Origin of the sequence: Nocardia cyriacigeorgica (genome assembly GCF_005863245.1) — a bacterium.
Lineage (GTDB): Bacteria > Actinomycetota > Actinomycetes > Mycobacteriales > Mycobacteriaceae > Nocardia > Nocardia cyriacigeorgica_C.
The window spans coordinates 1-114,785 of record NZ_VBUT01000001.1; the positions used below are offsets into that span (position 1 = coordinate 1).

108 protein-coding genes, 2 tRNA genes and 1 pseudogene (1 of these 111 running past the window's edge) are annotated in these 114,785 nt (G+C 68.8%); 39 read left to right on the forward strand and 72 right to left on the reverse strand.

The annotated features are described in order from the left end of the window. Positions 1-428: 428 nt before the first annotated feature. The 23 genes from murA to argS form a co-directional block, all read right to left on the reverse strand. A complete protein-coding gene (gene murA / locus FEK34_RS00005; protein WP_138445846.1) occupies positions 429-1,688 on the reverse strand; it encodes a UDP-N-acetylglucosamine 1-carboxyvinyltransferase in 1,260 nt (419 codons plus the stop codon). 85 nt (positions 1,689-1,773) lie between these two features. Further along, entirely contained in the window at positions 1,774-2,367 is a 594-nt protein-coding gene (locus FEK34_RS00010) for a cob(I)yrinic acid a,c-diamide adenosyltransferase (RefSeq protein ID WP_138445847.1), read from the reverse strand. Positions 2,368-2,410: 43 nt separating this feature from the next. Next, entirely contained in the window at positions 2,411-2,833 is a 423-nt protein-coding gene (locus tag FEK34_RS00015; protein WP_036533836.1) for a DUF2550 domain-containing protein, read from the reverse strand. 246 nt (positions 2,834-3,079) lie between these two features. After that, a complete protein-coding gene (locus tag FEK34_RS00020; RefSeq protein WP_138445848.1) occupies positions 3,080-3,457 on the reverse strand; it encodes a F0F1 ATP synthase subunit epsilon in 378 nt (125 codons plus the stop codon). Positions 3,458-3,463: 6 nt separating this feature from the next. Then, positions 3,464-4,912 (reverse strand): F0F1 ATP synthase subunit beta, encoded by a 1,449-nt coding sequence (atpD, locus tag FEK34_RS00025; protein ID WP_138445849.1) that lies wholly within the window; start codon positions 4,910-4,912, stop codon positions 3,464-3,466. A 25-nt stretch (positions 4,913-4,937) separates the two neighbouring features. Further along, complete coding sequence (locus FEK34_RS00030) at positions 4,938-5,909, reverse strand: F0F1 ATP synthase subunit gamma (RefSeq protein ID WP_036533809.1); 972 nt, start codon at positions 5,907-5,909, stop codon at positions 4,938-4,940. A 61-nt stretch (positions 5,910-5,970) separates the two neighbouring features. After that, on the reverse strand, positions 5,971-7,611 hold the full coding sequence (gene atpA / locus FEK34_RS00035; protein WP_138445850.1) for a F0F1 ATP synthase subunit alpha: 1,641 nt from the start codon (positions 7,609-7,611) through the stop codon (positions 5,971-5,973). A gap of 79 nt (positions 7,612-7,690) precedes the next feature. Further along, the gene (locus FEK34_RS00040; protein WP_138445851.1) at positions 7,691-8,500 is read right to left on the reverse strand and encodes a F0F1 ATP synthase subunit delta; all 810 of its coding nucleotides are present in this window, start codon (positions 8,498-8,500) and stop codon (positions 7,691-7,693) included. 19 nt (positions 8,501-8,519) lie between these two features. Continuing rightward, positions 8,520-9,080, reverse strand: coding sequence for a F0F1 ATP synthase subunit B (locus FEK34_RS00045; RefSeq protein WP_036533801.1), 561 nt, complete (start codon positions 9,078-9,080; stop codon positions 8,520-8,522). Positions 9,081-9,085: 5 nt separating this feature from the next. Next, positions 9,086-9,331: an ATP synthase F0 subunit C gene (locus tag FEK34_RS00050; RefSeq protein WP_011207590.1), complete on the reverse strand. Its 246-nt coding sequence runs from the start codon at positions 9,329-9,331 to the stop codon at positions 9,086-9,088. A 76-nt stretch (positions 9,332-9,407) separates the two neighbouring features. After that, complete coding sequence (gene atpB / locus FEK34_RS00055) at positions 9,408-10,256, reverse strand: F0F1 ATP synthase subunit A (RefSeq protein WP_138445852.1); 849 nt, start codon at positions 10,254-10,256, stop codon at positions 9,408-9,410. A gap of 238 nt (positions 10,257-10,494) precedes the next feature. After that, positions 10,495-10,959, reverse strand: a complete 465-nt coding sequence (locus tag FEK34_RS00060; RefSeq protein ID WP_104362171.1) for a hypothetical protein — start codon at positions 10,957-10,959, stop codon at positions 10,495-10,497. Positions 10,960-10,992: 33 nt separating this feature from the next. Further along, positions 10,993-12,174, reverse strand: a complete 1,182-nt coding sequence (locus tag FEK34_RS00065; RefSeq protein ID WP_283206575.1) for an MraY family glycosyltransferase — start codon at positions 12,172-12,174, stop codon at positions 10,993-10,995. Positions 12,175-12,228: 54 nt separating this feature from the next. After that, positions 12,229-12,894 (reverse strand): L-threonylcarbamoyladenylate synthase, encoded by a 666-nt coding sequence (locus FEK34_RS00070; RefSeq protein ID WP_138445854.1) that lies wholly within the window; start codon positions 12,892-12,894, stop codon positions 12,229-12,231. A 127-nt stretch (positions 12,895-13,021) separates the two neighbouring features. Beyond that, on the reverse strand, positions 13,022-13,894 hold the full coding sequence (gene prmC / locus FEK34_RS00075) for a peptide chain release factor N(5)-glutamine methyltransferase (RefSeq protein WP_138445855.1): 873 nt from the start codon (positions 13,892-13,894) through the stop codon (positions 13,022-13,024). 118 nt (positions 13,895-14,012) lie between these two features. Then, on the reverse strand, positions 14,013-15,083 hold the full coding sequence (prfA, locus tag FEK34_RS00080; RefSeq protein WP_014349401.1) for a peptide chain release factor 1: 1,071 nt from the start codon (positions 15,081-15,083) through the stop codon (positions 14,013-14,015). Positions 15,084-15,180: 97 nt separating this feature from the next. Next, entirely contained in the window at positions 15,181-15,411 is a 231-nt protein-coding gene (rpmE, locus tag FEK34_RS00085) for a 50S ribosomal protein L31 (protein WP_014349400.1), read from the reverse strand. A 762-nt stretch (positions 15,412-16,173) separates the two neighbouring features. Next, positions 16,174-18,141 carry a transcription termination factor Rho gene (gene rho, locus FEK34_RS00090; RefSeq protein ID WP_138445856.1) on the reverse strand — a complete coding sequence of 656 codons (1,968 nt, stop codon included), beginning with the start codon at positions 18,139-18,141 and terminating at the stop codon, positions 16,174-16,176. Between the two features lie 408 nt (positions 18,142-18,549). After that, entirely contained in the window at positions 18,550-19,512 is a 963-nt protein-coding gene (gene thrB / locus FEK34_RS00095; protein ID WP_138446321.1) for a homoserine kinase, read from the reverse strand. Between the two features lie 25 nt (positions 19,513-19,537). Continuing rightward, entirely contained in the window at positions 19,538-20,638 is a 1,101-nt protein-coding gene (gene thrC, locus FEK34_RS00100) for a threonine synthase (protein ID WP_138445857.1), read from the reverse strand. After that, positions 20,635-22,005 (reverse strand): homoserine dehydrogenase, encoded by a 1,371-nt coding sequence (locus tag FEK34_RS00105; RefSeq protein ID WP_138445858.1) that lies wholly within the window; start codon positions 22,003-22,005, stop codon positions 20,635-20,637. The genes thrC and FEK34_RS00105 overlap by 4 nt, the downstream gene beginning before the upstream one ends. 34 nt (positions 22,006-22,039) lie before the next feature. Continuing rightward, positions 22,040-23,455 carry a diaminopimelate decarboxylase gene (gene lysA, locus FEK34_RS00110; RefSeq protein ID WP_138445859.1) on the reverse strand — a complete coding sequence of 472 codons (1,416 nt, stop codon included), beginning with the start codon at positions 23,453-23,455 and terminating at the stop codon, positions 22,040-22,042. 40 nt (positions 23,456-23,495) lie between these two features. Continuing rightward, on the reverse strand, positions 23,496-25,157 hold the full coding sequence (gene argS, locus FEK34_RS00115; RefSeq protein WP_138445860.1) for an arginine--tRNA ligase: 1,662 nt from the start codon (positions 25,155-25,157) through the stop codon (positions 23,496-23,498). Between the two features lie 115 nt (positions 25,158-25,272). Here argS and FEK34_RS00120 point away from each other — a divergent pair, with 115 nt between their 5' ends. From FEK34_RS00120 to FEK34_RS00140, 5 genes are all read left to right on the forward strand, one after another. After that, positions 25,273-26,238: a DUF3105 domain-containing protein gene (locus tag FEK34_RS00120; RefSeq protein ID WP_138445861.1), complete on the forward strand. Its 966-nt coding sequence runs from the start codon at positions 25,273-25,275 to the stop codon at positions 26,236-26,238. Beyond that, positions 26,239-27,063 (forward strand): DUF305 domain-containing protein, encoded by an 825-nt coding sequence (locus FEK34_RS00125; RefSeq protein ID WP_138445862.1) that lies wholly within the window; start codon positions 26,239-26,241, stop codon positions 27,061-27,063. An 86-nt stretch (positions 27,064-27,149) separates the two neighbouring features. Next, positions 27,150-27,222, forward strand: a tRNA-Arg gene (locus tag FEK34_RS00130). A gap of 246 nt (positions 27,223-27,468) precedes the next feature. After that, positions 27,469-28,119 carry an Rv0361 family membrane protein gene (locus tag FEK34_RS00135; RefSeq protein WP_138445863.1) on the forward strand — a complete coding sequence of 217 codons (651 nt, stop codon included), beginning with the start codon at positions 27,469-27,471 and terminating at the stop codon, positions 28,117-28,119. Between the two features lie 13 nt (positions 28,120-28,132). After that, on the forward strand, positions 28,133-29,551 hold the full coding sequence (locus tag FEK34_RS00140) for a metallophosphoesterase (RefSeq protein WP_138445864.1): 1,419 nt from the start codon (positions 28,133-28,135) through the stop codon (positions 29,549-29,551). A gap of 67 nt (positions 29,552-29,618) precedes the next feature. Here FEK34_RS00140 and FEK34_RS00145 read toward each other — a convergent pair. Beyond that, positions 29,619-29,693: transfer RNA gene (locus tag FEK34_RS00145), tRNA-Cys, on the reverse strand. 118 nt (positions 29,694-29,811) lie between these two features. Between FEK34_RS00145 and FEK34_RS00150 the strand changes: the two genes are divergently transcribed. Both FEK34_RS00150 and FEK34_RS00155 read left to right on the forward strand, forming a co-directional pair. Further along, positions 29,812-30,360, forward strand: a complete 549-nt coding sequence (locus FEK34_RS00150; protein ID WP_249358589.1) for a MarR family winged helix-turn-helix transcriptional regulator — start codon at positions 29,812-29,814, stop codon at positions 30,358-30,360. A 169-nt stretch (positions 30,361-30,529) separates the two neighbouring features. Beyond that, entirely contained in the window at positions 30,530-31,591 is a 1,062-nt protein-coding gene (locus FEK34_RS00155) for an Hsp70 family protein (protein WP_171047981.1), read from the forward strand. 15 nt (positions 31,592-31,606) lie between these two features. On the opposite strand, the gene FEK34_RS00160 is transcribed toward FEK34_RS00155, so the two are convergent. The 6 genes from FEK34_RS00160 to FEK34_RS00185 all read right to left on the reverse strand — a co-directional run bounded on the left by FEK34_RS00160 (position 31,607) and on the right by FEK34_RS00185 (position 38,405). Further along, a complete protein-coding gene (locus tag FEK34_RS00160) occupies positions 31,607-32,383 on the reverse strand; it encodes an enoyl-CoA hydratase (protein WP_138445867.1) in 777 nt (258 codons plus the stop codon). Then, positions 32,380-33,291, reverse strand: coding sequence for a 3-hydroxyisobutyrate dehydrogenase (gene mmsB / locus FEK34_RS00165; protein ID WP_171047982.1), 912 nt, complete (start codon positions 33,289-33,291; stop codon positions 32,380-32,382). The genes FEK34_RS00160 and mmsB overlap by 4 nt, the downstream gene beginning before the upstream one ends. Beyond that, on the reverse strand, positions 33,288-34,379 hold the full coding sequence (locus tag FEK34_RS00170) for an enoyl-CoA hydratase/isomerase family protein (RefSeq protein ID WP_138445868.1): 1,092 nt from the start codon (positions 34,377-34,379) through the stop codon (positions 33,288-33,290). Before FEK34_RS00170 ends, mmsB begins: the two co-directional genes overlap by 4 nt. Further along, positions 34,376-35,533, reverse strand: a complete 1,158-nt coding sequence (locus tag FEK34_RS00175; protein ID WP_138445869.1) for an acyl-CoA dehydrogenase family protein — start codon at positions 35,531-35,533, stop codon at positions 34,376-34,378. Before FEK34_RS00175 ends, FEK34_RS00170 begins: the two co-directional genes overlap by 4 nt. 4 nt (positions 35,534-35,537) lie before the next feature. Then, entirely contained in the window at positions 35,538-37,040 is a 1,503-nt protein-coding gene (locus FEK34_RS00180; protein WP_138445870.1) for a CoA-acylating methylmalonate-semialdehyde dehydrogenase, read from the reverse strand. 186 nt (positions 37,041-37,226) lie between these two features. After that, the gene (locus FEK34_RS00185) at positions 37,227-38,405 is read right to left on the reverse strand and encodes a DUF2157 domain-containing protein (protein WP_171047983.1); all 1,179 of its coding nucleotides are present in this window, start codon (positions 38,403-38,405) and stop codon (positions 37,227-37,229) included. Positions 38,406-38,514: 109 nt separating this feature from the next. On the opposite strand from FEK34_RS00185, the gene FEK34_RS00190 reads away from it, so the two are divergent. After that, positions 38,515-39,591, forward strand: a complete 1,077-nt coding sequence (locus FEK34_RS00190) for an amidohydrolase family protein (RefSeq protein ID WP_138445872.1) — start codon at positions 38,515-38,517, stop codon at positions 39,589-39,591. Positions 39,592-39,671: 80 nt separating this feature from the next. On the opposite strand, the gene FEK34_RS00195 is transcribed toward FEK34_RS00190, so the two are convergent. Both FEK34_RS00195 and FEK34_RS00200 read right to left on the reverse strand, forming a co-directional pair. After that, positions 39,672-40,442 (reverse strand): hypothetical protein, encoded by a 771-nt coding sequence (locus FEK34_RS00195; protein WP_138445873.1) that lies wholly within the window; start codon positions 40,440-40,442, stop codon positions 39,672-39,674. Beyond that, positions 40,439-43,252: a DEAD/DEAH box helicase gene (locus tag FEK34_RS00200; RefSeq protein ID WP_138445874.1), complete on the reverse strand. Its 2,814-nt coding sequence runs from the start codon at positions 43,250-43,252 to the stop codon at positions 40,439-40,441. Before FEK34_RS00200 ends, FEK34_RS00195 begins: the two co-directional genes overlap by 4 nt. Before the next feature lie 242 nt (positions 43,253-43,494). On the opposite strand from FEK34_RS00200, the gene FEK34_RS00205 reads away from it, so the two are divergent. Then, positions 43,495-43,857 (forward strand): hypothetical protein, encoded by a 363-nt coding sequence (locus FEK34_RS00205; RefSeq protein ID WP_138445875.1) that lies wholly within the window; start codon positions 43,495-43,497, stop codon positions 43,855-43,857. A gap of 309 nt (positions 43,858-44,166) precedes the next feature. Next, positions 44,167-44,844: an HNH endonuclease family protein gene (locus tag FEK34_RS00210; protein WP_138445876.1), complete on the forward strand. Its 678-nt coding sequence runs from the start codon at positions 44,167-44,169 to the stop codon at positions 44,842-44,844. 100 nt (positions 44,845-44,944) lie between these two features. On the opposite strand, the gene FEK34_RS00215 is transcribed toward FEK34_RS00210, so the two are convergent. From FEK34_RS00215 to FEK34_RS00225, 4 genes and pseudogenes are all read right to left on the reverse strand, one after another. Further along, positions 44,945-45,208, reverse strand: coding sequence for a hypothetical protein (locus FEK34_RS00215; RefSeq protein WP_249358719.1), 264 nt, complete (start codon positions 45,206-45,208; stop codon positions 44,945-44,947). A gap of 199 nt (positions 45,209-45,407) precedes the next feature. Continuing rightward, entirely contained in the window at positions 45,408-46,235 is an 828-nt protein-coding gene (locus FEK34_RS00220) for a transcriptional regulator (RefSeq protein ID WP_249358758.1), read from the reverse strand. A gap of 177 nt (positions 46,236-46,412) precedes the next feature. Next, positions 46,413-46,580 (reverse strand): annotated as a pseudogene (locus tag FEK34_RS30525) (helix-turn-helix domain-containing protein); the annotation flags it as partial. Positions 46,581-46,835: 255 nt separating this feature from the next. After that, on the reverse strand, positions 46,836-47,651 hold the full coding sequence (locus FEK34_RS00225) for a sulfurtransferase (RefSeq protein ID WP_138445878.1): 816 nt from the start codon (positions 47,649-47,651) through the stop codon (positions 46,836-46,838). A gap of 179 nt (positions 47,652-47,830) precedes the next feature. Here FEK34_RS00225 and FEK34_RS00230 point away from each other — a divergent pair, with 179 nt between their 5' ends. After that, on the forward strand, positions 47,831-49,099 hold the full coding sequence (locus FEK34_RS00230) for a benzoate/H(+) symporter BenE family transporter (protein ID WP_249358720.1): 1,269 nt from the start codon (positions 47,831-47,833) through the stop codon (positions 49,097-49,099). On the opposite strand, the gene FEK34_RS00235 is transcribed toward FEK34_RS00230, so the two are convergent. From FEK34_RS00235 to pdhA, 3 genes are all read right to left on the reverse strand, one after another. Beyond that, the gene (locus FEK34_RS00235) at positions 49,077-50,462 is read right to left on the reverse strand and encodes a dihydrolipoamide acetyltransferase family protein (protein ID WP_014349368.1); all 1,386 of its coding nucleotides are present in this window, start codon (positions 50,460-50,462) and stop codon (positions 49,077-49,079) included. The genes FEK34_RS00230 and FEK34_RS00235 overlap by 23 nt on opposite strands. A 102-nt stretch (positions 50,463-50,564) precedes the next feature. Continuing rightward, a complete protein-coding gene (locus FEK34_RS00240) occupies positions 50,565-51,539 on the reverse strand; it encodes an alpha-ketoacid dehydrogenase subunit beta (protein ID WP_138445879.1) in 975 nt (324 codons plus the stop codon). Next, positions 51,536-52,633 carry a pyruvate dehydrogenase (acetyl-transferring) E1 component subunit alpha gene (pdhA, locus tag FEK34_RS00245; protein ID WP_048833931.1) on the reverse strand — a complete coding sequence of 366 codons (1,098 nt, stop codon included), beginning with the start codon at positions 52,631-52,633 and terminating at the stop codon, positions 51,536-51,538. The genes FEK34_RS00240 and pdhA overlap by 4 nt, the downstream gene beginning before the upstream one ends. Before the next feature lie 526 nt (positions 52,634-53,159). Here pdhA and FEK34_RS00250 point away from each other — a divergent pair. The 3 genes from FEK34_RS00250 to FEK34_RS00260 all read left to right on the forward strand — a co-directional run bounded on the left by FEK34_RS00250 (position 53,160) and on the right by FEK34_RS00260 (position 54,884). Then, positions 53,160-53,378, forward strand: a complete 219-nt coding sequence (locus FEK34_RS00250; RefSeq protein WP_138445880.1) for a hypothetical protein — start codon at positions 53,160-53,162, stop codon at positions 53,376-53,378. A gap of 115 nt (positions 53,379-53,493) precedes the next feature. Continuing rightward, complete coding sequence (locus FEK34_RS00255) at positions 53,494-53,988, forward strand: Lrp/AsnC family transcriptional regulator (protein ID WP_130919032.1); 495 nt, start codon at positions 53,494-53,496, stop codon at positions 53,986-53,988. A gap of 80 nt (positions 53,989-54,068) precedes the next feature. After that, positions 54,069-54,884 carry an SDR family oxidoreductase gene (locus FEK34_RS00260; RefSeq protein WP_138445881.1) on the forward strand — a complete coding sequence of 272 codons (816 nt, stop codon included), beginning with the start codon at positions 54,069-54,071 and terminating at the stop codon, positions 54,882-54,884. On the opposite strand, the gene FEK34_RS00265 is transcribed toward FEK34_RS00260, so the two are convergent. Continuing rightward, positions 54,885-55,310 (reverse strand): acyl-CoA thioesterase, encoded by a 426-nt coding sequence (locus tag FEK34_RS00265; RefSeq protein WP_138445882.1) that lies wholly within the window; start codon positions 55,308-55,310, stop codon positions 54,885-54,887. Continuing rightward, entirely contained in the window at positions 55,307-56,263 is a 957-nt protein-coding gene (locus tag FEK34_RS00270; protein ID WP_138445883.1) for an AraC family transcriptional regulator, read from the reverse strand. Before FEK34_RS00270 ends, FEK34_RS00265 begins: the two co-directional genes overlap by 4 nt. Before the next feature lie 120 nt (positions 56,264-56,383). Between FEK34_RS00270 and FEK34_RS00275 the strand changes: the two genes are divergently transcribed. Further along, complete coding sequence (locus FEK34_RS00275; RefSeq protein WP_138445884.1) at positions 56,384-56,995, forward strand: hypothetical protein; 612 nt, start codon at positions 56,384-56,386, stop codon at positions 56,993-56,995. Then, positions 56,992-58,224 (forward strand): MFS transporter, encoded by a 1,233-nt coding sequence (locus FEK34_RS00280; RefSeq protein ID WP_138445885.1) that lies wholly within the window; start codon positions 56,992-56,994, stop codon positions 58,222-58,224. The genes FEK34_RS00275 and FEK34_RS00280 overlap by 4 nt, the downstream gene beginning before the upstream one ends. Positions 58,225-58,274: 50 nt before the next feature. Here FEK34_RS00280 and FEK34_RS00285 read toward each other — a convergent pair whose 3' ends face one another. The 5 genes from FEK34_RS00285 to FEK34_RS00305 all read right to left on the reverse strand — a co-directional run bounded on the left by FEK34_RS00285 (position 58,275) and on the right by FEK34_RS00305 (position 63,183). Further along, positions 58,275-58,724, reverse strand: coding sequence for a nitroreductase family deazaflavin-dependent oxidoreductase (locus FEK34_RS00285; protein WP_138445886.1), 450 nt, complete (start codon positions 58,722-58,724; stop codon positions 58,275-58,277). Between the two features lie 338 nt (positions 58,725-59,062). Beyond that, positions 59,063-60,208, reverse strand: coding sequence for a DUF5925 domain-containing protein (locus FEK34_RS00290; protein ID WP_249358721.1), 1,146 nt, complete (start codon positions 60,206-60,208; stop codon positions 59,063-59,065). A gap of 116 nt (positions 60,209-60,324) precedes the next feature. Continuing rightward, positions 60,325-61,746, reverse strand: a complete 1,422-nt coding sequence (locus tag FEK34_RS00295; RefSeq protein ID WP_138445888.1) for an NAD(P)(+) transhydrogenase (Re/Si-specific) subunit beta — start codon at positions 61,744-61,746, stop codon at positions 60,325-60,327. Positions 61,747-61,750: 4 nt separating this feature from the next. After that, positions 61,751-62,065 (reverse strand): NAD(P) transhydrogenase subunit alpha, encoded by a 315-nt coding sequence (locus FEK34_RS00300; protein WP_014349354.1) that lies wholly within the window; start codon positions 62,063-62,065, stop codon positions 61,751-61,753. Then, entirely contained in the window at positions 62,065-63,183 is a 1,119-nt protein-coding gene (locus FEK34_RS00305; protein WP_171047984.1) for a Re/Si-specific NAD(P)(+) transhydrogenase subunit alpha, read from the reverse strand. The genes FEK34_RS00300 and FEK34_RS00305 overlap by 1 nt, the downstream gene beginning before the upstream one ends. A gap of 357 nt (positions 63,184-63,540) precedes the next feature. Between FEK34_RS00305 and FEK34_RS00310 the strand changes: the two genes are divergently transcribed. Genes FEK34_RS00310 through FEK34_RS00320 form a run of 3 tightly spaced genes read left to right on the forward strand, consistent with a single transcriptional unit; the run spans position 63,541 to position 65,520 of the window. Then, on the forward strand, positions 63,541-64,044 hold the full coding sequence (locus FEK34_RS00310; RefSeq protein WP_138445889.1) for an HIT family protein: 504 nt from the start codon (positions 63,541-63,543) through the stop codon (positions 64,042-64,044). Then, entirely contained in the window at positions 64,041-64,877 is an 837-nt protein-coding gene (locus FEK34_RS00315) for a maleylpyruvate isomerase family mycothiol-dependent enzyme (RefSeq protein WP_138445890.1), read from the forward strand. The genes FEK34_RS00310 and FEK34_RS00315 overlap by 4 nt, the downstream gene beginning before the upstream one ends. Before the next feature lie 4 nt (positions 64,878-64,881). Continuing rightward, positions 64,882-65,520 (forward strand): Type 1 glutamine amidotransferase-like domain-containing protein, encoded by a 639-nt coding sequence (locus FEK34_RS00320; protein ID WP_138445891.1) that lies wholly within the window; start codon positions 64,882-64,884, stop codon positions 65,518-65,520. Between the two features lie 66 nt (positions 65,521-65,586). Here FEK34_RS00320 and FEK34_RS00325 read toward each other — a convergent pair whose 3' ends face one another. Next, a complete protein-coding gene (locus tag FEK34_RS00325) occupies positions 65,587-66,084 on the reverse strand; it encodes a GtrA family protein (protein WP_171047985.1) in 498 nt (165 codons plus the stop codon). Positions 66,085-66,185: 101 nt separating this feature from the next. Beyond that, complete coding sequence (locus tag FEK34_RS00330) at positions 66,186-66,503, reverse strand: hypothetical protein (protein ID WP_249358722.1); 318 nt, start codon at positions 66,501-66,503, stop codon at positions 66,186-66,188. 138 nt (positions 66,504-66,641) lie between these two features. Here FEK34_RS00330 and FEK34_RS00335 point away from each other — a divergent pair, with 138 nt between their 5' ends. Both FEK34_RS00335 and FEK34_RS00340 read left to right on the forward strand, forming a co-directional pair. Then, positions 66,642-68,000 carry an FAD-binding oxidoreductase gene (locus FEK34_RS00335; protein ID WP_432760913.1) on the forward strand — a complete coding sequence of 453 codons (1,359 nt, stop codon included), beginning with the start codon at positions 66,642-66,644 and terminating at the stop codon, positions 67,998-68,000. Next, positions 68,000-68,338 carry a GNAT family N-acetyltransferase gene (locus FEK34_RS00340; protein ID WP_324192580.1) on the forward strand — a complete coding sequence of 113 codons (339 nt, stop codon included), beginning with the start codon at positions 68,000-68,002 and terminating at the stop codon, positions 68,336-68,338. The genes FEK34_RS00335 and FEK34_RS00340 overlap by 1 nt, the downstream gene beginning before the upstream one ends. Before the next feature lie 15 nt (positions 68,339-68,353). Here the strand turns inward: FEK34_RS00340 and FEK34_RS00345 are convergent, their stop codons facing one another. The 6 genes from FEK34_RS00345 to FEK34_RS00370 all read right to left on the reverse strand — a co-directional run bounded on the left by FEK34_RS00345 (position 68,354) and on the right by FEK34_RS00370 (position 75,131). Next, on the reverse strand, positions 68,354-69,487 hold the full coding sequence (locus FEK34_RS00345; RefSeq protein ID WP_138445894.1) for a serine hydrolase domain-containing protein: 1,134 nt from the start codon (positions 69,485-69,487) through the stop codon (positions 68,354-68,356). 285 nt (positions 69,488-69,772) lie between these two features. After that, positions 69,773-70,933 carry an acyl-CoA dehydrogenase gene (locus tag FEK34_RS00350; protein ID WP_138445895.1) on the reverse strand — a complete coding sequence of 387 codons (1,161 nt, stop codon included), beginning with the start codon at positions 70,931-70,933 and terminating at the stop codon, positions 69,773-69,775. 158 nt (positions 70,934-71,091) lie between these two features. Then, positions 71,092-71,775, reverse strand: coding sequence for a TetR family transcriptional regulator (locus FEK34_RS00355; RefSeq protein ID WP_138445896.1), 684 nt, complete (start codon positions 71,773-71,775; stop codon positions 71,092-71,094). Between the two features lie 88 nt (positions 71,776-71,863). Then, positions 71,864-73,249, reverse strand: a complete 1,386-nt coding sequence (locus FEK34_RS00360; RefSeq protein WP_349292397.1) for a lipase family protein — start codon at positions 73,247-73,249, stop codon at positions 71,864-71,866. A 159-nt stretch (positions 73,250-73,408) separates the two neighbouring features. After that, positions 73,409-73,918 (reverse strand): 5-(carboxyamino)imidazole ribonucleotide mutase, encoded by a 510-nt coding sequence (gene purE / locus FEK34_RS00365; protein WP_014349342.1) that lies wholly within the window; start codon positions 73,916-73,918, stop codon positions 73,409-73,411. Beyond that, positions 73,911-75,131 carry a 5-(carboxyamino)imidazole ribonucleotide synthase gene (locus FEK34_RS00370; RefSeq protein ID WP_283206576.1) on the reverse strand — a complete coding sequence of 407 codons (1,221 nt, stop codon included), beginning with the start codon at positions 75,129-75,131 and terminating at the stop codon, positions 73,911-73,913. Before FEK34_RS00370 ends, purE begins: the two co-directional genes overlap by 8 nt. A gap of 39 nt (positions 75,132-75,170) precedes the next feature. Between FEK34_RS00370 and FEK34_RS00375 the strand changes: the two genes are divergently transcribed. Next, a complete protein-coding gene (locus FEK34_RS00375) occupies positions 75,171-75,719 on the forward strand; it encodes a GtrA family protein (protein WP_014349340.1) in 549 nt (182 codons plus the stop codon). A 15-nt stretch (positions 75,720-75,734) separates the two neighbouring features. On the opposite strand, the gene FEK34_RS00380 is transcribed toward FEK34_RS00375, so the two are convergent. The 5 genes from FEK34_RS00380 to FEK34_RS00400 all read right to left on the reverse strand — a co-directional run bounded on the left by FEK34_RS00380 (position 75,735) and on the right by FEK34_RS00400 (position 79,414). Further along, a complete protein-coding gene (locus FEK34_RS00380; protein ID WP_138445897.1) occupies positions 75,735-77,045 on the reverse strand; it encodes a sensor histidine kinase in 1,311 nt (436 codons plus the stop codon). Between the two features lies 1 nt (position 77,046). Then, positions 77,047-77,724, reverse strand: coding sequence for a response regulator transcription factor (locus tag FEK34_RS00385; protein WP_036533618.1), 678 nt, complete (start codon positions 77,722-77,724; stop codon positions 77,047-77,049). Between the two features lie 40 nt (positions 77,725-77,764). After that, positions 77,765-78,292, reverse strand: coding sequence for a PH domain-containing protein (locus FEK34_RS00390; RefSeq protein ID WP_138445898.1), 528 nt, complete (start codon positions 78,290-78,292; stop codon positions 77,765-77,767). A gap of 113 nt (positions 78,293-78,405) precedes the next feature. Then, positions 78,406-79,203 (reverse strand): biotin--[acetyl-CoA-carboxylase] ligase, encoded by a 798-nt coding sequence (locus FEK34_RS00395; protein WP_249358723.1) that lies wholly within the window; start codon positions 79,201-79,203, stop codon positions 78,406-78,408. 28 nt (positions 79,204-79,231) lie between these two features. Next, on the reverse strand, positions 79,232-79,414 hold the full coding sequence (locus tag FEK34_RS00400; protein ID WP_138445899.1) for a hypothetical protein: 183 nt from the start codon (positions 79,412-79,414) through the stop codon (positions 79,232-79,234). A gap of 193 nt (positions 79,415-79,607) precedes the next feature. On the opposite strand from FEK34_RS00400, the gene FEK34_RS00405 reads away from it, so the two are divergent. The 3 genes from FEK34_RS00405 to FEK34_RS00415 all read left to right on the forward strand — a co-directional run bounded on the left by FEK34_RS00405 (position 79,608) and on the right by FEK34_RS00415 (position 82,373). Continuing rightward, on the forward strand, positions 79,608-81,248 hold the full coding sequence (locus tag FEK34_RS00405; protein WP_138445900.1) for an acyl-CoA carboxylase subunit beta: 1,641 nt from the start codon (positions 79,608-79,610) through the stop codon (positions 81,246-81,248). 138 nt (positions 81,249-81,386) lie between these two features. Then, the gene (locus FEK34_RS00410) at positions 81,387-81,707 is read left to right on the forward strand and encodes an acyl-CoA carboxylase subunit epsilon (protein ID WP_432760914.1); all 321 of its coding nucleotides are present in this window, start codon (positions 81,387-81,389) and stop codon (positions 81,705-81,707) included. A gap of 27 nt (positions 81,708-81,734) precedes the next feature. Next, positions 81,735-82,373: a nucleoside triphosphate pyrophosphatase gene (locus FEK34_RS00415; protein ID WP_138445902.1), complete on the forward strand. Its 639-nt coding sequence runs from the start codon at positions 81,735-81,737 to the stop codon at positions 82,371-82,373. On the opposite strand, the gene FEK34_RS00420 is transcribed toward FEK34_RS00415, so the two are convergent. Then, on the reverse strand, positions 82,296-83,048 hold the full coding sequence (locus FEK34_RS00420) for a helix-turn-helix transcriptional regulator (protein ID WP_138445903.1): 753 nt from the start codon (positions 83,046-83,048) through the stop codon (positions 82,296-82,298). The genes FEK34_RS00415 and FEK34_RS00420 overlap by 78 nt on opposite strands. Positions 83,049-83,216: 168 nt before the next feature. Here FEK34_RS00420 and FEK34_RS00425 point away from each other — a divergent pair, with 168 nt between their 5' ends. From FEK34_RS00425 to FEK34_RS00440, 4 genes are all read left to right on the forward strand, one after another. Beyond that, positions 83,217-84,122, forward strand: a complete 906-nt coding sequence (locus FEK34_RS00425; protein WP_138445904.1) for a sulfurtransferase — start codon at positions 83,217-83,219, stop codon at positions 84,120-84,122. Between the two features lie 153 nt (positions 84,123-84,275). Continuing rightward, positions 84,276-86,078 carry an acetyl/propionyl/methylcrotonyl-CoA carboxylase subunit alpha gene (locus tag FEK34_RS00430; protein WP_138445905.1) on the forward strand — a complete coding sequence of 601 codons (1,803 nt, stop codon included), beginning with the start codon at positions 84,276-84,278 and terminating at the stop codon, positions 86,076-86,078. Positions 86,079-86,286: 208 nt separating this feature from the next. Next, positions 86,287-87,234 carry a patatin-like phospholipase family protein gene (locus FEK34_RS00435; protein ID WP_138445906.1) on the forward strand — a complete coding sequence of 316 codons (948 nt, stop codon included), beginning with the start codon at positions 86,287-86,289 and terminating at the stop codon, positions 87,232-87,234. 74 nt (positions 87,235-87,308) lie between these two features. After that, complete coding sequence (locus FEK34_RS00440) at positions 87,309-87,656, forward strand: hypothetical protein (RefSeq protein ID WP_138445907.1); 348 nt, start codon at positions 87,309-87,311, stop codon at positions 87,654-87,656. 67 nt (positions 87,657-87,723) lie between these two features. On the opposite strand, the gene FEK34_RS00445 is transcribed toward FEK34_RS00440, so the two are convergent. The 3 genes from FEK34_RS00445 to FEK34_RS00455 form a co-directional block, all read right to left on the reverse strand. Further along, complete coding sequence (locus FEK34_RS00445) at positions 87,724-89,034, reverse strand: hypothetical protein (protein WP_249358724.1); 1,311 nt, start codon at positions 89,032-89,034, stop codon at positions 87,724-87,726. 84 nt (positions 89,035-89,118) lie between these two features. Beyond that, on the reverse strand, positions 89,119-90,468 hold the full coding sequence (gene lat, locus FEK34_RS00450) for an L-lysine 6-transaminase (RefSeq protein ID WP_171047986.1): 1,350 nt from the start codon (positions 90,466-90,468) through the stop codon (positions 89,119-89,121). Between the two features lie 64 nt (positions 90,469-90,532). Then, entirely contained in the window at positions 90,533-90,985 is a 453-nt protein-coding gene (locus tag FEK34_RS00455; RefSeq protein WP_036533594.1) for an Lrp/AsnC family transcriptional regulator, read from the reverse strand. Between the two features lie 167 nt (positions 90,986-91,152). Between FEK34_RS00455 and amaB the strand changes: the two genes are divergently transcribed. Beyond that, positions 91,153-92,649 carry an L-piperidine-6-carboxylate dehydrogenase gene (gene amaB / locus FEK34_RS00460; RefSeq protein ID WP_138446332.1) on the forward strand — a complete coding sequence of 499 codons (1,497 nt, stop codon included), beginning with the start codon at positions 91,153-91,155 and terminating at the stop codon, positions 92,647-92,649. A gap of 19 nt (positions 92,650-92,668) precedes the next feature. On the opposite strand, the gene FEK34_RS00465 is transcribed toward amaB, so the two are convergent. Beyond that, entirely contained in the window at positions 92,669-93,214 is a 546-nt protein-coding gene (locus FEK34_RS00465) for a histidine phosphatase family protein (protein WP_138445908.1), read from the reverse strand. 68 nt (positions 93,215-93,282) lie between these two features. On the opposite strand from FEK34_RS00465, the gene FEK34_RS00470 reads away from it, so the two are divergent. From FEK34_RS00470 to FEK34_RS00490, 5 genes are all read left to right on the forward strand, one after another. Beyond that, positions 93,283-98,124, forward strand: a complete 4,842-nt coding sequence (locus FEK34_RS00470; RefSeq protein WP_138445909.1) for an ATP-dependent helicase — start codon at positions 93,283-93,285, stop codon at positions 98,122-98,124. Between the two features lie 21 nt (positions 98,125-98,145). Next, positions 98,146-98,928 carry a DNA-formamidopyrimidine glycosylase family protein gene (locus tag FEK34_RS00475; RefSeq protein WP_138445910.1) on the forward strand — a complete coding sequence of 261 codons (783 nt, stop codon included), beginning with the start codon at positions 98,146-98,148 and terminating at the stop codon, positions 98,926-98,928. Positions 98,929-99,016: 88 nt separating this feature from the next. After that, entirely contained in the window at positions 99,017-99,208 is a 192-nt protein-coding gene (locus FEK34_RS00480) for a hypothetical protein (RefSeq protein WP_138445911.1), read from the forward strand. Positions 99,209-99,241: 33 nt separating this feature from the next. Then, positions 99,242-99,805, forward strand: a complete 564-nt coding sequence (locus tag FEK34_RS00485; protein WP_138445912.1) for a TetR/AcrR family transcriptional regulator — start codon at positions 99,242-99,244, stop codon at positions 99,803-99,805. Beyond that, complete coding sequence (locus tag FEK34_RS00490) at positions 99,802-100,632, forward strand: MBL fold metallo-hydrolase (RefSeq protein ID WP_138445913.1); 831 nt, start codon at positions 99,802-99,804, stop codon at positions 100,630-100,632. The genes FEK34_RS00485 and FEK34_RS00490 overlap by 4 nt, the downstream gene beginning before the upstream one ends. A gap of 48 nt (positions 100,633-100,680) precedes the next feature. Here FEK34_RS00490 and glpD read toward each other — a convergent pair whose 3' ends face one another. Continuing rightward, positions 100,681-102,414 carry a glycerol-3-phosphate dehydrogenase gene (gene glpD, locus FEK34_RS00495; RefSeq protein ID WP_138445914.1) on the reverse strand — a complete coding sequence of 578 codons (1,734 nt, stop codon included), beginning with the start codon at positions 102,412-102,414 and terminating at the stop codon, positions 100,681-100,683. Between the two features lie 188 nt (positions 102,415-102,602). Between glpD and glpK the strand changes: the two genes are divergently transcribed. Further along, the gene (glpK, locus tag FEK34_RS00500) at positions 102,603-104,102 is read left to right on the forward strand and encodes a glycerol kinase GlpK (protein ID WP_138445915.1); all 1,500 of its coding nucleotides are present in this window, start codon (positions 102,603-102,605) and stop codon (positions 104,100-104,102) included. A gap of 105 nt (positions 104,103-104,207) precedes the next feature. Here the strand turns inward: glpK and FEK34_RS00505 are convergent, their stop codons facing one another. The 4 genes from FEK34_RS00505 to FEK34_RS00520 all read right to left on the reverse strand — a co-directional run bounded on the left by FEK34_RS00505 (position 104,208) and on the right by FEK34_RS00520 (position 109,731). Continuing rightward, positions 104,208-105,431: a PLP-dependent aminotransferase family protein gene (locus FEK34_RS00505; protein WP_138445916.1), complete on the reverse strand. Its 1,224-nt coding sequence runs from the start codon at positions 105,429-105,431 to the stop codon at positions 104,208-104,210. A 489-nt stretch (positions 105,432-105,920) separates the two neighbouring features. After that, positions 105,921-106,937, reverse strand: coding sequence for a hypothetical protein (locus FEK34_RS00510; RefSeq protein ID WP_249358725.1), 1,017 nt, complete (start codon positions 106,935-106,937; stop codon positions 105,921-105,923). A 72-nt stretch (positions 106,938-107,009) separates the two neighbouring features. Next, positions 107,010-108,041: a hypothetical protein gene (locus tag FEK34_RS00515; protein WP_249358726.1), complete on the reverse strand. Its 1,032-nt coding sequence runs from the start codon at positions 108,039-108,041 to the stop codon at positions 107,010-107,012. Positions 108,042-108,330: 289 nt separating this feature from the next. Continuing rightward, the gene (locus FEK34_RS00520) at positions 108,331-109,731 is read right to left on the reverse strand and encodes an NAD(P)H-quinone dehydrogenase (protein ID WP_138445918.1); all 1,401 of its coding nucleotides are present in this window, start codon (positions 109,729-109,731) and stop codon (positions 108,331-108,333) included. Positions 109,732-109,864: 133 nt separating this feature from the next. Between FEK34_RS00520 and FEK34_RS00525 the strand changes: the two genes are divergently transcribed. Continuing rightward, positions 109,865-110,344, forward strand: a complete 480-nt coding sequence (locus FEK34_RS00525) for a gamma-glutamylcyclotransferase (RefSeq protein WP_130919001.1) — start codon at positions 109,865-109,867, stop codon at positions 110,342-110,344. A 98-nt stretch (positions 110,345-110,442) separates the two neighbouring features. Here FEK34_RS00525 and FEK34_RS00530 read toward each other — a convergent pair whose 3' ends face one another. The 3 genes from FEK34_RS00530 to FEK34_RS00540 all read right to left on the reverse strand — a co-directional run bounded on the left by FEK34_RS00530 (position 110,443) and on the right by FEK34_RS00540 (position 113,756). Further along, the gene (locus FEK34_RS00530; protein ID WP_138446334.1) at positions 110,443-111,639 is read right to left on the reverse strand and encodes a M20 family metallopeptidase; all 1,197 of its coding nucleotides are present in this window, start codon (positions 111,637-111,639) and stop codon (positions 110,443-110,445) included. 50 nt (positions 111,640-111,689) lie between these two features. Continuing rightward, positions 111,690-112,973 carry a M20 family metallopeptidase gene (locus tag FEK34_RS00535; protein WP_249358727.1) on the reverse strand — a complete coding sequence of 428 codons (1,284 nt, stop codon included), beginning with the start codon at positions 112,971-112,973 and terminating at the stop codon, positions 111,690-111,692. Positions 112,974-113,051: 78 nt separating this feature from the next. Continuing rightward, positions 113,052-113,756 (reverse strand): enoyl-CoA hydratase-related protein, encoded by a 705-nt coding sequence (locus FEK34_RS00540; RefSeq protein WP_138445919.1) that lies wholly within the window; start codon positions 113,754-113,756, stop codon positions 113,052-113,054. 117 nt (positions 113,757-113,873) lie between these two features. Between FEK34_RS00540 and FEK34_RS00545 the strand changes: the two genes are divergently transcribed. After that, positions 113,874-114,653 carry a purine-nucleoside phosphorylase gene (locus FEK34_RS00545; protein ID WP_138445920.1) on the forward strand — a complete coding sequence of 260 codons (780 nt, stop codon included), beginning with the start codon at positions 113,874-113,876 and terminating at the stop codon, positions 114,651-114,653. Continuing rightward, a protein-coding gene (locus FEK34_RS00550) for a phospho-sugar mutase (protein ID WP_138445921.1) crosses the window boundary here: on the forward strand, positions 114,654-114,785 show its start. 1,377 nt of this gene lie beyond the right edge of the window; the window shows 132 of its 1,509 coding nt (coding positions 1-132); it begins with the start codon at positions 114,654-114,656; its stop codon lies off the right edge, out of view.

Here is a 114,785-nt window from a genome sequence, read left to right on the forward strand (position 1 = left end):
AAAATGTCCGACCCCGACACACGGGGGTATGAGGGGCCGGAACCAATAATCATTATTGGCACTGACATTCATCGACACACTATTGAGTTCTCAAAGAACACACGCACACACATCCACACCAGAATCTTGCTGGGGCTTCCGTGAGGCAACTTTTACAGCTTAGCTCGGCCGTAGATCCGAAGCAAATCGGGTACTCGGTCCAGCTAGTGTGATCGTCAGGCGCTCCTCGTACTACCTCGTTTCCCTGGCCTCTCGCTCAGCGTTTCCGCTCAGCTCCTGGGCCCCGGGTCGGTGTCCGTGTCGCTCTGACTCGAATAAAGTTACGTTGCTACATTTGCAATGTCAAATCGCCTGGTCAGAAAGGGTTTTCAGCGCAGTTTCGGCGATGGCTTCCGCGCTTCCCTTGCCCGACTGGCGATCCGGGCCGGTCATTCCGTGACGCCGACCCGCCGCACCTGTCCGCCCAGCGCCTGCAACTGCTCGACGAAGTTCGGATATCCGCGGTCGATGTGGAAGACGTCGTGCACTTCGGTCGTGCCGTCGGCGACCAGACCCGCCAGCACCAGTCCGGCGCCGGCGCGAATGTCGGAGGACCACACCGGCGCGCTCGACAACCGCGGGATGCCGCGGACCACCGCGTGATGACCGTCGGTGCGCGCGTCGGCGCCCAGGCGGATCATCTCCTCCACGAAACGGAATCGCGCTTCGAAGATGTTCTCGGTGATCATCGAGGTGCCGTCGGAGATGGCCGCGAGACCGATCGCCATGGGCTGCAGGTCGGTGGGAAACCCGGGGAACGGCAGGGTCGAGAAGTTCACCGCACGCGGACGTTCGGGTTGCACCACCCGGAAACCGTCGGGTTCGAAGGAGATCCGGGCGCCCGCCGAACGCAGCTTGTCCAGCACCAGCGACAGATGCTTCGGGTTGACGCCGGTGACGCGCACGTCGCCCATGGTCATCGCGGCGGCGATGCCCCAGGTGGCCGCGACGATGCGATCGCCGATCACCCGGTGTGTGGTGGGCGAGAGCCGCTCGACGCCCTCGATGGTCAGCACCGAGGTGCCCGCGCCGTTGATCCGGGCACCCATCTGCACCAGCATGTTGCACAGGTCGACGATGTCGGGTTCGCGCGCGGCGTTGTCGATGACGGTCTCCCCCTCGGCCAGCACCGCGGCCATGAGGATGTTCTCGGTGGCGCCGACCGACGGGAAGTCGAGCCGGATCCGCGCACCCTGCAGTTCGTCGGCCCTGGCCACCACGCATCCGTGCTCGATTTCGCTGGTCGCGCCGAGCAGACGCAGCCCGGCCTGATGCATGTCGAGCGGACGGGAACCGATGGCGTCGCCGCCGGGCAACGCGACGACCGCCCGCTTGCACCTGGCCATCAGCGGCCCGAGCACACAGACCGAGGCACGGAACTGGGTGACCGCAGGGAAGTCGGCGTGGTACTTCGGTTCGGCCGGCGTGTCGATGGTGACGACCGACCCCTCGATCGTCACATCGCAGCCGAGGCCGCGCAGCACATCCGCCATCAGCGGGACGTCGAGGATGTCGGGGCAGTTGGTGATGGTTGTGGTGCCCTCGGCCAGCAGGGCAGCGGCCATCAACTTGAGGACGCTGTTCTTGGCGCCCCCGACCGCGACCTCACCGACGAGCCGATTGCCGCCAGTTACCAGAAAACGTTCCATGCCGCCTCTCCGCGTCTTCGGCGCACCACTGAGTGCAAGGATAATGCTCTACCGGCTCCCGGCGATCGGCCACCGAGACACTGAACTAGTCGTCGCGGCCCGCGGACTCGGCGCCCCCACCGGGCTGCCACAGCACATCACCACCGGGATTGGCCACCCGACCGAGGATGAACAACAGGTCCGACAGCCGATTCAGGTACCGAGCGGGCAGCGTACCGGTGTCTTCGGGGTGCGCTTCGACCGCCGCCCAGGCCGAACGCTCGGCGCGCCGGACCACGGTGCGGGCCACATGCAGATGGGCGGCCAACGGAGTGCCGCCCGGGAGGATGAACGAGTTGAGCGGGGCGAGCCCTTCGTTGAACTCATCGCACCAGGATTCGAGCCGGTCGATATAGGGCTGGGTGATGCGCAGCGGCGGATACTTCGGCGCCTCGACGATCGGCGTCGACAGGTCCGCGCCCGCGTCGAACAGATCGTTCTGCACCTGGCGCAGCACCTCCCGGATCCGCGGGGACGGACCACCCACCGCGAGGGCGACGCCGATCGCCGCGTTGGCCTCATCGCAGTCGGCGTAGGCGATCAAACGCGGATCGGTTTTGGCCACGCGGGAGAAATCGCTCAGCCCGGTGGTCCCGTCGTCCCCGGTCCGGGTATAGATCCGGGTCAGATGCACACTCACACGACCACCTTAAACGCTGCCGCGCCGAGGTCGGCGGTCGCTGTCAGTGCCCGCGCATCCGGCGCGCGCGATCGGAGGGCCGCGACTCCACCCATGACAAAAAGGCAGCCAGCGAGCCGCGATCCAACGCCAACTCGAAGCTGCCTTGTGCATCCGATACCGCGATCACCGCGATCTCGTCGGTCATGATGTCGTATTCGTCGCCACGCGGGCCGCGCCGCTCCCCGACCTCGATACCGCGGCGGTGGATCACCGAATCCGGACCGAGTTTGAGACTGGACAGCTTGAAGAAAACGAGCCGGTCCTCGTCATACCGGATCAGTCCGTGCCGCCAGCGTTCCCCGCCGCGGGCCGGCAGCACCCGCAGAATCGCGGCCGTGCCGCCGCGGCGCAACATCACCAGCCGATAGGTGGAGGCCAGGGCGAGGGCGACCAGCAGGCATACCAGAATGATCAGCAGAACCATCCCGGTGTGCAATGCCGTCCATCCCTTCGTTCGCCGAATCGATCGAATCCCACCCCGTCGACCGAACCCGGTCATTCAATCACGGACTCGAGTTTACAAATGGGGCGGGCTTGTCGGCGAACATACCGGGAGCGCCACCCGCTCGGCGATCGCGGCGACCGAAACAACACTGCCGGCGGCGAGATCGCCACCGGCAGTGTCATATTCGATTATGTTGTGCCGCTTGGACGCTCGAAGCGTCCGGGCTCAGGCGTGCGCGTTCTGCTCGACCGCGCGCACCCGGCCCTGCGCCACCCGCTTGTCTTCCTCGGAGGCCGTACCTTCGGCGAGCACCCGGCGGGCCGCCTCGATATCGACCTCGCCGGCGAACTCGGCGGACTCGGCCAGCACGCGCACCGAGTCGCCGGTGACCGAGAAGAACCCGCCGTGCACCGCCGCGACGATGCGCTGACCGTCGGTATCGACGATGGTCACCGTGCCGCCTTCGACCAGCTGGCCGAGCAGCGGCTCATGGCCTGCCATGATGCCGATCTGGCCTTCGGTGGTCTGCGCGCTGACGAACGACGCCCGGCCGGACCAGAGCAGCCGTTCGACGGCGACGAGATCAACTGACATATCGGCCATCGGTGACTACTTTCCGGCGATCTTCTTGGCGGCCGCCTCGACGTCGTCGAGACCACCGCAGGAGTTGAACGCCTGCTCCGGGTAGTGGTCGAACTCGCCCTTGCACACGCGGTCGAAGTCGTCGATGGTCTGCTCCAGCGGAACCACCGAACCGGGCTGACCGGTGAACTTCTCGGCGACGATGAAGTTCTGGCCGAGGAACTTCTCCAGGCGACGAGCGCGGCCGACGAGGACCTTGTCCTCTTCGGAGAGCTCGTCCATACCGAGGATGGCGATGATGTCCTGCAGTTCCTTGTACTTCTGCAGGATGCGCTTGACCTCGTTGGCCACGGCGAAGTGCCGCTCGCCGACGATCGACGCCTCGAGGATACGAGAGGTCGAGGTCAGCGGGTCGACGGCCGGGTAGATGCCCTTCTGCGAGATCGGGCGGGAAAGCTCGGTCGTCGCGTCCAGGTGGGCGAAGGTGGTCGCAGGCGCCGGGTCGGTGTAGTCGTCGGCGGGAACGTAGATCGCCTGCAGCGAGGTGATCGAGCGACCACGGGTCGAGGTGATGCGCTCCTGCAGCTCACCCATCTCGTCGGCCAGCGTCGGCTGGTAACCCACGGCCGAAGGCATACGACCCAGCAGGGTCGAGACCTCGGAACCGGCCTGGGTGAACCGGAAGATATTGTCGATGAACAGCAGCACGTCCTGGTGCTGCACGTCGCGGAAGTACTCGGCCATGGTCAGGGCCGAGAGGGCGACGCGCATACGGGTGCCCGGCGGCTCGTCCATCTGGCCGAAGACGAGGGCGGTGTCCTGGAGGACGCCCATCTCTTCCATTTCCAGGCGGAGGTCGGTGCCCTCACGGGTGCGCTCACCGACGCCGGCGAACACCGACGTACCGGAGAACTCACGCGCGATACGGGTGATCATCTCCTGGATCAGAACGGTCTTACCGACACCGGCACCACCGAACAGACCGATCTTGCCGCCCTTGACGTACGGGGTCAGCAGGTCGAGGACCTTGACACCGGTCTCCAGGATCTCGGTCTTGCCCTCGAGCTGGTCGAAGCTCGGCGGCTTGCGGTGGATGCCCCAGTTCTCGCCGTCGCGGCCGAGGCCCGGGCTGTCGAGGCAGTCGCCGAGGGCGTTGAAGACGTGGCCCTTGACGACGTCGCCGACGGGCACCGAAATCGGCTTGCCGGTGTCGGAGACGGAGGCGCCACGGACCAGGCCGTCGGTGGGCTGCATCGAGATGGTGCGCACGATGTTGTCACCGAGGTGCTGGGCGACCTCGAGGGTCAGGGTCTTGGCCACCGAGGCCAGGGTGATCTCGGCGTGCAGAGCGTTGAACAGCGGGGGGATGGCACCACGCGGGAACTCGACGTCCACGACGGGGCCGATGACCCGGATGACGCGGCCTGCAGCAGCGCCGGTCCGGCTCGAGTTGTCTTGTGTGACAGCTGCGGTCATTTGGATAAGTTCTCTTCCTGCGCTTTTAGTCGCGGTCCGAGCTCGACGCCAGCGCGTTCACGCCGCCGACGATTTCGCTGATTTCCTGCGTGATCTGGGCCTGACGCACCGAGTTGGCTTCGCGCTGCAGCACGCTGGCCAATTCGTTGGCGTTATCAGTGGCCGCCTTCATTGCGGTGCGCCGAGCCGCGGACTCGGATGCCGCTGCCTCGAGCAACGACGCGTAGATACGCGTATTGACGTACTTCGGCAGCAGGGCCGCCAGCAGCACATCGGCGTCGGGCTCGAATTCGTACTGCGCCTGCGGGTCGGCCGTGGCCGAATCGCTGAACGAGTCCTCGCCCATGTCGAAGTTCTCGTCGACGAAGCTCACCTGGATCGGCGCCAGACGACGCACCTCAGGGGTCTGGGTCAACATCGACACGAAACGCGTGTACACGATGTGCAGTTCGTCGACGCCCGCGATGTCGCCGGTCCCGTTGGGATGCGGCACCTCGCCGTCGGCGCCCGCCATGAAGGCGTCGACCAGGTGACGGCAGGCCGCCGAAGCATCGGTGTACTTCGGCTGCTGCGAGAACCCGGTCCACGACGCGACCAGCGGACGGTTGCGGAAGGTGTAGTACGTGAGGCCCTTGTTGCCCATCACGTACAGCACCGGCTCCTTGCCCTCGCCTCGCAGGGTGGTCATCAGTTCCTCGGCGCGCTTGAGCACGTTGGAGTTGTAACCACCGCACATGCCGCTGTCACTGGTGATCACCAGCACGGCGGCGCGGCGCGGGTTGGCCCGCTCGGTCAGCAGCGGATGCGACAGGTTCTTCGACGCGCTCGCCAGCTCGCCGAGGACCTTGGTGATTTCCTCCGCGTACGGCTTCGCGGCCGCGACCCTGGCCTGGGCCTTGGAGATTCGCGAGGTCGCGATCAGCTCTTGGGCCTTGGTGATCTTCTTGATCGAATTCACGCCGCGAATGCGGGAGCGCAATTCACGCAAGCTTGCCATGGTTCACACTCCCCTCACTCGCCAGAAGAAGACTCGAATAACGCATTGGTCGTCGCCCGACTTACTTCTCGACGTGCTTGCGCGTGACCGACAGCGACTCGACCTCTTCGTGGTCCAGTTCGCCGGCAGCGGCCTCGTTCACCACACGGCTGCCGTCGGAGGCGAGGAAGCCCTGCTTGAACTTGTCGGTGGCCGCCTTGATCTGGTCGGCCGCCTCACCGTCGAGCGGCTTCGCGCCACCCTGCAGCGCGTCGAAGGCCTCGGGCACGGTGCGGTGCAGGTCCTCGAGCAGTTCGCTGTTGAAGCGACGGATGTCGGCGACCGGAACCGAGTCGTAGTAACCGGCGTCGACCAGGTAGATCGAGACGATCTGGTCCTCGACGGCGACCGGGGAGTACTGGTCCTGCTTGAGCAGCTCGACCCAGCGGGCACCGCGCTCGAGCTGGGCCAGCGACGCGGCGTCCAGGTCGGAGGCGAAGGCGGAGAACGCCTCCAGCTCGCGGTACTGGGCCATTTCCAGACGCAGCGAACCGGCGACCTTCTTCATGGCCTTGGTCTGGGCGGCGCCACCGACACGGGAGACCGAGGTACCGACGTTGATCGCCGGGCGGACACCCTTGTTGAACAGGTCGGACTCGAGGAAGACCTGGCCGTCGGTGATGGAGATGACGTTGGTCGGGATGAACGCCGAGACGTCGTTGGCCTTGGTCTCGATGATCGGCAGACCGGTCATCGAGCCCGCGCCCATCTCGTCGGACAGCTTGGCGCAACGCTCCAGCAGACGCGAGTGCAGGTAGAAGACGTCACCGGGGTACGCCTCGCGGCCCGGCGGACGACGCAGCAGCAGCGAGATGGCGCGGTAGGCCTCGGCCTGCTTGGTCAGGTCGTCGAACACGATCAGGACGTGCTTGCCCTGGTACATCCAGTGCTGGCCGATGGCCGAACCGGTGTAGGGGGCCAGCCACTTGAAGCCGGCGGAGTCGGAGGCCGGGGCCGCGACGATGGTGGTGTACTCCATCGCGCCGTGCTCCTCCAGCGCGGCCTTCACGCCGGCGATGGTGGAACCCTTCTGGCCGATGGCGACGTAGATGCAGCGCATCTGCTTCTTGGGGTCGCCGGACTCCCAGTTGGCCTTCTGGTTCAGGATCGCGTCGATGCAGACCGCGGTCTTACCGGTCTTGCGGTCACCGATGACCAGCTGACGCTGGCCACGGCCGATCGCGGTCAGGGCGTCGATGGCGGTGATGCCGGTGGCCATCGGCTCCTCGACCGGCTGGCGCTCCAGCACGGTCGCGGCCTGCAGCTCCAGCACACGGCGGTCTTCGGCCTCGATCTCACCGAGGCCGTCGATCGGCTGACCGAGCGGGTTGACCACGCGGCCGAGGAACTTGTCGCCGACCGGGACCGAGAGCACGTCGCCGGTGCGACGGACCTGCTGGCCCTCTTCGATCTCGGCGAACTCGCCGAGGATGACCGCACCGATCTCGCGGTCCTCGAGGTTCAGCGCCACGCCGAGCACGCCGCCCGGGAACTCGAGCAGCTCGTTGGCCATCGCCGAGGGCAGGCCGGAGACGTGCGCGATGCCGTCACTGGTATCGGTGACCACACCGACTTCTTCGATGGAGGTCTCGGGGGTGTAGCTCTGGGTGTAGCTCTCGATCGCGCTACGGATCTCGTCGGAGGAGATCGTCAGCTCCGCCATGTTCTTCCTGCTCTCGCTGTGTATGGTCTCGAATGTCGGGGTTATGTGGCGACTGTGTCTGATGGCCAGCGGAGCTGGGCTACGCCAGTTCGCGGCGCAGCCGCTCCAGCCGGCCCACGGCGCTGCCGTCGATCACGTCGTCACCGACGCGCACGACGAGCCCGCTCAGCAGACTCGCGTCGACCTGCACGTGCACCGTGACCGGCTTGCCGTAGATGCGCTGCAGGGAGGCGGCGAGCCGCTCCTTCTGCGGCGCAGTCAGGGCGATCGCGGCCCGCACGTGCGCGACGATCTGGTCGCGTCGCGAGGCTGCCAGGTCGGACAGCTCGTCGAAGGCGACGCCGAGGCCGGTCTTCTGCCTGGTCACCGCCTGCTCGGCGAGCGTGACGGTGATGGGCTCGGCCTTGCCGGTCAGCAGGCGGGTGATCAGTTCACGCCGCGCCGATTCCGGCTTCGCGCGATCCGACAGAGCCTGCTCCAGGTCGGGGTTGTCGGCGATGATCCGGCCGAGCCGGAACAGCTCGTCCTCGACCGCGTCGAGCCGGCCGCTGTCGGCGGCCGACTCCAGCAGCGCCTCCTGGCCGAGCAACTCCAGGGTGTCGACCAGGTCGGCGGTGCGGGACCAGTCCTGGGCCACCGCGGTGGTCAGCACCGCTTGGGTGGCGACGCTGACCTTTCCGCCGAAGACCCGCTCGCTCAGTTCGGCGCGAGCCGAACCGGGCACCGACACGTCCGCGAGCGCAACACGCAGCGAACGCTGGTCGTCCAGCACGGCGACGACGGCGAACAGTTCCGAACCCGTCGTCGCGGCAACACTGTCGCTTCCGGTCAGAGCGGCCCGAAGCGCTTCCCGCGAACGGGAGCTGGCCTCGCGGCTCGCTGCGTACATGCTTCTCACTTTCGCGTCGCTACCTTCCGACCCCGATGCCGGCGTCGGTGTCGTCGAGTTCGCTGAGGAACTTCTCGATCGACGCCGCCTGCTTGGCCTCGTCCGAGACCGACTGCCCGATGACCTTCTCGGCCAGGTCGACCGCGGTACGGCCGACCTCGGAACGCAGTTCGGTCAGGATCTGCTGGCGCTGGGCTTCCAGCTGGGCGTGGCCTGCGGCCACGATCCGGTCGCTCTCGGCCTGGGCCTCCGTGCGCATCTGCGCGAGGATCTGCTGGCCCTGGGTGCGCGCGTCCTCACGGATGCGTGCGGCCTCGAGGCGGGCGTCGGCCAGCTGCTGCTGGTACTGCTGCAGCGTCTGCTGAGCCTCTTCCTGCGCGGCCTCGGCCTTGGCGATACCGCCTTCGATCTTGTCGGTGCGCTCTTCGAGCACCTTCGTCAGACGCGGCACGACGTACTTGTAGAACAGTACGGCGATGACCGCGACGCAGACGATCGACCAGACGATGTCGTACGTTTCGGGGATGAGAGGATTCACATCCTCTCCGCCCTCCGCTGCGAGTACAGAAATCGTGTACATCGGAATCAGAAGATGAAGCCGGCGACGAGGCCGATCAGGGCCAGCGCCTCGGTGAACGCGATACCGAGGAACATGTTGGTACGGATGGTGCCCTGCAGCTCGGGCTGGCGGGCGATACCCTCGATCGCCTTACCGACGACGATGCCGACGCCGATGCCCGGGCCGATGGCGGCCAGGCCGTAGCCGACGGCGCCGAGGCCCTTCAGCGTCGACTCGTTGGCAGCTTCCTGGGCCAGGTACGAGAGGCTCATGAGTCTTCTTTCCCTTTCTGTTGCTCACCCGCCGGTCGGCGTGGTGTAGCAGGTCTCCAGTGATTTGTTGGTGCGGTCAGTGAGAATCTGCGTGTTCGGCCAGGCCGATGTACACGGCGGTCAGCAGTGCAAACACGTAGGCCTGCAGGAAGATGACCAACATCTCGAACATCGTGAACCCGATTCCCGCCAGCAGCGAGAACGGCGAGAACACCTTCATCCAGTTGGCGGCGTCGAACAGGAAGAACCAGGTGGAGCTGAAGAACAGCACCAGCATGATGTGACCGGCCAGCATGTTGGCCATGAGTCGGACGGTCAGCGTGAACGGACGCAGGATGAAGGTCGAGACGAATTCGATCGGAATCAGCAGTACGTGCAGCGCGGGCGGCACGTTCGGCACCACGATGCTGCTACGCATGTACTTGAAGAAGCCGTACTTCTTGATACCGACGTAGTTGAACGCGATGTAGGCGATGACGGCCAGCACCAGCGGCATACCGATCCGCGCGTTCGAGGAGATATTCAAGAACGGGATGATGCTGGAGAAATTCAGGAAAAGAACCGTGAAGAAGATCGTCGCGATCAGCGGGAAATACTTGCGCCCGGTTTCCTTGCCGAGGACCTCTTCGCAGATCTGCTCTTTGACGAAGACCAGGCCGATCTCGGCGACGTTCTGCAGCCCGCGCGGAACGATGCGGGGCGAACGGAAGGCCAGCATCATGAGGCCGATCAGGACCGCCGACATCAGGATGCGAATGAGCATCAAGCGATCGAGTTCGAACGGCGTTCCCTCGAACAGCACCGCCGGAGGGAAAAAGTCGGTTAGCGATGGCGCGTGAAATTCCGCGGCCAAAGTGGTGACGCTCAGCGTTCTCTCCCGTGTTCGGGCCGCGGGTTCGGTCGTTCCCGCGGTTCGATCGGACATTGACGATCAAAGTGGGTCGACTCAGGTCGGCTCGAAGTTCGTCAGCAGCTGCGCGGCATTCCCGCTCGGGCGTCTGTACGTGTGTCGGCGACATCGTCGACATGCAGAACCGGAACGGAGCCCGGCACGGCAGTAGCATAGCGGCACCTGGCGGGATCGTGGTGATCCCCCCGATGGTCGCTTGCTTACCAAGACTTTACCAAGTTATCTACGACAGCGTGTAGGTGGGTGCGATTTGTTACCGATCGGTACCTGGACCGGCCTCGCGCTCGGGCACCGTCACGTACGGAACCTTCTGTCGCAGAACGCCGTACGTCTCCGCGCCGAGCACGATGACCAGCGCTCCGATGACGGTGAGGAACAGCGCGACGCGGTCGTAGAAATCGAATTGATTCAAGATCGCGATAACCACCATGGCCACCAGCAGCTTGCCCGCCCAGCTGACCAGCATCACCAATCCGGCCGTGGTCGGCGGCAGTTTCGCGCCGAAGAGCACCACCGCGGCGGTGGTCAGGATGAAGCCACCACCGATGGCCGCGCCGAGCAGCGCACCCCACACGCCGGAGACGCCGGAGACCGCACCCGCGATCGCCACCGCGAGCACGGTGAGCACCACCAGCCCGACCAGGCCGTAGCGCAGCGCGGCGCGCAGCGGAGCGTCGGGGCCTGGGTCTGTGTACGGTGTCGAACTCACGAGCCGCACTCTACCCGTGCCGATTGTCCTGCGCCGATGCGCTCATCCGGCGGGCTCGGTCGGCTCACCCGGATGCTCGGTGTGTTCGGCGGCGGCCGCGCGTTCCCGGCGCAATCCCGGAACCGCCGTCGCGACCAGGGCGAAGACCAATCCGCCCGCCATCAGCAGCACCACGACGCGCCGGTCCATCAGTGAGGTGCCGACGGCCCCGAAGGCCAGCACACCGACCCACAAATAGATGAGCAGCACCACACGCCGCTGCGAGTGGCCGATCTGCAGCAGCCGGTGATGCAGGTGCATCTTGTCGGGCGTGGAGAAGCTGACCCCGGCCCGCACCCGGCGCACGATGGCCAGCAGCAGATCGAGCACCGGGATGAACATCACCGCGCCGACCAGCAGCAGCGGTGAGAGCAGACCGACGATGTCGCGCGGGCCGTAGCCCGTCAGCGGGATGCGCCCGGACGCACTGGTCGACACCGCGGCCAGCACCAATCCGATCAGCATCGAGCCGGAATCGCCCATGAAGATCCGGGCCGGCGAGAAGTTGTGCGGGAGAAAGCCGAGGCAGGCGCCGGCCAGCGCGGCGGCCAGCAGCGCGGGCGGGTAGGTGTCGACCGAGCCGCCCTGTTCGGTGAGCAGCCCCACCGAGAACGCGAATACCGCGATCGAGGAGATCAGGCCGAGGCCGGCGGCCAGGCCGTCCAGGCCGTCGACGAAGTTCATCGCGTTGATCAGCGTCACCGCGACCGCGACCGTCACCAGCGCGCTCTGCAACCCGTCCAGCACCACGGTCTCGTTGTTGAACGGGTTGTAGATGACGTACCAGCTCAGCCCCATCACCGCCATCACCCCCGCGGCGGTGACCTGACCGGCGAATTTGGTGAGCGCGTCCAGGCCCCAGCGGTCGTCGACGATGCCGACCGCGACGATGATCGTCGCCGCGACCAGCACCGCGGCGATATCGGGCCGGTAGTCGAAGCCGCGGCGCAGCGCGGGCAGCTGGTGGGCGAACAGCACCGCGGCGACCACGCCCAGATACATGCCGACCCCGCCCATCCGCGGGATCGGCTTGACGTGCACATCACGTTCGCGCGGCACCGCGACGGCGCCGAAACCGATGGCGAGCACCCGGATCCCGCCGGTGGCGAGAAAGGTCACCACCGTGGACACCAGCAGCACGAGCAGCAGCTCGCGCAGCGGGACGACGGCACCGGAACTTCCCAATGCGTGCACCGCGATCACTCGCGATACCGCCCGCTCATCCGATCGGCCATTCGGTCACCGGGCAGCGGGCCCGGACAGCGCCTCGGGCGCCATACCGAGCACCTCGGCGATATCGGCGACCGAGACCGCGCCCTCGCGCAGGATGCGCGGCTGGTCGGCGGTCAGGTCGACGATGGTCGAGGCGATCGCGTGCTCGGCGGGACCTCCATCGAGGTACACCCCGACATGTTCACCCAGCTGGGCGCGGGCTTCGGCGGCGGTGGTGGCGGGCGGCTGCCCGGAGACGTTGGCGCTCGACACCGCCAGCGGGCCGACGGCGCGCAGCAGTTCCAGTGCGACCGGATGCAGCGGCATCCGCAGCATCACCGTGCCCCTGGTGTCGCCGAGGTCCCAGGCCAGCGAAGGCGCCTGCTGCACAACCAGACTCAGCCCGCCCGGCCAGAACGCCTGGATCAGGTCTCTGGCCTGCGGACGCACCGAGAACACCAGCCCGTCGATGGTGTGCCAGGAACCGACGAGCACCGGTACCGGCATATCGCGCCCGCGCCGCTTGGCGGCGAGTAGTTCGGCCACCGCCTGGCTGTCGAACGCGTCGGCGGCTATGCCGTAGAGCGTGTCGGTGGGCATGACGACGAGCCGCCCGGATTTCAGGGCGCTGGTCGCGGCGGACAGTCCGGCGGCGCGCGAGTCGGGATCCGCGCAGTCGTAGACGGTACTCACGGGACCCATCCTGTCACGCGGTCGTCGCGGCGCCGTCGGCCCCCGGGTAGAACGCGAATCCGCCACGCGCCACGGGCAAACCATGACCCGGCGGCGCGCAGCAAACCCCTGCGTGCGGTCCCCTGCCTCAGCTGCGCACCGCCGCCACGAAGCGTGGCTTGCCCGCCAGATCGGGATGCTCGGTGATCTCGGTGAACGCACCGGTTCCGGTGAGCAGGGCCGCGAGTGCGGAGCCGTTGGAATCGTCGTGCTCGATGGCGGTGCCGCCGCCGGGGCGCAGCAGGCGGGCGATGGTCGGGACGAGGCCGCGGATGACGTCGAGGCCGTCCGGGCCGCCGAACAGGGCGCGGTGCGGATCGTGGTCGGCGACCTCGGGGTCGAGTTCGGCTCCGACCGGGATGTAGGGCGGATTGGACACCACGATGTCGACCCGGCCGTTCAGCTCGGTGAGCAGCGTGGGGTCGGTGGCGTCGTCGGCGTACAGCGTGATCGGGGTGTCGCCGGCGGCGATGCGGAGGTCGGCGTTGTGCCTGGCCCATTTCAGGGCGGCCGGGTCGAGTTCGACCGCGTGCACCTCGGCGTCCGGCCTGGCGTGCGCGATGGCGAGGGCCAGCGCGCCGGAACCGGTGCACAGATCCACCACGACGGGCGCGTGATCGTGGCGCACGGCCTCCAGATGTGCAAGTGCCCACGCGAACACCAGCTCGGTCTCCGGCCGAGGGATGAAGACTCCCGGGCCGACTTCGAGTTCGATCCGTCCCATCGCCACGCGGCCGATCAAGTGCTGCAACGGGATTCGCTGCGCCCGCCGCCGCACCAGCTCGCGCAGTTCGGCGAGTTGCTCGGGGGTGAGCAGGGGCGCGAGCAGCAGTCGCGAGCGCGGCACGCCGAGCACATGGGCGGCGAGCTGCTCGGCGTCGGCCCGCGGACTCGGGACGCCCGCGGCCTGCAGTGTGTCGACGGCCTCGAGGATCGCGGGCCGCAACGGTGTGCGGGTCATGGTCTCGACTCTGCCCGATGGCGGGGCATGGCGTGCACTCTTCGGCCCGACCCGGTCACCTTCATAGTCACGCGGGCCGCCTACGCCCGGCGCGACCCGGTCGGTACATGCGGCGACGTCACTCCGCGGCCATGCGGGCTTCGCGGTCGGCCTTGCCGAGCGCGTCCAGCAGGGCGTCCATATCGCCGTCGAGCACCGCGTCGAGGTTGTGCGCCTTGAAACCGATGCGGTGATCGGCGATGCGGTTTTCCGGGAAGTTGTAGGTGCGGATGCGCTCGGAGCGGTCGACGGTGCGGATCTGGCTGGCCCGTCCGGCCGCGGCCTCCTGCTCGGCCTGCTCCTCGGCCAGCGCTTGCAACCGCGCGGCCAGCACCTGCATGGCGCGGGCCTTGTTCTGCAACTGGGAACGCTCGTTCTGGCAGGTCACCACGATGCCGGACGGCAGGTGGGTGATGCGGACGGCGGAGTCGGTGGTGTTGACGCCCTGGCCGCCCTTACCGGAGGAGCGGTAGACGTCGATGCGCAGATCGGTCTCGTCGATCTGCACCTGCTCGACCTCGTCGGGCTCGGGGTAGATGAGTACGCCGGCCGCGGAGGTGTGCACCCGGCCCTGCGATTCGGTCACCGGCACCCGCTGCACCCGGTGCACCCCGCCCTCGAACTTGAACCGCGACCAGACACCGTCGCGGGCGGCGTCGCGACTCTTGATCGACAACGTCGCTTCCTTGTAGCCGCCCAGGTCGGAGTAGGTGGCGTCGAGGATCTCGACCTTCCAGCCGTGCCGTTCGGCGTAGCGCACGTACATGCGGGCCAGGTCAGCGGCGAACAGCGCGGACTCCTCGCCGCCCTCGCCGGACTTGACCTCGAGCACCACATCGTCGCCGTCGTGCGGGTCGCGCGGGGCCAGCAGGTCGGTCAGGGCCTGTTCCAGCTCGCTCACCTGCTGCTCCAGCTCGGGGACCTCGGCGGCGAAGGCCGCGTCGTCGGCGGCCAGCTCGCGCGCGGCGGCCAGATCGTCGCGAGCCGCGCTCAACTTGCGGTAGGTGGACATCACCGGCGCGAGCTCGGCGAACCGCTTACCGACGCGGCGGGCCGCGCCCGCGTCGTTGTGCAGCGCCGGATCGGCGAGCTGGGTCTCCAAGCCCGCGTACTCGGCCAGGATGTCGTCGATCGCGGACGGCTGGGTCACGGTCGGCTTCCTCTCGTGCGTGTTCGTTGTCGGTGGTCGGGCCGAGAAAACACCGACGCCCGGGCCTGCTGGGCAGGACCGGGCGTCGGCGAGGAAGCTACTTGGAGTCGGCCTTCTTCTCGGCGCGCTTGCCGTAGCGGGCCTCGAAGCGGGCCACGCGGCCGCCGGTGTCCAGGATCTTCTGCTTGCCGGTGTAGAACGGGTGGCACTGCGAGCAGACCTCGACGGTGATGTGACCGGATTCCTTGGTGGAACGGGTCTGGAACGTATTGCCGCAACCGCAGACGACGGTGGTGTCGACGTAGGTCGGGTGGATTCCTGCCTTCATGGGTGTCCTCTCGAAAATGGCGCCGGGTCGCTCGCGCGGATGGCGTCGAACGTGAACCGGAGCCGACTAGGCGGGATTGTCCGCGAGCAGCGCGGACGCACGGCGATCCAGTATGCCAGATTCACCGACACGTCTATCGAACGCCCCCGCGGGCCCGGTTGTTCCCCGGTCAGTGATCCCCCTTCGCTATCGCCCCAGGAAGTGGGGGGACGCGCACCGGCCGCACTCGAGGAACCCTGAAGTCGGGTAGTCGGCTACTCAAGAATACGAACAGCTCCGTTCATAGTGTTGGAATCCGATGCACGTCGGCGTGCCGAGACATGGAAAGGAGATCCTGTGAACAGCCGGATGAACAACCGTGTGGCCTTCGCGGTGCTGGTCGCACTGGTCGTGGCTGTCGCGGCGGGATGGTTCGCCGCGCCGGGTGGCACGGACTCTCCGTCGTCGGCGGGCCCGGACCTGCCGGTATCGGGTTTCGCAACGGAGATCCAGACACCGGCCTACCCGGTGGACAAGCAGCGACAGCACGCACCAGCATCCGACACCGCCCTGACGGCGGCCTCGCGGCGCACCTCGTTCGACGGCGCCGCGCTGATTCTGGCCTTTCTGATCGCGGGGGCCGCCGCCATCGGCGTCGTGTTCTTCTCCCCCGCCCCGGTCCGCGGGACGCGTAGCTCGCGTGCCGCCCCGGAAACGGCTCGAGGGCCCCACCGGAGTGGAGCCCTCGAGGCCGTGCTCACCGCCACGCAGCGGTTCGGCGCATCATTCGTCGAGCGCACCCGGTGCGGTCTTGGAGACCTGCATGAGGAACTCCAGGTTGTTCTTGCTCTTCTTCAGACGATCGATGAGCAGGTCGATCGCCTGATGCGAATCCAGACCGGACAGTACGCGCCGCAGCTTGTGCAGCACCGCGGCCTCGTCCGGGCTCAGCAGTAGTTCGTCCTTACGGGTACCGGACGGCGCGACGTCCACCGCCGGGAACACTCGCCGCTCCGCGATCTTGCGGTCCAGCTTGAGTTCGGCGTTACCGGTGCCCTTGAACTCCTCGAAGATCACCGTGTCACCGGTCGAGCCGGTCTCCACCATGGCGGTGGCGATGATCGTCAGCGAGCCGCCGTTCTCGATGTTGCGGGCCGCGCCGAGGAACCGCTTGGGCGGATACAGCGCGGTGGAATCCACACCACCGGAAAGGATTCGGCCCGAGGCCGGCGAGGAGTTGTTGTAGGCGCGACCCAATCGGGTGATCGAGTCGAGCAGCACGACGACGTCCTTGCCCATCTCCACCAGGCGCTTGGCCCGCTCGATCGCCAGCTCGGCGACCGAGGTGTGGTCGGCCGGCGGACGGTCGAAGGTGGAGGCGATGACCTCACCCTTGACCGAGCGCTGCATATCGGTGACCTCTTCGGGCCGCTCGTCGACCAGCACCACCATCAGGTAGCACTCGGGGTTGTTGACCGCGATCGCGTTGGCGATGTCCTGCATGATCGTGGTCTTACCGGCCTTGGGCGGGGACACGATCAGCGCGCGCTGACCCTTACCGATCGGCATGATCAGGTCGATGACCCGGGTGGTCAGCTTGTTGGGCTGAGTCTCCAGGCGCAGACGCTGGTTCGGGTAGAGCGGGGTGAGCTTGTTGAAGTCGGGCCGGCGCTTGGCCGCCTCGACGTCACCGCCGTTGACGGTGTCCAAACGGACCAGCGGATCGAACTTCTGCCGCTGATTCGACTGTTCACCGTCGCGCGGGGCGCGCACCGCACCGGTGATCGCGTCACCGCGGCGCAGCCCGTTCTTGCGGACCAGGTTCATCGAGACGTACACGTCGTTCGGGCCGGCCAGGTAGCCGGAGGTGCGCACGAACGCGTAGTTGTCGAGCACGTCGAGGATGCCGGCGACCGGCTGCAGGACGTCGTCTTCGCGGATCTCGAGCTCGCGGGCCTCGCCGCCGCCACCCTCACGGTCGCGGCTGCGCCGGCGCTCGCGGAACCGGCGTCCGCGCCTGCCGCGGCCGCCTTCCTCGTCGTCACCGCCGCGGTTGTCGCCGCCGCGGTTGTCGCCGCGGCCGCCGTCACGTCCACCGGCGTTCTGGCCGCGGTCACCGGACTGGCCCTGCTGCTGGCCGCGATCGCGACGACGTTCGCCGCCGTCGCCCTCCGGCTTGGCCTCTTCGGTGCGGGTCTCGGTGGCGGTGTCGCCGCCGCCGGCGTTACCGCGGGCCTGGTCGGCGTTGCCGCGGGCCTGGTCGCGGCCGCGACGCTGGCGGCCACGGCCACGCTGGCCCTGCTCACGACCGGACTCGTCGGAGTTCTCGGCGGCGGGCGCTGCGCCCTCGGCAGCGTTGTCGGCGGAATTCTTCTTGGAAGTCTGGTCTTTGGCGCGCGCGTCCTTGGCGTCGTCACCGGCCGGAGCCTGGGTAGCCGTAGCCGTGGCGGGCTGCGAGTCCTGAGCGGGCGCGGCGGGTTCCTTCGCGGGCGCGACGTCCAGCGTCGGCTGCTCGGCGCGGGCCGCAGCCGCGTTCTTCGCCTCGGTCTTGGTGGCGGACTTGGCCGAACCGCGCGCGGGCTTGTCCGCGGCCGCCGCCTTCCCGGCCTGATTTTCCTTGATGGCGGCGATGAGATCGCCCTTGCGCATACCGGAGGTCCCTCGGATACCGAGCTCCCCCGCGAGTGCGCGCAACTGCGGCAACAACATTCCAGTCAGCCCCGATCGTGCGACGTCGGTGTGTTCGCTCATCTTCGAAATCTGTCCGGAGTCACTATCGCGGTCTCCCGAGGCCTGCGGGTTGGAATCCACCCCGGGTGTCGCGAGCAGGTCCGTATCTGTCACGGAGATCCTTTCCTTCCCTCGATGGGCCGTGTGCTGTGTCGAGGGTTCGTTCCGCAGTCCGGTCGCTGTGCCGGGCTCGGATGTGTAGCCGTATCGCCTGCTCCGTCGGAGTCGGAGGCTTCGCCACCGATCATGAAAAAGGTGGGAGAGATCATTCCAGTTGCGCAGCTCCGCAACACCCCCATGGCCTGGAGGCTCGAGCCTGGAGCCTGCTGGAGCGATTGCCCTGATGAAGCACCGGCGTCTGACGCGCACGATGTACGGACTTGCCCAGGATAGCTGGCAACGGTGAGGCTCGGCAAGGTGGACTCGCCGTCAGTGGACGCCGACGCCCTCGGCGAGTCCGGGCTCGACCACCCGCAAACCGTCGGCCACGGCCTGTTCGCGCAGTTCGGCGGGGAAATCCGCCGTGGTCAGCGCCAGGATCGTCGGGCCGGCGCCGGAGACCGTCGCGGCGATTCCCGCGGCCCGCAACCGGGCGATCCATGCGGTGGTCAGCGGCAGCGCCGGTGCGCGCTGGGCCTGGTGCAGGCGGTCGGCGGTGGCGGGCATGAGCAGATCCGGGCGCTCGGTCAGCGCCACCACGGCCAGCGCGGCCCGGCTGACGTTGAACGCGGCGTCACCGTGCGGGACCATCTCGGGTAGCAGCCCACGGGTGTGCGCGGTCGAGGAACGATCCTCCGGGATCAGCACCACCGGGCGCAGCGCCGGATGCGGGGTCAACCGGACCGCACGGTAGGCGCGGTTGTGGTGCTCGACCGTGGCGCCGTCGAGGCCCGCGTCGGCGGGACGGTCGGTTTCCGACCAGGACACCACGATGCCGCCGAGCACGCTGGCCGCCGCGTTGTCGGGATGACCTTCGAATTCCGAGGCCAGCTGCACCAGCCGGTCGTTGTCCACGGCCAGTTCGGGATCGAATTTCGCGGCGAGCCCGCACCCGGCCGCCAGGCCGCCGACGACCGCCGAGGCCGACGAGCCGAGGCCGCGCGAATGCGGAATCACGTTGCGGCACACCACATCGAGGCCGTCGGCCCACACTCCGGCCGACTCCAGCCCGCGCTCGATCGCGCGGACCACCAGATGCGAAGGGCCCCAAGGCACATCGTCGGCGCCCTCACCCTCCACCCGGATGGTGAGACCGGTGCTCGTGGTGCGCACCTCGATCTCGTCGTAGAGGCCCAATGCCATGCCGAGCGAATCGAATCCGGGACCGAGGTTGGCGCTGGACGCGGGCACCCGCGCGGTTACCGACAGTCCGGCGGGCAGCGTCCTGGTCATCACCTGGCTCTCGCGCGCGGACAACTCAGGCCAGCTCGAGTTCGGCGGCGACCGCGACCGGGTCGACCGGGATCGCCTGGACCTGCGGCATGCCGAGCAGCGCGGTATCGGGGTCCTTGAGACCGTTGCCGGTCACGGTGCACACCACGGTCAGCCCGGAATCGAGCCAGCCCTCCTTGCGCGCCGCCAGCAGCCCCGCCACGCTCGCCGCGGACGCGGGCTCGACGAACACGCCCTCGGTCGCGGCGACGAGACGGTAGGCCTCGAGGATTTCCTCGTCGGTGGCCGCGCGGAAGGCGCCACCGGACTGCTCCTTGGCCTCGACCGCGCTGTTCCACGAGGCCGGGGCGCCGATCCGGATGGCGGTGGCGATGGTCTCGGGATCCTTCACCGGAGCGCCGTTGACCAGCGGGGCGGCACCGGCGGCCTGCACGCCGAGCATGCGCGGCAGCGAGCTGGTGACGCCGTCGGCCTGGTATTCGCGGTAGCCGCGCCAGTAGGCGGTGATGTTGCCTGCGTTGCCGACCGGGAGCACGTGCACATCCGGGGCCTTGCCCAGCACATCGCAGATCTCGAACGAGGCCGTCTTCTGGCCCTCGATGCGCGCCGGGTTCACCGAGTTGACCAAGCCGACCTCGGGGAATTCCGAGGTCACCTTGCGGGCCAGCTCGAGGCAGTCGTCGAAGTTGCCCTGCACCTGGATGACCTTCGCGCCGAGCATCACGGCCTGGGCCAGCTTGCCCATCGCGATCTTGCCCTCGGGGATCAGCACCGCGCAGCTCATGCCGGCCCGGGTGGCGTAGGCAGCCGCCGACGCCGAGGTGTTGCCGGTGGAGGCGCACAGTACGGCCTTCTGGCCGCGGTACTTGGCGTCGGTGATGGCCATGGTCATGCCGCGGTCCTTGAACGAACCGGTCGGGTTCAGGCCCTCGACCTTGAGGTAGACCTCGCAACCGGTCAGCTCGGACAGATGCGTCGCAGGCACCAGCGGAGTACCGCCCTCGAAGAGGGTGACCGGCTCCCAGTCGGCACCGACCGCGAGCCGATCGCGGTAGGCCGTGATCAGACCCGGCCACCGGGAGTGCACTCCGGTCTGGTGGGCCACTCCCGCACCTGTTGGTGTCATTCTTCGGTGCCTTCCAATCTCAAAACGCTGGTCACAGAGGTGACGGACGGCAGTTCCGCCAGCGCGGACACAGTATCCGCGAGCGCCGACTCCGTCGCATGGTGGGTGACGACGACCAGGCGCGCACCCGCGCCATGGCCCTCCTGGCGCACGGTTGAGATGCTCACCCCGTGATCGGCGAACTCACCCGCGACCGCCTGCAGCACACCGGCGCGGTCGGCGACCTGCAGATTCACGTGATAGCGGGTGGGAGTGTCACCGATCGGCGCGATCGGCAGCTCAGCATAAACCGATTCACCCGGCGCGCGGCCACCGTAGAACTTGTTGCGCGCGGCCATCACCAGATCGCCGAGCACGGCCGAGGCGGTGGGAGCACCGCCGGCACCCTGGCCGTAGAACATCAGCCGGCCCGCGTTCTCGGCCTCGACGACGACGGCGTTGAAGGCGCCGTTGACCGCGGCCAGCGGGTGTTCGCGCGGGATGAGCGCCGGGTAGACGCGCACCGAGACGCGTTCCTTGCCGCCCTCGTCGGGTCCGGGTTCGCCGGGGCCCGCCGGGACGCGCTCGCAGATGGCGAGCAGCTTCACCGTGCAGCCGACCGCGGATGCGGTCTCCAGGTCCTCGGAGGTGATCTTGGAGATGCCCTCGCGGTAGACGTCGGCGGCGGTGACGCGGGTGTGGAAGGCCAGCGAGGCCAGGATCGCGGCCTTGGCGGCGGCGTCGAAGCCCTCGACGTCGGCGGTCGGGTCGGCCTCGGCGTACCCCAGGCGAGTCGCCTCGGCGAGAGTGTCGTGGTAGTCGGCGCCGGTCTCGTCCATCGCGGAGAGGATGAAGTTGGTGGTGCCGTTGACGATGCCGACCACCTTGTTCACCCGGTCACCGGACAGCGACTGGATCAGCGGGCGCACCACCGGGATGGCACCGGCGACGGCGGCCTCGAAGTAGAGGTCGGCCCGGCTGCGTTCGGCGGCGGCCGCGAGTTCGCCGGTGTAGTCGGCCAGCAGCGCCTTGTTCGCCGAGATCACGGACTTGCCCGCGTTCAGGGCGGACAGGATCAGGGCGCGGGCCGGATCGATACCGCCCATGACCTCGACGACCAGGTCGACATCGGCGCGCGCGACGAGCGCTTCGGCATCGGTGGTCAGCAGTTCGGCCGGAATCCCGCGATCACGCTCGAGGTTGCGCACGGCGACCCCGCGCAGCACGACCGGCGCACCGACCCGCGACCGCAGATCATCGGCGTGGTCCCGGAGAATGCGCACGACCTCGGTCCCGACGTTGCCCATGCCGAGCACCGCCACCCCGATCGGCCGCTCGTTTCCCCAGGTGCCGTTCTTCGCGGCTACAGCCGCGTTTGCCTCGGTCATGTCGGTTCCACCTCCGCCTTGATCACGTCGTACATCAGACCTCGAGTCCGATCAGGTCCGCGACGGTTTCGCGGCGCAGCAGCAGTCGCGCCTGTCCGTCGCGGACGGCGACCACCGCGGGCCGGGTCAGCATGTTGTACCGGCTCGACATCGAGTAGCAGTACGCACCGGTCGCGGCCACCGCGACCAGATCACCCGGACCGGCATCGCCCTGCATCCAGGTGTCCCTGATGACGATATCCCCGCTCTCGCAATGCTTTCCGACCACGCGAGCGACGACCGGTGCGGCATCGGAGGCGCGCGAGACCAGGCGGCAGTCGTAGTCGGCCTGGTACAGCGCGGGCCGGATGTTGTCGCTCATCCCGCCGTCCACGCTGACGTAGCGGCGGCGCAGACCACCGTCGAGCGAGACGTCCTTGACGGTGCCGACCTCGTACAGGGTGACAGTGCCGGGCCCGGCGATCGCACGCCCCGGCTCCACCGCGATGACCGGCTCGGGCAGCCCGGCGCGCTCGGCCTCCTGGGCGACGAGCTTGCGCAGGTTGGCGGCGAACTCGTCCAGCGGCGGCGGATCGTCCGCCTCGAGGTACGAAATGCCGAGTCCGCCACCGAGATCCAGAATCGAGATCTGCGCGGTGCGTTCGGCGCCGAACTTGTCGACCGCGTCGCGCAGCAGTCCGAGCATGCGGCGCGCGGCGATCTCGAAACCGTCGATCTCGAAGATCTGCGAACCGATATGGCTGTGCAGGCCGACCAGACGCAGATTGTCGGCCTCGAAAACGCGCGCCAGGGCCTGCATGGCGTCGCCACCGGCGATGGAGAAACCGAACTTCTGGTCCTCGTGCGCGGTCGAAATGTATTCGTGGGTATGGGCTTCCACGCCGACGGTGACGCGAACCAGCACGTCCTGCACCACACCGGCGCGCCCGGCCACGGCCTCGAGCCGTTCGATCTCGATCAGCGAGTCGACCACCACGTGCCCGACCCCGGCCGCGACCGCGGCCTCCAGCTCGGCAACGGATTTGTTGTTGCCGTGTAAGGCGATTCGTTCGGCCGGGAAGCCGCCGTTGAGCGCGACGGCGAGCTCGCCGCCGGAGCACACGTCCAGCGACAGGCCCTCGTCGCGGATCCAGCGCGCGACCTCACCGCACAGGAACGCCTTGGAGGCGTAGTGCACCTTGGCGTTCGGACCGAACGCGCGCACCATGTCACGGCAGCGGGAACGGAAGTCGTCCTCGTCGATGACGAACAGCGGCGTGCCGAATTCGGCGGCCAGTTCGGTGACCGGGATGCCGGCCAGCCGCACCACACCGTCCTCGCCGCGAGTGGCGTTGCGCGGCCACACATGCGCGGGCAGCTCGATGAGCTGCTTCGGGTCGCCCGGGCGCTGCGGCAGATTCGGCGCGTGCGGGATCTCGGCGTGCCGGGGTCCGGCAGGATGGGCGCTCACTTGTTCTCCTCCGTGACCGGTGCGTTCGATGCCGTGGTGTTCACATGCGCTCCGGGGCGGAGACGCCGAGCAGGGCCAGACCGTTGGCCAGCACCTGCTTGGTCGCGTTCACCAGCGCGAGACGGGCGACGTTGGTCGGCGAGACGGGCTCGTCGCCCAACGGCAGCACGCGCAGCGACTTGTTGGTCTGGAACGGGTGGTAGGCCCCGGCCAGTTCCTCCAGGTAGCGGGCGACCCGGTGCGGCTCGCGCAGGCTCGCGGCGCTGGCGACCACCCGCGGGAATTCGCCGATGGTGCGGATGAGCGCACCCTCCTCCTCGGCGGTGAGCAGCGAGAAATCGGGCTCGACGGTGCCGTACTCGGGGAATTCGGCGGCATTGCGGCCGATGGATGCGGCGCGGGCGTGCGCGTACTGCACGTAGTAGACCGGGTTGACGCTGTCCTGTTTGGTCCACAGATCCAGGTCGATGTCCAGGCTGGAATTCACCGAGCTGCGCACCAGCGAGTAGCGCGCGGCGTCCACGCCGATGGCCTCGACCAGGTCGTCGAGGGTGACGACGGTGCCCGCACGCTTGCTCATGCGCACCGCGACGCCGTCGCGCAGCAGGTTCACCATCTGGCCGATGAGCACCTCGACGGTGGCCGGGTCGTCGCCGAACGCGGCGGCGGCGGCCTTCAACCGGCCGATGTAGCCGTGATGGTCGGCGCCGAGCATGTAGATGCACAGGTCGAAGCCGCGGGCGCGCTTGTTCTGGAAGTAGGCGATGTCACCGGCGATGTAGGCGGCGTTGCCGTCGCTCTTGATGACGACGCGGTCCTGGTCGTCGCCGTATTCGGAGCTCGCGATCCACCAGGCGCCGTCCTTTTCGTACAGGTCGCCGGAGTTCTTGAGGGTGTTCACCGCCTCGTCGACCGCACCGGAGGCGAACAGCGAGCTCTCGTTGAAGTACACGTCGAAGTCGGTGCCGAAATCGTGCAGCGTCTTCTTGATGTGGGCGAACATCAGCTCCACGCCCTCGGCGCGGAACCGTTCCAGCCGCAGTTCGGGCTCGATATCGAGCACACCGGGATGCTCGGCGACGATCTTGTCCGCGATCTCCTTGATGTAGGCGCCCGCGTAACCCTTCTCCGGGGTCGGGGCGCCGGTGGCGGCCGCGACCAGCGATTCGGCGAAGCGGTCGATCTGCGCGCCGTGATCGTTGAAGTAGTACTCGCGCACCACATCGGCGCCCTGGGCGGCGAGGATGCGGCCGAGCGCGTCACCGACGGCGGCCCAGCGGGTGCCGCCCAGATGCACCGGACCGGTCGGGTTGGCGGAGACGAACTCCAGGTTGATCTTGGTGCCGGCCAGGGTGTCGGCGGTGCCGTAGGCCGCACCGGCCTTGCGCACCTGCTCGAGGATCGCGCCCTGCGCGGAGGCGGCGAGGCGGATGTTGAGGAAGCCGGGGCCCGCGACCTCGGCCGCGGCGACGGCGTCGGTGGCGTCGAGCGCTTCGGCCAGCCAGGTGGCCAGATCGCGCGGATTGGTTCCGGCCTTCTTGGCGACACGCATGGCCAGATTCGTGGCATAGTCGCCGTGTTCCGGATTACGGGGACGCTCCACGGTGACCTCGTCGGGCAGGACCGCCGGGTCCAGTCCACGTTCGACAAGCACCTTCGCCGCGGTCGCGTGAAGGAGATCTGCAAGGTCAGCTGGAGTCACGAGTCTCTATCCTATGGTCTGGGCAGGTGTGCACCACGAGTGGGCACCAGGTGTTCGTCCTCACGCGGGCACCGCGCACACGACCGTCCACCACGTCGAAAGAGCACGATCAGCGATGCCGAGCAAGACCAGCGCCACGTCGGCCAAGGCCGTGAAGGCCGCGGGAAAGGCGGCGCCCGGCCGGAAAAAGGGCAGCGGCAAGGGTAAAGCTACACGTCAGCGCCAGATTCCCTGGCTGGCCATCGGCGCAGCCGCCGTGATCATCGCGCTGATCGGCGCCCTGGCCTACAACCTGGTACCGAAGTACCAGGAGGCGGCGGAACTGGAGAAGTTCACCCCCAGCGAGGACAACCAGGACCCCTCGCTCGCCATCGACGGCGTGGTGAAGAAGGAATACCCGGCCGGCCTGCACATCCAGCCGAACCAGCGGGTGGCCTACGACCAGAGCCCGCCCTTCGGCGGACCGCACGACAGCTCCTGGGCCACCTGCACCGGCATCGTCTACGACAAGCCGATCCGGGTGGAGAACGCGGTGCACTCGCTCGAACACGGCGCGGTGTGGATCACCTACAACCCGGACAAGGTCGACGCCGCGGGCATCGAGACGCTGGCGAGCAAGGTCAAGGGCGAGCAGTACACCATGATGTCGCCCTACCCCGGCCAGGATTCGGCCGTCGCACTGCAATCGTGGGGCCATCAGCTCAAGCTCGACAGCGCCGACGACAAGCGCGTCGGCCAGTTCATCACCGCGCTCCGGCTGAATTCCTACGCCTACCCCGAGGTCGGCGCGGACTGCTCGACCATCGTCTTCGACACCGAGAACCCGCCGCCGTTCGATCCCACTCCCCCAGGTGATGACGCGGTGCCGATGGACGGCGGCGGCATCACGCCCGATCCGACCGAACTCGGTGGCATGCCGGGTGGGGTTCCGGGTGTTCCCGGTGTTCCCGGCATCCCCGGACTGCCTGGTGGTCTGCCCGGTATGCCGGGTGGTGCGCCGGTGCCCGGTGGCGCGCCGGTTCCGGGAGGTGCGCCGGTTCCGCCCGCTCCGCAGGGCGCGCAGCCGGGCGCGGGTCAGTAGATGGGATCGACGGACCGGCCGGAGGACTCCGAGGAGACCGCGGCCCGGGATTCTTCCGGCGCGGCGACCGACGCCACCGGTGAACCCGACGCGGTCGGCACCGACGTGGATCCGGAGACCGAGACCGAGACCGACGCGGACTCCGGATTCTCCGGTCAGCTGCGGCGCCAGCGCACCGCCCTGCTGGTGATCGGTGTTATCGGGGCGATGGTGCTCGGCTTCGCCATCGGCGTACTGGCCCGGCAGCCGCTGGACCGCGATTCCAGGCCGTCCCCCAGCGCCGTCGACATCGGATTCAGCCAGGACATGTCGGCCCACCACGCCCAGGCGGTCGAGATGGCCGGGGTGGCGCTGATCCGGTCCGGAGATCAGGACGTGCGGCGGCTGGCCTACGACATCCTCACCACCCAGCAGAACCAGGTCGGCCGGATGCAGGGCTGGTTGCAGCTGTGGGGTGAACCGGCCCGCGCGGTCGACGGCTACATGGGCTGGATGACCGAGCACGGCGGCGGCCACGACCACACCGGCGCGGCCTCGGGGCACGCCACCGAGGGACCGGTGCGCGAGATGCCCGGAATGGCGAGCCCGGAGGAGCTGTCGGCGCTGCGCCGCGCCGAGGGCACCGAGCTGGATGTGCTGTTCCTGCAACTGATGCTGCGCCACCATCAGGGCGGGCTGCCGATGATCCAGTACGCCGCCACCTACGCCGAGACCGCGGCGGTGCGGACCCTGGCGAGCAATATGGACCAGACCCAGCAGGGCGAGTCCCAGCTGATGACCGGCATGCTCACCGCCCGCGGCGCCGCACCCCTGCCGCTGAACTGAACCGCTTTTGGCACACGGCCGACGGATGCGATACGCTTTGGCCGCCCGATCGGACGGCCCTCCCGGCCCCGACCGGCCCGATCCCCGCCCTCGTAGCTCAGGGGATAGAGCGTCTGCCTCCGGAGCAGAAGGCCGCAGGTTCGATTCCTGCCGAGGGCACGTAGCGAGCAAGGCCCCCGACCAGCATCCCGCTGGTCGGGGGCCTTGCTCGTTGTCGCTTTCCGGGGCGGCATCGCAATTGTCGGAGGGCACGAATACCCTTGGGCACAGGGGAGGTCGGCGTTTCCCAGAGCTGGCGGGGCCGCCACCGATCCGTCCCTAGGCTCATCGAGCCGGACACGGACAGCGGTTACCAGGTGTCGTACTGTTCCAGACACACCCGGGGGATACGGAGGACGAACCCACATGACTTACCCACCAGCAGGACAGCCGCCGCACGGTCAGCAGCCGCCGTATGGGCAGCAGCCGCCCTATGGTCAGCAGCCGTATGGACAGCAGCAGCCGCCGTACGGCCAGCAGCCTCAGTACGGGCCGCAGCCGGGCCAGTATCCGCCGCAGGGCGGATTCCAGCAGCCCGGCGGGTACCCCCCGCAGCAGCCGCCGAAGAAGAAGACCGGCCTGATCGTCGGGCTCGTGGTGCTGGCGCTGGTGGTGGTCGGCGGTATCACCACCGGCATCGTGCTCACCATGCAGGGCAAGACGCCGCTGGCCTCCGATGAGAAGCAGATCGAGAATTCGATCCGCGAGTTCTACGACACCATGGAGAACGAAGGCATCATCGCCGCCGCCGAGCTGTCGTGCGCGGCCGACCGCGCCGAGTTCGACAAGGCCTCGCAGAGCGAGAAGGACATGATGGACAAGGCGTCCTTTTCGATCGATATCGACAAGGTCGACAACGTCGTCATCACCGGTGACAAGGCCACGGCCAAGGTCACCGGCAAATTCAGCATCTCCATGCCGGGTGAAGACAGCACCGAGCCGGAGAACACCTCGGACGAGACGCTTGCCAAGGAAGACGGCAAGTGGAAGATCTGCTCGGACTCCGACGACAACTGATCCGCAGCCACTCGTGAGCTGCTGCGGACCCTCGCGCCGGAGTTTCCTCGGCGCCATCGGCCTGGCCGCACTGCTGCCCGCTGCGGGCGCGGTGCGGCCGGGTTCGGTTCTGGCCCAGCCGCATCCGATCGTCGCGGGCGATCTGGAGGTCGTCACCGTCACCGACCGGTCGGCGATCCTTACCTGGACCACACGCGCACCGGACGCCGGCGGGCGACTGCTGCCGGTGCCCACCGACGGCGAAGTGCGGTTGATTCCCGCGGACAGTCCACGGGCACCGATCCAGGTCTGGGCCTCCGAGGCGCGAACACCGTTCCACTATGCGCAGGTCGAGGGGCTGGAGCCGGGGCGGCGCTACCGCTTCGAAGCCTGGTCACAGGGAGTGCGGGCCTCCGCGAGCTCGCTGACCACCCATCTGCCCGGCAGTCCCGAGCTGCTCGGCGAATTCACCATGCTGGTTCCGCCTCCCGGCCGGCTGCTGCGCACCGTGGCGCTGGCCAATGACGTGCATTTCGGCGAGGAGGTCAGCGGCCTCGTCATCGGGGATCTGCCGCCCGGTTTTCGGCAGGAGCCGGGGCTGCCGCCCTATCCGGAGGTGATGCTCGCGGCGTTGCTCGACGATCTGCGTCGCCCGGATCGCGACGCCGGGATCGTGCTCCTGGCCGGGGATCTCACCAGCGAGGCAACCCCCGCCGAGACCCGTGGGGTGCGCGCCCAGCTCGACGGCTGGGGCACAGCAGGCGCCGACTATCTCGCCGTGCGCGGCAACCACGATCGCCCGCATACCGGAGCCGATTACGGCAGTTGCCCGGCGGTCCCCGGAAATGATTCCCATTTCGATTGCTGGGCACAAGAATTCGGTGCACGCCAGCAGCCCGTGGAGCATGACCTCGGCGGGCTGCGGCTGATCGGCCTGGACACCAGCGAGCTCGACGGCTCCGGCGGCACGATCGAAGCGCCGCAACTGGAGCGGATCCGCGAGCTGTTGCGCGCCGAGCCCGAGCGTCCCACTCTGGTCTTCGGCCATCATCCGGTTACCGTCGAATCGGGCCTGACGAACACCGCGGGCCCAGGATTCGTCCTCAACCGCCGCGACAGCGCCCAACTGCAAGCGCTGTACGAGCGCGCACCCGGGGTGTTCCTGCACCACAGCGGCCACACCCACCGCAACCGGCGCACCCGCCCCGACACGGCCTGCGCGGTCGAGTTCCTCGAGGTGGCGGCGGTAAAGGAGTATCCCGGCGGCTACAGCCTGGTGCGGATCTACGAGGGCGGGTACATGGTGAACTTCTACAAGACCCGCACCGAGCACGCGCGCCGCTGGAGCACGCTGACCCGTGGCGAGTACTTCGGCCTGTTCCCCGACTACACCCTCGGCACGTTCGCCGACCGCAATCATGTTGTGCCACGGGATTTCTCGGGCCTGAGCTGAGACCACGCGGCGCCTCGCCCGGCAGTGACGCCAACCGGGCCAGGCACCGCAGCGGCGCACCCATGCTTGGAGCGAGCGGCGGGAATCGAACCCGCGTGAACGGCTTTGCAGACCGTTGCCTGAACCACTCAGCCACGCCCGCCTCGCCTCTGAATACTGCCGGGTCCCCGGCCCTGCGCCCAGGATTGCGATCACCGTGATCGCAAGGCGCGGGCCGCGGCGCGGCGGCCCGGCGGTGGGCACATGGAATGATCGAGTCCATGTCCAGGTCACGTCCGCTACCGCTCGACCCGATCCAGGAGGCCCACCGGCAATGGGTGGGCCACGGCTGGGGCGCGGTGGCCGACGGGATGGCGGCGGTGACGTCGCTGGTCCGGGCCCAGCAGATCGTGATGTCGCGGGTGGACGAGGCGTTGAAGCCCACCGGGCTGACCTTCTCCCGCTACGAGCTGCTCATGCTGCTGAGTTTCAGCAAGACCGGGGCGCTGCCGATGGCCAAGGCCAGTGCCCGGTTGCAGGTGCATCCGACCAGCGTCACCAATACCGTGGATCGGCTGGAGGCGGCCGGACTGGTGGTGCGGGTACCGCATCCCAGCGACCGGCGCGCCACGCTCATCGAAATCACGGATGCGGGAAGGGAAGTGGTCGCCAAGGCCACCGAACGACTCAACGCCGAAGTCTTCGCGCACCCGGGACTCGAGCCCGACCGGCTGCGCACGCTGCTACAGATCCTGGCGGAATTCCGGCACACCGCGGGCGACTTCGACACCGGCGAGGAACCGGCCCGCTGGAGCGCCACCGAGTCGTGAACCAGCACAACGACAAACCGCGCGAAACGCCCAACTAGCACAAACGGCGAAAACCGTACCGTCCATTACTCCTCCGAGGCATCCGCTGGGTAACGTTCCGGCATCCAAGTAGCGAATTTCGCGCCCGTTCGCCTTGGCAACGCCGCGCCGGTGGTCCACCATGGAGCCCATGGTGCTGGTCCTCGGGGTGTCGGCGGGTGCCTGTGGTGCGCGCGCCGTGCTCACCCACTCCGACCAACCCCATCTGGATCCCATCGACCGATGCCAGGTTCCACGACGCGCCGGTGCGGGGATCGAAGAGGCAGTGTTCGAGGCGATCCGCAGGATGCGGGTCGCCGCCGCGCGGCGCGACGAACTGATCACCCGGATCGCGGTGACCTGCCGGTGCTCGCTGCATGCCGACAGCATCCGGTCCGCCGCGGGCGGTCATGAGCTCACCATCGTCGACGAACCGCTGGCCCAGCTGCGCTACCTGCGCTTCACCGGCGCCCTGCCCGATACCGGCACCGTCATCCTCTACGACCTGGGCAGTTCCGGGCTCACCGTCACCCATATCGACTGCCGCACCGACGCGGTGCTGGCCTCGCGCCGCAGCACGGTGCTCGGCGGCGACGGCTACGACGCCCTGCTGCGCTGGCAGCTGGCGCGCGGCGGGGTGCTGACCGACACATCGACCATCCGCAAACATCGCGAAGCGCTCAGCAGCGCGCGGGTGGTGACCGCGATGGACCCGGGCACCGACGAGCGGGCGGTCGTCACCCGCAGCGATCTCGCCGAACTGTGCGCGGCCGGCATCCACCATTCGGCCTCGTTCGTCCGTCAGCTCGGCGAGGAAACCGGGGTGAGGGCGGACGCGATGGTGCTGCTCGGCGGTTGCACCCGCAACCCGACCATCCGGGCCGAACTGGAACGGCTGGTCGGGATGCCGATCGTCTACGACCCCGAACCCGAATACGTCTCGGCACGCGGGGCGGTACTGCTGGCGGCCGAACGGCGCGCCGCCGAGATCAAGGTGCCGCGCCTGCGCCACCGCGGGCTGTCGGCGAGCCTGGCCGGCGGTGGTCCGGTCGGGCGCCGCAAACTCGTCGCGGCGGTGGCGGTGACCGTCGGGCTCGGCGCCACCATCGCGGGACTGCTCACCGTCAACGGCGAAACGGCGCGGCACCCCGACGGGGGTACCGCGCCGACGCCGATGGAGATCGCGGGCATTCCGTCCAGTTCCGAACGCTGAACGACGCCCGCGCGATCAGCGGTTGGTGAACTTCGCCTGCCGCTTCTCCACGAAGGCCGCCATGCCTTCCTTCTGGTCCTCGATGGCGAACAGCGAGTGGAAGACCCGGCGCTCGAACCGCAGGCCCTCGGCCAGGGTGGTTTCGAAGGACCGGTTCACCGCTTCCTTGGCGATCATGGCGACCGGCAGCGACATGGAGGCGATGGTGTCGGCCACCTCGAGCGCGGTGTCGAGCAGCTCCGCGGCCGGCACGATCCGGGAGACGAGTCCGGCGCGCTCGGCCTCCTCGACGTCCATAGTGCGGCCGGTGAGCACCAGATCCATGGCCTTGGCCTTGCCGATGGCGCGGGTCAGCCGCTGCGAACCGCCGATGCCGGGGATGACGCCGAGCTTGATCTCGGGCTGGCCGAACTTGGCGGTATCGGCGGCGATCAGCAGATCGCAGATCATCGCCAGCTCACAGCCGCCGCCCAGCGCGTAGCCGGCGACGGCGGCGATGGTCGGCTTGCGGAACTCCGCGAGCCGGTCCCAGCGGGCGAAGTAGTCGTTCATGAACATGTCCATGTACGACTTGGGCTGCATCTCCTTGATGTCGGCGCCCGCGGCGAAGGCCTTCTCGGAGCCGGTGATGACGACGGCACCGATCTCGTCGTCGCGTTCCAGCTCGTCGAGTGCGGCGATGACGTCATCGAGGACCTGCGCGTTCAGCGCGTTCAGCGCCTTCGGCCGGTTCAGCGTGATCAGGCCGACCCGGCCCTTGCGCTCCAGCAGAATGGTCTCGAATTCGCTCACTGTGCACCCTCTTGCTCGCTGCGGTTACGGATGTCGGTGACGATAGCGGAGAAGTCCTTACCGGCCGCCAACTGGTTGAACCGCTCGTAGATCTGCGCCGCCAGCAAGCCGAGCTGACCGTCGACACCGTTGTTGCGCAGGGCATTCGCGGCCAGGCCGAGGTCCTTGTTCATCAGCGCGGTGGCGAATCCGGGCTCGTAGTCGTTGTTGGCCGGGCTGGTCGGTACCGGGCCGGGCACCGGGCAGTAGTTGGTCAGCGCCCAGCTCTGACCGGAGGCCTTGGACACCACATCGAAGAACGACTGGTGGCTCAGCCCCAGCTTCTCCCCCAGCACCAGCGCCTCGGACAGGCCGATCATCGAGATGCCGAGCAGCATGTTGTTGCAGATCTTGGCGACCTGGCCGACGCCGTTCGCGCCGCAGTGCACCACCTTGGCGCCCATCACCTCGAGCACCGGCAACGCCTCGGCGAAATCGGCTTCCGCGCCGCCGACCATGAAGGTCAGCGTGCCCGCGGCGGCACCGGCCACACCACCGGAGACCGGTGCGTCCATGGCGCGATGCCCGGCCGCGACCGCCATCTCGGCGGCCGCCTTGGCGTCGGCGACGTCGATGGTCGAACAATCGATGAACAGCGTGCCGGGCCGGGCGGCGGGCACCAGTTCGCCGTAGACGTCGCGCACCAGTTTGCCGTTGGTCAGCATGGTGATCACGATGTCGCGGTCGACGGCGGCGGCGACACCGGATTCGACCTGCCGGATCCCGGCTTCGCGCGCGGCCTCCTGGGCGGCGGGCATCGGGTCGAAGGCGTGCACGTCGTATCCGGCGCGCACCAGATTGGCGGCCATCGGCGCACCCATGTGGCCGAGACCGAGGAAACCGATGGTCTTGCGGGCAGGCTCGTTCACTGCTGTCCCTCCGGGCTCGGGGCGGTCAAACCCAGTTCATGGCCACCCAATTCGGTGAAATAGGCCGCGACCTGCTCATCGGTCACCGCTTCCAGGGTGGACGGCGACCATTGCGGGTTGCGGTCCTTGTCGATCACCTGCGCGCGAATGCCCTCGACCAGGTCGTGGGATCCGAGCGTGGCGATCGAGACGCGGTACTCCTCGTTCAGCACCGCCTCCAGCGACTGCGCGCGCCGCGCCGACCGCAGCGAGCGCAGTGTGACCTTCAGCGACACCGGCGATTTCGACAGCAGCTCGGTGGCCGCCGCCTGCGCCTCGGGCCCGTTGGCGCGCAACCGCTCGACGATCTCTTCGACCGTGTCGGCGCTGTAGCAGGCATCGATCCAGGAGCGCTGGGCCATCAGCTCCGATTCGGGTGCGGCCGTGGCGAATTTGGCGATGGCGATATCGGCGGTCTCGGTGCGCAGCGTGTCCCGCAGTGCCGGAATGTGCTCGGACGGAAGGTAATAGTCGGCGAAACCGGCGGCGATGGCGTCGCCGGCGCGCATCCGGGCGGTGGTGAGCGCGACATGGGTGCCGAGCTCGCCCGGGGCCCGTGCCAGCAGATAGGTGCCGCCCACATCGGGCACGAAACCGATCCCGACCTCGGGCATCCCGATCATGGACCGCTCGGTGACGATGCGGTGCCCGGCGTGTCCGGACAAACCGACACCACCACCCATGACGATGCCGTCCATCACCGCGACATACGGCTTGGGATACCTGCCGATCAGCCCGTTGAGGATGTACTCGTCGCGCCAGAACCGGCCGGAGGCGGATTCCGCGCCGGTGGCCGAGGCGCCCGAATCCTGTTGTGCGCGTTTGGCGTCGTCGTGGATGGCGACGATATCGCCGCCCGCGCACAACCCGCGCTCCCCCGCGCCGGTGAGCACCACGGTGCGCACCTGCGGGTCCGCGGCCCAGGCCCGCAGCGCGTCGGTGATGGTGAGCACCATCGCGTGGTTGAGCGCGTTGATGGCCTTGGGCCGGTTCAGGGTGATGACGCCGAGCCCGTCACGGGTCTCGATCAGGACTTCGGGTTCACTCATGCTGCTCCTGCCCCGCGGGCGGCCGAGGTCATCGACCTGGCCACGACCACCCGCATGATCTCGTTGGTGCCCTCGAGGATCTGATGCACGCGCAGATCCCGGACGATTTTCTCCAGACCGTACTCGGCGAGATAACCGTAGCCACCGTGCAGTTGCAGGGCCTTGTTGGCGACCTCGAACCCGGCATCGGTGGCGAAACGCTTGGCCATTGCGCACAGCTCGACCTTGTCCTCGGCGTCGGCGTCGAGGGCGTCGGCGGCCCGCCACAGCAGGGTGCGCGCGGCCTCCAGCTGGGTGCGCATATCGGCCAGGTCGAACTGCAAGGCCTGGTTCTTCAACAGCGGAGCACCGAAGGCCTGCCGTTGCGCCAGGTACGGCACGGTCTTGTCCAGCGCCGACTGCGCACCGCCGATCGAGCAGGCCGCGATATTGAGCCTGCCGCCGTTGAGCCCGTTCATGGCGATGCGGAAACCGTCGCCCTCGGCGCCGAGCCGGTTGGCGACCGGGACGCGGGCATCGGTGAGGATCACCTGCCGGGTCGGCTGCGCCTTCCAGCCCATCTTCTTCTCGTTCGGGCCGACGGTCAGGCCAGGAGTGTCGGCAGGGACGATGAGCGCCGAGATGCCGCGCGCGCCTTCGTCTCCGGTGCGCACCATCATCACGTACACATCGTTGGCGCCGGCACCGGAGATGAACTGCTTGGCGCCGTTGAGGATGTAATCGTCGCCGTCGCGGACGGCCTTGGTGGTCAACGCCGCCGCGTCCGAGCCGACGCCCGGCTCGGTGAGGGCGTAACTGCCGAGGATCTCCATCGACGTCATGCCGGGCAGCCAGCGGAAACGCTGGGCGTCGTCACCGTAGGCGTCGATCATCCAGGCCGCCATATTGTGGATCGAGATGTAGGCGGCGACCGCGGGGCAGCCGGTGGCCAGCTCCTCGAAGATGCGCACGGCGTCCAGCCTGCGCAGCGCGGATCCGCAGACGTCCTCGGCGACATAGATGCCGCCGAGGCCGACCGACCCGGATTTGCGCAGCACCTCGATCGGGAAGTGCATGTGCTCATCCCATTCGAGCGCGTGCGGGGCGAGGAACTCGTCGGCGAAATCGCGGGCGGTCTCGCGGATGGCGCGTTCGTCGTCGTTCAGTGTGAACATCGCATCAATCCATCGTGGGGATGACGAAGTGGTCCGCGTTCTCCTTCAGACCCTTCGGCCAGCGCTGGGTGACGGTCTTGGTCTTGGTGTAGAAGCGGATCGAATCCGGGCCGTGCTGGTTCAGATCGCCGAAACCGGACCGCTTCCAGCCGCCGAAGGTGTGGTAGGCGATGGGCACCGGGATCGGCACATTGATGCCGACCATGCCCACCTGCACGCGGGCGGCGAAATCACGGGCGGTGTCTCCGTCGCGGGTGAAGATCGCGACGCCGTTGCCGAATTCGTGCTCGCTGGCCAGGCGCAGGCCCTCCTCGTAATCGTGCGCGCGCACCACGCTGAGCACCGGGCCGAAGATCTCCTCGGTGTAGATACGCATCTGCGGGGTGACCTTGTCGAACAGGGTCGCACCGACGAAGTAGCCGTCCTCGGCGCCGTCGACGGTGAGGTTGCGGCCGTCCACCACCAGTTCGGCGCCCTCGTCGACACCGATCTGGATGTAGTTCTTCACCCGGTCCACGCCGTCGCTGCCGACCAGCGGGCCGAAGTCGACGCCGGGATCATCGGAGCGGCCGACATTGAGCTTGTGCACCCGCTCGGTGAGCTTGGCGACCAGCCGGTCGGCGGTCTCCTCACCGACCGGCACGGCCACCGAGATGGCCATGCAGCGCTCACCGGCCGAACCGTAGCCGGCGCCGATGAGCTGATCGGCGACGTCGTCGAGGTCGGCGTCGGGCATCACGATGGCGTGGTTCTTGGCGCCGCCGAAGCACTGGGCGCGCTTGCCGTTGGCGGTGGCGGTCTCGTAGATGTACTGGGCGATCGGCGTGGAGCCGACGAAGCCGACGGCCTGGATCCGCGGATCGTGCAGGATCGCGTCGACGGCTTCCTTGTCGCCGTTGACGACGTTGAACACCCCGGCGGGCAGCCCGGCCTCGAGGAACAGCTCGGCCAGCCGCAGCGGCACCGAGGGATCGCGCTCGGAGGGCTTGAGCACGAAGGCATTACCGCAGGCCAGCGCCGGTCCGGCCTTCCACAGCGGGATCATGGCCGGGAAGTTGAACGGGGTGATGCCCGCGACCACGCCGAGCGGCTGACGCATCGAGTACACGTCGATGCCGGTGCCCGCGCTCTCGGTGTATTCACCCTTGAGCAGGTGCGGGATGCCGGTCGCGAACTCGATGACCTCGAGCCCGCGCTGGATATCGCCCTTGGCGTCGGCGATGGTCTTGCCGTGCTCGCTCGACAGCAGCGCCGCCAGCGAATCCATCTCGTCCTGCACCAGGGTCAGGAATTTCATCAGGACGCGCGCCCGCTTCTGCGGGTTGAACGCGGCCCATTCCGGCTGCGCGGCGGCGGCGTTGGCGATCGCCGCCTCCACCTCGGAGGTACTGGCCAGCGGAACCCTGGCCTGCACCTGCCCGGCATTGGGATCGAACACGTCACCGAAGCGGCCGGAGGTGCCGGGGACCTGCTGTCCGCCGATGAAGTGGGTGAGCTCACGAACCATGCGAATCCTGTCCTCGGGTGGTGGTTGAACAGCGGCAGCATGCGGCGCATGCGCAGGTTTACGGTCGTCCAATAGTTGGACGTCCAAGCAAAATGGTACACCCGCCCATTCGGTCGCACCAGACTCAGGCGATATGGACCCCCGACAGGCATAACGCCCGCTAGGCCACCCAGCCGCTGGGGCGCCCTATCCGCAGGAGTGGCCGGCGCGAGTGAGCAGGTAGCCACCGGCCCCAAGGATCAGTGCGCCGAGGATCAGGACCGCGCCCGCGGCGGCGACCGAGCCGTCGGTCCAGTCCCAGACGCCTTCGACGGCAGCGAGAGCCAACGCGCCCGCGCCGCCGAGGACGAGAACCCAGGAGCGTTCGGTCAGGTAGAGGGCGAAGCAGAACACGGCTACCAGCGCGGTGAGCCAGTAGGCGAGGACCATGCTGTCGTACTCGCCGCTGGACTGGGCGCCGAAGACGGCGAAGACCACCGCGATCAGGTACCCGGCCCAGCGTTCGGCGAACGCGCCGAGCCGGGTCAGCGCGGCCCAGACGACGCCGAGCAGCAGAATCCCCGCGCCGACCCAGCCGTCGTCCAGCTCGGCGAAATCGGTGATCACCCCGGACACCACGGCCACACTGAACACCGCGCACACGAGGATCCCGACCAGCGACGGCAGCGCCAGATAGCCGGCCACCGCCGCGATCAGGCCCGCTACGCAGGCATACACCCAGGCCGAATCGGTGTTGCCGTCCTCGATCGCGGAGCCGACCGTGCCCGCCACCAGTGCGGCGGTGAGTGCGAGCAGGACGGCGGCGAGCCGGGTGCGGGCGGCCTGGACGTGGGTGTGTTCGGCGGCACGGTCACGGATCGACCGGAACAGCGCGGCGGGCCCGCCCGCGACCGCCACCGCGATCGCCGCGACCACCACCGTGATCAGCGCGAGGATCGCGACCCGCCCGGTTCGGGCCAGGTCCTCCCAGGAAGCCGCCAGTACCAGCGCGATTCCGGCGGGCAGTAACCCGGCGCCGGTGTAGGCCGCGATTTCGGCGAGCAATTTCGTGCGCGCGGGACGGGCAGGCGGTTCGGCCAGAGCGCCGAGCACGGCATCCAGCTGCTGCTCGGTGAGCGTCCCGGATTCGACCAGTGGGCGCAACGCGGCCGCATGACTGTCGCGGTCGGCGCGGGCCGGACCGCGCGGTGCGCCGTGACGGCTCGACTCGACGCCATCCCGGTCCGCCGATGTCGCACCATCGTGCTGGGCGCCGTCACCGGAAGAATCGCCGTCGGCCGGATCGCCCGCCGGCGCCGGCGCGGCCCGTCTGCCCGGTTCGCTGGAATCGGGAGCCGCATCCGATGCGCCATTGTCGTCGACCACGCGGTCAGTATGTCCGACCCGCCCGCGGTTTCGGCGGTACTCCGGATGCGGGCGCTGCTCGCGTGTGACAATCGCCCGGACCGGGTGAACGGCGGACGGGACGGACATCATGGATCTCACCGACATTCCCATCATCGACGCGCATATCCACCAGTGGGATCCGCTGTCGACGCCGCGCGACTTCAGTGGCCTGGCCCGGTTGTTCAAGTATCTGCCGCTGCCGATCGGTATCGCGACGAAACTGGCGCCGCGCCGTGACCGCGAGTTCGTCGGCGATCCGACGCCATATATGCATCCGTATCTGCCCGCGAACTACCGTAACGACACCGCCGGGCTGAAGGTCGGCACCATCGCCCATATCGAGGTCGAATGGACCGGTGCCGGTCCGCTGGCCAAGGCGGACGAGACCCGCTGGGTGGCGAGCCTGCCGTTCGGCATCGACACCCCGCGCCTGGGCGCGATCATCGCCAGTGCCGATCCGGCCGCGCCGGGGTTCGCCGAGCTGCTGGACGCGCATGCCTCGGCGTCGCCGTTGCTGCGCGGGATCCGCACCATGGTCGCCCACCATCCGGACCCGGACGTGCGCTCGTTCACCAGCACACCCGGCGATCTCACCGCCAACGCTTTCCTCGAAGGGTTCGCCGAACTCGCGCAGCGGCAGCTGTCGTTCGAGGCCTGGGTGTATTCCCATCAGCTGCCCGAGGTGGTCGCGCTGGCCGCACGGTATCCCGAGGTCACCATCGTGCTGAATCATCTCGGCACGCCGGCCGGGATCTTCGGCGCGGTCGGCAAGCACACGGGGTACAACCCGGGGCATCGGCGCGAGCTGTTCGTGCGCTGGCGCGACGATATCGCCGCCGTCGCGGCCCAGCCGAATGTGGTGGCCAAGGTCAGCGGCCTGATGATGCCGATTCTCGGGCATCCGGTTCCGCCGCGCGGCACCGCGACACCGGTGCCCCAGCTGATCGAACGGATCGGCCCGATGCTGCGGCATGCGGTGGACTGTTTCGGGGTCGAGCGGCTGGTGTGGGGTTCCAATTTCCCGGTGGACAAGCCGATCACCACCATCGCGGGCAGCGCGCAGGCCGTCGCGGCCGTCGTCACCGAACATGTCGGTGATTCGGAGTGCCTGGATCAGGTCTTCCGGGCCAACGCCCAGCGCGTCTACCGCATCGACGAACCCTGACGCAACACCCTGCCGGGCGGCGGGTTCCGGCGTCCGGAAGCACTCACTCGCTGCGGTGGAGTGCCCCGGATGCGGCGCGCTCAGCCGTCGCGTAGATCGGTGTAGCAGGCAGTGAGTGTGCGCAGCCCGTGCGCCGCCATCGGTTCGTCCTCGGCGAGCATGCGTAACGCGCGGCGCAACAGCGTCGAGTCCAAATCGTCTGCGGCGGCCCGGTATTCGGGCGTCGGCAGGGCCGGTAGTTCGAGGTCCTCGCCGTAGGGATCGGTATCGCCGCCGGAGCCCGCGCCGCGTTCCACCCCGCCGATCAGCGTGTCCAGCGACAGCCCACGCAGCGTGAGCAGATCGCGCGGGTACTCGTCGAGCCGTTCGGCGAGCAGATAACACAGTGCGGCCACATGCTTGCACGGCCAGCCCGGATCGGGACAGGTGCAGCCGAAGTCGAGATCGGCCGCGGTCTCGGGCAGCAGATGCGGCGACAGGGCGGCGGGCAGCGCACCGGAGGCGATCTGGGCGAGCATGCCCGGAGCCGAACGGATCTCCTCGATCAGCAGGTCGATCTCCTCGGCGCGCAGCGGCCGCACCGTGCAGGTCGCGGTGAACGGGCGCGGCTGGCTGCCCTGCACCTCGCCGACGACCGCGCCGCGTTCGATCCGGTAGCTGACCACCTGCCCGGATCGCGCGTAGCTGCGCCCGCGCGCGAGCCGTCCGGGTTCGGCCATCCGCTCAACTGCCTCGATGAACGCCCGCCCCCACGCGGAGCGCGCGAAAGCCCCACGCCTGCTGCGGGCTTCGACCCCACCGGACACCGGCCGTCGCGGCCCGAACTCGCGGTAATCCACGCGCGGACTCATTCGCCCACCGCCTCCGCTCCGAGAGTGAACAGATCACGCAGTTCATCGGTGCTCAACTCGGTGATCCAGTTCTCCCCCGAGCCGACCGCGAGATCGGCGAGTTGTCTTTTGCCGCTGATCATTTCGTCGATACGCTCTTCGATGGTGTCGACGCACACCAGCTTGCGCACCTGCACCGCCCGCTGCTGGCCGATCCGGTAGGCACGGTCGGTGGCCTGGTTCTCCACCGCCGGGTTCCACCAGCGGTCCAGGTGCACAACGTGATTGGCGGCGGTCAGGTTGAGGCCGGTGCCGCCGGCTTTGAGCGACAGCAACATCAGCGGCGGTCCGTCGGCGGACTGGAACTCGGCCACCATGGTGTCGCGGCGCTGTTTGGCGACCCCGCCGTGCAGGAACGGAATCCTGGTGCCGAACCGCTCGGCCAGGTAGGGTGCGATCAGCTCGCCGAACTCACGGAATTGGGTGAACAGCAGGGCTTTTTCCCCGTCGGCGAGCACGGAATCCAGCACGTCCTCCACCAGGGCGAGCTTGCCGGAGCGATGCCCGCCCCGGCGCAGCACCGGCGAGCCGTCGCCGAGGTAGTGCGCCGGATGATTGCAGACCTGTTTGAGCCTGGTCAGCGCCCCGAGCACCGCGCCCTTGCGGGCCATACCCTTGGCGTCGCGGAGTTTGTTCAGCATGTCGTCGACGACGGCCTGGTAGAGCGCGGCCTGTTCGACGGTCAGGTTGGCGCGCACCGTCATCTCGAGTTTGTCGGGCAGGTCGGAGATCACGCTCGGGTCGGTCTTCACCCGGCGCAGCACGAACGGCGCGGTGACGGTGCGCAGCCGGGTGATGGCGTTCTCGTCGCGTTCGCGTTCGATCGGCACGGCGAATCTGGCGCGGAAGGTCTGGGCGCTGCCGAGCAGTTTCGGCATGGTGAAGTCCAGGATCGAGCGCAGTTCTTCGAGCCGGTTCTCCACCGGAGTTCCGGTCAGCGCCAGCCGGTGCCTGGCCGGTAGCGCGCGGGCGGCCCTGGCCTGCCTGGTGCCCGAATTCTTGATGTGCTGAGCCTCGTCGAGCACCACGCGCTCCCAGTCGCGGGCGGCCAGATCCGCGATATCGCGGGCCATCAGGGCATAGGTGGTGAGCACCAGGTCGGCGTCGGCGATGGCGGACCACAGCTGCTCGCCCTTGGCGCGCCCGGCGCCGTGATGGACGAGCACACGCAGGTCGGGCGCGAATCGCTCGGCCTCGCGCTGCCAATTGCCGACCACCGACATCGGGCACACCAGCAGCGTCGGCCCGACCGGCCGCTCGCTCCCGCGTTCGTGCAGCAGCAGTGCGAGGACCTGGATCGTCTTGCCCAGCCCCATATCGTCGGCGAGGATCGCGCCCAGACCCATCCGGCTCATGGTGGCCAGCCAGGACAGGCCGCGCTCCTGATACGGCCGCAGCTGCGCCTTCAACCCGATCGGCGCGGGCACCGGCTCGTCGGCGGCGGACGGATCGAACAGTTCGGCCGCCCAACCGGTGGCGCTGACCTCGGTGACCGGCACCTGATCGACGCGGGTCGCGGCGATCTCGCCGATCATGTCGGCGAGGGTGACCTCGGCGTCCTCGGCATGCAGCGCGACGTACTTCGCGGCGGCGGAGAGCACCTTGTGATCGGCCTGCACCCACTCGCCGCGCAACTGCACGAGGTCCGATTTCGCGTGGATCAGCCGCTGCATCTCGTCCCGGCTGAGCACGGTATCGCCGAGGGCCAGCTCCCAGCGGTAGGACACCAGCCCGGGCAATCCGACGGTGCGCTCGGCCGCGGGCACGGCGCTGTTCACCCGCAACCGCATGGACGGCGCCGCCACCGTCCAGGCTCTCGGCAGCAGCAGCCGGATGCCGGCCTCCTGCAACGCGTGTACACCGTGCGCGACCAGATCGACCACCACTTCGGTGGGCAGCAGCAGATCCATGGTGCGCGGGTCGCCCGGCAGATCGCGCAGCCGAGGGTAGGCGCGCTGTGCTTCGCCGAGCCGTTCCACCGCGGCCCGCACCAAACCTGGATCACCGTTGAGCGGAACGGGATTGGGCGCCTGGCCATCGACGCGCAGGCAGACCTCCAGCCGCCACAGCGCCACCTCGTCGGTGTCGTCGGCGTCGGGTTCGAGCAGCCGCAGCACCAGTTCGGGTTCGTCGGCGGCGAGACTGGCGCGCCAGCGTTCCAGCATCTGCGCGGCCTGGTGACTGCCCGCCTCCACCGGGACGTCGGCGGTGAGCCCATGCACCAGCGGATGCGGGCAGTCCCGCGCCGGAATCAGTTCGCGGACAATGGGATCGGTGAGTTCGGTGACCATGTCGTCGAGCACGGCGGCCGGCTCACCGGCAACGCGCAGCGCGGCGGGCATCGCGGAGGCGAGTTCGGCCAGCCAGGCCCGCTGCCCCGCACCGCCCACCAGGCGCCAGCGCGCCCACCATTGCCCGTCGTCGCGGCGCAACTCGGGCACCACGCGCCCGGCCCGCACCCAGCGCTCGATACCGAGTGCGATATGCGCGAGAAACCTCAGGTCACCTGCCACTGCTGCGGCGGGCAGACGTTGTCGCAGCGCGGCCGCGGCGGCATCGGGAGCCAAAGCGTGCGCGGGCACCCGTTCGCTGCGGAATCCGCCGTCACCGGCGAGCAGCACTTGGGCGCGATGCCGGAACTTCGCGGTGCGCACGACATCGCCGAGCAAGCCGGGCACGGCCTTCGCGGCGCCGGCATCGGGGCCCGCGCCGTGGCCGGGAGGGTGCCACAGCAGCAGCCCGGATCCCGGCGACCACAGACCGTGCAGCATGGCCTCATCAAAGCACCCGGCACCGACACCGCGGCCCCGTGGTCAGGCCCGCGCAGCTCTGGATTTATCGGCCGACACGGACGATACTTGGCATATCCGCTGGTCACCGCGGAGTTTCAGACGCTAGGCAGGCGCGGTAGCGGAGTCTTTCGACAACCAGGACAGCGGCGTCCACCAGACGCCCGCAGCATGACAGCGCGGTCACTCACACAACGGCGGCACATACAGCGGAGGGCAGCAGCATGACGATTCTGCTCCAGGTTCTCGAGCAGAGCTTCACGCCGACCACACCCTGGGAACGGCGCAAATTCACCTTCGTCAACACTCACTGCATCGTCGGGATGCGGCTGGACGGCGAATCCGGCGTCTGGCTCGACCTGTCCCGGCCGGGTGAATCGCAGCGGCTGGCGCACACCGCCGACCCGCACGATGCGATCACCTTCCTGCTCACCACCTTCGCCAAGATCGCCGAATGCGAGGATCGCGGCGGGTCCTGGGTGATCGGCCACGACGGCACCCACAGCAGCACCTTGGCCGCGACCCGATTCCCGCCGCACGGCGTCCAGGACACCGCCGACGAACTGCTGGCCCGCGCCTGGCTGTAAGTCCCGCCCTGCCCGCACCGGATGCCGCCGTCTGTCGGTGGGCACCGGTACAACTTCTCCATGCGGGTGGGGAAGCGACAGCAGGTCTCGACAGCCCCGGTGCCCGGGCAGTATTCGGCCCGAGCCGTCGGTGCTGCGGTAGCGGCGTGGTCAGCGCTGTGGAGATGGGCGGCGCGGCGACGCCGACCCGGCAGGGTGCGTCGGCGGATTCCCGGTGCGGGCAAGCTGTGCGCGGATCATGGCGTCGGCACCCTGCTGCTCCGGACGCGGCGCACCGGATTCCCGTGTGCACGGCGCGGCGCGACACCCGTGGTTGGTGCGCTGCTCGCAGCGTTGTGCCTGGTCAGTGGCTGCGCTCAGCCGACGACGCCCGCGCCGGGCAGTCCACCCCGCGCCGAGATCGAGCGGTTGCTCGCGACCGTTCGGGTGGTCCAGACGCGGCCGCATCCGGGCGGCTACGAACGCGGTTGCCGGGACGGCGAGTCCTGCGTGTTCGGGCCCGCCTGGTCCGACGATTACGAGGGAACGGGCGGGCACGACGGCTGCGATACCCGCAACAATGTGCTGGCCCGCCAGCTCACCGGCGTCGCCTATCGGCCGGGCACCCGCGACTGTGTGGTGGTCGCCGGTACGCTGGCCGATCCGTACACCGGCACCCGGGTGACATTCAGCAAATCCGATGCCAAGAACGTGCCGATCGACCACGTCTACCCGCTGGCGGCCGCCTGGGACATGGGCGCCGCCGCGTGGCCACTCGAGCGCCGCGTCGGCTTCGCCAACGACATCGACTACAACCTCCAGGCCACTACCCGCGCCGCCAACCAGGCCAAGAGCGACAGCACACCGGCAGACTGGCTGCCACCGTCTCGCCCCGGCCACTGCTTCTACGCCGGCAAATATCTGACTGTGGCCATCCGCTACGACCTGCCGATCACCGCCGCCGACCACGCCGCGCTACAGTCGATCGCCGTCACCTGCCCGAGCTGAGACGCCGGGCGCAACTACTCGTCCGGCCACCAGATCGCCCAGGCGATCACCAGCAGTGGTATCCCGGTCGTAATAATCCATCCGGCCGTTGTCCATCCGTTCACCGCAACGTCTGCCGAATGCTCCACCGGGCAAAGGACAACCGGGGGATGACCGTCTCCACGTCAGCGACGTTCATCACGCGGTTCAACTCCAACGGGCCCAGGTGATCCGGGGTAGGCAGGATCACCGCGTCAGCCCCCGCGTCGCGAGCCTGGTCGGCCACCGGCAGCATCGAGCGCTCATCCGGCCAGACGAGCTGGTACCCGAGACGCCGTGCGAGCCGTCGCATCTGCGCTCGGTCCCACCCAATGGCGACGCTCACGTCGTGGTCGATCCATCCGAGCGCTATCGGTTCATTCACTCCGACCCCCTGCTCTGCGGTTGGGTTCACTCCACCGCCGGGGCTGTCGGGCACCTGGCGGTTGGGTCGAACCGAGTCTCACCGCAAGGGCAGTGCAGGTCTGTGGCACATCGAGGCTGTGTCCGACGAAAGTGTCACGTAGGGATCGAGATTCACATTCTCAGTAGTCGAGTCGAACCGAGTCGGCGAGATCCCGCATTTCCGGAGTGAGAGTGCGTCGCTCCCGAACTATCCGGCCGAGTATGTCGCGTGCGTAACGCTGCTGGACGAGCCATTCCGGCGCAGCCGAGCGGACTTCCCGCAGCGTCCGCACTGCTTCGCCGAACTGCCGCAACTGGGTGTGCGCGTTCGCCACATCCAACCGATGACGCAATCTCCCCGCCGCCGTCGGTGACAGGACAGCGACGGGTAGCCGCTCCGCGATGTCGAGTGTTGTGGTCGGCTGCTCGGCGATGACCGCACATTCGCCAGTGATCTGTGCGACGGTGATCGGACCGAACAGCCGGTTCGGATTCGGGTCGTACAGCACCTCGCGGCCGATTCGCACCGCCGCCGATCGAGCAAGGCTCAAGGCGTCATCGGTCGTGCCCGGCGAGTTGTCCCGCACCTCGACATTGGCGACGTAGAGCCACAGCCGACCCCACAGCGCGAGTTGTGCTGCCGTCGCACGTGAGAATCGGGGTTCGATGTCGTCGGCCCAGCGCACGGCAAGATCGCGCGCGGCCGTCAGATCACCCTGCCGCAGATGTGACCATACTGCGACATTCACCGCGCCGACCGCGATCCCGCGCTCAGGAGCGGTGTCGATGGCTTGATCCAACGTCATAGCAGCGATGTCGAACTGCCGATTCTGAGTGAGCATCCAGCCGGTGAGACTGAGCAACCGGGCCCGGATCGCCCTGCCTTCGTGATCACCGAGCATCTCGGCGTCGCGCAGCAACGGCGGCAGCAGCGCGGCGATGTCGCGATAACGATGTGCATCGATCATCGGCATCAACGCCTCGTAGCCGGCCTGCACTCCGGCGTTGGTCGGATGATCATCCTCATCACTCGGCGCGCAGCTCGGCCCGGACAGTGCACGCCGGACCGGCTCCCACAGATCCGCTGTATCAGGGTCTGCATGTTCGGCATCAGCCGGTCCGTCCTGCAATGTGGACGTGCGAACACGCAATGCGACAGCGAGTTTGCGCACTGTCTCCAGCCGCGCGGTCGACCGGTCTCCTTGTTCGAGTTTCCGGATCAAAGACAACGAGACACCCGAGATATCTGCTAGCTCGCGCTGATTGAACCCGCGCCGCTTCCGAACCGATCGCAGCCGTTGCCCCAGATCCATCACTCCAGGCTAAGGCTGTCACCGATATTGCGCACTGGAGTCCCGGAGGTGTGCCGCAGTGCTGATCATCGGAGCTCTGGACGCAGCACCGCAGGCTACCTGCTCGCTCGCGTCAGAGGTTGTCCGACGGGCAGTTCCGTCGTCAACTCGACCAACGCCGATCCCGCCCGCCGTACCACCGACCGCGTTCGCGATCGCCTCGTCCCCGGTTTCTGTCAGTCGGCTCTGAACCGCCGCCGGCGATCGTGGCAGCTCTCACTCCCCGGTGGCGACCACTCGTTTCGGGTCGTTCGACCACTGCGACCACGAACCCGGATACAGCGCGGCGTCGATGCCCGCGACCGCCAGTGCCGCGATCTGGTGGGCGGCGGTGACGCCGGAGCCGCAGTAGACAGCGACCGGGCCCGCGCAATCGGCGAAGCGTTCGCGCAGTTCATCGGGGCTGCGGAAGTGGCCGTCGGCGGTGAGGTTCTCGGCGGTGGGTGCGCTGATGGCGCCCGGGATATGGCCCGCGCGGGGGTCGATGGGCTCCTGTTCGCCGCGGAAGCGTTCGCCGGCCCGTGCATCGAGCAGCGCACCGGGCCAGCGGGCGGCGGCGTCGGCATCGATGACGGGCAGATGGTTCGGGCTCAACTCGACATCGCCGTCGGCCGGATCAGGCTCGGCGCCCGTGGCCAGCTCGGCTCCGGTCGCGGTCCAGGCGGGCAGGCCGCCGTCGAGGATGCGCACATCGGTCAGTCCGGCCCAGCGCAGCAACCACCAGGCGCGGGCGGCCGCCATGCCGCCGGTCGCGTCGTAGACAACGACGGTGTCGCCGGTGCACACGCCCCAGCTGCGGGCGCATTTCTCCAGCTGACCGATATCGGGCAGCGGATGCCTGCCGCGCGCGGGTGAGGGCGGCGCGGCGAGTTCGGTCTCCAGGTCGACGAAGACCGCGCCGGGAATATGCCCGTCCAGATAGTGTTGCGGGCCGTCCGGATCGCCCAGCGCCCAGCGGACATCGAGTAGCCGTACTCGATTGTCCGACAACGCGTCCCGCAGTTCGTCCGCCGAAATGAGTACCGGCCGCACCCCAGCTCCTCGTTCAGATCCCGCCTCGTCGAGCCCGTCGCCTCCCAGCGTACGGCCAGGTCCGCGCTCTCGTGCGGTGACCCGGAAAAAGCCGGCCGAACGCACGCGAGCACGATTTCAGGCCAGTTCTCATCGACTGGCTCGGGACAGCACGCCCGGACCGGCGCAATATCGCCACAATGTCGCAGAAATCGCCGTCCACCGCCGCGCCGCCGACCACCGACCCCGCCACGAGTTCATCCGGCGCACGCGACATCACCCAGCCGATCGGCGCGGGCGTGATCACCGCGCTGGTCGGCTTCACCAGCTCGTTCGCCGTGGTGCTCAGCGGCCTGACGGCGGTCGGCGCCACTCCCGCACAAGCCGCGTCGGGGCTGCTCGCGCTCTGCCTCGCCCAGGCCGTCGGCATGTTGGTGCTGAGTTACCGGTTCCGGATGCCGATCACCCTGGCCTGGTCCACGCCCGGTGCTGCGCTGCTCGCAGGCACCGGAGTGGTGGCGGGCGGCTGGGCCGCGGCCGTCGGCGCGTTCGTGGCGACCGGTGTACTGATCGTGGCCACCGGACTGTCGCGGCGACTCGCCGACCTGGTCGCCGCGATCCCGATGGAGATCGCGCAGGCCATGCTGGCAGGCGTGCTGATATCGCTGTGCCTGGCGCCGGTGCGGGCGGTGCAGACCAGCCCGGCGGTGGTGGTGCCGGTGATCGCGGTATGGCTGATCATGCGTCGCGTCGCCGCGCGCTGGGCGGTGCTCGCGGCGTTCGGCGCGGCCGCGGTCGGGGTGGGCGTCGGCATCGTCGCCGGGCACAAGCACCTCGATCTCGCCGCCATGGTACCGTCGATCGAACTGACTGTGCCGCAGTGGAGTTGGCAGGCCATGATCAGCATCGCGGTGCCGCTCTATGTCGTGACCATGGCGTCGCAGAACATCCCCGGCGTCGCCGTCCTGTGCTCGTTCGACTACCGCGTGCCCTGGCGTGCCGCGATGACGGTGACCGGACTCGGCACCGTCGCCGGTGCGCCCGCCGGTGGCCACGCGATCAATCTCGCCGCCATCAGCGCGGCCCTGTCCGCCGCACCGGCCGCCCATCCGGATCCGCGGCGCCGCTGGATCGCCGGCTGCACCGCGGGTGCGAGCTATCTCCTGCTCGGGCTCGGTTCGGCCGCACTGGTCAACGTCATCGCCGTCGCTCCGGCGGGAACCCTGGAAACCGTTGCGGGACTGGCCTTGCTGCCCACCCTCGCCGCGGCGCTGGCGGCTGCGCTGGCCTCGGAACAGGATCGGGAGGCAGGCGTGGTCACCTTCCTGGTCGCCGCGTCCGGGATCGCTTTCCTCGGCATCGGTTCGGCGTTCTGGGCGGTGATCGCGGGTCTGAGCGTGCGCTACACCTTGCGCCGCCGAACCGCACGCCCGGCGACCGAGCAGGCTACAAACGGCTCAGCAGAGTGAGCGGATCCTCCAGCAACCCGGCCGTGGTCGCCAGGAACCGCGCGGCCTGTTCGCCGTCGATCATGCGGTGGTCGAAACTGAGCGTCAGCGTGGTGACCCAGCGAATGGCGAGCTCATCGCGCACCACCCAGGGGCGCTTGGTGATCGCGCCGAGGCACAGGATCGCCGCCTCCCCCGGATTGACCAGCGGCATACCGGCGTCGACGCCGAAGACGCCGACATTGGAGATGGTGAAGGTACCGCCGCGCAGGTCGGTGGGCGCGGCATTGCCCGCGCGGGCGACATCGACCAGCCAGCCGATCTCCCGGCACAGATCGCGCAGGCTCAACGCGTGCGCGTCCTTGATATTGGGTACCAGCAGGCCGCGGTCGGTGGCCACCGCGATCCCGAGATTGACGTAGTGCTTGGTGACGATCTCCTGATTCGCCTCGTCCCAATAGGCGTTCAGGCCCGGGAATTCCGCCAGCGCGGCCAGCACCGATTTCGCCACCAGTGCCAGCGGGGTCAGCGTCAATCCGGTGAACGGCGCGGTGGTGCGCAGATGGTCGAGCAGTTCCATGCTCGCCGTGCAGTCCACCGTGATCGAGGCACCGGCCTGCGGGATGGTGCGCGCGCTGGCGACCATGGCGGCGGCGGTGCGTTTGCGGACCCCGCTGATGGGGGTGCGCTCTTCGCGGGCGGGCGGACGCACGACGCCGGATTCGGCTCCCGCCGGAGTCTCGGTCGTGGCGGGCGCTGCGGCGGGCTCGGCGGCGCGGACCCGCGGCGAGGAGACCGGGACCGCCGAACGGACGTCGTCGACGGTGACCGCGCCCTGCGGGCCGGAACCCGCGACGTACCACAGGTCGATGCCCAGCTCTTTGGCCAGTTTCCGGGCTGCGGGGGTTGCTGCGGCGCGGGCAGCGGTCGACTGTTTCCCGTTCGCCGCCGAGCTCTGCGGATGGGCGGCGTTGACCGGCTCGGCGGGGCGGCGTCGCCGCGACACCGCCTCCCCTTCCGGGCCGTATCCGACCAGCACCGACGTGCGCTCCGGCTCAGCGGGCTTCGCGGGCGCGGAATCCGCCGTGACGACGGGCGCCTCCGGTGTGGCGGGCGCCGTGGTCCGCACCCGGATCAGCGGCGCGCCGACCGGCACCGTCGCCCCCGGCTCGACCAGCAGTTCCACCACCGTGCCCGCGAACGGTGACGGCAACGCCACCACCGCCTTGGCCGTCTCCACCTCGGCGATGGTCTGATTCAGCTCGACGGCGTCGCCGACGGCCACCGACCACGATTGCAGTTCGGCGTCGGTCAGGCCCTCCCCCAGATCGGGCAGCCGGAATTCCAGCACCTGGTTCGGGTCGTCGGCACGCGGTTCGTTCACGAAAGGCACCTCGGTCTCGATCGAGCTGGTCGCTGGCTGTCTGCGATTGTGCCGCCCCGACGACGTCCGCGTGGTGCGGCAGGCCGTCGAGGCGCAATCACGTCACGCGGCCAGCGAGCGATCCACGGCCGCGAGAATGCGATCCGGGTCGGGCAGATGGTGCTTTTCGAGTTTGGCAGGCGGATACGGGATATCGAAGCCGCCGACGCGCAGCACCGGCGCCTCCAGGTGATAGAAGCAGCGTTCGGTGATCCGCGCGGCGATTTCCGCGCCGAGCCCGGCGAAGACCGGCGCCTCGTGCACCACGATCAGCCGTCCGGTCTTGGCCACCGACTCTTCGACGGTGTCGAAGTCGATCGGTGAGAGGCTGCGCAGATCGATCACCTCGAGCGAATGCCCTTCCTCGGCGGCTATTTTCGCAGCCCCCAGCGCGGTGGCGACGGTGCCGCCATAGGCGACGAGGGTGGCGTCGGTGCCCTCGCGGCAGACCCGGGCGCGATCCGGGGCGAGCTCGGCGGGGGCGTCGAAATCGACGTCGGCCTTGTCCCAGTAGCGGCGCTTGGGTTCGAAGAAGATCACCGGATCGTCGAGCGCGATCGCCTGGCGGATCATCACATACGCGTCGGCCGGGTTGCTCGGCGTCATCACCCGCAGACCGGCGGTGTGCGCGAAATAGGCCTCCGGCGATTCGGAATGATGCTCGACCGAACCGATGCCGCCGCCGAACGGAATGCGAATGGTGATCGGCGCCTTCACCTTTCCCTGGGTGCGATAGTGGATCTTGGCCACCTGGGACACGATCTGGTCGAAGGCCGGATAGACGAAACCGTCGAATTGGATCTCGCACACCGGACGGAATCCGCGCAATGCCATGCCGAACGCGGTGCCGATGATGCCGGATTCGGCCAGCGGCGCGTCGATGACGCGGTTGTTGCCGAAATCCTTCTGCAGGGTGTCGGTCACCCGGAACACCCCGCCGAGGCGGCCGATGTCCTCGCCCATGAGCAGCACCTTCGGGTCGTCCTCCAGTGCCCGGCGCAGACCGGTATTGAGTGCGGCGGCGAAGGTGGTGATCATGACGGGACTCCTTCCGTTGACGCGTGGGCGGCCAGGTGCTGTGCGTACGCGCGCCGTTGTTCGGCGATCAGCGGATGCTCGGTGCTGTAGACGTGCTCGAACAGCTCCATCGGGTCGGGATCGGGCATCGTGATGGTCGCGGTGCGGACCACGGAGGCGATCTCGTCGGCCCTGTCGCGGACCCGCTGCTCGAACTGCTCGTCCAGCAGATTCTCCCGGCCGAGCAGCCGGTGCACCCGATCGATCGGGTCGCGCTTCTTCCACTCCTCGGTTTCGGCGTCGGAGCGGTAGCGGGTCGGATCGTCGGCGGTGGTGTGCGGGCCCATCCGGTAGGTGATCGCCTCGATGAACGACGGGCCGCCGCCGGCGTGCGCACGGGCCAGCGCCTGCCGGGTGACGGCGAGCACGGCCAGCACATCGTTGCCGTCGACCTGTACCGAGGGGATGCCGTAGCCGAGGGCGCGCTGGGCGATGGGGGTGGCGCTCTGCAACCGGACCGGTTCGCTGATCGCCCAGTGGTTGTTCTGGCAGAAGAACACCACCGGCGCGCTCCAGCTCGCCGCGAATCCCAGTGCCTCGGCGATATCGCCCTGACTGGTGGCGCCGTCGCCGAAATAGGCGATGGTGGCGATATCGGCGCCTTCCAGATGCGCGGCGTAGGCGTAACCCGTGGCGTGCAGGCCCTGCGCGCCGACCACGATGGCCGGATTGGTCGTCTTGATGACATCGGGATCCCAGCAGGAATGGGCGACACCGCGCCACATCCGGGTCAGCTGAGCCGGATCGACGCCGCGGCAATAGGCGACAGCCGCCTCCCGGTAGCTACAGAACACGTAGTCGTCGGGGTGCAGGGCACGCGCCGAACCCACCTGCGCGGCCTCCTGGCCGAGCAACGGCGCCCACAGCCCGAGCTGCCCCTGCCGCTGTAAGGCCGTGGCCTCGGTGTCGATGCGACGGGTCACCACCAGGTCTTCGTAGAGATCGCGCAGCTTGTCGGGCCCGATATCGGCGACCACCGCGGCATGTTCCCGGTCGAGGACGCGCCGGCCGTCGGGCTGGATCAGTTGTACCGGATAGCTGGGTTTACCGAGCATCTCCTTCACCGCCTCCTGCACATCGGAGTCAGGATTGTGTCCTGTATCACACAGCATCCACGATCCGGCGATGTGCGCAAGCGAGCGACACGAAACTGAGCAGAATGCTCGATTCCAGGGGTGACTCCCCGGTCATATTGCACGTTGTGACAGATCAACTACCCGGCGTCGCGTGCATCGCCCCTGCTACGACGCAGAAACCGGCCGCCGAGCAGAGCCGGTGGGCGGGCCGACGACCGCGCAGGTTCGGTGTAGTCGTGCACCGGCTCGCGCGTCTCTCGTACAAGACGGGAGCGGGCGACCCGGGCCTGCCGACCACACACCGCCGGAATTGCGGCTGTAACGGCCCGGCAGGCGCCCCGATAGTCTCCGTGGGCCGCGCGGCCCGGCCAAACCTGTTAGCAGAAGGGCACATTCGGCCGTCCGCGCCCCGCGTCGCCGTCGAGATGCCGGCTCTGGCGATGCCGCACGGCTCGGTCCGATCCGCGACCGGGTCCCTCTCATCGCACCGAACAAAGGATTCATCATGTCGTTCCCCAAGCTGCTCGGCGCAGGCGTCGCGGCACTGGCTCTCGGCACCGTTCTCACCGCGGGTCCGGCCCTCGCCGAGCCGCTGCCCGTCACCCCGATGGTCACCCCCGTGGTCGCGCCGGGTGAGCCCGCACCGGGTGGCGCGTCGTCGGGTAGCGCAGTGCTTTCGCTGATCGATCGCCTGATGTGCGGCTCGTCGATCCACTGCACCTAGGCCTATCCCCTAGTCGATGGCACGGGCGGAGCATTCCGCCCGTGCCGGTCGCATGATGGCCGCCGGGTGCGCTGATCACCCCTGCGGGCGACCCGGGCGTGCCATCATGCGATATATGACCGGTCGAGAGCTCGCCGATCCCGCCGTCGACGCCACCGACGCGCGGCTGCTGCTGGAGCTGGTGGACAACCCGCGGGCGACCGGCGTGGAGCTGGCCGCTCGGCTGGGATTGTCGCGCAATACGGTGCAGGCGCGGCTGGCGCGCTGGGAGGCCAACGGTGTGCTCGCCAGTTTCGAGCGGCGGGTGCAGGCCCGGGCGCTCGGCTATCCGCTGGCGGCGTTCGTCGCGGTGGTGGTCGACCAGCACAAACTCGATCCGGTGGTGGACGAGCTCGCGGAAGTCCCCGAGGTCACCGAGGTGTGCGGGATGACCGGCGCCACCGATCTCACCGTGCGGGTGGTGGCCCGCGACGCCGATGATCTCTACCGCATCACCGGGCGCATCCTGAAGATCCCGGGTGTTGAGCGCACCAATATGGCTCTGGTGATGCGGGAATTGGTGGGGCCGCGGATATCACCGCTGTTGGAGCGGATCGCCGAATCCGGGTGATCGGGCCGAAGAGCCGGCGGCTGTACGGCCCATCGCGTCACCGCCCGAAGCCCGAGCCCGGCGACCGCTATCGTGCGGGCATGGATATTTCGGGCAAGGTCGCCATTGTCACCGGAGCCGGTGCGGGAATCGGAGCGGCGCTGGCGCGGCGGCTGGTGACCGGCGGCGCGCGCGTGGTGGTCGCGGATCTCGATGGCGAAGCGGCGCAGGCGGTGGCGGATTCACTGGGAGCCGACGCGATCGCGGTGGGCGGCGATGTCGCCGACGACGCGGTGATCGCCACCCTCATCGAACGCGCCGAGGCCGAATTCGGCCCGGTGGACCTGTTCTTCGCCAATGCGGGCATCGGTGGCGGGCCGGGCCTGGACAGCACCGATGCGCAGTGGACGGCCGCGCTCGAGGTCAATGTGCTCGCGCATGTGCGCGCGGCGCGGCAGCTGGTGCCGGGATGGCTGGAACGCGGTAGCGGGTACTTCGTGACGACCGCGTCTGCGGCGGGACTGCTCACCCAGATCGGATCCGCGCCCTATTCGGTGTCCAAGCACGCGGCGGTCGGCTTCGCCGAATGGCTGTCGGTGACATACGGCGACAAGGGCATTCGCGTCAGCTGCCTGTGCCCGATGGGGGTGGACACCCAGCTGCTGCACGGCGGGATGATGCCGCCGGAGAACGCCGACGCCGCGGAGCTGGCGATCAAGGCGGTGACCACGGCCGGTGCGGTGCTCACCCCTGAGCAGGTCGCCGACACCGTCATCGCCGGGATCGAGGCCGAGACCTTCCTCATCCTCCCGCATCCGGAAGTGCTGAAGATGTACCGCCACAAGGGCAGCGATTACGACCGCTGGCTCGACGGTATGCGCCGGTTCCAGGCGGCCCTGCGGGATTCGACGGCCTGATCAGTCCGTGACGAGCTGGGCCGCGGCGGACCGGATGACCTCGGGAATCTCCACCGGCTTGCGGGTCTCGGAGTCCACGTAGACGTGCACGAAGTTACCGGTGGCGGCCAGTTCCAGTTCGCCGTCGGCGTCGCGGAAGATCGCCAGATCGTAGGTGATGCTGGAGCGGCCCAGCCGCGAGATCCGCAGGCCGACCTGGAGCTGGTCGGGGAAGCTGATCGACCCGAGGTACTGGCACGAGGTCTGCGCCACCACACCGAGAGCGGGCAGATCGCGGATATCGGTGCGGGTGGCGTGCATCAGCCAGGCGTTGACCGCGGTGTCGAAGTACGAGTAGTAGGTCACGTTGTTGACGTGCCCGTAGTGGTCGTTGTCGGCCCACCGGGTGGGCACCGGCCAGAGCACCGGATACTGCTGCTGCGTCACCCGGCCGACGATACCGGCGCCGGTGCCGCGCCCCTGCGGTGGTCGCGCGGGCTCACGCCGAACTGGCGTTTGAAGGCCGAACTCAGCGCGAACGCGCTGCCGTAACCCACCTGGCGGGCGATGGACTCGATGGTGGCGTCGGAGTCCTGGAGCAGGTCGGCGGCCAGCGCCAGCCGCCATTCGGTGAGGAACGCCATCGGCGGCTCCCCCACCAGATCGGTGAACCGGCGCGCCAGCGCGGCCCTGGACACCCCGACCGCCGCGGCCAGGCTCGCCACCGTCCAGCCGTGCGCCGGATTGTGCTGCAACAGCCGCAGCGCCTTGCCGACCAGCGGATCGTCGTAGGCGTGATACCAGGCGGGGGCGTCGTTGCGGGCGAACCAGGCCCGCAGGGCGGCGATGAGCAGCAGGTCGAGCAGCCGATCCAGCACGGCGCCCTGCGCGGGCTGATCCTTGGACATCTCGTCCACCAGCAGTTCCAGCAGCCGGGTATCGCATTCGCCGCGCGGCAGCACGATGACCGGCGGCAGCGCGCGCAGCAGGCCCTGGCTCACCGCACCTGCCGACTCGTAGGTGCCGGTGACCATCATGGTCTCGCCGTTGGGGTCGGTGCCCCATTCGCGCACGCCCAGGCTCAGGGTTTCGCAGAGGATGTCGCCCTCGGGGGTCATCGTCACCTGGCCGGGTTTGATGATGATCTGCGGTTCGGTGGACGGGTCATCGGCCACGTTGTAGGGGCGCCCGCCGCTGAACACCACGACGTCGCCGGCGCTCGCGCGGCGGCCGTCGGGGTCGTCTTCGGTCATGATCCACGCGCTGCCCCGGATCATCGCGAGCACCGTCAACGGCGCCTCGTCCTCGATGCGCAGCGACCACGGCGGTTGCAGCACCGACCGCATCAGAAAGGCACCGCGTGCCCGTGGACCTTCGAGCAAGCCGGCCAGCGCGTCCATGCCCTTACTGTACGACGCGGCGGACCTGCGTCGAACCGCACGAAATCACTGGCGGCGAACTGTCCGGAAACACCGACATCGGCCCGCACTTCCCCGAACCTGTCGGTGGCAGATGCCACTATGGAACGCATCGAGAAGGGGGCGCTCATGATGGGGATCGAGGTCGTATTCACCGGCGACCGGGTGTGCTTCGGCAGCGAACACCTCTCGGCCGCCGATCTGCCGGACGGGCGTGCGGTACCCGCCGCCGCGATCCGCGACGCCGACCCGGCCGCGTTTCCACCCGAGATCCGCACCCGCACCGGGCTCACCCTGTTCGTCTCCGCGAACCAGCGCGACGAACTGACCGAATTCTGCGCGCGGCATGGCGTTCCGATCACGCACCGCGTCGACGTGTGGGCCGACCTGCTGGAACCGTATCTGGACACCGAGTTCTCCGAGGCGGACCAGCGCGCCACCATCGCCCGGCTGGAACGCGCCGGGATCCCCGCCGCCGAGGTCGCGAGCATCCGTGCGCGGGTGGGGCCGGTCGTGCACGCCTACAACGTCAAGGTCTGGGAATGGGTGCACCTCGGGCTCTGCGATCTGTTCGAGGCCGCGACCACGCGTTTCGTGCCGCAACACCTCCGCGACGGGCTCGGCGATCTCACCGAGTTCCGGGCCTGGGCGATGCGCATCGCCGAGCGTCCGGTCGACGGGGCCGGCGGTGATCCGGCTCGTCCGGGCCGATGAGCGGCGATACCGTCGGCGGGGTGGCCGCGTCGACGGTCGACCCGATGGTGCGCACCGCCAGGGTGGCGGTGTTCACCGTCTTCGGGCTCAACGGGTTTCTGCTCGCCATGTGGGTGGTGCATATTCCGGCGATCACCGAGCGCACCGGGATCGCGCATTCCACCCTCGGCATGTTCATCCTGTTGATGGCCGGTGCGGGCATCGTGGGAATGCGGCTGGCCGGGCCGCTCGCCGACCGCTTCGGCAGCCGGGCGCTGGTCGGCGTGGCCGGGGTGACGGCATCGGTATGCGTGATCGGGCCGGGGCTGGCGACCGGGCCGGTGTCGCTGGCGATCGCGCTGGCGGCCTTCGGGTTCGGCAACGGCGCCCTCGACGTGTCGATGAATACCCAAGCGGTGCATGTGGAACGGGAGTATCGGCGCCCGATCCTGTCGGCCTTCCACGCGCTGTTCTCCGGCGGCGGTCTGCTCGGCGCGCTGGCCGGCGCGTTCACCCTGCGGTTGGGCTGGCCGCCGTGGCTGACGATGTCGCTGGCGGCGGCCGCGGGAGTCGTCATCGTGCTGGCCTGCCTGCCCCGGCTGCTGCCGCATGCCCCACCGCAGCACGAGGCCGGCGAAGCCGACGGCCACGGCGGCGGTTCCCGCAAGGTGTGGGCGCTGGCCGCGCTGGCGTTCGGCCTCCTGCTCACCGAGGGCGTCGCCAACGACTGGAGCACGCTGCAGATGCGCGAGCACCTCGATACCGACGAGTCCACGGCCGCATTGGCTTTCGGCGCGTTCTCGGTCACCATGACGCTCGGCCGATTCACCGCCGACCGGGTCAGCGGCACGTTCGGCCGCGTCGCGGTGGTGCGCTACGGTTCACTGCTCGCCGCGCTCGGGCTCGTGCTCATCCTGGTGTCGCCGTGGGTGCCGCTCACCCTGGTCGGCTGGGCGCTGTGCGGGCTCGGCTTGGCGGGCGGCATCCCGCAGATCTTCACCGCCGCGGGCAATCTCGGTTCCGGCAATGCCGCGACGGATATGTCGCGGGTGTTCAGCATCGGCTATGTCGGCTTGCTCGCGGGCCCGGCGGTCATCGGCTGGCTGACGGCGCTGGTCCCGCTCACCGCCACGTTCGTGGTGCCGCTGGCGATCGTGCTGCTGTGCGGTGTGTTCGCCGGTGTCGTCGCCCCACCGGCGGCGACGACACCGACCACCCCGACCGAATCGGAGAAGCCCGCCATGGAGTGATCACGCATCGCGCAACCAGTCACATCCGAACCCGGCATCGAGGCGTCCGATCAGCCCCGCATCGACAGTTCGACCATCGGCACCGTGTCGATGCCCTGCCCGGTCGCCTCCTCGATGACGCCGCTGAGTTCCTGATACGCCTTCGGATGACGCACCCGGTACCCGGCCAGCACGGCGGCGGTCTCCTCGATGCCGAGCATGCGGGCCACGGCGGGCGCCCGGTGCCGCCATCCGACGCTGACCCGGCACTGCGGTTCGGCCAGCAGGTTGCGGTACCACTGCGACGTTTTACCGAAACCGGAGGCGATGACGACGGTGTCGGCGTCGGGCCGGTCCACCGTCTCCAGCACCACATAGCGCACCTGCCCGGACTTACGGCCGATATGTTCCAGCAGCAGCAACCGCCCGCCGAACAGGAATCCCAGGCGCGCACGGAACACCCAGATGGGCGCACGCACGAACCACCGCGTCCGCAACAACTTCGCTCCGATACTCGGCATGCCGACGACGGTAACAGCGCCACTGACGCGCCCGCGGTGCCATGAGGCACCGCAGGCACGGCCGGTTATGCCCGCCGCACCTCGCCGGTCAAGGCCGACCGAAACCCACCAGGGCCGCACAGAATTCGGCTCCGAACGACCACCGACGCCGCCACACAACCATGGCGACACTGCTCGATAGCAGACCCGGCTCGACCAGCGGCGATCTCGAGATAGGGCGACGGGTCCGACACGCCATGGTCACTACCGAGCGCATCGAGAAATGCGTTACTGGACGTGCATTCGCGAAAAGGCGATGACATCACGCAGTACCGCGCTGTTCGCGCGCGCCGACGGACCTACAGGTACATCCCCGATTCGGAGGGCTTGGTCGCGGTCACGATCTGATCGGTACCGTCCCGCAACGCGATCAGCTCGGCGAGCGTTGCGCCGCTCGGCGGTACCTCGACCCGGTCGGCGTGTTCGCCCAACCAGCCGCGGGATTCGGCGTAGCTGAGCCGCCCCACTTCGAGCTGTGCCAGGCAGCGCCCCGGCCGGGTGACCGCGGGATGCAACCGAGACAGATCCTCGTTGGTGGTGATCGCGATCAGCACATCCCTGCCCTGGCCGAGCATGCCGTCGGTCAGGTTCAGCAGCCGCGAAAGCCCTTGGCCGGCGGATTCTTTGGCCTCGGCGCGGATCAGCTCGTCGCAATCCTCCAGCACCAGCAGCCGCCAGCGCCCGGCTCCCTGTTCGCCGCCGTCGGCGCCCATCGCCGCCGACATCAGATATCCCGGCTGGGAGAACAGGACCTCGGGGTCGAGCACGCAATCGGCCTGACACCACGGTCCCCAGGAACGCGCGAGCGCCCGCAGGGCGGTGGTCTTGCCGGTGCCGGGCGCGCCGTGCAGCAGCAGGAGCCTGCCGCGAATATCGGCCGCCCCCAACGCCATCAGCCGATCCAGAGTTGCTGCCACGGGGGCCGAATAGTTGCCACGAATATCGGCCCAGGCCGGCGTCGAGATGTCGAGCACCCGGCGGCGCGGGCCCTGGTGCTCGTCCAGATGCCAGAAACCCATCTTGACCACGTCGTCGGCGATGGTTTCGTCCACCGCCTCATGCGTCGCCTCGGCCATGATCCGCTCGGCCAGTTCATCGTCGACCGCGACCACTTCGACCACGCCGCTGCGGTCCTCCCAGCGATCCGAACGCAAGGTCCAGCCGTCGCCGTGCACCAGCACCGAGACGCTGCCGCCCTCGTTGATCATCCGCGACACCGTCGACCCGGCCGGACGTAGCAGCGCCTGCGGGCGCACCCGCTCCAGATGCACCTTGCGGTAGCAGGGCAGCGCCCCGCGCGCGAACGGCGTCAGTGCGAGCACATCGAGCACATCGCGCGCGGAATAGTAGGAATCGAGCCGGACCGACCAGTCGAGCCCGCCGGTGGCATCCGCGGACGCCTCCGGAGTGCCGACCAGCCGCAGAGCTTCAGTGTGTTCGAACATCGCCACCATGCTTCGCGCCGGAACGGGGAACGTCCAGCGAATATCGGTTCACCGGCAACGCGACGGCCCGCCGTCCGCATCGGACGACGGGCCGTGTTCGCGCGAAACCGCTGAGATTACAGCGCCTTCAGTTCCTCGGTGACCTCACCGACGGACTTCTTGGCGTCGCCGAACAGCATGGAGGTGTGGTCGGCGTAGAACAGCGGGTTGTCGATGCCGGCGAAGCCGGAGTTCATCGAGCGCTTGAGCACGATGACCGACTTGGCCTGGTCGACGTTGAGCACCGGCATGCCGTAGATCGGGCTCGCGGAGTCCTCGCGGGCGGCCGGGTTGGTGACGTCGTTGGCGCCGATCACCAGGGCGACATCGGTGCGGGCGAACTCGCCGTTGATGTCGTCCATTTCCTTCATCGCGTCGTAGGACACCTCGGCCTCGGCCAGCAGCACGTTCATGTGGCCGGGCATGCGGCCCGCGACGGGATGGATGGCGTATTTGACCTCGACGCCCTTCTTCTCCAGCAGCTCGGCCATCTCCTTGACCGCGTGCTGGGCCTGCGCGACGGCCATACCGTAGCCGGGCACCACGATGACCTGGTTCGCGTAGGCCATCTGGATCGCGGCGTCGGCGGCCGAGGTGGCCTTGGCCTGCTTGCCCTCACCACCACCGGCACCGGCCGCGGCGCCACCGCCGCCACCGAACCCGCCGGCCACGATGGCCGGGATGGACCGGTTCATCGCCTTGGCCATCAGGTTGGTGAGGATGGTGCCGGACGCGCCGACGATCATGCCCGCCACGATCATGGCGGTGTTGTTCAGCGCCAGGCCCGCCGCCGCGGCGGACAGACCGGTGAGGGCGTTGAGCAGCGAGATCACCACGGGCATATCGGCACCGCCGATGGGCAGCACGACCATCAGGCCGAGAATGCCCGCGAGCACCAGCACCGCGATCATCCACAGCTGCGAGGCGCCACCGTCGGCGGCTTTGATGCCGATGAACGCCGCGGCGGCGATCGAGCCGACCAGCAGCAGCAGGTTCAGCGGTTGCTGCAACTTGCCCAGCCCGATCGGGCGGCCGGGCAGGATCTCCTGCAACTTGCCGAACGCGATCAGCGAACCCCAGAACGAAATCGAACCGATGATCGCCGCGAACAGCGAACCGATCACGATGTGCACGGTCGGCTCTTCACCGTGGGTGAAGTTCGAGAACCCGGTGGTGTCGAGGAATTCCGCCCACGCGATCAGCGCGACCGTGCCACCGCCGACACCGTTGAACGCCGCCACCAGCTGCGGCATCTCGGTCATCTTGGTGAACTTGGCCGGCGGAACGCCGAGCACCACACCGACCACGAGGCCGGCGATGATGAGGATCCAGTTGCCGGTGTCGCGCACCGCGATCAGCGTCGCGATCACCGCGATGGCCATACCGGCCGCGGCGATCCAGTTGCCGCGCACCGCGGTCTTCGGGCCGGTCAGGCCCATCAGACCGTAGATGAACAGCGAGAACGCGACGATGTAGAGAATGTTGACCAGGTTGTCCATCGGTTTACTCGCTCGCCTTCTGCGCGGCCGGCTTCTTGCCCTTGAACATGCCGAGCATGCGGTCGGTGACCACGAAACCACCGATGACGTTCAGGGTTCCGAAGACCACGGCGACGAACAGGATCACCTGCATCAGCACCGACGGGTCCTCGACCTTGCCGAGCGTCACCAGCGCGCCCAGCACCACGATGCCGTGGATGGCGTTGGTGCCCGACATCAGCGGGGTGTGCAGGGTGTTGGGGACCTTGGAAATGACCGCGAATCCGACGAAGCCGGACAGCACCAGGATCGCGATATTGGCAAGCAGTTCGGTGTACATCAGTTCTCCACCTCGCGGGTGACGCAGGAATCGGCGAGCACCTGATCGTCGAAATCAGGGGCGAGCTTGCCGTCGACCAGCATCAGTTCCAGCAGTGCCGCGATGTTCTTCGAGTAGAGCTCGCTGGCGTGCTCGGGCATGGTCGCGGGCAGGTTCAGCGGCGAGCAGATGGTGACCCCGTGTTTGACCACGGTCTGGCCGGGTTCGGTCAGCTCGCAGTTACCACCGGTCTCGCCGGCCAGGTCGACGATCACGCTGCCGGGCTTCATGCCCTCCACCGCGGCGGCGGTGACCAGCCGCGGCGCCGGGCGTCCCGGCACCAGCGCGGTGGTGATGACGACGTCGAAGCCCTTGATGGCGTCTTCGAGGGCCTGCTGCTGCTTGGCCTTCTCCTCGTCGGTGAGCTCACGGGCGTAGCCGCCCTCACCAGCGGCGTCGATGCCGAGATCCAGCCACTGCGACCCGACCGAACGCACCTGATCGGCGACCTCGGGGCGCACGTCGTAGCCGGTGGTGCGACCGCCGAGACGCTTGGCGGTGGCCAGCGCCTGCAGACCGGCAACACCCACACCGAGCACCAGCACGGTGGCGGGCTTCACGGTGCCCGCGGCGGTGGTGAGCATCGGGAAGAAGCGGGTCGACTCCGAGGCCGCGAGCAGCACGGCCTTGTAGCCGGCCACGTTGGCCTGCGAGGACAGCGCGTCCATCACCTGCGCACGCGAGATGCGCGGGATCGCCTCGACGGCAAAGGCTTGCACGCCGGCCGACTTCAGCGCGGCGATCTGGTTCTCGGCGTTGCGCGGGGCCAGGAATCCGATCAGCGTCTGCCCGGACGACAGCTTGGCCACCTCGGCGTCGCTGGGCGGGGCGACCTTGACCACGACCTCGGCCGACCACGGATCACCGATGGTCGCGCCGGCTTCGATGTAGGCCTCGTCGGGAATGAGCGCGCCGAGTCCGGCACCGGATTCCACGACCACCTGCACGCCCTGTTTGGTCAGGGCAGGAATGATCTTGGGTACCAATGCGACACGTCGTTCGCCCGCGCCGGTTTCGCGAACGACTCCGACACGCGCGCCGCGCGGGGACTCCTCGCCCACGTTGTGCGTTGTCTCCACCTGTCAGACTTCCTTCTCGTGCTGGCTTAGCTCTAACCGAACGACTCAGCGCCGCGGAACGGGCCGAACGAAGTTACCGAAGAGTAAGTTCCACCAAATCCTGGCAACTGTACCCGGACCGCGGTGAGCTTAGCTGAGAGTCCCGTCACACACGGACGCCCGGGTTAGGTTGCCCTTTCGGACTCAGATCGTGACTGAGCAGGAAAAACGGCACAAGAGCGAACGTTCGGGTGGGTTACCCACCTGGAGGTAGGTCGGCCGGTCGGGCGGCTGCGAAAGACCCTCGAGGTGATGGGCATCACGCCGATAACCGCCGGCAGGGTGTCCCAGGCCACTCGTACGCCGTATGGTCGCCGTGTGAACGACTGCGTCTTCTGCCGCATCGTGGCGGGTGAAGCTCCGGCGACCAAGGTGTACGAGGACGACACCCTGTGCGCGTTTCTCGACATCCGCCCGATCGCACGCGGCCACACCCTGGTGATCCCCAAACGTCACGCCACCGAACTCGAGGACCTCGATCCCGACACCGGCGCCGAACTGTTCCGCGCCGGGCATCGGCTGGCGCTGGCGATCCGGCGCGGCGGGCTAGCCGCCGACGGCGCCAACCTCATCCTCAACGACGGCACCGCGGCCTTCCAGACCGTGCCGCATGTGCACCTGCACGTGGTGCCGCGCCGGCACGGCGACAAGCTGCGCTTCGCCGCAGGATTCCTGCTGCGCCGCCCACACGACGCCGCCTCCACCGCCGCCGCCATCCGCACCGGCCTCGACGCGCTCGACGCCGCGCCCGAAACCACCTCGGCCGCAAACGAACTCGACAACGATCAGACCAGCACGGGGGAAGGACCCGCACCACGATGACGGACACGCCGAATCAGGCCGAGCTCACCGCACTGCTGCCGGAGCAGTGGGACGCCATCGCCACCCTCGTCGACGGGCTGGACGAGCATGTGTGGCGCGGCCCGAGCCCACTGCCGGGCTGGACCATCTTCGATGTGGTGGCCCATGTGGTCGGCACCGAGTCGTTCCTGCTCGGGGAGAAGCCACCCGCCCGCGACCGCTCGCAGCCGGAGATCGACGTCCATTCGCTGCCGCACGTACGCAACGAGACCGCGGTGTTCAACGAGATCTGGATCCAGCGGCTTCGCCCGCTCACCGGATCCGCACTGCTGCAACGATTCCGCGACGTCACCGAGCGCAGGCGCAAGGCGCTGGCGGCGATGGACGAGACGCAGTGGCAGGCGCAGACCCAGTCGCCGATCGGGCCGGTGAGCTACGGCCGCTTCATGCGGGTGCGCCTGTTCGACTGCTGGATGCACGAATTGGATATCGCCGACGCGCTCGGCGTGCGCGTCGACGAGGGCGGGCCGCGCGGCGAGCTGGCGTTCCAGGAGTTCGCGCAGACGGTGCCGCGGGTGATCGCCAAGGTCGGCAAGGCTCCCGAAGGATCGCGGATCGCCTTCGAATTGACCGGGCCGCTGGCGCGCACGCTGCGGATCGCGGTCGAGGGCCGGGCCCGCTATGTGGACGCCTTCGACGGCCCGCCGACCACGACCATCACCCTGGATTCCGGCCTGATGGTCCGCCTCGGCGGTGGCCGGGTCACCGCCGATTCGCGGATGGGCGAGATCGGTTTCGCCGGTGACGACGAACTGGGCAGGCGGCTGGTGCGCACCCTCGCCTTCACCATCTGAGCCGATGCGACTGTTCCTGGCGTCCTACCGTTTCGGCGCGCACGTGGACGTGCTCGCCGCACTCGCCGGGCCGCCGGGACGGGTCGCGGTGATCGCCAACGCGTGCGACGCCTGGCCGCAGGCCCGCGCCGCGGCGGTGACCAGTGATCTGGTGCCGCTGCGCACGCTCGGCTATCGCCCGGAGGAAGTCGACCTGCGCGAATACGCCGGTCGCGCAGAGGCATTGGCGCAGCGGCTGGCCGAGTTCTCCATGCTGTGGGTGCGCGGGGGCAACACGTTCGTGCTGCGGGCGCAGTTCGCGCGCAGCGGCGCCGATGTGGTCATCCCGCGGCTGCTCGCCGCCGACGCCCTGGTGTACGCGGGCTACAGCGCGGGGGCGTGCGTGCTCGCGCCCGATCTGCACGGCCTGGAAACCGCCGACGATCCCGCCGAGGTGCTACCGGCCTGCGGCATCGAAGCGCGCTGGGACGGCCTGGGTTTGATCGACCGGCCCATCGTCCCGCATATCGATTCCGCCACCGACCCCGACGGCGACAGCAACCGGCTGGCCGCCGCCTACCGCGCCGCGGGCATCGAGCACTGGGCGCTCACCGATGACGATGTGCTCGTCGTCGACGGAGACACGGTGCGACTGTTCCAGTGACCCGACGGCACCCGCCGTCTCGCCGCGGACCCCGCCGGGCTGACGCGCGTCGCCGCTGGTCCGCCGTCACGTCACGTCGGACGCGGGTTCGGAGCGCCGGCGAAAGACCACCCAGCGCATCGCGCTGTACATATAGACCGCCTCACAGGCACCCGCCGCCAACCTGGACAGGTGGTACTCGAAGCCCAGCTCCGTCAGCCCGGTGCTGACGCCGAGAATGAAGGCCAGATAGTTGATCAGCACCACCACCGCGTACACCACGGCCTGCCTGCCGATCGGGGCGTGCGAGTGGAAGTTGAAGGTGCGGTTGAGCAGGAAGGCCAGCCCGAAGGCGCACACATAGCCAACCGTGACCGACAGCCACAGCGGCAGCCCGAAACCACTGTGCAGCGTGGTGAGCAGCACCAGGTCCACGCCGAAGGTGAAGCTGTTGATCAGCGCGAATCCGAGGAATGTCGGCGCGACGATGCGGTCGAGCCCCCACGGCAGTCGCGCGACCACGGCCTCGCACAGGCGAGTGAAACGCTCGGCCAGGGTGTCGGCGGCGACGGCCAGATCATGCACGGCGGCCAGCGTGCCAGCGGCAGGTGGAGCCGAAGTTATCAGCTGGGAGAGCCGAAGTTATCAGCTGGTAGGCCCAGATGATCAGCGGGCAAACGCGCTGGTCAGGCCATGCGGGCGTGGGTACCCGAGCTGCCGTCGTCCAGCGCCGCCCACGCGGTGAGGCAGCGGCGGCGGGTGACGTCGTCGGCCTCGGTGAGCAGGGCATCCAACAGCACCCGCGGATCCTCGCGCCACTGCGCGGTGACCGTCGCGACGGTGTCGGTGCCGAACATCCCGGACCGATCCAGTGCCAGCGCCCATTCGGCGTGCTCACCCGCGTGTACGCGGCGCAACGCCGCCGGATCGACCCCGCCGTCGACGAACTCGGCGGAGAACATCGCGGCCACCAGCTCCCGGCAACTCTGCGGTTCGACTCGCATCAACGCCATCCCTCCGCCCGACCAGTGCACGAACCCCGACAGCTGATTGTCGCCCCACGACCCACCGCGCGGCCACTCCGGCGCGCGACATCACATTCGGTGGCTTGCGCTCGCGGGCATGGCCCTAGTGTTATCGGCGTGGACCTGCACGATCTGATCGACTCCCTGCCCGACGGCACCGTGGTCACCGACCCCGATCTACTCGACGGCTACCGGCACGACTGGGCCCGCGACCCCGACGCCGGCACCCCGCTGGCGGTGGTCCGGGCGAGCAGCACCGCCGATGTCGCGGCGACCCTGCGCTGGGCGCATGAGCGGCGGGTGCCGGTGGTGCCGCGCGGTGCGGGCTCGGGGCTGTCCGGCGGGGCGACCGCGGTGGACGGCGGGATCGTGCTCAGCACCGAACGCATGCGCGAGATCACCGTCGACCCGGTCACCCGGACCGCGGTGGTACAGCCGGGCCTGCTCAATGCCGAGGTCAAGCGGGCTGTGGCCGAGCACGGGCTGTGGTATCCGCCGGATCCGTCGTCGTTCGAGATGTGCTCGATCGGCGGCAATGCCGCGACCAACGCGGGCGGGCTGTGCTGTGTGAAATACGGCGTCACCACCGATTACGTGCTCGGCATGGAGGTCGTGCTGGCCGACGGCACCCCGGTGCGGCTCGGCGGGCCGCGGTTGAAGGATTCGGCGGGCCTGTCGCTGACGAAGCTGTTCGTCGGAAGTGAGGGCACCCTCGGCGTCATCACCGAACTCACCCTGCGGCTGCTGCCCGCGCAACCGCCGCAGAGCACCGTGGTCGCCTCCTTCGGCACGCTCACCGCGGCGACCGAGGCGATCCTGTCCATCACCGGTGCGCTGCGCCCGGCCATGCTCGAGTTCATGGACACCGTCGCGATCAACGCGGTGGAGGACGAGATGCGTATGGGCCTGGACCGCGAGGCCGCCGCGCTGCTGGTCGCCCGCTCGGACGCGCCGGGCGCGTTCGCCGCGCACGAGGCCGAGATCATGGTTGCTGCCTGCGAGAAGGCCGGCGCCACCGAGGTCTTCCACACCGAGGACCCGGAGGAAGGCGAGGCGTTCACCGCGGCCAGGCGATTCGCCATCCCCGCGGTGGAGCGGCTCGGGCCGCTGCTGCTCGAAGACGTCGGCGTTCCGCTGCCGCGCCTGGGCGATCTGGTCAACGGCATCGCCGAGATCGCCGAACGCAACGATGTGATCGTCTCGGTGATCGCGCACGCCGGCGACGGCAACACCCATCCGCTGATCGTGCACGACCCCACCGATCCGGATATGACCGAGCGCGCGCACCGGGCCTTCGGCGAGATCATGGACCTGGCCATCGCCCTGGGCGGCACCATCACCGGCGAACACGGCGTCGGCAGGCTCAAGAAGGCCTGGCTGCCCGATCAGCTCGGCCCCGACGTGATGGCGCTGACCGCCCGCATCAAGGACGCGCTCGACCCGCACGGCATTCTCAACCCCGGCGCCATCCTGTGATCGAATCGACGACATCCGGAACAACCGCGCCGGAGAAGGAGTTCCACCCCGATATGACCACCAGGCTCGAACACAATGTCGCCGATACCCGCTTCGAGATCTACATCGACGACACCCTCGCCGGCTACGCCGATTACTCCGAACGCGAGGACGCCAGGGTCCGCGACTTCCACCACACCATGACCTTCCCGGAATTCCGTGGCCGCGGCGTGGCCGCCCAGGTGGTCGAATACGCACTCGCCGATTCCCGCGAACACGGCTTCTCCGTGGTCCCCACCTGCTGGTATGTGGACCAGTACATCGGCTCGCACCCGGAGTACGCCGATCTGGTGAGCTGAGCGGCAATCGCCGGGTCAGCCCGCGCGGGCGATGGTGCGGAAGACCTCGAAGGTCTCCGTCTCGTCCTGTGAGGTGCCGTAATCGCTGAGCTTGACGATGACGGTGCCGCTGGGCGGATCGACCCAGATGTACTGGCCGTAGACGCCGACCGCCGACAGGTCGGCGCCGTCGCCGCCGTCCGGATGCCACCACTGCGCCGAGTACCCCTCATCGGAGACCCGATGCGGTGAGGGCGTGCTGATGCGCTCGATCCAGGCCGGCGGCACGATCTGCTGCTCGCCAACCCGGCCGCCGTCGGCGACCAGCTGCCCGATCTTGGCGAAATCGCGGGCGGTGGCATTGAGACAGCAGAACGCCTTCTCCTGGCCGCCCTCGCGATCGAGATTCCACAGGGCGTCGTCCACCGCGCCGATCGGCGCCCAGATATCGCGGGCCAGCAGTTCACTCAGCGAGGTGCCGGTGACCCGCGCCAGCGCCATGCCCAGCAGCTGGGTGTCGACGCTGCGGTAATCGCCGGTGCTGCCCGGCGGGAAGATCAGCGTGCGATGCCCGTCGACGAACTCGGCCAGATCGGTGGTCAGGTACATGCGGGCGGTGCCGGTGAACGGCGCCCACTTGTTGTAGTTCTCCGAAACGTCGATGCCCGAACTCATATCGAGCAGATCGCCGATGGTGACCTTGTCGTAGTCGGCGCCGGTGGCGAGCTCGGGCAGCAGATCGACCAGCCGGTCGTCCTCGCTCATCTGCCCGGCCTCGATGGACCGGCCGATCAGCAGCGACACCACCGATTTGGCCACCGACCAGGACGACTGTTTCGTGGTCGGTCCGACGCCGTCGCGGTACCACTCGTGGATCATCACCCCGTCGCGCAGCACCACGAACGAGTTGGTCTTCGTGGTGTCGAGGAACTCGGCCACCGGGATCCGCGCACCCTTCCACGGCACCGTGTCCGGTAGCGGCGCTTCGGCTTTCGGCAGCGGGCGCGGATTCGGCGAAGCGGGAACGGTGCGCGAGGCGAACAACTCACCCTGAGTCGAGGGCGGTGCGAACATCAGCTGCGCCAGCGTCGGCGGAGAGGGCAGCGACATGATGGCCGTGGCGCCGAACGCGGCGGCGATCAGCAGCACCAGCGTTGCCGCGAAACCCACAGCCGCCCGGAGTAGGTATCGACGTCTGCGTGACGGCTGTGGTGCCGGCTCGTTCATGAACGGTCCTCGCTATCGGTTCCATCGGCGAGACCGGCGTTCACAACGGCCGAGAGCGCCGCGCTCATCGTATCCGGGGCGCGCAGGGCGAGCCGGGCGACGGGTGGGCAGCGACCGATGGGCGCATATACGGCTATACGGAAGGAAAGCCCCGTGCGATCGAACCGATGTGGTCCGATCGCACGGGGCTTTCCCGTCGAGCGCTACCGGCCACTCGGCCGGCGGTTCTCAGCCCTTGAGCAGGGCGCGGCTCATCACCAGACGCTGGATCTGGTTGGTGCCCTCGTAGATCTGGGTGATCTTCGCGTCGCGCATCATCCGCTCCACCGGGAAGTCGGTGGTGTAGCCGGCGCCGCCGAAGAGCTGGACGGCGTTGGTGGTGACTTCCATGGCCACATCGGAGGCGAAGCACTTGGCCGCGGCGGAGATGAAGCCGAGGTTCTGCTCGCCACGCTCGGCACGCGCGGCCGAGGTGTAGACCATCAGGCGGGCCGCTTCCACCTTCATCGCCATGTCGGCCAGCATGAACTGGGTGTTCTGGAAGTCGGCGATGGCCTTGCCGAACTGCTTGCGGTCCTTGGTGTAGGCGATGGCCGCGTCCAGCGCGCCCTGGGCCAGGCCGACGGCCTGCGCGCCGATGGTGGGACGGGTGTGGTCGAGGGTCTGCAGCGCGGTCTTGAAACCGGTGCCCGGCGCGCCGATCATCCGGTCGCCGGGAACGCGACAGTTCTCGAAGTAGAGCTCGGCGGTGGGCGAACCCTTGATGCCCAGCTTGTGCTCGAGCGGGCCGACGACGAAGCCTTCGTCGTCCTTGTGCACCATGAACGCCGAGATGCCGTTGGCGCCCTTGTCGGCGTCGGTCACGGCCATCACGGTGTACCAGGACGACTTGCCGCCGTTGGTGATCCAGCACTTGGAGCCATTGATGACCCAGTCGTCGCCGTCCTGCTTGGCGCGGGTGCGCATGCTCGCCGCGTCGGAGCCGGCCTCACGCTCGGACAGCGCGTAGGAGGCCATCTCACCGTTGACGATGTCGGGCAGCACCTTCTGCTTCAGCTCCTCGGAGCCGTTGAGGATCAGGCCCATGGTGCCGAGCTTGTTGACCGCGGGGATCAGCGAGGAGGAACCGCAGACGCGGGCGACCTCTTCGATGACGATGCAGGTGGCGACCGAGTCCGCGCCCTGGCCGCCGTAGGCCTCGGGCACGTGCACGGCGTTGAAGCCGGCCGCGTTGAGCGCGGTCAGCGCCTCTTCCGGGAAGCGGGCGTTGCCGTCGACGTCCTTGGCGTGCGGCGCGATCTCCTTCTCGGCCAGGCCGCGGATGGCCGCACGCAGCTCATCGTGGAAGTCCTCGAGCTTGAACAGGTCGAAATCGGGGTTTCCCGCCATCGGGCACGCTCCTGGTCGTGTGTGAAAGCTGCGGTCCTTTCCGGACACACAGACTGGTCCGGCACTCAGTGCCACGTCGTTGCCGAGTATACGCGCCGAACTCGCGCTACCGGGAGGGACCGCGTGGCACTGAGTGTCAGGATCAGCTGTGTGGCTGGTCACAGATTACCGAGACGGCGTTCGAGCAGATCGGCGACCCGGCGCGGCGGCAGATCGCGCGGGAACACCGCGAGCACCATCTCGTCGGATCCGGGCCGCTGCGCACCGCGCGGGATCGCGGCCAGCTCGACCCGCAGATCGGCCGCACCTGCATCGGATTCCCCGCGCACCATGCGCCGCAACAGATAGTTGTGCGTCGCGGTGACCGCGGCGGTGAACTGCACCCGCGCCAGATCCGAGGCCTCCGGCTGCCGTTCGCGCAGGAAATCGGTGAACAGCCGCTCGTACCGGAACACCGTCACGATCTCGCGCTCGCGCAGCGCCGGCACCCGCCGCACCACCCGATACCGGCGCGCGGCGATATCGCGCCACTGCGTGAACCGCTCGAACACGCCGACCACCGCCGAGCACACCGCGTCCCACGGGTCCTCGTCGCTGGCCGCCAGATACTCCCCCGCCGCCGCCAACTGCGCCTCGTGATCGGCGAAGATCACATCTTCCTTGGACCGGAACTGCCGGAAGAACGTGCGCCGCGAGATACCCGCCGCCTCGGCGATCTCATCCACCGACGTCGACTCATACCCCTGTTCGGCGAACAATCGCAGGGCCACATCCACCACGGCCAAGCGGAACCGAACGGTATCGTCACCCGCTTTGACCCGCGCCGTCTCGTCGGTCGTCATCGTTTCACCGTATCGAGCACGGGCACGTCGATCGAGTTGCCGACGGCCGTCCGGCACCGCGGCGCCCGGTGCCGGACGGCCCGTCCCGCTACTTGACGCCGATCGGCTTACCGAAGAACGAGGCGAAGGTTTCGCCGAAGGTCGCCGCGAGCATGGCGGCGCTCGGTGGATCCAGCACCATCAGGCCTGCGTCGAAGGTGCTGCACCCCGGCTGCGCGGGCACGCCCTCGAGCCGGTCACGCAGCCACAGCAAGGCCATCGGCGCACCGGATACCGCGGTGGTCAAGTGCTCGGCCGCATGCTCGCGGACGTACTGGACTTGAGCCTCGGGGTTGCGGCAATAGGTGTCGACCATCGTGTTGACCGGGCCGACCGGGATGAGCTCGTCCGGATTTCCCTGCCAGATGAACATCGGCATGTCCGGAACGGACTTACCCATCCGGGTCTTGTCGATCACGTCCCGAACGACCGGATGATCCAGCGGGTCGCCGTCCACCCGCAGCATGCCCTTGATGTTGAGGAACGGGAACAGCGCCGTGTTCCACTGGACGCACAGGTTGCTCTTCACCTGTGCCAGCCCCCGCCCGAGCGGGTCGAGATCGCGGTCGAGCAGGGCCGCGAACTCGGGATACTCGTTGGCAAGACCGAGCACGGCCGCCATGATCATGCCCGACCAGGCCTGGCCGTTGCCGACCTGCAGGACGTTGCCGAGATCGGCGGGCACACCACCCTCGGCCGCGCCGACGATATTCAGTTCAGGGGCATAACTCTGCTTCAGCTCGGCAGTATGCCCGGTCGCGATCGCACCGCCGGAGTAGCCGAACAGGCCGATCCGGGCATCGTCGGTGATCCGCATCGGCTCGAATCCACGCGCCGCGCGGATACCGTCGAGGGTGATCCGTGCGGCCAGCGGACCGGCGGCGAAGGCATTGTTCGGGCCCTGATGGTCGGGAATCACCACACCCCAGCCCTGTTGCAGGGCACCCTGCGCGATCAGGAATTCGGCCGGTGCGACGACCTGACCGAGGAATGCGGCCGCCGACCACTGCTGCACGGCGTACGACGGGGAGCAGTAGGCGGCCAGCGAGTCCTCGGCGAGCTGCATCGACACCAGCTTGTCCGGCGCCGATCCACGCGGCTTCAGCACCGTCGCCACCGCCGGGATCGCTTCGTCACGGGTGTTGTTCGATCGGTAGGACACCTGCCACGCGTCGACGTTCACCGGGATCAATCCCGCGTTCGCGACATTCACCTGCCGCGCCGCGATGATCTCACCCGGCATCTTGGACGCCACGATCTGCGCGGGCGGGTAGTAGAACTCGCGGTCCAGTTCCGGCGGCAGCGGCACCGCGGGTGCCGGCCGCACGTCGACGGGATCAGCCGCCGCGCCGCCAGGTACCAGCAATGCCCCCACGGCCACGGCCCCGGCCGCCAGGACGGCCAGGCGATGAGAAACCCGCTCCCAAGAGCTCACGCTCACTCCATTTCCTCACACGTCAGACACCGCCGTCTAACATTGTGGAGAGAATGGCACGCAGTGACGCGGATCGCAAATTTCTGCGATAGAGCTCCGGCTCACAGCGCCCGGGTGGCGCCGCGCCGGCCCGCACCTCGACGCGATGTGAACGACCGCTCAGCCGAGCAGCTTGCGGCGCAGCGCCTCGTCCTTGTCCAGCACCATCTGCTCGAGTCCGGCCTGGAACTGCCGCATGCGCTCGAGCAGGGCCGGGTCGTGGGCGGCGAGGATGCGGGCGGCGAGCAGGCCCGCGTTGCGGGCGCCGCCGATGGAGACGGTGGCGACCGGGACGCCGGCGGGCATCTGCACGATCGACAGTAGCGAGTCCATGCCGTCCAGATATTTCAGCGGGACCGGGACGCCGATCACCGGGAGCGGGGTCGCGGAGGCGACCATGCCGGGCAGGTGGGCGGCACCGCCCGCGCCGGCGATGATGACCTTGATGCCGCGCCCGGCCGCGTCGCGAGCGTAGTCGAGCATGCGCTGCGGGGTGCGGTGCGCGGACACCACGCCGACCTCGAAGCGGATCCCGAACTCGGCCAGTGCCTCGGCGGCGGCCTCCATGGTCGGCCAGTCGGAGTCGCTGCCCATGATCAGGCCGACTGCCGGGCCCTGCTGCTCACTCATGCGGATCCCATCCGTCGGTCCATACGGCGTGCGACATCCAATGCGCCGCCCGCTCGGCCTTCTCCCGCACCGTGGCGACATCGTCGCCGAGCACGTTCACATGCCCGATCTTGCGATCCGGGCGCTCCCCCTTGCCGTACAGATGCACCTTCGCGTCCGGCATCCGGGCGAACAGGTGATGCAGCCGCTCGTCCATCGACATGGCCGGAGCCTCGGGGGCGCCGAGGATATTGGCCATGACCGTCACCGGCGCCAGCGGGCTGGTGTCGCCGAGCGGGTAGTCGAGCACCGCGCGCAGATGCTGTTCGAATTGGCCGGTGCGGGCGCCGTCCATGCCCCAGTGCCCGGAATTGTGCGGGCGCATGGCCAGCTCGTTGATCAGCAGCGTGCCGTCGTGGGTCTCGAACAGCTCCACCGCCATCGCGCCGACCACACCGAGTTCGCTGGCCAGCGCGAGCGCCATGGTCTCGGCTTCGGCGCCGACCTGCTCGGACAGCTCCGGCGCGGGCGCGATGACGACCGCGCACTGCCCCTTGCGCTGCACGGTCTCCACCACCGGCCAGGTCGCGGCCTGCCCGAACGGCGAGCGCGCCACCATCGCCGACAGCTCCCGCTTCAGATCCACCCGGGCCTCGGCCAGCAGCCGCACCCCGTGCGCCAGCTGATCGGTGACGATCCGCTCGGCCTCGGCAGCGTCCTCCGGCATCCACACGCCGCGCCCGTCGTAGCCGCCGCGCACCGCCTTGACGACGATCGGCCAGCCCTGTTCGGCGCCGAACTTCACCGCGTCGGCGGGCTCGGTCACCTCGACGAACGCGGGCACCGGCAGCCCCATGCTCGACAGCTTCATCCGCATGGCCAGCTTGTCCTGCGCGTAGAGCAGCGCCGACGGCGGCGGCTGCACATTCACGCCCTCGGCGACCAGCGTCTCGAGGTGTTCGGTCGGCACATGCTCGTGATCGAAGGTCAGCGCGTGCGAACCGACCGCGGCGGCGCGCAGCGCGGCCAGGTCGGTGTGACTGCCGAGGACGACGTCGGGGCTGACCTGCGCGGCCGGATCGGTGGGCCGCTCGGCGAGCACCCGGAGGCGCTGGCCCAGTGCGATGGCGGCCTGGTGCGTCATGCGCGCGAGCTGGCCACCGCCGATCATGGTGACGGTCGGCATTGCCGAAGGATCGAAGGAACGTGCGCTCACGTCGGTCAATACTGTCATGTCCGGTGCGAATGACCGCTACCGGTACACTCGGGCCTTGTGTCATTCGTCGACGACGTGGTCAGCGTCCTTCCCAAGCCTGCGCAGGAGATCGCGTATCGCCACCGTGAGCTGATCAAGTTCGCGATCGTCGGCGCGACCACCTTCGTCATCGACAGCGGAATCTTCTACGCCCTGAAGTGGACGGTACTGGCCGAGAAGCCGGTCACCGCCAAGATCATCGCGGGCGTGATCGCGGTGATCGCCTCCTACATCCTGAACCGGGAATGGTCGTTCAAGAACCGCGGCGGGCGCGAACGCCATCACGAGGCGCTGTTGTTCTTCGGCGTCAGCGGCGTCGGCGTGGTGCTGAGCTTCGTCCCGCTGTGGATTTCCAGCTATGTGTTCCATCTGCGCCAGCCCGATGTCAGCTTCCTGGTGGAGAACATCGCCGACTTCGTCAGCGCCTACATCATCGGCAACCTGCTGCAGATGGCGTTCCGCTTCTGGGCCATGCGCCGCTGGGTGTTCCCCGATGAGATGGAACAGATCATGGAAGAGTTCGAAGAGCTCGTCGAGGAAGAGCGCCGCCTCGGCCATCAGGGCTGAGCAGCCGCCGCGAATCTAGCGCGGCTCCCCCACCACCCCGTTGGCCTGACGCGTCGCCGTCGGCGCCCCGAGGAACACCGCGAACAACGCCGGCCTGCGCCGCTGCAACTCCAGCCGCCCACCGTCGGCCTCGATCAACGCCCGCGCCAGCGCCAGCCCGACACCGGTCGAGCCCGCCCCGGAGAACCCCCGATCGAAGATGTGCGGGGCCAGCTCATCGCTGACGCCGTCGCCCTCATCGGCGATCTCCACGCACACCAGCGGCTCCCGATCCCCACCCGGGCGCACCGTGCGCACCGACACCGTGCAGGTGCCGCCGCCGTGCATGAGGGCATTGTCGATCAGCACCGCGACCGCCTCCCGCAACCGGGAACCGGTGATCGGCGCGCGCAGCTGATCGTCACCGATCAATTGCAGGGTGCGCCCGGCCTCGGCGAACGGATGGGTCCATTCGGTGACGATGCCGCGCAGCTCGTCCATCACCGGCACCGGATCGCGTTCGGTGGCGTCCTCGTCACGGGAGGCGCGCACCAGATCGTCGATGGCCTCGGTGAGCCGGTCGACCTGCGCCATCGCCTCCTCAGCCTCGTGCACCACATCCGGGTCACGGTGCGCCGACAGCTCGTCCAGCCGCAGCCGCACCGCGGTGAGCCGGCTGCGCAACTGGTGGGAGACGTCGGCCACCAGCGCGTGCTCGCGTTGCAGCCGACCGGCGATCTCCACGGTCGCCGAATCCAGCACATCGGAGACCCGGTCCAGCTCGGCGATGCCGTGCCTGCGCGGATCGGGCCGGAAATCACCCATGGCCAGCCGGGCCGCCCGCGCCGCCACATCGCGCAACGGATCGGCGACCCGGCGCGCGGTCACCACCGCCACCGCCACCGCGGCGCTGAGCGAGGCCAGCACGGCCAACCCGACGACCGCGACGGCCTGGCGCTGCCTGGCATGCATCGGCGCCGACGGAACCTCGAGCCGCAACGACCCCGACGCCCCCATCGACAGCGATTCCAGCAGCGGATCCTGCACCCGCTCCGGACCGATATCGACCTGGGAGGCGTTGTCGTGCGGCGCCGGATAGATGATGGTGAGCTTGCCGTCGTCGGGCACCAGCGGACGCACGGTGCGCAGATCGAGGCCGTCGTGCACCCGGCCGTCCTCGCGTTCCTGGGCGATCACCTCCACCGCGATCCGCTCGAGCCGGTTCTGCAGATCGTTGCGGGTGATGTCTTCGACCCACAGCCACGCGGTGTAGGTCAGCGGCACGCCGAGCGCCACCGTGGTGAGCATGAGCACGGTCAGCATGGACCGCAGAATCCGGCGCCGCACGTCAGTCGGTGTTCAGCCGGAACCCGACACCGCGCACGGTGACGATGCGCCGCTCCGCCATCGGGCCCTCGTCCCCGATCTTGCGGCGCAGCCACGACATATGCATATCGAGGGTCTTGGAGCCGCGCAGTTCGGCATCACCCCACACCTCGCGCAGGATGGTCTCGCGCGAAACCACCTGGCCCGCCCGGTCGATGAGCACCTTGAGCAGCTCGTACTCCTTGTTGGCCAGCCCGACCTCGACGCCGTTGACCAGTACCCGCCGTGCGGCGGGCTCGAGCCGGATGCCGCCCACCTCGACGGTGTCGTCGCCGATTCCGCTGCGCCGCAACAGCGCTCGCACCCGGGCCAGCAGTTCGGCCAGCCGGAACGGTTTGCCCACGTAGTCGTCGGCGCCCGCGTCCAGCCCGACCACGAAATCGACCTCGTCGGTGCGCGCGGTCAACATCAGCACCGCCAGATCGGCACCGCGCGCCCGCACCTGACGGCACACCTCCAGCCCGTCCATGCCGGGCAGCCCGAGGTCGAGGATCAGCAGATCGTGGTTGCCTTCGAGCGCGCGGCGCAGCACCGCGGGACCGAAGCGTTCGACGGTGACCGAGTAGCCTTCCCGGCCCAAGGCGCGCGAGAGCGGCGCGGCGATGGCCTCATCGTCCTCGGCCAGCAGTACAGCGGTCATAGAGCAAGATTACGGATCCGCGCGGCGACCGGCGTGTCGCTCACCGGTAGCCGTGCGAATCGTCACGATGGCCGCGCTCGACCTCGAACACCTGGTGGTAGAGCAGCGCGTGCACCTGCTGCACCGCCGGGATGTCGTCGTATTCGAGCGGCTCCTCCGACGAGGATCCGATGATCAGGGTGCCGGTGCCGAGCAGCCGGTCGAACAGGCCGTGCCGGAACTGGACGCTGGAGATGCGGCTCATCGGGATATCGATGCCGGTATGGGTGATCACGCCTTGGCGCACCAGCACCCGCCGCTGCGTGATGATGAAGTGCGTCGACTTCCAGCTGATCAGCGGGATGACGCAGCGCCAGACCACGATGAGCAGCCAGATCAGGAAGATCACCAGCAGCAGGATCGACCGGCCGGGCGTCTCGGTATTGCGGTAGGCCACCCCACCGGCGAAGCCCGCCAAGGCAGTGGCGACGATCAAGGTGACGACCGGCCAGAACAGCATCTTCCAGTGCGGATGACGATGCAGTATCAGCTCTTCGTCGGGCGCCAGGACGTCCTCCGGATAACCCATGTGCCGAACCCTACCGCCCGCAATCGCGAAACGACCGGCGCGCGGCGGGGTGTCGAGGCCGGCGGTGGGCCTGGAACGCTCTCGACCGCAACGGGTTCAGTGACGCGGGGGCGCTATTGGGGGCGCAGATGGGTGACGTCGCCGGCCGAGACCGCCTGATCGCCGATGAGCAGCCGGCCGGCGTCGTCGACGTCGGTGGCCACGCCGGTGAGCGTCTTCCCGCCGGGCAGGTCGGCGCGCACCCGGGCACCGAGCGTCGAGCAATGCTCGCGGTAGGCGGCGGCCAGATGCGGTACGGCCCAACCCTCTTCGCGCCAGGCACTCATCCGGCGGGCGAATTCGGCGAGGATCGAACGCGCCAGCGCGGTGCGGTCGGTGACGGCCGCGCCCGCCAGCGTCAGCGAGGTCGCGTGCGGCACCGGAAGTTCGTCCTCGGCGAGGCTCACGTTCAGCCCGACGCCGACCACGATCGCCGGCTCGGCGCCGCTCGCGGCGACCTCGGCGAGGATGCCCGCCACCTTGCGGCCCTCGATCAACACGTCATTGGGCCATTTGAGGGTGGCGGGCACCGCGGCCGTGGTTCGCAACGCGTCCACCACCGCCACTCCTGTCAACAGGGGTAGCCAGCCGAGTGCGGACGGGTCGATGCCCGGCAGCCGCACCAGAATCGATAGCGCGATCTGCGCGCGCGGCGGACTGACCCATACCCGCGCGTGCCTGCCACGCCCCTGCTCCTGCGCCTCGGCCAGCAGCGCGATCCGGTCGGCATCGGGGTCGGCCGCCCTGGCGATCAGATCGGCGTTGGTGGATCCGGTCGTCTCGACGACCTCGAGCTCGCGATAGAACGACAACCGGTCGTCCTCGGCGATGTCGCGCCGCAACTGCTCTGCATCCAACGGTGGCCTGTGCACATGCGCAGGCTACTCGCCGTCGGTGGCGCTACCCCGCGAGATCGAAATCGGCCGGACGTACCGCCGGTCGCATCGCGGAGTTGCCCCCGATCTCTTCCTCGGACGCCTCCGCGGTGAATCCGAATTCTGCGACGGACTCCGTTTCGGTGAACTTCGGCTCCGGCTCGGTCACCGGCCGGGTGAACGCCGCCGCGGCCGCGCTTTCGGCCACCGAACTACTCCATCCCCACATGCTCGCTCCCCTCCCCTGAGCTCGAAAAATGAATGCTCACAGGGTATTGCGAAGCCCATTGGGAAAGAAACCGATTTTTCGCCCCTACCCCATGCCCACCTGGGGTTTTCTACTGACCGGTAGCCCTTCCTGGGTTAACAGGCGGTACTGGCACTGGTTACACTCCGAACCCATGACGAGTGTCCAGCAGCAGCCTACGCCGGGACCGGCGGGTGCCCCAGATATCCACACCACCGCCGGCAAGCTGGCTGACCTGCGGAATCGGCTGGAAGAGGCCAAGCACCCGATGGGTGAGGCCGCGGTCGACAAGGTGCACGCCAAGGGCAAGATGACCGCCCGCGAACGCATCCTGGCCCTGCTCGACGAGGGCTCCTTCGTCGAGCTGGACGCCCTGGCCCGCCACCGCAGCGTCAACTTCGGCTTGGAGAACAACCGGCCCCTCGGCGACGGTGTGGTCACCGGTTACGGCACCATCGACGGCCGCGACGTGTGCATCTTCAGCCAGGACGTCACCGTCTTCGGTGGCAGCCTCGGCGAGGTCTACGGCGAGAAGATCGTCAAGGTCATGGACCTGGCCCTGAAGACCGGCCGCCCGTTGATCGGCATCAACGAAGGCGCGGGCGCCCGCATCCAGGAGGGTGTGGTCTCCCTCGGCCTCTACGGCGAGATCTTCCACCGCAACATCCAGGCCTCCGGCGTGATCCCGCAGATCTCGCTGATCATGGGCCCGGCCGCCGGCGGGCACGTCTACTCCCCCGCGCTGACCGACTTCGTGGTGATGGTCGACGGCACCAGCCAGATGTTCGTCACCGGCCCCGACGTCATCAAGACCGTCACCGGTGAAGAAGTCACCATGGAAGAACTCGGTGGCGCCAACACCCACATGACCAAGTCCGGTGTCGCCCACTACGTCGCCTCCGGCGAGCAGGACGCCCTCGACTACGTCAAGGACCTGCTGTCCTACCTGCCGAGCAACAACCGCGCCGAGGCGCCGCGGTTCCCGGCCACCGATCCGATCGACGGCGCCATCGAGGACTGCCTCACCGAGGAAGACCTCGAACTCGACACGCTGATCCCGGACTCGCCGAACCAGCCCTACGACATGCACGAGGTCATCCGTCGCCTACTCGACGACGACGAATTCCTCGAGGTGCAGGCCGAACGCGCGATGAACATCATCGTCGGCTTCGGCCGGGTCGATGGCCGCAGCGTCGGCATCGTCGCCAACCAGCCCACCCAGTTCGCCGGCTGCCTCGACATCGACGCCTCGGAGAAGGCCGCCCGCTTCGTGCGCACCTGCGACGCGTTCAACATCCCGATCATCACCCTGGTCGACGTGCCCGGCTTCCTGCCCGGTACCGGACAGGAATACAACGGCATCATCCGCCGCGGCGCGAAGCTGCTCTACGCCTACGGCGAGGCCACTGTGGGCAAAATCACCATCATCACCCGCAAGGCCTACGGCGGCGCCTACGACGTCATGGGTTCCAAGCACATGGGTGCCGATGTGAACCTCGCCTGGCCCACCGCGCAGATCGCCGTCATGGGTGCTTCCGGGGCCGTCGGATTCGTCTACCGCAAGCAGTTGGCCGAGGCCGCCAAAGAGGGCGCCGACGTCGATGCGCTGCGGCTCGAGCTGCAAAACGAGTACGAGGACACGTTGGTGAACCCGTACGTCGCCGCCGAACGCGGCTACGTCGACGCGGTCATCCCGCCGTCGCACACCCGCGGCCAGATCGTGTCCGCGCTGCGACTGCTCGAACGCAAGATGGTCACCCTCCCGCCGAAGAAACACGGCAACATTCCGCTGTGAATCAGCGATACCCTCGTTGAGCCGCGCACACTGGTTGCAGTGATGCAATGAGTGAATCCGACGATGATTGCGTCTCTTGGCCGGACACGACCCCTCGTCCGGCCAAGGCAAGAGAGAGGATCTGGCACCGTGACAATCGTGGCAGATGAAGAAGTGCTGACCGCCGCCGAACTCGACCTCGCGGTCGACTCGCTCGATGACGCCGCGGCAGTCGGCGCCGACGTCGACGCCGCCCTGGCTGCGGTCGCGGGCGAGAAGCCCTTCCTGATCATCGAAAAGGGTGCGCCCACCGATGAGGAGATCGCGGCGCTGGTGTGCGTGCTGAGCGCGGCGGCCAACAGTGCCGCGCCCGCGGGCCCACAGGGACCGAACGATTTCTGGGGCAGGCCGACCATGATGCACCGCGGCACCTCGCCGTTCTCCCCGTACGCGTTCCCGCAGCTGTCGCATCTGCGCTGAGCCGAAGGCGCCGGGAGGGGAACATCCGTGACCGAACTGGTTCTCGCGTCAGCGTCCCCTGCCCGGCGCACCGTACTGCGGTCCGCGGGCATCGAGCCCGTCGTCCGGGTCTCGGACGTGGACGAGGACGCCGTGGCCGCGGCACTGCCCGCGGATACCCCACCACAGCAGGTGGTGGTCGAACTGGCCAAGGCGAAGGCCGCGACGGTCGCCGCCGCGGTCCCGGAATTCGCCGGCGACTGTGTGGTGGTCGGCTGCGATTCCATGCTGTTGATCGACGGCACGCTGCAAGGCAAACCGCATACCCCCGAGGTGGCGCGGGCCCGCTGGAACGCGATGGCCGGGCGCAGCGCCGAACTCATCACCGGGCACTGCGTGCTGCGGTTGCTGGACGGCGCCGTGACCGCGGAAGCGGTGGATTGCAGCTCCACCACGATTCATTTCGCCAAACCCGAACCCGAGGCGCTGGAGGCCTATATCGCCACCGGTGAGCCCTTGCAGGTGGCGGGAGCGTTCACCCTCGACGGTCTCGGCGGCTGGTTCGTCGACCGCATCGACGGCGATCCGTCGAGCGTGATCGGCATCGGGCTACCACTGCTGCGCAGGTTGCTCGACGATGTCGGGGTCGCTGTCGCGGACCTGTGGCGGCACCCGGCCGACGACTGACGGCGCCGGGCGCGGCCCCTCGCCATAGGGTTCGCGGCCGACGGCCAGCAGGGCCAGCCGCAATTCGCACACCTCGTCCTCGATGAACGGATCGAGGCTGACCTGCACCCGGTCGCGGGCGCCGTTGCGGTCCAGCACTTCCTGCAACAGCCCCTGATGCACCCCGCAGACCACCTCGGAATGCGTGCGGGCCAATTCGCGCAGCGGGCAGGCCGTGAGCCGGATGGTGACCTTCTCGTCGGTATCGCCCGCGGGATCACGTTCGGGAGCGAATCCGAGCTCCGACATCAATGACATGGCCAGGTCTTTGGCCTCGCCGAGCGTTTCGGCGGGCTGCTCGACCACGTCCAGGCGGGCGCCCCATGCGCGACCGGCCGCCACCGCGGCTTCGGCGCGCCGGCGCGGATCCGGCCCGAGCTGATCGGCGAGCACCTGCGCCAATTCCTGATAGCCGACCGTTCGCTGGACGGCGCGGTACCCGATGCGCGGGCGCCCGCGGCCCCGTGGCGGCTGCTGAAACTGCCGGACCAGGGATTCCCGGGTGAGGACATCGAGATGAAATCGGACCGTGGTGACGTGCTGTCCGGTGATCTTGGCCAGCTCCTGGGCATCGAGAGGCTCGCTGGCGCCACGTAGGATCGCGAGCAGTCGCCGCCGCGGCCACGAATCGGACATAGCTCACCCCTCCTCCCGGGAGACTTTATCGGATGCTCGTGCGACTTATTCGCTCAATCAGCCGATTTGTGATCTGAAACGAGATTCATCTTCGGGTCACACATACCATGCACTGTGCGACCCCGATACCGCCCAACCGCCGCCTACCTCGTGTGAAGGATCCCTGACGTGCCCGTCGCCCCGGACCCCAATCCCGCCTTCGGTGCCTACGCACACCCACAACGACTAGTAACCACGGAATGGCTGTCGGCAAACATCGGCGCTCCCGGGCTGAAGATCATCGAGTCGAACGAAGACATCCTGCTCTATGACATCGGGCACGTACCCGGCGCCACCAAAATCGACTGGCGCGGCGACCTGAACGACCCGGTCACCCGCGATTACATCGACGGCGCGCGGTTCACCGAACTCATGCGGTCCAAGGGCATCGAACGCGAGGACACCGTGGTCGTCTACGGCGATCGCGGCAATGCGCAGGCCGCGCACACGCTCTGGGTGCTCACCCTGTTCGGCCACGAGGACGTCCGGCTGCTCGACGGCGGCCGCGAGGCCTGGATCGGCGAGGAGCGCGACACCACCTTCGAACCGCCGCGCCTGGCACCGAGCGGCTACCCGGCCGTGCGCCGCGACGACAGCACCGATCGCGCGTTTCGCTCCGAGGTCCTCAACCATCTGGGCAAACCACTGGTCGATGTGCGCTCGCCAGAGGAATACACCGGTGAGGCGTCCACGGCGCCGGACGATCTCGCGCTGCGCGCCGGCCACATCCCGACTGCGGTGAACATTCCGTGGACCGAGGCGCTCACTTCCGACGGCCGCTTCCGTCCGCGCGCCGATCTCGACGCCCTCTACGGCGAACTCACCGCCGAAGACGCCTTGATCGTCTACAGCAGGGTCGGCGAGCGTTCCAGCCACACCTGGTTCGTGCTCAAATACCTGCTCGGCTTCGATTCGGTCCGCAATTACGACGGCTCCTGGACCGAATGGGGCAACTCGGTGCGCATGCCGATCGCCCGCGGAAGTGAGCCGGGCAGCGCACCGGCCGGTGCCGGTCGCCGGGCTCGTAGCAGGTAACACAGACCCCGGCCGACCATATATGTGATCCACAACCTACTCTTCGGTAGGACTATCCGAGTTCGGCGTCTGTTGGCAGACTGCCTACACTCGCCCCAGACGTTGAGTTGTCGACCCAGGGGCGACCACAGAGAAGATTGCACAGGAGGCTCAGTGCCCAGCCATGCCAGCGCGCAGATCACGAAGGTACTCGTAGCTAACCGAGGCGAGATCGCCGTGCGCGTGATCCGGGCGGCCAAGGATGCCGGTATCGGCAGCGTCGCGGTGTATGCCGAACCCGATGCCGATGCCCCGTTCGTCAAGCTCGCCGATGAGGCCTTCGCCCTCGGTGGACAGACGTCGGCAGAGTCGTACCTGGTGTTCGACAAGATCCTCGACGCCGCCGCCAAGTCCGGGGCCGACGCCATCCACCCCGGCTACGGATTCCTTTCCGAGAACGCCGACTTCGCCCAAGCCGTCATCGACGCCGGGCTGATCTGGATCGGCCCGTCACCGCAGTCCATCCGCGACCTCGGTGACAAGGTCACCGCCCGCCACATCGCCGAACGCGCGAACGCGCCGATGGCCGCGGGCACCAAGGACCCGGTCAAGAACGCCGACGAGGTCGTCGAGTTCGCCAAGAAGTACGGCGTCCCGGTGGCCATCAAGGCCGCCTTCGGTGGCGGTGGACGCGGCATGAAGGTCGCCCACACCATCGAGGAGATCCCGGAGCTGTTCGAGTCGGCCACCCGCGAGGCGGTGGCCGCGTTCGGCCGCGGTGAGTGCTTCGTCGAGCAGTACCTGGACAAGGCCCGCCACGTCGAGGCCCAGGTCATCGCCGACAAGCACGGCAACGTCGTGGTCGCGGGCACCCGTGACTGCTCGCTGCAGCGCCGGTTCCAGAAACTGGTCGAGGAAGCCCCGGCACCGTTCCTGTCCGATGAGGTGCGCGCCAAGATCCACGAGTCGGCCAAGCGGATCTGCCGCGAGGCCCACTACTACGGCGCCGGCACCGTGGAATACCTGGTGCAGGGCGAGACCGTGTCGTTCCTCGAGGTCAACACCCGCCTTCAGGTCGAACACCCGGTCACCGAGGAGACCTCCGGCATCGACCTGGTGCGCCAGCAGTTCCGCATCGCCAACGGCGAAGAACTGTCGATCAAGGAAGACCCGACCCCGCGCGGGCATTCCTTCGAATTCCGCATCAACGGTGAGGACGCCGGCCGCGGCTTCCTGCCCGCCCCCGGCCCCGTCACCGCCTACTCCGAGCCCGCGGGCCCCGGCGTGCGCGTGGACTCCGGTGTGGTCGCCGGCAGCGTGATCGGCGGCCAGTTCGACTCCATGCTGGCCAAGCTGATCGTCACCGGCGAGAACCGCACCCAGGCCCTGGAGCGCGCCCGCCGCGCGCTGGCGGAGTTCCACGTCGAGGGCCTGGCCACCGTCATCCCGTTCCACCGCGCCATCGTCGAGGACCCCGCCTTCATCGGTGACGGTGAGAAGTTCGACGTCTACACCAAGTGGATCGAGAACGAGTGGAACAACACCATCGAGCCCTACACCGGTGGTGCCCCGCTCGATGAGGACGAGGAAGGACCGCGCCAGAAGGTGGTCGTCGAAGTCGGCGGCCGCCGCGTCGAGGTCTCGCTGCCCGGCAACTTCACCGTCGGTGCCGGTGCGGCCGGTGCGGGCGGTAACGGTGCCGGTGTGATCCGCAAGAAGCCCAAGCCCCGCAAGCGTGGCGGCGCGGGCGGCGGCGCGGCCTCCGGCGACTCGGTCACCGCACCCATGCAGGGCACCGTCGTCAAGGTCGCCGTCGAGGAAGGCCAGACCGTCGAAGCCGGCGACCTGATCCTCGTGCTCGAAGCCATGAAGATGGAAAACCCGGTCAACGCCCACAAATCCGGCGTCGTCACCGGACTCGCCGTCGAAGCCGGCGCCGCCATCACCCAAGGCACCGTGCTCGCCGAGATCAAGTAGGACTCGGCCAGGCCGATAGCGGGCCGCGAATGGGGCAATGTGACGCCCCGTTCGCGGCCCGTTTCGCGTTTCCGGATCGCTCCGCGCACCGGTGGCGATGACGCCGCACGAACGCAAGCCCCCTGAACGCCGGAGCCCCGTTCGCGGCGAGACACCCGGGGCGCGAACACGCCGCGCCGACGGCCCGAAGACCCAGTATCGTGGTCGCGTGACCAGCTCTTCGCCCGCCGTCGCGGAGGTCATTCGTACCCGCGTCGAATCCGGTAGCCGCGCCGATGGGTATCGGCTGGTGCTCGTCGTCGAGGGTGGGGGCAGCCGTGGCGTGTATTCCAGCGGCATGGTGCACGGGCTCGAGCAGCTGGGGTTGTCGTCGGTGTTCGACGCCGTGTACGGCACGTCGGCCGGTGCGATCAATGGTGCGTGGCTGCTGTGCGGGCGAGCCGAGCCCGGCATGCGGTCGTGGACCGATCCGGTGATCATGCGCCGGGCGATCGACCCGGCCCGGCTGTTGCGTGGCCGCCCGGCCTTCGACCTGCGGTATCTGGTGCATCAGGTCTACGACGGCATCGAGCCCATGGATTTCCCGGCCATTCTGGCCAACTCCACCACCTTCCACCCGGTGGCCACCGATGTGCGCACCGGGCTGGCGGTGGACCTGAATCGTCACATCGTGGACAAGCGCACCCTCATGACCGCGCTACGGGCCTCGGCGGGACTGCCGATCCTGGCCGGCCCGCCCGTGGCGCTCGGTGACGCGTCCTATCTGGACGGCGGGCTCGCCGAAACCGTGCCGATCCGCACCGCACTGCGTTCCGGCGCGACCCACGCGCTGGTGCTGCGCACCCGTCGGGTGGACGAGCGGCGCCCGCCCGCCTCCCGCGTGCATTCCGTGGTCGGCGGCACCTATCTCCGGGTGCGCGCGCCCGGCGCCTACCGGGCCTGGCTGGAGCGCCCGCATCAGCAAGCGGTGGAAGACCGGGTCCTGGCCGGCCTCGGCGACGCCGTGCTGCAGATCCATCCGCCCGCGGGTTCGCCTGCCGTCGACAGCGCGGCCCGCGATACCGATCTACTGGCGCGGGCGCTCGAGATCGGGCGGCAGGCAGCACATGCCGCGCTGGGCGAGGTGGTAGCGCAGCGGGATAACTCGCGCGGCTAACCTTGCACCGGTAGCCGACCACGGTACGCGCAGCACGCCGACCCGCTGCCGGGCATCCGACACGAAGAGAGCTGATGGAACCGATCGAGATCAACGCGGGTTCCTGGTACCTGCGTGCCCTGCGCGCCGACGATCGTATCGACGACCGCCCGGCGCTGGCCGAAGGCGGGATCACCGATCCGGGCTACGTGGCCCGCCGCAATAGCCAGTGGGACGACGAAACCCACTACTCCTGGGCAGTGTGCGAGCCGACCACCGCCGAACTCGTCGCCGAAATCGGTGTCACGCCCGGCGAGGATGGCACGGCCGAGATCACCGGCTGGTCCCGGCCGGGCTTCGACGAGGCCCTCGATGCCGGACTGACAGCGGTGCAGCGGTTCACCGAGGGCGCGCTCGGGTTGACGCCACGCCGAACCGTCTGAGTCCCCGCCGAACACATCGAGGTCGCGCGAGTGGGCGGTCCCGCCTGACGACAGGACCGCCGCCTGCTCACCGCATGACGCCGGTATGCCCCGTGGAATACCGCCCCGGCTGCGGCCACACCGTCAACCCGTGCGCACCCTTCCCGACGGGGATGCGCGCCAGTAGCTTCCAGTCGATGATGTCGATGGCGTAGACCTCGCCGTGGTGGCGGCCGGAGACCCAGAAGACGCGGCCGTCGGCGGAGATATTGCCCATATCGGGGCTGCCGCCGCCGGGCAGGTACCACTTGTGCACCAGCTTGTCCTGGGCGAAGTCCCACACCGAGATGCTGCCCTCGTGCCGGTTGGTGATGATCATCTGCTTCGAGTCACGGGTGATGTAGAGCCCGTGCGCACCATGGCCGGTGGGCACGAAACCGGTGTAGTCGAAGGTGAGCGCGTCGAAGACGTAGATGCCGTTGGCGACCATATCCGCGACGAAGAACTGGGTGCCGTCCGGTGAGAGCTTCACGTCCTGCGGTTTGCCGGAGCGACCGCCGGGCAGGTCGATGGTTTTGATCGGCTTGCGTCCGGCGACGTCGAAAACCAGCATCCGCCCGATGAATTCGCAGCTGGCCAGGGCGAAGCGGCCGTCGGCCGTGAAGTCCATATGGTCGACGCCCGCGCAGTCGGGCACCGGGACGCCGTGCAGTTTCTGCCAGGTCTTCGGATCGTAGAAGTCCAGTGACTTGTCCGCCTCGGCGACGACCAGGGCGAACTTGCCGTCCGGCGTGTAATACATGTTGTACGGGTCGCGCACCGGAATCGGCGCGCCCGGCTTGCCGGTTCGCGGGTCGATGGGCAGCAGGCTCCCACCGCCGATGGGCAGATCGTTGGTGGCGTAGAGGGTCTGCATGTCATAGGACGGGACCACATGCTGGGGTTCCTGCCCGCCCGAGGAGAACGTGTCGACCACCTGGAAGGTCGCCTGGTCGATCACGGTGACGGTATTGGATTCGCTGTTGGGCACGTAGACGAGTGCGCGATGGTCGGCGACCGACGGATCGAGCTCCCGGTTGGCCGCGTAGACGTCGGTGTCCGACAGCGGCGGCGGCATGCCGGGTAGCAGGTTCGCCAGATGGGGTGGTGGCGGCGCGGAGGTCGTGGCGGCGGTCGCGCCCCCGGTGTGCTGGACCGAGCCGGCCTCGCTCGTGGTGGAACACCCGGCGACGGCCGCCACCACCGCTAGGGAGGCGACCAGCGAAGCCCGGCGGCGCCGCACGCCGTGATCGATTCGGCAGGTGTTGGTTCTCGCGCCGATGACCCGCGTCGCAGCCCCCGAACACTGACCGCGCACGCCGGGCACCGGCGCTGAATTGTGGTGCTGACGGGAGGACATGGCAGCGAAGCATAGGGATAGCCACCCGGTAGCGCAGCTGTCCGCGCCGAACTCGGGGGGAAACCGCGTCGAGCCGACGATGGCTCAGGGCAGGTCGGTGAGCACCCGGTCAAGGGCCGTCACCGCCGCGTCGAGTTCCTCGGCGGTCACCGTCAACGGCGGACGGAACCGGATGCCGCGTTCACCGGTGCCGATGATGAGCACATGCTCGCGTTCGCGCAGCTGGGTGAGCACGTCGTCACGGAAGCGGGTGTCGGGCAGGGTGATCGCGCACATGAGCCCGCGACCACGCGGTTCGGTCACGGTCGGATGCCGCCGCGCCAGCTCCGTGAGCCGGTCCAGCAGGTGCGCGCCGAGCAGCCGGGAGCGTTCGACGAGCCCGTCGCGTTCGATCACCTCGAGGATGCGGCGGGTGCGCACCATATCGGTCAAGTTGCCGCCCCAGGTGGAGTTCAGCCGGGAGCTGACAGCGAACACATTGTCGGCAACCTCGTCCACGCGCCCGCCCGCCATCACGCCGCACACCTGGGTCTTCTTCCCGAAGGCCACCACATCCGGTGCCAGCCCGAATTGCTGGTAGGCCCAGGTCGTTCCGGTCATGCCGACACCGGTCTGCACCTCGTCGAGTACGAACAGCGCGTCGTTGTCGTGGCACAGCTGCTGCATCGCGGCGAGGAATTCCGGGCGCAGATGCCGATCGCCGCCCTCGCCCTGGATCGGTTCGGCAATGAAACACGCGATGTCATGCGGGTTCTCGGCGAAGGCGCGGGCCGCCTGGTCGAGGGCGAGCCGTTCGGCCGCGGCGATATCGCGCCCCTCGCCCAGGTACGGCGCCTCGATGCGCGGCCAGTCGAAGGCCGGGAAGCGCGCGGTCTTGGTGGGGTCGGTATTGGTCAGCGACATGGTGTAGCCGGTGCGTCCGTGGAAGGCGCCGGTCAGGTGCATCACCTGGGTGCCGAGTCGCGGTGACCGGCCGTGGCTTTCGTTGTGCCTGCTCTTCCAGTCGAACGCCACCTTGAGCGCGTTCTCCACGGCGAGCCCACCGCCGTCGATGAAGAACAGGTGCGGCAGCCGGGGATCGCCGAGCACCCGCACGAAGGTTTCCACGAAACGGGCCATGGCGACGGTGTAGATGTCGGAGTTGCTCGGCTTGTTGAGTGCGGCGGCGGCCAGCTCCGCGACGAACGCCTCGTCACCGGCGAGCGCCGGATGATTCATGCCGAGGGCGTTGGAGGCGAAGAAGCCGAACATGTCCAGGTAGACGGTGCCGTCACGTTCGTCGACGAGGTGGCGGCCCTGCGATTGTCGCAGGTCCAGAACCAGCTCGAAGCCATCGGCGAGGATGCTCGCCGACAAGATCTCATGGACTCGGGATGCGGTGGTGACCGATACCTCGTCACCATCCGAGCGGGTGCGCTCCAGTTCGATGGTCACATCCGCAGGGTACGAAAGATTTAGCGAAATCTCTACAACAAAACGGAGAAACTCCGGTCAAGGTCTACCTGTCGTAGAATGTCTGCAAGATGATGGTGCTTCGCGTACGGACATTGGCGGTCGCGCGGATCTCCTGCAACAGCTGTTCCAGATGCCGGGGCGAAGCCACCCGTACCAGCAGCACGTAACTCTCGTCGCCGGCCACCGAGTGGCAGGCCTCGATGCCGGGGATCTGCTGCAACAATGCGGGCGCGTCATCGGGTTGGGACGGGTCGAGAGGAGTGATCGCGACGAATGCCGACAGCAGATGCCCCAGCGCCTCGGGATCGACCTTCGCGGTGTAGCCGCGGATCACGCCCCGCGCTTCCAGCCTGCGCACCCGCGACTGCACCGCCGACACCGACAGGCTCGCCTTTTCGGCCAGGTTGGACAGGGTCGCCCGGCCGTCGGCCATCAGCTCGCGAATCAGTAGCCGATCGATATCGTCGAGAACGGGCTTTGCCGGTGTTTCCGCCATCAGCGAAGGCTAACGCAGCCAACGGGGCCCGTGCAGAAAACTTGTAATCGTTCATTCCGCGACCGCACCCGCGTCGGGCACCGGTCGGCGACGTCGAAGCGGAGGACCAGATGACCAGCGAAACGGAGCACCGGAAGCCGCACATCGTGGGCGAGCATTCCACCCGCATGCTGCCGGGCCGCGCCGAAGCCCTGCTCGACGCGCTCGGCGCCGAACTCCCCCCGCCCGGCACGCTGGTCGCGCGCACGCCCATCACCGGCGGACAGCTGGCCACCGTCCGCCCGGACTCCCCCGCCGACGTCGATGCCGCGATCGAGCGGGCCGCCACCGCGTTTCGGAACTGGCGCACGGTACCCGCCCCGGTGCGCGGCGCGGTAGTGCGCCGACTGGCCGAATTGCTGCGCGCGCACAAGAACGAGCTGGGCGAGCTGGTCACCCTGGAAGCGGGCAAGATCGGCGCCGAGGCGGTCGGCGAGGTGCAGGAGATGATCGATGTCTGCGAGTTCGCCGTCGGGTTGTCGCGTCAGCTCTACGGGCGCACGATGCCCTCGGAGCGGCCCGGCCACCGGCTGATGGAGACCTGGCATCCGCTGGGTGTGGTCGGGGTGATCTCGGCGTTCAACTTCCCGGTCGCGGTGTGGGCCTGGAATACTGCGATCGCGCTTGTGTGCGGCGACACCGTGGTGTGGAAGCCCTCGGAGACCACGCCGTTGACCGGGCTGGCCTGCCATACACTGCTGCGCCGGGCCGCGGCCGACGTGGGCGCCGATCCGCAGATCCATCAGCTGATCCTCGGCAGTGCGGAGGCCGGCGAACGACTCGTCGACGACGAACGGGTGGCGTTGCTGAGCGCGACGGGTTCGGTGCGGATGGGCCGCACGGTCGCGCCGCGGGTCGCGGCCCGCCTCGGTCGCTGCCTGCTCGAGCTCGGCGGCAACAATGCCGCCATCGTGACGGCGTCGGCGGATCTGGAGCTGGCCGCGCGCGGCATCGTGTTCGCTGCGGCGGGCACGGCGGGCCAGCGCTGCACGACCCTGCGGCGATTGATCGTGCACGCCGATGTGGCGGGACCGCTGCTCGACCGGCTGGAGAGCGCGTATCTGCAACTGCGCGTCGGCAATCCGCTCGAACCCGGCGTGCTGGTCGGACCGCTGATCAACGCGCGGGCGCATACGTCCATGATCAAGGCCATCGAGCGCGCACTCGACGACGGCGGCGAATTGATCTGCGGCGGTGAACGAGTGGACGGCTTCGGCGACGACGCCGACTACGTGCAGCCGGCCATCATCCGGATGCCGGCCCAGACCACGGTGGTGCGGGAGGAGACGTTCGCGCCGATCCTGTACGTGCTGACCTACCACGATTTCGAGACCGCGATCGAGTTGCACAATGCGGTGCCGCAAGGTCTTTCGTCGTCGATCTTCACCACCGATCAGCGCGAGGCCGAACGGTTCCTGGCCGCCGACGGCTCCGACTGCGGCATCGCCAATGTCAATATCGGCACCTCCGGCGCGGAGATCGGCGGCGCGTTCGGCGGGGAGAAGCAGACCGGCGGCGGACGCGAATCCGGGTCCGATTCGTGGAAGGCCTATATGCGCCGCGCCACCAACACCGTCAACTACTCCGATGATCTGCCGTTGGCGCAGGGGATCGAATTCGGCTGACCGTCGCCCTTGGTGCCGTTCAGCGCCCGAACCGCACCGTCCAGGCGCCGCGATGGTGCAGCCGGACGGGACTGGCCGGTGGAATGTCGAGTCGCCAGAACGAGGCGGCGGGTGCATCCAGGGCCACCAGCAGCGCCGCCCGGATCACCGCGGGATGGGTCAGCGCGACCGTTGACCGGCCTGCGTCGGCGATGACGGCAAGCCAGGCAGCGATCCTGTCGACGAGATCCAGGATCGACTCGCCGCCGTGTCCGCGAAACGCGGGATCGGTGAGCCAGTCGTGCGCGTCCTCGGGCGGGAGTGCGGCGAGTTCGCGGCCGCGCCAGCTGCCCGCGTCGAGATCGCGGAGGGCGGGTTCGGTGCGGCCCGTCACTCCGAGCGCCTCGGCGGTGTCGCGGGCGCGGCGCTCGGGCGCGATCAACACCACGGCATCGGCGGGCGGGCGATACGGTGCCGGCGCGTTGCGGCCGGCTTCGGTGAGCGGTTCGTCATCGGGGAAGCGCGCGCTGCGCATGGCCTCGGTCACACCGTGGCCGATCAGGTCGAGTTTCAGCACGCCGGGCACAGCGCAACGATACGGGCGGCGGCGCTGGTCGCGGCATACGTGTCGGTGCCCGGGTGCACACTGATCCCATGGCCGAGTTCTCCACCGCGACCCGGGAGTGGTTCGACGGCGCCTTCCCGGCGCCGACGGATGCCCAGCTCGGTGCGTGGCGCGCCATCGCGGCAGGGGAACACACCCTGGTCATCGCGCCGACCGGCTCGGGCAAGACGCTGTCGGCGTTCCTGTGGGCCATCGATCGGCTGGCCTCCGGCGCGAAACCCGACGAGCCGGGCACCACGGTGCTCTACGTTTCGCCGTTGAAGGCCCTCGCGGTGGACGTGGAACGCAATCTGCGGGCCCCGCTGGTCGGCATCACCCAGACGGCCAAGCGGCTCGGGCTCGATCCGCCGCACATCAGCGTCGGCGTGCGTTCCGGCGACACCAGCGCGAGCGAACGCCGCTCCATGCAACGCACCCCGCCCGACATCCTCATCACCACCCCGGAATCGCTGTTCCTCATGCTCACCTCGGCGGCCAGGGAGACCCTGCGCACCGTGCGGACGGTGATCGTGGACGAGGTGCACGCCATCGCCGGCTCCAAACGCGGCTCGCACCTGGCCCTGTCGCTGGCCCGGCTGGACCTGCTCACCGAACGCCCGGTGCAGCGCATCGGCCTGTCGGCCACCGTGCGCCCGCCCGAGGAGGTGGGCCGCTTCCTGGTGGGCAGCGCGCCACTGACCATCGTCTCCCCACCCGCCCCGAAGACCTTCGACCTGTCTGTGCGGGTACCGATCGCGGATATGACCGAGCCCGGCGAATCGGATCAGCCCGGTTCGATCTGGCCGCATGTGGACGAGGCGATCGTGGACCTGGTGCTCGCGCATCGGTCCTCGATCGTGTTCGCCAATTCCCGCAGACTGGCCGAACGGCTCACCGCGCGGCTGAACGAAACCTTCGCCGAACGCGCCGGCGATCCGGTCGAGACCGAGCACGCGCCGCCCGCGCAGCTCGGCGCGTCCACCGAGGTGGTGCACGGTGCGGCACCGCTGCTGGCCCGGGCACACCACGGCTCGGTGAGCAAGGAGCAGCGCGCGCTCATCGAAGACGATCTCAAGAGTGGGCGGTTGCGCTGCGTGGTCGCCACCAGCAGCCTGGAACTGGGCATCGATATGGGCGCGGTGGATCTGGTGGTTCAGGTCGAGGCGCCGCCGTCGGTGGCCAGCGGGCTGCAACGGATCGGGCGGGCCGGGCATCAGGTCGGCGAGATCTCGCGCGGAGTGTTGTTTCCCAAGCACCGCACCGATGTCATCCACTGCGCGGTCGCCGCCCAGCGCATGACCACCGGCCAGATCGAGGCCATCCAGATTCCGGCGCATCCGCTCGACATCCTCGCCCAGCAGACGGTGGCGGTGTGCGCGCTGGAGCCGGTCGACGTCGACGCCTGGTTCGAGGTGGTCCGCAGCACCGGAAGCTATGCGTCGCTGCCGCGTTCGGCCTACGAATCGGTGCTCGATCTACTGTCCGGGCGCTACCCGTCCGACGAGTTCGCCGAACTGCGCCCGCGGGTGGTGTGGGATCGCGACGCGGGCACGCTGACCGGCAGGCCCGGCGCTCAACGGCTGGCCGTCACCTCCGGGGGCGCGATCCCCGACCGCGGCATGTTCGCGGTGTACATGGTGGGCGAAAAGGCTTCCCGCGTCGGCGAACTCGATGAGGAGATGGTCTACGAATCGCGGGTCGGCGATGTCTTCGCGCTCGGCGCGACCAGCTGGCGGATCGAGGAGATCACCTTCGACCGGGTGCTGGTGACGCCCGCCTTCGGCCAGCCGGGACGGTTGCCGTTCTGGCACGGCGACGGCCTCGGGCGGCCCGCCGAATTGGGTGCGGCGCTGGGTGAATTCATCCGGCGCGCGGGCCAGGTATCCGAGCGTGCGGAGTCCGACGACGGCCTGGCAGAGCTGGTCGGCGCGGCCGGGCTGGACGAGAACGCCACCTCGAATCTGGTTGCGCTGCTCGATGATCAGCGCGCCGCGACCGGCAGGCTGCCCACCGACCGCACATTGATCGTTGAGCGGTTCCGCGATGAGCTGGGCGACTGGCGGCTGGTGCTGCACTCCCCCTACGGACTGCCGGCGCACGCACCGTGGGCGCTGGCCGTGGGGGCGCGGCTGCGGGAACGCTTCGGGGTCGACGCCGCACCCAACGCCTCCGATGACGGCATCGTGGTCCGGCTGCCGGACACCACCGACGATCCGCCGGGCGCCGAACTGTTCGTCTTCGAGCCGGACGAGATCGACGACATCGTCACCGAACAGGTCGGCGGCTCGGCCCTGTTCGCCTCCCGCTTCCGCGAGTGCTCGGCGCGCGCCCTGCTGCTGCCGCGCCGCGATCCCGGCAAACGCGCCCCGCTGTGGCAGCAACGCCAGCGCTCGGCGCAGCTGCTCGACGTGGCGCGTAAGTTCCCGGATTTCCCGATCCTGCTGGAGACGGTGCGCGAATGCCTGCGCGATGTCTACGATCTGCCCGCGTTGAGCGAGCTGCTGGGCCGGGTGGCGCGGCGGCAGGTGCGGCTGATCGAGGTGGAGACCGCGACACCGTCACCGTTCGCCAACGCGCTGCTGTTCGATTACATCGGCCAGTTCATGTACGACGGCGACAGCCCGCTGGCCGAACGCCGGGCGGCGGCATTGTCGCTGGATTCGAGCCTGCTGGCCGAACTGCTGGGGCGGGTGGAGCTGCGGGAACTGCTCGACGCCACCGTCATCGAGCAGACCGAACGTGAGCTGCAACGGCTCACCCCCGAACGCCTGGCCCGCGACGCCGAGGGCCTGGCCGATCTGCTGCGGCTGCTCGGGCCGCTCACCGCTGCCGAGGCCGCCGAGCGGTGTCGCGAGGACCCCGCGCCGTGGTTCGCCGAACTCGTGCAGGCCCGGCGGGCACTGGAGGTTTCCTTCGCCGGACGTACCTGGTGGGCGCCGGTGGAAGACGCGGCCCGCTTACGTGACGCGCTCGGCGTGCCCCTGCCCATCGGCACCCCGGCGGCGTTCATCGAACCGGTCGCCGATCCGCTCGGCGATCTGGTGGCGCGTTATGCCCGCACGCACGGCCCGTTCGGTGTGGAGGCGGTGGCGGCCAGATTCGGTCTCGGTACCGCGGTGGCCGCAGGCGCACTGCATCGACTGGCAGCCGAGAAACGTGTGGTGGAAGGCGAATTCACGCCCGCCGCGTCCGGTTCGGAGTGGTGTGACGCCCAGGTACTGCGCCGCCTGCGCCGCCGCAGCCTGGCCGCCGCGCGGCACGAGGTGGAGCCGGTGTCCACCGCCACCTTCGGCCGGTTCCTGCCCGCCTGGCAGCATTTGGACACCGGCGAGCTACGCGGAGTCGACGGTGTTGCCGCCGTCGTGGAACAGCTGGCCGGAGTGCCGATCCCGGCCTCCGCCCTGGAATCGCTGGTGCTGCCCGCCCGGGTGCGCGACTACTCGCCCGCCATGCTGGACGAACTCATGGCCACCGGCGAGGTGCGCTGGTCCGGCCACGGCGCCATCAATGCCAAGGACGGCTGGATCGCGCTACATCCGGCCGACCAGGCGCCGGTCACCCTGCCGCCGGCCGACGACATCGAACTCACCGAAACCCATCTGCGCTTGCTCACCGCGCTCGGCGCACAGTTGCCGGCATGGACGCCCGGCGCATCTTCCTCGACCGCGACCGTCGACCTCGACGCACCCGAACCCGACCCGGACTCCGTCGCACCGGAATCGAATACGCCGTATTCGCCCACCCACCGCCGGACGAAAGCCGACCCCCGATCCCGTCCCGCGCGTGCGCGGCGTAGCGATGGCACGAACGCTGCACCCGGCTCTGCCGATGCCCCGGGAGAGCGCGCAGCGGCGGCGGACGACGCAGCTGCGGACGCACCGCCACATGCGGACGGGACGCCACCGGTTGCCGGCCAGCGACCCCGGTCCGCCGATCAGCCGGCGGTCATGCACGTCCCAGCGATGCTGCACGGTGGCGGCGCCTACTTCTTCCGCCAGCTCTCCGACGCCACCGGACTGCTCGACGATGCCGCGGTGGCGGAGGCGCTGTGGGAGCTGGTGTGGGCCGGCCTCGTCTCTGGCGATACCTTCGCCCCGGTCCGTGCGCGGCTGGCCGGTTCCACCCGAACCCCCACCGCCCACCGCTCCCCGCGGCGAACTCCCCGCGGCCGGGCCTACCTCCCGCGCCAGTCGCTGCCGACCCGCTCGGGTCCGCCCACGGTCGCGGGCCGCTGGTCGCTGCTGCCGGACCGCCTGTCCGACAATACGATCCGCGCACACGCCACCGCCGACCTGCTCCTGGAACGCTACGGCGTCCTGACCAGGGGCTCGGTGCAGGGCGAAGGCGTGCCGGGCGGTTTCGCACTGATGTACCGCGTGCTCACCGAATTCGAGGACCGCGGCCGGTGCCGCCGCGGCTATTTCATCGATTCGCTCGGCGGCGCCCAGTTCTCCACCACCGATGTGGTGGACCGGCTGCGGTCCTTCGACACCGACCGCGGCGGCAATCGGGCCGAGGGCGCGGCGCTCGCACTGGCCGCCTGCGATCCGGCCAACCCGTACGGTGCGGCATTACCCTGGCCCAAAGGCGACGGCGAGTCTGGGCACCGGCCCGGCCGCAAGGCGGGCGCGCTGGTCGTACTGGTCGGCGGCGAGTTGGTGCTGTATCTGGAACGCGGCGGCAAGACCCTGCTCACCTTCACCGAGGACCCCGCCGCCCGGCAGCGGGCGACGCGGGCGCTGGCCGCGCTGGTGCACGAACGCCGGGTCGATTCGCTGGTGATCGACCGGGTCGACGGCGAATCGGTGCACGGCAACTCCTTCGCCACCTTCCTCACCGACGCCGGTTTCGCCGCTACCCCGCGCGGCCTGCGCCTGCGAGTACGCCCGTGACCACGCCGGCCGGAGCGGACGATGCCCGAGGGTGACGTCGTCTACCGCACCGCCCAGCGGCTGCGCGCCGCCTTGGCCGGGCAGGTCTTGACCCGCAGCGACTTCCGCGTCCCCCGCTACGCCACGGTCGACCTGCGCGGGCAGACCGTGGACAGCGTCGGCAGCTACGGCAAGCACCTGTTCGTCCGCACCGACACCGTCAGCATTCACACCCACCTGAAGATGGAGGGCAGCTGGCGGGTGTTCCACTGCGGGCAGCGCTGGACCAAGCCGCGTGTGACCGCGCGCCTGGTGCTGGCCACCGACGAGGTGGAAGCGGTCGGCTTCTCCCTCGGCGTGGTCGAGGTGCTGCGCCGCTCCGAGGAGCACCGCGTCATCGAGCATCTCGGGCCCGATCTGCTCGGCCCGGACTGGGATCCGGCCGACGCGGTCGAGCGGCTGACCCGGCAGCCGGACGAACCCATCGGGATCGCGCTGCTCGATCAGCGCAATCTGGCCGGCATCGGCAACATCTACCGCAGCGAGGTGTGCTTCCTGCGTCGCGTGCATCCGGCCACGCCGGTCGCCGCCGTGCCGGATCTGCTCGCCCTGGTCAACGAGGCGCACCGGGTGCTCACCACCGCCGCCCAGCAACCGCCGTGGCGTCCGCTGGTCTACGGCCGTCACCGGATGCCGTGCCAGCGCTGCGGCACCACCATCGCCGTCGAGCTACTCGGCGAGACCGCGCCGCCGTCGGATCGCCTCTCGCGGCGCGAGCGCGGCATCTACTTCTGTCCGCGGTGCCAACCAGCGGTTTCGATGTGATTTGCCATTCAATTGCTAATGATTCAACGACTTCGCACGACAAGGACGGCAGTAGTCGAATTCGCCGACCGATCGAAAGCGAGCACACATGCGGGCACCGACGACGCGGCAGCGCCTGGCCGCCATCGCCGGCCGCATCGTGACCACCGTGCTCGCCGTGCTGGCCACCGTTCTGTTCAGTTATCTGCTGCTGCACGCCGGCGGTCCCGCCACGCCCGTCGCACCACCCGCCCCCGCTCCGCCCGCACCGCAGATCGAACGCTTCTCCATTTCTCACTAGACCGGTCGTCATAGTTCGCGTAACGTCTCCGTCGTGACTACACGCACGGACTCCCGGCAGCGATTCATCGACGCCGCCGTCGACCTCTTCCACACCCAGGGCTATCACGCCACCGGACTCAACCAGCTGGTCACCGCGGGCGGCGCACCCAAGGGCTCGCTGTACTTCCATTTCCCCGGCGGCAAGGAACAACTCGCCGCCGAGGCCCTCGACCAGGCGGGCAAGCAGCTACGCGAGCGGCTGGCGGCAGCGCTCGACCACGGCGACATCGATGCCGTCGTCGACCTGCTGGCCACCACCCTGGTCGAATCCGATTTCGCGCGCGCCTGCCCGCTGGCCTCGGTCGCACTCGACGCCGCCGGCAGCGAACCGATCCGAGCCGCCTGCGCGGGCGGGTTCGAATCGTGGCGGCTCACCATCGCGGAATACCTGCGCGCCAAAGGCGTAGACGCCGAACGCGCCGAACAGCTGTCCACCGTCGCGCTCGCCATGCTCGAGGGCGCGCTGCTACTCGCCAAGACCAGCCGCGATATCTCCCCGTTGCGCACGGTCGCCGACCACCTTCGCACCCTCATGGACCAGGAGTTGTCCCGATGAAGATCCATCACCTCGACGGCGGAACGATGCGGCCCTTCGGCGGGCGCCTGATCAGCGGTACCGGCGGCCTGCTGCATCGCGGCGAAATGGTCTGCCACTGCCTGCTCATCGAGCACGACAAGGGCCTGGTGCTGGTGGAGACCGGCATCGGCGAACAGGCCGTGCGCCGTCCGGCCGAGTGGCTCGGCACCGGATTCCTGCAGATGACCCATCCGGTGCTCGACCTGGAACGCACCGTCGCCCGCCAGATCGAGCGGCTCGGCTATCGGCGCGAGGACGTCCGCGACATCGTGCTCACCCACCTCGACCTCGATCACGCGGGCGGACTCGCCGATTTCCCGCATGCGCGCGTGCACGTCTACGCCGAGGAGATGCGGGCCCTCGAGGGTTCCTACGGTCCGCGAGAACGATTCCGCTACCGCGCGATCCAGTTCGCGCACGGCCCGAAGTGGCAGATCCACGGCGAACACGGCGAGCCGTGGTTCGGATTCGAAGCGGTCCGCGAGCTGGCCGGTCTGCCGCCGGAGATCCTGCTGGTGCCGCTGGCCGGGCACACCCGCGGACATGCGGGCGTCGCGGTGGACACCGGCGACGGCTGGCTGCTCAGCGCGGGCGATTCCTACTTTCACCCCGGCGTCCTCGAGGCCCACCCGCATCAACCACTCGGCATCGCCGCCTTCGAACGGATTGTGCAGACGGTGCCCGAGGCCAGGGCGAACAATCAGCAGCGCCTGCGCGAATTGGTCGCGGCGAAGGGCGATCAGGTGCGGACCTTCAGCGCGCACCACGCCGGTGAGCTGCGGGCAATGCAAGCCGCCACAGTCTGATTCGGCAGCGGGTAGGCGCGTCTGGATGCGCCGCGCCTACCCGCGGCATCACCGATCCAGCGGTACCGGCTCCAGAATCTCCGGACGCGGCTCCGGTGCGGCCACCCGCAACGCGTCGGCGCATTCGTCGTCGGGCTCGGCCTGGGAACGGATCTCGGCGTCGACCCTGGCCAGATACAGGCCGACCTCCCGGTCGACGTCGTCATCGTCCCAGCCCAGCACCGGCGCCACCAGTCTCGCCACCTGCTCGGCGCAGTCCGCGCCGCGATGGGAGTACTCGATGGAGATGCGGGTGCGCCGGGCCAGGATGTCGTCCAGGTGCAGCGCCCCTTCGGCGGCGGCCGCGTAGACCACCTCCACCTGTAGGTAGGACGGAGCGTCGGTGAGCGGTTGCAGCAGTTCGGGTTTGCCGTCGGCCATGGCCATCACCTCGTCGATGAGCGAGCCGTAGCGGTCGAGCAGATGCTTGATCCGGTACGGGTGCACACCGTAGGCCTCGGCCAGCTGCACTGTCTGATTGACCAGCGCGAAGTAGCCGTCGGCGCCGAGCAGCGGCACCTTCTCGGTGATCGAGGGCGAGACCCGGGCCGGAATGTCTTGGGCCGCCTCGTCGACGGCGTCGTAGGCCATCACTCGGTAGGTCGTGTACTTGCCGCCGGCGATGGCGACCAGACCGGGCGCGATCCGGGCGACGGCGTGCTCGCGCGACAGCTTGGAAGTCTCGTCGCTCTCACCGGCCAGCAGCGGCCGCAGTCCGGCGTACACGCCGTCGATATCGTCGTGGGTGAGCGGGGTGACCAGCACCCGGTTGACGTGCTCGAGCAGGTAATCGATATCGGCCTTGGTCGCCGCCGGATGCGCCAGGTCCAGATTCCAGTCGGTGTCGGTGGTGCCGATGATCCAGTGGCTGCCCCATGGGATCACGAACAACACCGAGGTGGCGGTGCGCAGGATGATCGCCGCATCGCTGACGATCCGGTCGCGCGGCACCACGATGTGCACGCCCTTGGAGGCCCGCACATGGAAGCGCCCGCGCTGATGCGACAGGGCCTGGATCTCGTCGGTCCACACGCCGGTCGCGTTGATCACCACGTGCGCGCGGGTCTCGGTGGTGCGCCCGTCCTCGCTGTCGCGCAACTTCACCCCGACCACCCGGTCGGCCTCGCGCAGGAACCCGACCACCTGCGTCGACGTGCGGATCACCGCGCCGTAGTGGGCGGCGGTGCGGGCCACGGTCATGGTGTGGCGGGCGTCGTCGACGACGGTGTCGTAGTAGCTGATCCCGCCGATCATCGAATCGCGGCGCAACCCCGGCGCCAGCCGCAGTGCGCCGTGCCTGCTCAGATGACGTTGACCCGGAACCGATTTCGCGCCCCCCATGGTGTCGTAGAGCAGTAGGCCCGATGCCACGTACGGCCGCTCCCACACCCGGTGGGTGAGCGGGTAGAGGAAGCGCAGCGGTTTGACCAGATGCGGCGCCAGCGTCGACATCGACAGCTCACGTTCGGCCAGCGCCTCACGCACCAGGCCGAACTCGAGCTGTTCCAGATATCGCAGACCGCCGTGGAACATCTTCGACGAGCGGCTCGACGTCCCGGAGGCCAGATCGCGCGCCTCCACCAGCGCCACCCGCAACCCACGGGTCGCGGCATCGAGGGCGATGCCCGCGCCCACCACGCCGCCGCCGACGACGACCACGTCGAAGTGGTCTTTGCCCAGCCGGGCCCAGGCGTCCAGCCGCTGCTGCGGCCCGAGGAACTGCGAATCGGGCTTCTTGGTCATGCTCGGCTCCTCCAACCGACGCAAGCGTCGGAGGTCGACGTTGTGGTCTGTGATCGGGCGCGTTCGAGCTTCGCTGTACACCCTATCGCCGCGGTGCCCGCACCCGCGTGCGACGCCCGTGCGCGCGTGCGGTTCCTGGTTGCCGCGACCGGGCCGTGACCGGCCGCGGGTTCCGGTAACCTGCTCCAATGCGACGCTATGTGGCCGCCATCGATCAGGGGACGACGTCGAGTCGGTGCATCGTTTTCGACCGCGCGGGGCGCGTGGCGGGCATCGCGCAACGCGAGCACGAGCAGCTGTTCCCGCGACCGGGCTGGGTAGAGCACGATGCCGAGGCGATCTGGCACAACACCGAACAGGTACTCGGCGAGGCGCTGACGGCCACCGGTATCACCGCCGCCGATATCGCGGCGGTGGGGGTGACCAATCAGCGTGAAACCACGGTGGTCTGGGACCGCGCCACCGGCAAGCCGATTCACAACGCCATCGTCTGGCAGGACACTCGTACCGAGGCGCTGTGCACCGAGCTGTCCGGCGACGTCGGGCGCACCCGGTATCAGGATCGCACCGGGCTGCCGCTGTCGACCTATTTCGCCGGCCCGAAACTGCGCTGGATCCTCGACCACGTCGAGGGCGCCCGCGAACGCGCCGAAGCCGGCGAGCTGTGCTTCGGCACCGTCGACAGCTGGGTGCTGTGGAACCTCACCGGACAGCACCTGACCGACGTCACCAATGCCTCGCGCACCATGCTGATGGATCTGCGCACGCTGCAATGGGACGGTCAGATCTGCGCCGAATTCGGGATACCCACCGCGATGCTGCCGCAGATCCGCAGCTCGTCGGAGGTGTACGCGGAGATCACCTCGGGCCCACTGGCCGGAGTTCCGGTCGCAGGCATTCTCGGCGATCAGCAGGCGGCCACCTTCGGCCAGGCCTGCCTGTCCCCCGGTGATGCCAAGAACACCTACGGCACCGGCAATTTCATGCTGCTCAACACCGGCACCACTCCGGTGTTCAGCAAGCACGGGCTGCTCACCACCGTCTGCTACCGGCTCGGCGACCAGGCGCCGGTGTTCGCGCTCGAAGGGTCGATCGCCGTCACCGGCTCACTGGTGCAATGGTTCCGCGACAATCTCGGCATCATCTCCTCGGCCGCCGAGATCGAACCGCTGGCCCGCAGCGTCGACGACAACGGCGGCGCCTACATCGTGCCCGCGTTCTCCGGCTTGTTCGCCCCGCGCTGGCGGCCGGACGCGCGCGGCGTCATCGCCGGACTCACCCGCTTCGTGAACAAGGCCCATTTGGCCAGGGCGGTCCTGGAATCCACCGCGTTCCAGACCCGCGAGGTCACCGACGCCATGCGCGCCGACGCCGAATCCCAGCAGCTACGACTGGAATTGACCACCTTGAAGGTCGACGGCGGGATGGTGAACAACGAACTGCTCATGCAGTTCCAGGCCGATATCCTCGGCGTCCCGGTGGTGCGCCCGGTCGTCAACGAGACCACCGCCCTCGGCGCCGCGTACGCGGCCGGGCTCGCGGTCGGCTACTGGGCAGGCACCGACGATATCCAGGACAACTGGGCGGCGGACAAGACCTGGGAGCCGTCGATGAGCGACGACGACCGCCGCGCGCGGCTCGATTCGTGGAATAAGGCCGTCGAGCGCACGTACAACTGGGTCGACTAACCCGACCCTGCGCGGACACCGCTGACGCTGCGCGGCGGCACTCTGGCGCATTGCGGCCGTGCCCTGACAGTGCGCGGTGAAACCCTGGCGCTGTGCGGCCGTGCCTCAACGCTGCGCTGTCACCTGACGCTCGGCTGTCGCACCTTCACGCTGCGCGACGACCGCTCGATCGAGCCGGTCCACCGCTTCGGTGAGCGCCTCCGGTGCGCCCGTGGTAAAGCACATGCGCAACGAATGCGGATACGGGGTGCTCACCGAGAACGCCTGGCCCGGGACATAGGCGACGCCCGCCTCCAGCGCATCGTTCAGCAGCGTCCCGGTGTCGGTGCCGTCGGTGAAGTCGGCCCAGATGAACATGCCACCGGCGGCATCGGTGCAGGTGAGCCGGGTACCGAAGCGGTCGCGCAGCGCGCCGACGAGTGCACCGGCGCGTTCGGCGTAGGCGGCGCGCACGGTGTCGATATGACTGGTCAGCCAGTCGGTGTCGGCGAGCAGATCGGCCGCGATCTGCTGGGTCAATGCCGAACCGCACAGGTCGGCGCCCTGTTTGAGCAGCTCGACCGCCCGGCAGACCTGGTTCGGTGCGATCATCCAGCCCACCCGCAGCGTCGGGGCGAGGATCTTGGATGCGCTGGAGAGCCGGATCACGTGCGGCGAGTAGGTCGCGATGGGGTCGGGGGCGGGCCGGTCGAACCACAGTTCACCGTAGGGGTCGTCCTCGATCACCCAGAAGCCGTAGCGTTCGGCCAGCGCCGCCAGTTCCCGCCGCCGTGCCGGGCTCATGGTGACCCCGCCCGGGTTGTGGAAATTGCTCACCGTATGCACCACTGCGGGACGCTCACCGCCGGCGAGCAGTTCGCCGAGCAGGTCCAGTCGCAGGCCTTCGGCATCCAGCGGCAGCGCCACGATGCGCGCACCCGCGGCCCGGAACACCTGGAGCGCGCCGACGTAGGCCGGGTCCTCGACGACGACGAGCGCCCCGGGATCGAGCAGCACCTCCGACAGCAGCGATAGCGCCTGCTGCGACCCGTGGGTGACGAACACCTCGTCCAGCGCGACGGTGCGGCCGACCCGGACGCTCTCCCGTTCGGCGAGCACCGTGCGCAGCGGCCCCCAGCCGGGCGATTCGGTGTATTGCAGTACCGCGTCCTGGCGCAGCGCGGCGTCGGCGGCTACCGCGATCCGCTCGCCCGGCATCAGCGCGGCGTCGGGTAGACCACCGGCGAGGCTGATGATCTCCGCGCGTGCGGTGAGTTTGAGCAGGTCACGGATGGCCGAGCTGGTCAGCCCGGACAGGCGGCCGGCCAGCGGCGGAAGGTGCTGCGACATGGAACCTCCAGGGATTACGCGAGGTGCGCCTTCCCCACTGTCGCATACCGCGGACCATGATGTGAAATAGTCATCCCATGATTTGGGACACGGTGGTGGCCGCGCGAAACGAAACGGCCCCATCCCGAATGCGGGATGGGGCCGTTCGCTGATTCGCTGTTTACCGCCGCGGCGTGGCGACCTTGCAGTCCTTCGTGACACCAGGCTGGCACGGCGGCTTCCTCTTGGTTTCCTTGCAGTCCGTAGTGACACCCGGCTGACAAGGACCGGCAAACGCGATGGACGGCGCCAGCGCAGGGCCAACCCCCACCAGACCGATCGTGAGCGCGACACCGGCAACCAATTTCTTCATGGATACTCCCTCCCTAGAGTCAGCTCGAACAGTACCCGACGCCTGGGGGTAGGGCAATAACCTGTTCGAACGAAAACCATTGGCGCAGTAGCGATTTCCTATTGCCGCTGCATGAGGTGCGCTTCGTGAAGGTTGGGTCAGCGGTCCAGGATGGCGAAGATCAGGTGCTTGCCGTTCTGGTCGATGGTCTGCACGGTCTGCCGGTACACGAACGTCTGGCCGTCGGGCCGATGGTCGGTCAGGTCGACATCGAAAACGTTCGGCTGTCGCTCAGTGATTCGCAGGCAATATGTCGTGCCCTGCGGGATCTCCTCGTCGATGACCTTTTGCAGATCGGCTGCGGGCAATACGTTGGCGTCCGAAGCCGCGAAACTCCTCGCCTTCGCACCATCACGAGCGGAATAGAACGCATGCTGGTACCCCAAGATGGCACCGGCTCCGCTCGCCGTGTCCCCCGGCCCGTTGCCGACCGTGACATTGCCGTCTTTGCTCGCCGGGCAGCTCAACGCAGCGGCGGTGGTGGGCGCCTGAGCGGTTTCCGCATCACTGTCGTCGCCGGTCATCATGATGATCACCACGGTGAGCGCGACCAGCACGGCCACAACCGCCGCAGACCCGGCGATGATCGGCCCGAGCGGACGCTTCTTCTTGGCCGGACGCGCCAGCGCCTCGGTCACCGACTGCGGGGTCAGGCGCTTGGCGATCGGATCGTCGGCCCAGGACAGGCCCGGCTCCGGCGCGGGCTCGGCCGGCGGCGTCGGCGGCTCGCCGGACTTGGTCGGCCGATTCCACCAGCTGCTGTCGTCGTCGGTCGACATCCGGACGGTGCGGTCCTCGCCCGCGTCGGCAGGTTCCGGCCGCGGCGGGCGCGGCGGATTGTCCGGGAACGTGGTGCTGTCCGGGGCACGGAACTGCGGCGGAGGTGCGGGCACGCTCGCCGGCGGCTCGGGCGCGGGCTCACCGGCCGGACGCCAGGTCAGGCCGGGTTTTTCCGGTGCGGGTTCAGGCTTCCAGCCGGGCCCGGGAGCAGTGGGCGGTCCGAAATCGCCGAGCGGAGGACCGAAGTCCCCCACCGGGGGTCCGAAGTCCCCTACCGGCGGGCCGAAATCCGATCCCCCTGACCCGCTGTCCTTGCCTTCGCCGTCGCCGGACACACCCAATCCTTTCCCCGGAACACACGTATGGGGCGGCCGCGAACGACCGCCCCAACGCCCATTCAGCACATATCAGTACTGGAGTGAACCACCCCACTGGGTGGTGACGCCAGCGACATTGATCGTCTGCGGAGCCATGTCACCCGGTTGCACGATAGTCGGCAGTTTAACCTGCGCGGCCGCTTCGAGCGCGGCGGCGCCGCCCGGCTGCTGGGCGATCCACTGCTCGACGGTCGCCTTGGCGGCATTGACCTGGGTGGTGTCGAGGACGGTCTCGAACTTGTTGTCGGCCAGGCCCGCACCGCCGGTGAAGGTGTTCACCTTGATGTGGTTCTCGTCCAGGAACTCCCACGAGATGCCCGCGTCACCGCGGCCCGTCGGCGTGCTGTAGCCGATCGTGCCGACGTAGCCGGCCTCGTTGGTGAAGTGGTGGGTGTTGGCCAGGTGGCCGGGCAGCAGCGAACCACCGTCGATGGTGGCGCCGACCTCGGCGTGCGGGCCCGTCATCTCGACGACCGGCGCGGCGGGCGCGGCCTCGATGCGCGGGGCCTCCCAGCGCGGCTGCACCAGGGTCTGGGTCTCGGACTCGGTACCGGGCTCGATGGCTTCGGCGGTCTCGCCGTCGATGGCCGGCTGCGCCTCGCTGCCGTCCTCGGGGGTGACGACTTCCCCGGTGCGCGGGTCGATCACGCCCGGACGGTTCGGATCGGTCTCGCCCGGCTTCTGATCCGGCACGACGACCGGCTGCACGGGACCGCTCTGGCCGGGGACCGGCAGCGGCGCGACACGCGGCGCGGTGACGCCGGGCTGGCGCGGCGCGGCCAGCTTCGGGTCCTTCTGGTCGTTGTCGGTGTTCGGAGTGGTGACGCCCGGCTGGCTCGGCGTGGAGTTGCCCTGCGGGTTCTCCGGCTTCGCCGGGTCGGTGACGCCCGGCTGGGTCGGCGACTGCGACTGCTCCGGCTGCGTGGTACCCGGCTGGCTCGGCGACTCGTCCTGCGTCGGCGCCGGGGCCTCGGGCTGATCGTTCGGAACGGCCCCCGCCGGCGATGCGAACAGAGTGGCTACGGCCGCCGCGGTGGCCAGCGGCAACGAAGTACTCGCCATCGCTCGCTGCGCCCGACTCGGCTTACGATGTTTCACTTTTCGCCCAATCCCTTTCCCGGGTGCGGTCGCACCGACCACACTCAGCTGTCTTTGGTGAGACGCTCGGACTGCCAACAGCCCAGGCTGCCCGCCGTTCGCGTCAGGAAAGGAAATCCCCCCGACACCAAACCACACGACCACCCATCGATCGCATCTCTGCCGGAAGTGAACCACAACTGTCCCGCCCAGGCAACGTGACGAAACCTACCCACTCACAGGAACACTCGACACGCTGCGCGAACCGCCCGGCTCAGTCCAGATCGTCGTGCCGCATGAGCTGGCGCGCGGCCTCGGTCACCGATCCGGTCAGCGAGGGATACACCGAGAAGGTCTGCGCCAGGTCGGTGACGGTCAGATTGTTCTGCACCGCAAGGGCGATCGGCAGGATCAACTCGGAGGCGATCGGCGCCACCACCACACCACCGATGACCACACCGGTGGCCGGACGGCAGAAGATCTTGACGAAGCCGCGCCGCAGCCCCGACATCTTCGCGCGCGGATTGGTGTTCAACGGCAGCATCACCGTGCGGGCGGGCACCTCACCGTTGTCGATGGCGGTCTGGCTGACGCCGACGGTCGCGATCTCCGGCCGGGTGAACACCGCCGAGGCAACGGTCTTGAGCCGGATCGGATTCACGCCCTCGCCGAGCGCGTGGTACATCGCGATGCGGCCCTGCATGGCGGCCACCGAGGCCAGCGGCAGCAGGCCGGTGCAGTCGCCCGCGGCGTAGATGCCGGGCACCGAGGTGCGCGACACCCGGTCGACGCGCAGGTACCCGCGGTCGAGTTCGATACCGACCCGCTCCAATCCGAGATCGTCGGTATTGGGCGTCGAACCGACCGTCATCAGCGCATGCGAGCCGGAGACGGTGCGCCCGTCGGCGAGCTTGACCACGACGCCGTCGGCGGTGCGCTCCACGGCGTCGGCACGCGCATGCTTGACCAGCTCGACACCGCGTTCGGCGAGGGCGTCCTCGAGCACCAGCGCCGCGTCGGCGTCCTCACCGGGCAGCACCCGGTCGCGGCTGGACACCAGCTTCACCCGCACACCCATTTCGGTGTAGGCGGAGACGAATTCGGCACCGGTGACACCGGAACCCACCACCACCAGGGTTTCCGGCAGTTCGGTCAGGTCGTAGAGCTGGCGCCAGTTGAGGATGCGCTCGCCGTCGGGTTCGGCGCCGGGCAGCACCCGCGGGCTGGCGCCGGTGGCGATCAGCACCACCTCGGCCTCGATGACCTGCTCGGTGCCGTCGGCGAGCGCGGCCCGCACCCGATGCGCGGCCAGGCCGGTGCCCGCGTCGATCAACTGCCCGCGCCCGGCCAGCACGGTCACCCCGACGGTCTGCAACTTCGAGCGGATATCCGAGGACTGGGCCAGCGCCAGCGCCTTGACGCGCGAATGCACCTCCGGCAACGACACCGTGGCCTGGCTGGGATCGAGGGTGATGCCGAGATCGCGGGCGCGGCGCAGATCGGTGCGCACCCCGGTCGAGGCGATGAAGGTCTTCGACGGCACGCAGTCCCACAGCACGCACGCTCCGCCGATGCCGTCGGAATCGATCAGCGTGACCTCGGCGCCGTGCTGGGCCGCCACCAATGCGGCCTCGTATCCGGCCGGTCCGCCACCGATGATCGCAATGCGGGTCATGGATACCTCCGCTCGAGCAGTTGCACCGGGATCTCCGGTTCGGCGTCAACGTTATCCGCCCCGAGCCCTGCCGCCGCGTTGCGGTAGGCCGCGCCGCGAGCACGGCAAATCCGATACCGGTTACCCTTTCCTCGTGCCGATCTACGCCGCTTACGGGTCCAACATGGACTCGTCCCAGATGCTCGAGCGCTGTCCGCACTCCCCGATGTTCGGGACGGGGTGGCTGGAGGGCTGGCGCCTCACCTTCAGTGGCGACGACATCGGCTGGGAAGGCCCGCTCGCCACCGTCGTCGAGGAACCCGGTTCCCGGGTGTTCGTCGTGCTCTACGACGTCTCCCCCGAGGACGAGCAGCGGCTGGACCGCTGGGAGGGCTCGGATTTCGGCATTCACCGCAAGATCCGGTTGCGGGTCACGCCGAATCCCGGCAGCGGCACCGAACCCATCCTGGCCTGGCTGTATGTCCTCGACGCCTACGAGGGCGGACTGCCATCGGCCCGCTACCTGGGTGTGATGGCCGACGCCGCGGAGAAGGCGGGCGCGCCCGAGGAGTACGTGCACGCCCTGCGCACCCGCAACAGCCGCAACGTCGGCCCGGGCAACTTCGCGGAGTAATCGGCGGCGCCTCCGGCACCGCGTGTTGATGCTCGGTCTCGCTTCGCTCGAAAATCGAGGTTCGACCGGCTCTAGTCACCTGGTCGCCGCTTTGGCACTCAGCCCGCTTGCAGAACGATGTTGCTCAGCACCCGCACACCGACCGCGAGCGCGCGTTCGTCGATGTCGAAGGTGGGCTGGTGCAGGTCGAGCTGTTCGCCCTCACCGGACCACACGCCCAGTCGAGCCATCGCGCCGGGCACCTCCTCCAGGTACCAGGAGAAGTCCTCGCCACCGCCGGACTGCGGCGTGTCGGCGAGCGCGTCGGGCCCGACCGCGCGGATCGCCTCTTCGAACATCCGGGTGGAATGCTCGTCGTTGACCACGGGCGGAACGCCGCGGCGGTAGTTGAGCTGGTATCGCACGCCGGTGGGCGCCAGCAGTCCGTCGACGATCTCGTGCACCATCGGCTCCAGCAGTGACCAGGTGGCGTGATCGCCGGTGCGGACGGTGCCGGTGAGCATGCCGGTCTGCGGTATCGCGTTGGGCGCCTTGCCAGCGCTGACCGCACCCCACACCATGACGGTGCTGGTACGCGGATCGATGCGACGGCTGAGCAGCCCGGGCAGCCCGGTGATCACTGTGCCGATGGCGTAGACCAGATCGCTGGTCAGGTGCGGGCGCGAGGTGTGCCCGCCCGGCGAGTCGAGCACCAGCTCGACGGTGTCGGCGGCCGAGGTGATCGCACCCACCCGCACACCGACCCGGCCCACTTCGAGCCGCGGATCGCAGTGCAGGGCGAAGATCCGCTCCACGCCCTCCATGGCGCCGGTGGCGACCACATCGATCGCGCCGCCCGGCATCACCTCTTCGGCAGGCTGGAACACCAGCCGCACGCCCACCGGCAGATCGGCGTCGGCCAGCGCCAGCGCGGTGCCGAGCAGGATGGTGGTGTGCGCGTCGTGGCCGCACGCGTGCGAGACGCCGGGGACGGTGGAGGCGAAGCTCAAGCCGGTGAACTCCTGCATCGGCAGGGCGTCCATATCGGCGCGCAACGCGATGCGCGGGGTGTCCGGGCCGATATCGCAGATCAGGCCGGTGCCGCCGGGCAGCACGCGCGGGGTGAGGCCGGCCTTGGTGAGCCAGGTGGCGACGAATTCGGTGGTGCCGAACTCGGTGCGGGACAGTTCCGGGTTGGCGTGGATGTGGCGGCGCCACTGGATCAGGTCGACGGTGTGCTCGGCCAGCCACGCGTCGACCACGTCCTGGCCGGTCCGCGCTGCGTTCGATAGGGCGGCGCCCCCGGTGGTCTTCATGGTCACGCGCGCTGCCTCTTCCGGGCCCTTCGCTCGCGCCGCCGGGCTACTCACCGAATTTCCTCCTGTCGCTGAACGAGCCGTTGCAACAACCTGTCCCTGTGTAGTGCATCGCCGGCAACCGCGATCGCGGTACGCGCGAGCGCCGTCGCCGCATCGATCACCGCTCGGTCGGCCGAGGCGTTGACGCTGGCCGCGGCGAAACCGGGCTGATGCGTCACCGCGCCATCGGCATCGATCCCGATGACCGGGTGTATCCCCGGGATGACGTTGGTGACGTTGCCCATGTCCGTGCTCCCGAGCGGTCGCTGCGCTTCGAGCTCGGGCGCGATCGGCGTCCGTCCCAGGCCGGCGATCTGCTCTCGATAGGCAGACAGTAGTGCCGGATCGGGGGTGAGCTCGGTATAGGTGGGCGCAAGCGTCCGTATGTCGTGGGTGCAGCCGGTCGCGAGGGCGCCCGCCTCGAAGCAATCGGATGCGCGACGCATCAGTTCGCCGAGGGATGCGGAGTCGGCTGCGCGTAGGTAGTACAGCAGTTCCGCACGTCCGGGCACGATGTTGGGGGCTACGCCGCCGTCGCCGACTATACCGTGCAGCTGCTGGCCGGGCCGCAGGTGCTGACGCAGCAGGCCGATGGCGACCTGCGCCACGGTGACCGCGTCCCCGGCGTTGCGGCCCTGCTCAGGGGCGGCGCTGGCGTGCGCTTCGCGGCCGTGGAAGACCACCGAGAGATCGGCGAGGGCCAGTGAGCGCGCACCGACGATGTCGTACGGGCCGGGATGGGCCATCATCGCCATCGCGATGTCGTCGAAGACGCCGCGCTCGAGCATCAGGATCTTGCCGCCGCCGCTCTCCTCGGCGGGCGTGCCGAGCACCACGACGGTGATGCCGAGCGCGTCGGCCACCTCGGCCAGCCCGAGCGCCGCGCCGGTGGTGCTCGCGGCGATGATGTTGTGCCCGCAGGCGTGCCCGATCTCAGGCAGGGCGTCGTACTCGGCACACAGCCCGACGGCCAGTTCGCCACTGCCGTAGCTGGCGCGGAAGGCGGTGGGCAGCCCGGCCACGCCGGTCTCGATCTCGAATCCGCGCGCGGCCAGCGTCGCGATCACCTTGGCGACGCTACGGGTCTCCTCGAAGGCCAGTTCGGGTTCGGCGTGAATCGCATGCGAGAGCCCGATCAGCTCATCGCGGGCGGCGGCGATGGCCGCGTCGGCCCGGAGCGCGAGGGCGGGGTCCGGGCGCGCGGTCCCGTCGCCGTGACGCGCGGCAGCCTCGCCGCGCCGAACGGTATCGGCGCTGCGCTGGTCGGACCGGCCGCTGCGCGGGGGTGACATGGCATTCAGTGTCGCACTGCGCACCGACCGGTCCGCAGGCCACCGTCGCGGCGGCGTGGCGGGAGTGGCCCGGCGGGGTTATCCGGCGGCGAACGCCAGGTTCTCCGGTGTGGTCGGCACGGCGAGCCCGGCCAGCGCGTTCGCGTGCAGGGCGCGCTTGATCACCGGCAGGTTCGGCTTGCGGTTGCCGGCCAGGGCCGCGGCCTGAGCGACGGCGGCGGCGACGAGCGCGTCGGCCTCGGCCTTACCGTCGACGATGCCCGCGGCGATCGCCTCGTCGGCCGGGAAGCGGTGCCCGGTGGTCATGGCCTTGACCGCGACCTGGTTGGTGAGCCGCTCGGTGAGCAGGGCGTTCATGCCGATGGTGAACGGCATGCCCAGGTGCACCTCGGGCAGGCTGTAGAAGCCGCGGTCGGCGCGCATCAGCCGGAAATCGTGCGAGGTGGCCAGCATGGCGCCCGCGCCGAAGGCGTGGCCGTTGATGGCGGCGACGGTCGCCATCGGGAAGGTCAGCAGCCGGGTGTAGATCGAATGCACGCGGTCGAGATAGCCGTGCATCTGATCCAGGTTGGCGAACAGCCAGTCGGTGTCGAGGCCGTTGCTGAAGAACTTCCCGGAGGCGGTGGTGACCAGCGCGGCGGGACCCTCGGACGCCTCGACGGTGTCGAGGTGGGCGTGGATCTCGGCGATCCAGTCCGGGTGGAAGCGGTTCTCACTGTCGGTCTGCCCCTCGTTGCCGAGGTAGAGCACGAACACATCCCCATCACGTTCCAGATACGGCATGCGTGCAGCGTATCGGTACCGGCGAGCAAGTCCTACTCACGGGTAGCAAGCGCTCGGGTGGGTTCGGTCACCTTGCGTACCCGCCCGAGGCGGCCCGGGGCCGATACAGTTGCCGTCATGCTTGCCGAACAGGCCGCCGCCGCGATCGCCGAACGGACCGGAGTGCCACGCCATCCCGTCGCGGTGGTGCTCGGATCCGGTTGGCAGGACGCCGTCATGGAGATCGGGACCCCCACCGCGTCGGTGTCGATGTCGGAGCTGCCCGGCATCGCGGTACCGACGGCGCTCGGGCATGTGGGCATGGTGCATTCGATACCCGTCGGCGAGACGCCGGTGCTGGTGCTCATGGGCCGTCAGCACCTGTACGAGGGCCACGCCCCCGATGACGTGGTGCGTCCGGTGCGCGCCGCCATCGCCGCGGGCGCGCAGACCGTGCTGCTCACCAATGCCGCCGGCGGTATCCGGCCCGGCCTGCATGTCGGCGAACCGGTGCTGATCAGCGATCACATCAACCTCACCGGCCGGACCCCGCTGTCGGGCGCGACCTTCGTGAACATGGTCGACGCGTGGGATCCGCAGCTGCGTGAGCTGGCCCGCCGGGTGGATCCGTCGCTCACCGAGGGGGTCTACGCGGGCCTGTCCGGGCCGCAGTACGAGACGCCCGCCGAGATCCGGATGCTGGCCACTCTCGGCGCCGATCTGGTGGGCATGTCCACCGTGCTCGAGGCCATCGCCTGCCGCGCCCTCGACGTCAGACTGCTCGGCATCTCCCTGGTCACCAACCTGGCCGCCGGCGTCACCGGCGAGGCGCTCTCGCACGCCGAGGTGCTGGCCGAGGGCCGGGCGGCGGCGCCACGCCTGGGCAAACTCCTGCGTGGCGTGCTGGAGCAGCTGTAGATGCTGCGCTTCGGGACGGCAGGATTGCGCGGGCCACTACGCGAGGGCCCCGACGGCATGAACGTGACCACGGTGAGCCGGGCCACGGCAGGAATCGCGGACTGGCTGCGTGAGCGCTGCCTCGGCGGCGGC

Coding starts and splice junctions, on each gene's coding strand:
- FEK34_RS00220 (WP_249358758.1), bottom strand. CDS start 46,235: ATGATCGATGCACATCGTTATCGCGACATCGCCGCGCTGCTGCCGCCG.
- purE (WP_014349342.1), bottom strand. CDS start 73,918: ATGAGTGAGCAGCAGGGCCCGGCAGTCGGCCTGATCATGGGCAGCGAC.
- FEK34_RS00320 (WP_138445891.1), top strand. CDS start 64,882: ATGCGACTGTTCCTGGCGTCCTACCGTTTCGGCGCGCACGTGGACGTG.
- FEK34_RS00120 (WP_138445861.1), top strand. CDS start 25,273: ATGCCGAGCAAGACCAGCGCCACGTCGGCCAAGGCCGTGAAGGCCGCG.
- glpD (WP_138445914.1), bottom strand. CDS start 102,414: ATGACCAAGAAGCCCGATTCGCAGTTCCTCGGGCCGCAGCAGCGGCTG.
- FEK34_RS00155 (WP_171047981.1), top strand. CDS start 30,530: ATGGTGCTGGTCCTCGGGGTGTCGGCGGGTGCCTGTGGTGCGCGCGCC.
- FEK34_RS00190 (WP_138445872.1), top strand. CDS start 38,515: ATGGATCTCACCGACATTCCCATCATCGACGCGCATATCCACCAGTGG.
- FEK34_RS00195 (WP_138445873.1), bottom strand. CDS start 40,442: ATGAGTCCGCGCGTGGATTACCGCGAGTTCGGGCCGCGACGGCCGGTG.
- thrC (WP_138445857.1), bottom strand. CDS start 20,638: ATGACACCAACAGGTGCGGGAGTGGCCCACCAGACCGGAGTGCACTCC.
- FEK34_RS00020 (WP_138445848.1), bottom strand. CDS start 3,457: ATGGCCGATATGTCAGTTGATCTCGTCGCCGTCGAACGGCTGCTCTGG.
- FEK34_RS00250 (WP_138445880.1), top strand. CDS start 53,160: ATGTCGTTCCCCAAGCTGCTCGGCGCAGGCGTCGCGGCACTGGCTCTC.
- thrB (WP_138446321.1), bottom strand. CDS start 19,512: ATGACCAGGACGCTGCCCGCCGGACTGTCGGTAACCGCGCGGGTGCCC.
- FEK34_RS00150 (WP_249358589.1), top strand. CDS start 29,812: ATGTCCAGGTCACGTCCGCTACCGCTCGACCCGATCCAGGAGGCCCAC.
- FEK34_RS00330 (WP_249358722.1), bottom strand. CDS start 66,503: ATGCGAGTCGAACCGCAGAGTTGCCGGGAGCTGGTGGCCGCGATGTTC.
- FEK34_RS00285 (WP_138445886.1), bottom strand. CDS start 58,724: ATGCCGAGTATCGGAGCGAAGTTGTTGCGGACGCGGTGGTTCGTGCGT.
- FEK34_RS00045 (WP_036533801.1), bottom strand. CDS start 9,080: ATGTACACGATTTCTGTACTCGCAGCGGAGGGCGGAGAGGATGTGAAT.
- FEK34_RS00405 (WP_138445900.1), top strand. CDS start 79,608: ATGACGAGTGTCCAGCAGCAGCCTACGCCGGGACCGGCGGGTGCCCCA.
- FEK34_RS00355 (WP_138445896.1), bottom strand. CDS start 71,775: ATGACGACCGACGAGACGGCGCGGGTCAAAGCGGGTGACGATACCGTT.
- FEK34_RS00170 (WP_138445868.1), bottom strand. CDS start 34,379: ATGAGTGAACCCGAAGTCCTGATCGAGACCCGTGACGGGCTCGGCGTC.
- amaB (WP_138446332.1), top strand. CDS start 91,153: ATGCTGCCGGGCCGCGCCGAAGCCCTGCTCGACGCGCTCGGCGCCGAA.
- FEK34_RS00280 (WP_138445885.1), top strand. CDS start 56,992: ATGAGCGGCGATACCGTCGGCGGGGTGGCCGCGTCGACGGTCGACCCG.
- FEK34_RS00540 (WP_138445919.1), bottom strand. CDS start 113,756: ATGCCGTATCTGGAACGTGATGGGGATGTGTTCGTGCTCTACCTCGGC.
- FEK34_RS00050 (WP_011207590.1), bottom strand. CDS start 9,331: ATGAGCCTCTCGTACCTGGCCCAGGAAGCTGCCAACGAGTCGACGCTG.
- FEK34_RS00520 (WP_138445918.1), bottom strand. CDS start 109,731: ATGACCCGCATTGCGATCATCGGTGGCGGACCGGCCGGATACGAGGCC.
- FEK34_RS00030 (WP_036533809.1), bottom strand. CDS start 5,909: ATGGCAAGCTTGCGTGAATTGCGCTCCCGCATTCGCGGCGTGAATTCG.
- FEK34_RS00445 (WP_249358724.1), bottom strand. CDS start 89,034: ATGTCCTCCCGTCAGCACCACAATTCAGCGCCGGTGCCCGGCGTGCGC.
- FEK34_RS00530 (WP_138446334.1), bottom strand. CDS start 111,639: ATGAAGACCACCGGGGGCGCCGCCCTATCGAACGCAGCGCGGACCGGC.
- FEK34_RS00440 (WP_138445907.1), top strand. CDS start 87,309: ATGGAACCGATCGAGATCAACGCGGGTTCCTGGTACCTGCGTGCCCTG.
- FEK34_RS00200 (WP_138445874.1), bottom strand. CDS start 43,252: ATGCTGCACGGTCTGTGGTCGCCGGGATCCGGGCTGCTGCTGTGGCAC.
- FEK34_RS00230 (WP_249358720.1), top strand. CDS start 47,831: ATGTCGCAGAAATCGCCGTCCACCGCCGCGCCGCCGACCACCGACCCC.
- FEK34_RS00240 (WP_138445879.1), bottom strand. CDS start 51,539: ATGATCACCACCTTCGCCGCCGCACTCAATACCGGTCTGCGCCGGGCA.
- pdhA (WP_048833931.1), bottom strand. CDS start 52,633: ATGCTCGGTAAACCCAGCTATCCGGTACAACTGATCCAGCCCGACGGC.
- FEK34_RS00390 (WP_138445898.1), bottom strand. CDS start 78,292: ATGGGTTATCCGGAGGACGTCCTGGCGCCCGACGAAGAGCTGATACTG.
- FEK34_RS00255 (WP_130919032.1), top strand. CDS start 53,494: ATGACCGGTCGAGAGCTCGCCGATCCCGCCGTCGACGCCACCGACGCG.
- FEK34_RS00315 (WP_138445890.1), top strand. CDS start 64,041: ATGACGGACACGCCGAATCAGGCCGAGCTCACCGCACTGCTGCCGGAG.
- FEK34_RS00535 (WP_249358727.1), bottom strand. CDS start 112,973: ATGTCACCCCCGCGCAGCGGCCGGTCCGACCAGCGCAGCGCCGATACC.
- FEK34_RS00135 (WP_138445863.1), top strand. CDS start 27,469: ATGACTTACCCACCAGCAGGACAGCCGCCGCACGGTCAGCAGCCGCCG.
- FEK34_RS00300 (WP_014349354.1), bottom strand. CDS start 62,065: ATGTACACCGAACTGCTTGCCAATATCGCGATCCTGGTGCTGTCCGGC.
- FEK34_RS00260 (WP_138445881.1), top strand. CDS start 54,069: ATGGATATTTCGGGCAAGGTCGCCATTGTCACCGGAGCCGGTGCGGGA.
- rpmE (WP_014349400.1), bottom strand. CDS start 15,411: ATGAAGGCAGGAATCCACCCGACCTACGTCGACACCACCGTCGTCTGC.
- FEK34_RS00105 (WP_138445858.1), bottom strand. CDS start 22,005: ATGACCGAGGCAAACGCGGCTGTAGCCGCGAAGAACGGCACCTGGGGA.
- rho (WP_138445856.1), bottom strand. CDS start 18,141: ATGAGCGAACACACCGACGTCGCACGATCGGGGCTGACTGGAATGTTG.
- FEK34_RS00290 (WP_249358721.1), bottom strand. CDS start 60,208: ATGTTCGAACACACTGAAGCTCTGCGGCTGGTCGGCACTCCGGAGGCG.
- FEK34_RS00270 (WP_138445883.1), bottom strand. CDS start 56,263: ATGGACGCGCTGGCCGGCTTGCTCGAAGGTCCACGGGCACGCGGTGCC.
- glpK (WP_138445915.1), top strand. CDS start 102,603: ATGCGACGCTATGTGGCCGCCATCGATCAGGGGACGACGTCGAGTCGG.
- murA (WP_138445846.1), bottom strand. CDS start 1,688: ATGGAACGTTTTCTGGTAACTGGCGGCAATCGGCTCGTCGGTGAGGTC.
- FEK34_RS00015 (WP_036533836.1), bottom strand. CDS start 2,833: ATGGTTCTGCTGATCATTCTGGTATGCCTGCTGGTCGCCCTCGCCCTG.
- FEK34_RS00125 (WP_138445862.1), top strand. CDS start 26,239: ATGGGATCGACGGACCGGCCGGAGGACTCCGAGGAGACCGCGGCCCGG.
- FEK34_RS00505 (WP_138445916.1), bottom strand. CDS start 105,431: ATGTCGCAGCACCTTCCGCCGCTGGCCGGCCGCCTGTCCGGGCTGACC.
- FEK34_RS00480 (WP_138445911.1), top strand. CDS start 99,017: ATGCGGGCACCGACGACGCGGCAGCGCCTGGCCGCCATCGCCGGCCGC.
- FEK34_RS00470 (WP_138445909.1), top strand. CDS start 93,283: ATGGCCGAGTTCTCCACCGCGACCCGGGAGTGGTTCGACGGCGCCTTC.
- FEK34_RS00455 (WP_036533594.1), bottom strand. CDS start 90,985: ATGGCGGAAACACCGGCAAAGCCCGTTCTCGACGATATCGATCGGCTA.
- FEK34_RS00515 (WP_249358726.1), bottom strand. CDS start 108,041: ATGGCGAGTACTTCGTTGCCGCTGGCCACCGCGGCGGCCGTAGCCACT.
- atpB (WP_138445852.1), bottom strand. CDS start 10,256: ATGTCCGATCGAACCGCGGGAACGACCGAACCCGCGGCCCGAACACGG.
- FEK34_RS00180 (WP_138445870.1), bottom strand. CDS start 37,040: ATGGTTCGTGAGCTCACCCACTTCATCGGCGGACAGCAGGTCCCCGGC.
- FEK34_RS00040 (WP_138445851.1), bottom strand. CDS start 8,500: ATGTACGCAGCGAGCCGCGAGGCCAGCTCCCGTTCGCGGGAAGCGCTT.
- prmC (WP_138445855.1), bottom strand. CDS start 13,894: ATGACCCGCACACCGTTGCGGCCCGCGATCCTCGAGGCCGTCGACACA.
- FEK34_RS00420 (WP_138445903.1), bottom strand. CDS start 83,048: ATGTCCGATTCGTGGCCGCGGCGGCGACTGCTCGCGATCCTACGTGGC.
- FEK34_RS00475 (WP_138445910.1), top strand. CDS start 98,146: ATGCCCGAGGGTGACGTCGTCTACCGCACCGCCCAGCGGCTGCGCGCC.
- FEK34_RS00545 (WP_138445920.1), top strand. CDS start 113,874: ATGCTTGCCGAACAGGCCGCCGCCGCGATCGCCGAACGGACCGGAGTG.
- FEK34_RS00175 (WP_138445869.1), bottom strand. CDS start 35,533: ATGTTCACACTGAACGACGACGAACGCGCCATCCGCGAGACCGCCCGC.
- FEK34_RS00370 (WP_283206576.1), bottom strand. CDS start 75,131: ATGACAGTATTGACCGACGTGAGCGCACGTTCCTTCGATCCTTCGGCA.
- FEK34_RS00275 (WP_138445884.1), top strand. CDS start 56,384: ATGGAACGCATCGAGAAGGGGGCGCTCATGATGGGGATCGAGGTCGTA.
- atpD (WP_138445849.1), bottom strand. CDS start 4,912: ATGACCGCAGCTGTCACACAAGACAACTCGAGCCGGACCGGCGCTGCT.
- FEK34_RS00385 (WP_036533618.1), bottom strand. CDS start 77,724: ATGACCGCTGTACTGCTGGCCGAGGACGATGAGGCCATCGCCGCGCCG.
- FEK34_RS00350 (WP_138445895.1), bottom strand. CDS start 70,933: ATGGCGGGAAACCCCGATTTCGACCTGTTCAAGCTCGAGGACTTCCAC.
- FEK34_RS00490 (WP_138445913.1), top strand. CDS start 99,802: ATGAAGATCCATCACCTCGACGGCGGAACGATGCGGCCCTTCGGCGGG.
- atpA (WP_138445850.1), bottom strand. CDS start 7,611: ATGGCGGAGCTGACGATCTCCTCCGACGAGATCCGTAGCGCGATCGAG.
- FEK34_RS00295 (WP_138445888.1), bottom strand. CDS start 61,746: ATGGACAACCTGGTCAACATTCTCTACATCGTCGCGTTCTCGCTGTTC.
- FEK34_RS00205 (WP_138445875.1), top strand. CDS start 43,495: ATGACGATTCTGCTCCAGGTTCTCGAGCAGAGCTTCACGCCGACCACA.